Source organism: Mesorhizobium sp. P2_B11 (assembly GCF_056404855.1).
The window spans coordinates 628,153-741,486 of record NZ_JBFUDF010000001.1 but is presented as its reverse complement, the minus strand read 5'-3'; the positions used below and the strand labels follow the sequence as shown (position 1 = coordinate 741,486).

At 58.6% G+C, this 113,334-nt stretch carries 112 protein-coding genes and 1 pseudogene (2 of these 113 cut by a window edge); 28 read left to right on the top strand and 85 right to left on the bottom strand.

What is annotated here, in order from left to right; translation table 11 throughout:
- The 6 genes from AC1DYJ_RS03330 to AC1DYJ_RS03305 form a co-directional block, all read right to left on the bottom strand.
- Positions 1–1,752: the 5' portion of a response regulator gene (locus tag AC1DYJ_RS03330; RefSeq protein ID WP_477279985.1), read on the bottom strand. Its footprint begins 324 nt before the window's first position; only the first 1,752 of its 2,076 coding nucleotides appear in the window; the start codon lies at positions 1,750–1,752; its stop codon lies off the left edge, out of view.
- A 12-nt stretch (positions 1,753–1,764) separates the two neighbouring features.
- Positions 1,765–7,473: a HAMP domain-containing protein gene (locus AC1DYJ_RS03325; protein ID WP_477425963.1), complete on the bottom strand. Its 5,709-nt coding sequence runs from the start codon at positions 7,471–7,473 to the stop codon at positions 1,765–1,767.
- Between the two features lie 359 nt (positions 7,474–7,832).
- Entirely contained in the window at positions 7,833–8,345 is a 513-nt protein-coding gene (locus tag AC1DYJ_RS03320; RefSeq protein WP_477279983.1) for a DUF6894 family protein, read from the bottom strand.
- A gap of 49 nt (positions 8,346–8,394) precedes the next feature.
- Complete coding sequence (locus AC1DYJ_RS03315) at positions 8,395–9,033, bottom strand: hypothetical protein (protein ID WP_477279981.1); 639 nt, start codon at positions 9,031–9,033, stop codon at positions 8,395–8,397.
- Between the two features lie 4 nt (positions 9,034–9,037).
- Positions 9,038–9,448 (bottom strand): phage holin family protein, encoded by a 411-nt coding sequence (locus AC1DYJ_RS03310; RefSeq protein WP_477279979.1) that lies wholly within the window; start codon positions 9,446–9,448, stop codon positions 9,038–9,040.
- A 17-nt stretch (positions 9,449–9,465) separates the two neighbouring features.
- On the bottom strand, positions 9,466–9,981 hold the full coding sequence (locus AC1DYJ_RS03305) for a hypothetical protein (RefSeq protein ID WP_477279977.1): 516 nt from the start codon (positions 9,979–9,981) through the stop codon (positions 9,466–9,468).
- Between the two features lie 236 nt (positions 9,982–10,217).
- Between AC1DYJ_RS03305 and AC1DYJ_RS03300 the strand changes: the two genes are divergently transcribed.
- From AC1DYJ_RS03300 to AC1DYJ_RS03290, 3 genes are all read left to right on the top strand, one after another.
- The gene (locus AC1DYJ_RS03300) at positions 10,218–10,691 is read left to right on the top strand and encodes a VOC family protein (protein WP_477279974.1); all 474 of its coding nucleotides are present in this window, start codon (positions 10,218–10,220) and stop codon (positions 10,689–10,691) included.
- A gap of 90 nt (positions 10,692–10,781) precedes the next feature.
- Positions 10,782–11,777: a YihY/virulence factor BrkB family protein gene (locus tag AC1DYJ_RS03295; protein WP_477279972.1), complete on the top strand. Its 996-nt coding sequence runs from the start codon at positions 10,782–10,784 to the stop codon at positions 11,775–11,777.
- A 75-nt stretch (positions 11,778–11,852) separates the two neighbouring features.
- Complete coding sequence (locus AC1DYJ_RS03290) at positions 11,853–12,146, top strand: hypothetical protein (protein ID WP_477279970.1); 294 nt, start codon at positions 11,853–11,855, stop codon at positions 12,144–12,146.
- 126 nt (positions 12,147–12,272) lie between these two features.
- On the opposite strand, the gene AC1DYJ_RS03285 is transcribed toward AC1DYJ_RS03290, so the two are convergent.
- The gene (locus tag AC1DYJ_RS03285; RefSeq protein WP_477279968.1) at positions 12,273–12,818 is read right to left on the bottom strand and encodes a cysteine hydrolase family protein; all 546 of its coding nucleotides are present in this window, start codon (positions 12,816–12,818) and stop codon (positions 12,273–12,275) included.
- Between the two features lie 405 nt (positions 12,819–13,223).
- Between AC1DYJ_RS03285 and AC1DYJ_RS03280 the strand changes: the two genes are divergently transcribed.
- Positions 13,224–13,826, top strand: coding sequence for a diguanylate cyclase (locus AC1DYJ_RS03280; RefSeq protein WP_477279966.1), 603 nt, complete (start codon positions 13,224–13,226; stop codon positions 13,824–13,826).
- Between the two features lie 192 nt (positions 13,827–14,018).
- Here AC1DYJ_RS03280 and AC1DYJ_RS03275 read toward each other — a convergent pair whose 3' ends face one another.
- Positions 14,019–14,420 carry a response regulator gene (locus AC1DYJ_RS03275; protein ID WP_477279964.1) on the bottom strand — a complete coding sequence of 134 codons (402 nt, stop codon included), beginning with the start codon at positions 14,418–14,420 and terminating at the stop codon, positions 14,019–14,021.
- Between the two features lie 273 nt (positions 14,421–14,693).
- Positions 14,694–16,636 (bottom strand): annotated as a pseudogene (locus AC1DYJ_RS03270) (hybrid sensor histidine kinase/response regulator).
- 675 nt (positions 16,637–17,311) lie between these two features.
- Here AC1DYJ_RS03270 and AC1DYJ_RS03265 point away from each other — a divergent pair.
- The 4 genes from AC1DYJ_RS03265 (at position 17,312) to AC1DYJ_RS03250 (ending at position 19,579) form a co-directional block, all read left to right on the top strand.
- Positions 17,312–17,821, top strand: a complete 510-nt coding sequence (locus AC1DYJ_RS03265) for a pyridoxamine 5'-phosphate oxidase family protein (RefSeq protein WP_477279962.1) — start codon at positions 17,312–17,314, stop codon at positions 17,819–17,821.
- Between the two features lie 26 nt (positions 17,822–17,847).
- Positions 17,848–18,723 (top strand): SDR family oxidoreductase, encoded by an 876-nt coding sequence (locus AC1DYJ_RS03260; RefSeq protein WP_477279960.1) that lies wholly within the window; start codon positions 17,848–17,850, stop codon positions 18,721–18,723.
- A 93-nt stretch (positions 18,724–18,816) separates the two neighbouring features.
- Positions 18,817–19,020, top strand: a complete 204-nt coding sequence (locus tag AC1DYJ_RS03255; RefSeq protein ID WP_477279958.1) for a hypothetical protein — start codon at positions 18,817–18,819, stop codon at positions 19,018–19,020.
- 253 nt (positions 19,021–19,273) lie between these two features.
- Positions 19,274–19,579 (top strand): helix-turn-helix domain-containing protein, encoded by a 306-nt coding sequence (locus AC1DYJ_RS03250; RefSeq protein WP_477279956.1) that lies wholly within the window; start codon positions 19,274–19,276, stop codon positions 19,577–19,579.
- 53 nt (positions 19,580–19,632) lie between these two features.
- Here AC1DYJ_RS03250 and AC1DYJ_RS03245 read toward each other — a convergent pair whose 3' ends face one another.
- Entirely contained in the window at positions 19,633–19,860 is a 228-nt protein-coding gene (locus AC1DYJ_RS03245) for a hypothetical protein (protein ID WP_477279954.1), read from the bottom strand.
- A gap of 110 nt (positions 19,861–19,970) precedes the next feature.
- Between AC1DYJ_RS03245 and AC1DYJ_RS03240 the strand changes: the two genes are divergently transcribed.
- Both AC1DYJ_RS03240 and AC1DYJ_RS03235 read left to right on the top strand, forming a co-directional pair.
- Positions 19,971–20,210: a hypothetical protein gene (locus AC1DYJ_RS03240; RefSeq protein ID WP_477279952.1), complete on the top strand. Its 240-nt coding sequence runs from the start codon at positions 19,971–19,973 to the stop codon at positions 20,208–20,210.
- A 118-nt stretch (positions 20,211–20,328) separates the two neighbouring features.
- Positions 20,329–20,778, top strand: a complete 450-nt coding sequence (locus AC1DYJ_RS03235) for a GFA family protein (RefSeq protein WP_477279950.1) — start codon at positions 20,329–20,331, stop codon at positions 20,776–20,778.
- Positions 20,779–20,848: 70 nt separating this feature from the next.
- On the opposite strand, the gene AC1DYJ_RS03230 is transcribed toward AC1DYJ_RS03235, so the two are convergent.
- The 6 genes from AC1DYJ_RS03230 to AC1DYJ_RS03205 form a co-directional block, all read right to left on the bottom strand.
- Positions 20,849–21,868, bottom strand: a complete 1,020-nt coding sequence (locus AC1DYJ_RS03230) for an ATP-dependent DNA ligase (RefSeq protein WP_477279948.1) — start codon at positions 21,866–21,868, stop codon at positions 20,849–20,851.
- Positions 21,865–24,510 (bottom strand): DNA ligase D, encoded by a 2,646-nt coding sequence (ligD, locus tag AC1DYJ_RS03225; protein ID WP_477279946.1) that lies wholly within the window; start codon positions 24,508–24,510, stop codon positions 21,865–21,867. Before ligD ends, AC1DYJ_RS03230 begins: the two co-directional genes overlap by 4 nt.
- A 157-nt stretch (positions 24,511–24,667) precedes the next feature.
- Positions 24,668–24,877: a hypothetical protein gene (locus AC1DYJ_RS03220; RefSeq protein ID WP_477425945.1), complete on the bottom strand. Its 210-nt coding sequence runs from the start codon at positions 24,875–24,877 to the stop codon at positions 24,668–24,670.
- 803 nt (positions 24,878–25,680) lie between these two features.
- Positions 25,681–26,496 carry a hypothetical protein gene (locus tag AC1DYJ_RS03215; RefSeq protein ID WP_477279942.1) on the bottom strand — a complete coding sequence of 272 codons (816 nt, stop codon included), beginning with the start codon at positions 26,494–26,496 and terminating at the stop codon, positions 25,681–25,683.
- Between the two features lie 59 nt (positions 26,497–26,555).
- The gene (locus tag AC1DYJ_RS03210) at positions 26,556–26,879 is read right to left on the bottom strand and encodes a hypothetical protein (protein WP_477279940.1); all 324 of its coding nucleotides are present in this window, start codon (positions 26,877–26,879) and stop codon (positions 26,556–26,558) included.
- A 354-nt stretch (positions 26,880–27,233) separates the two neighbouring features.
- Positions 27,234–27,563 (bottom strand): hypothetical protein, encoded by a 330-nt coding sequence (locus tag AC1DYJ_RS03205; protein WP_477279938.1) that lies wholly within the window; start codon positions 27,561–27,563, stop codon positions 27,234–27,236.
- Between the two features lie 483 nt (positions 27,564–28,046).
- On the opposite strand from AC1DYJ_RS03205, the gene AC1DYJ_RS03200 reads away from it, so the two are divergent.
- The 3 genes from AC1DYJ_RS03200 to AC1DYJ_RS03190 are packed head-to-tail and all read left to right on the top strand — an operon-like array spanning position 28,047 to position 31,852.
- Positions 28,047–29,369, top strand: a complete 1,323-nt coding sequence (locus tag AC1DYJ_RS03200) for a hypothetical protein (RefSeq protein WP_477279936.1) — start codon at positions 28,047–28,049, stop codon at positions 29,367–29,369.
- The gene (locus AC1DYJ_RS03195; RefSeq protein ID WP_477425943.1) at positions 29,362–30,936 is read left to right on the top strand and encodes a Dyp-type peroxidase; all 1,575 of its coding nucleotides are present in this window, start codon (positions 29,362–29,364) and stop codon (positions 30,934–30,936) included. Before AC1DYJ_RS03200 ends, AC1DYJ_RS03195 begins: the two co-directional genes overlap by 8 nt.
- Before the next feature lie 28 nt (positions 30,937–30,964).
- A complete protein-coding gene (locus AC1DYJ_RS03190; RefSeq protein ID WP_477279932.1) occupies positions 30,965–31,852 on the top strand; it encodes an MBL fold metallo-hydrolase in 888 nt (295 codons plus the stop codon).
- Between the two features lie 365 nt (positions 31,853–32,217).
- Here the strand turns inward: AC1DYJ_RS03190 and AC1DYJ_RS03185 are convergent, their stop codons facing one another.
- The 19 genes from AC1DYJ_RS03185 to AC1DYJ_RS03095 all read right to left on the bottom strand — a co-directional run bounded on the left by AC1DYJ_RS03185 (position 32,218) and on the right by AC1DYJ_RS03095 (position 54,183).
- A complete protein-coding gene (locus tag AC1DYJ_RS03185) occupies positions 32,218–33,522 on the bottom strand; it encodes an aminotransferase class III-fold pyridoxal phosphate-dependent enzyme (RefSeq protein ID WP_477279930.1) in 1,305 nt (434 codons plus the stop codon).
- The gene (locus AC1DYJ_RS03180) at positions 33,523–34,908 is read right to left on the bottom strand and encodes an iron-containing redox enzyme family protein (protein ID WP_477279928.1); all 1,386 of its coding nucleotides are present in this window, start codon (positions 34,906–34,908) and stop codon (positions 33,523–33,525) included. It lies immediately after the preceding gene.
- 112 nt (positions 34,909–35,020) lie between these two features.
- On the bottom strand, positions 35,021–36,010 hold the full coding sequence (locus AC1DYJ_RS03175) for a hypothetical protein (RefSeq protein ID WP_477279927.1): 990 nt from the start codon (positions 36,008–36,010) through the stop codon (positions 35,021–35,023).
- Between the two features lie 12 nt (positions 36,011–36,022).
- On the bottom strand, positions 36,023–37,009 hold the full coding sequence (locus AC1DYJ_RS03170; RefSeq protein WP_477279925.1) for an iron-containing redox enzyme family protein: 987 nt from the start codon (positions 37,007–37,009) through the stop codon (positions 36,023–36,025).
- A 77-nt stretch (positions 37,010–37,086) separates the two neighbouring features.
- Entirely contained in the window at positions 37,087–37,275 is a 189-nt protein-coding gene (locus AC1DYJ_RS03165; RefSeq protein ID WP_477279923.1) for a hypothetical protein, read from the bottom strand.
- A 262-nt stretch (positions 37,276–37,537) separates the two neighbouring features.
- Positions 37,538–39,088: a tyrosinase family protein gene (locus tag AC1DYJ_RS03160; protein ID WP_477425942.1), complete on the bottom strand. Its 1,551-nt coding sequence runs from the start codon at positions 39,086–39,088 to the stop codon at positions 37,538–37,540.
- A gap of 31 nt (positions 39,089–39,119) precedes the next feature.
- Entirely contained in the window at positions 39,120–40,133 is a 1,014-nt protein-coding gene (locus tag AC1DYJ_RS03155) for a hypothetical protein (RefSeq protein ID WP_477279919.1), read from the bottom strand.
- A complete protein-coding gene (locus AC1DYJ_RS03150; protein WP_477279917.1) occupies positions 40,114–41,130 on the bottom strand; it encodes an iron-containing redox enzyme family protein in 1,017 nt (338 codons plus the stop codon). Before AC1DYJ_RS03150 ends, AC1DYJ_RS03155 begins: the two co-directional genes overlap by 20 nt.
- Before the next feature lie 601 nt (positions 41,131–41,731).
- On the bottom strand, positions 41,732–43,588 hold the full coding sequence (locus tag AC1DYJ_RS03145; protein WP_477425940.1) for a pYEATS domain-containing protein: 1,857 nt from the start codon (positions 43,586–43,588) through the stop codon (positions 41,732–41,734).
- Positions 43,589–43,631: 43 nt separating this feature from the next.
- Positions 43,632–44,708, bottom strand: a complete 1,077-nt coding sequence (locus tag AC1DYJ_RS03140) for a caspase family protein (protein WP_477279913.1) — start codon at positions 44,706–44,708, stop codon at positions 43,632–43,634.
- An 8-nt stretch (positions 44,709–44,716) separates the two neighbouring features.
- A complete protein-coding gene (locus AC1DYJ_RS03135; protein ID WP_477279911.1) occupies positions 44,717–46,243 on the bottom strand; it encodes a hypothetical protein in 1,527 nt (508 codons plus the stop codon).
- 138 nt (positions 46,244–46,381) lie between these two features.
- On the bottom strand, positions 46,382–47,875 hold the full coding sequence (locus AC1DYJ_RS03130) for a S8 family serine peptidase (RefSeq protein ID WP_477279909.1): 1,494 nt from the start codon (positions 47,873–47,875) through the stop codon (positions 46,382–46,384).
- Between the two features lie 17 nt (positions 47,876–47,892).
- Positions 47,893–48,222 (bottom strand): hypothetical protein, encoded by a 330-nt coding sequence (locus tag AC1DYJ_RS03125; protein WP_477279907.1) that lies wholly within the window; start codon positions 48,220–48,222, stop codon positions 47,893–47,895.
- A gap of 15 nt (positions 48,223–48,237) precedes the next feature.
- Entirely contained in the window at positions 48,238–49,332 is a 1,095-nt protein-coding gene (locus tag AC1DYJ_RS03120; protein ID WP_477279905.1) for an FAD-dependent monooxygenase, read from the bottom strand.
- The gene (locus AC1DYJ_RS03115; protein ID WP_477279903.1) at positions 49,329–50,807 is read right to left on the bottom strand and encodes a LodA/GoxA family CTQ-dependent oxidase; all 1,479 of its coding nucleotides are present in this window, start codon (positions 50,805–50,807) and stop codon (positions 49,329–49,331) included. Before AC1DYJ_RS03115 ends, AC1DYJ_RS03120 begins: the two co-directional genes overlap by 4 nt.
- 26 nt (positions 50,808–50,833) lie before the next feature.
- Positions 50,834–52,288, bottom strand: coding sequence for a ferritin-like domain-containing protein (locus tag AC1DYJ_RS03110; protein ID WP_477279901.1), 1,455 nt, complete (start codon positions 52,286–52,288; stop codon positions 50,834–50,836).
- Between the two features lie 98 nt (positions 52,289–52,386).
- A complete protein-coding gene (locus AC1DYJ_RS03105) occupies positions 52,387–52,689 on the bottom strand; it encodes a hypothetical protein (RefSeq protein ID WP_477279899.1) in 303 nt (100 codons plus the stop codon).
- A gap of 26 nt (positions 52,690–52,715) precedes the next feature.
- Complete coding sequence (locus tag AC1DYJ_RS03100) at positions 52,716–53,375, bottom strand: acyl-homoserine-lactone synthase (RefSeq protein WP_477279897.1); 660 nt, start codon at positions 53,373–53,375, stop codon at positions 52,716–52,718.
- An 85-nt stretch (positions 53,376–53,460) separates the two neighbouring features.
- Positions 53,461–54,183: a LuxR family transcriptional regulator gene (locus AC1DYJ_RS03095; RefSeq protein WP_477279895.1), complete on the bottom strand. Its 723-nt coding sequence runs from the start codon at positions 54,181–54,183 to the stop codon at positions 53,461–53,463.
- A 481-nt stretch (positions 54,184–54,664) separates the two neighbouring features.
- On the opposite strand from AC1DYJ_RS03095, the gene AC1DYJ_RS03090 reads away from it, so the two are divergent.
- Both AC1DYJ_RS03090 and AC1DYJ_RS03085 read left to right on the top strand, forming a co-directional pair.
- Positions 54,665–54,964: a hypothetical protein gene (locus tag AC1DYJ_RS03090; protein ID WP_477279893.1), complete on the top strand. Its 300-nt coding sequence runs from the start codon at positions 54,665–54,667 to the stop codon at positions 54,962–54,964.
- A 283-nt stretch (positions 54,965–55,247) separates the two neighbouring features.
- The gene (locus tag AC1DYJ_RS03085) at positions 55,248–56,018 is read left to right on the top strand and encodes an HAD-IIA family hydrolase (protein WP_477279891.1); all 771 of its coding nucleotides are present in this window, start codon (positions 55,248–55,250) and stop codon (positions 56,016–56,018) included.
- Between the two features lie 268 nt (positions 56,019–56,286).
- On the opposite strand, the gene AC1DYJ_RS03080 is transcribed toward AC1DYJ_RS03085, so the two are convergent.
- The 5 genes from AC1DYJ_RS03080 to AC1DYJ_RS03060 form a co-directional block, all read right to left on the bottom strand.
- Positions 56,287–57,744, bottom strand: a complete 1,458-nt coding sequence (locus AC1DYJ_RS03080) for an amidase (protein WP_477279889.1) — start codon at positions 57,742–57,744, stop codon at positions 56,287–56,289.
- A 95-nt stretch (positions 57,745–57,839) separates the two neighbouring features.
- Positions 57,840–58,817 carry an ABC transporter permease gene (locus AC1DYJ_RS03075; protein WP_477279887.1) on the bottom strand — a complete coding sequence of 326 codons (978 nt, stop codon included), beginning with the start codon at positions 58,815–58,817 and terminating at the stop codon, positions 57,840–57,842.
- A gap of 66 nt (positions 58,818–58,883) precedes the next feature.
- Positions 58,884–59,630: an ATP-binding cassette domain-containing protein gene (locus AC1DYJ_RS03070; protein ID WP_477279885.1), complete on the bottom strand. Its 747-nt coding sequence runs from the start codon at positions 59,628–59,630 to the stop codon at positions 58,884–58,886.
- Between the two features lie 82 nt (positions 59,631–59,712).
- Positions 59,713–60,705, bottom strand: coding sequence for a substrate-binding domain-containing protein (locus AC1DYJ_RS03065; RefSeq protein WP_477279883.1), 993 nt, complete (start codon positions 60,703–60,705; stop codon positions 59,713–59,715).
- Positions 60,706–60,824: 119 nt separating this feature from the next.
- Positions 60,825–62,078, bottom strand: a complete 1,254-nt coding sequence (locus AC1DYJ_RS03060) for an aldose 1-epimerase family protein (protein WP_477425938.1) — start codon at positions 62,076–62,078, stop codon at positions 60,825–60,827.
- A gap of 228 nt (positions 62,079–62,306) precedes the next feature.
- Between AC1DYJ_RS03060 and AC1DYJ_RS03055 the strand changes: the two genes are divergently transcribed.
- From AC1DYJ_RS03055 to AC1DYJ_RS03025, 7 genes are all read left to right on the top strand, one after another.
- Positions 62,307–63,086 (top strand): DeoR/GlpR family DNA-binding transcription regulator, encoded by a 780-nt coding sequence (locus AC1DYJ_RS03055; protein WP_477279879.1) that lies wholly within the window; start codon positions 62,307–62,309, stop codon positions 63,084–63,086.
- A 104-nt stretch (positions 63,087–63,190) separates the two neighbouring features.
- The gene (locus AC1DYJ_RS03050) at positions 63,191–64,693 is read left to right on the top strand and encodes a xylulokinase (RefSeq protein ID WP_477279877.1); all 1,503 of its coding nucleotides are present in this window, start codon (positions 63,191–63,193) and stop codon (positions 64,691–64,693) included.
- Complete coding sequence (locus AC1DYJ_RS03045; protein WP_477279875.1) at positions 64,690–65,394, top strand: triose-phosphate isomerase; 705 nt, start codon at positions 64,690–64,692, stop codon at positions 65,392–65,394. Before AC1DYJ_RS03050 ends, AC1DYJ_RS03045 begins: the two co-directional genes overlap by 4 nt.
- A gap of 20 nt (positions 65,395–65,414) precedes the next feature.
- Entirely contained in the window at positions 65,415–65,909 is a 495-nt protein-coding gene (locus tag AC1DYJ_RS03040; protein ID WP_477279873.1) for a secondary thiamine-phosphate synthase enzyme YjbQ, read from the top strand.
- 179 nt (positions 65,910–66,088) lie between these two features.
- Positions 66,089–66,877: a helix-turn-helix transcriptional regulator gene (locus tag AC1DYJ_RS03035; protein ID WP_477279871.1), complete on the top strand. Its 789-nt coding sequence runs from the start codon at positions 66,089–66,091 to the stop codon at positions 66,875–66,877.
- Between the two features lie 82 nt (positions 66,878–66,959).
- Positions 66,960–67,541, top strand: a complete 582-nt coding sequence (locus AC1DYJ_RS03030; protein WP_477279869.1) for an acyl-homoserine-lactone synthase — start codon at positions 66,960–66,962, stop codon at positions 67,539–67,541.
- 38 nt (positions 67,542–67,579) lie between these two features.
- On the top strand, positions 67,580–68,470 hold the full coding sequence (locus AC1DYJ_RS03025) for a LysR family transcriptional regulator (RefSeq protein ID WP_477279867.1): 891 nt from the start codon (positions 67,580–67,582) through the stop codon (positions 68,468–68,470).
- A gap of 6 nt (positions 68,471–68,476) precedes the next feature.
- Here the strand turns inward: AC1DYJ_RS03025 and AC1DYJ_RS03020 are convergent, their stop codons facing one another.
- From AC1DYJ_RS03020 to AC1DYJ_RS02985, 8 genes are all read right to left on the bottom strand, one after another.
- Positions 68,477–68,977: a nucleotidyl transferase AbiEii/AbiGii toxin family protein gene (locus tag AC1DYJ_RS03020; RefSeq protein WP_477279865.1), complete on the bottom strand. Its 501-nt coding sequence runs from the start codon at positions 68,975–68,977 to the stop codon at positions 68,477–68,479.
- Between the two features lie 650 nt (positions 68,978–69,627).
- The gene (locus AC1DYJ_RS03015; protein WP_477279864.1) at positions 69,628–70,338 is read right to left on the bottom strand and encodes a thermonuclease family protein; all 711 of its coding nucleotides are present in this window, start codon (positions 70,336–70,338) and stop codon (positions 69,628–69,630) included.
- Between the two features lie 195 nt (positions 70,339–70,533).
- Positions 70,534–71,424: an OmpA family protein gene (locus AC1DYJ_RS03010; protein WP_477279862.1), complete on the bottom strand. Its 891-nt coding sequence runs from the start codon at positions 71,422–71,424 to the stop codon at positions 70,534–70,536.
- 71 nt (positions 71,425–71,495) lie between these two features.
- Positions 71,496–72,767 (bottom strand): hypothetical protein, encoded by a 1,272-nt coding sequence (locus AC1DYJ_RS03005; protein ID WP_477279860.1) that lies wholly within the window; start codon positions 72,765–72,767, stop codon positions 71,496–71,498.
- On the bottom strand, positions 72,767–73,579 hold the full coding sequence (locus tag AC1DYJ_RS03000; protein WP_477279858.1) for a hypothetical protein: 813 nt from the start codon (positions 73,577–73,579) through the stop codon (positions 72,767–72,769). Before AC1DYJ_RS03000 ends, AC1DYJ_RS03005 begins: the two co-directional genes overlap by 1 nt.
- The gene (locus tag AC1DYJ_RS02995; protein ID WP_477279856.1) at positions 73,563–75,011 is read right to left on the bottom strand and encodes a hypothetical protein; all 1,449 of its coding nucleotides are present in this window, start codon (positions 75,009–75,011) and stop codon (positions 73,563–73,565) included. Before AC1DYJ_RS02995 ends, AC1DYJ_RS03000 begins: the two co-directional genes overlap by 17 nt.
- A 275-nt stretch (positions 75,012–75,286) precedes the next feature.
- Complete coding sequence (locus AC1DYJ_RS02990; protein ID WP_477279855.1) at positions 75,287–75,949, bottom strand: hypothetical protein; 663 nt, start codon at positions 75,947–75,949, stop codon at positions 75,287–75,289.
- A 179-nt stretch (positions 75,950–76,128) separates the two neighbouring features.
- Positions 76,129–76,590: a thermonuclease family protein gene (locus AC1DYJ_RS02985; protein ID WP_477279853.1), complete on the bottom strand. Its 462-nt coding sequence runs from the start codon at positions 76,588–76,590 to the stop codon at positions 76,129–76,131.
- A gap of 345 nt (positions 76,591–76,935) precedes the next feature.
- Between AC1DYJ_RS02985 and AC1DYJ_RS02980 the strand changes: the two genes are divergently transcribed.
- Positions 76,936–77,193, top strand: a complete 258-nt coding sequence (locus tag AC1DYJ_RS02980) for a DUF982 domain-containing protein (protein ID WP_477279852.1) — start codon at positions 76,936–76,938, stop codon at positions 77,191–77,193.
- Between the two features lie 21 nt (positions 77,194–77,214).
- Here AC1DYJ_RS02980 and AC1DYJ_RS02975 read toward each other — a convergent pair whose 3' ends face one another.
- Positions 77,215–77,478: a hypothetical protein gene (locus AC1DYJ_RS02975; protein ID WP_477279850.1), complete on the bottom strand. Its 264-nt coding sequence runs from the start codon at positions 77,476–77,478 to the stop codon at positions 77,215–77,217.
- 218 nt (positions 77,479–77,696) lie between these two features.
- Here AC1DYJ_RS02975 and AC1DYJ_RS02970 point away from each other — a divergent pair, with 218 nt between their 5' ends.
- On the top strand, positions 77,697–77,882 hold the full coding sequence (locus AC1DYJ_RS02970) for a hypothetical protein (protein ID WP_477279848.1): 186 nt from the start codon (positions 77,697–77,699) through the stop codon (positions 77,880–77,882).
- A gap of 29 nt (positions 77,883–77,911) precedes the next feature.
- Here the strand turns inward: AC1DYJ_RS02970 and AC1DYJ_RS02965 are convergent, their stop codons facing one another.
- The 8 genes from AC1DYJ_RS02965 to AC1DYJ_RS02930 all read right to left on the bottom strand — a co-directional run bounded on the left by AC1DYJ_RS02965 (position 77,912) and on the right by AC1DYJ_RS02930 (position 84,055).
- Entirely contained in the window at positions 77,912–78,121 is a 210-nt protein-coding gene (locus AC1DYJ_RS02965; protein ID WP_477279846.1) for a hypothetical protein, read from the bottom strand.
- Positions 78,096–78,305 carry a hypothetical protein gene (locus tag AC1DYJ_RS02960; RefSeq protein WP_477279844.1) on the bottom strand — a complete coding sequence of 70 codons (210 nt, stop codon included), beginning with the start codon at positions 78,303–78,305 and terminating at the stop codon, positions 78,096–78,098. Before AC1DYJ_RS02960 ends, AC1DYJ_RS02965 begins: the two co-directional genes overlap by 26 nt.
- A gap of 484 nt (positions 78,306–78,789) precedes the next feature.
- On the bottom strand, positions 78,790–80,667 hold the full coding sequence (locus AC1DYJ_RS02955; protein ID WP_477279842.1) for a UvrD-helicase domain-containing protein: 1,878 nt from the start codon (positions 80,665–80,667) through the stop codon (positions 78,790–78,792).
- A gap of 138 nt (positions 80,668–80,805) precedes the next feature.
- Positions 80,806–81,507, bottom strand: a complete 702-nt coding sequence (locus tag AC1DYJ_RS02950; RefSeq protein ID WP_477279840.1) for an SOS response-associated peptidase — start codon at positions 81,505–81,507, stop codon at positions 80,806–80,808.
- A 9-nt stretch (positions 81,508–81,516) separates the two neighbouring features.
- A complete protein-coding gene (locus AC1DYJ_RS02945; RefSeq protein ID WP_477279838.1) occupies positions 81,517–82,062 on the bottom strand; it encodes a hypothetical protein in 546 nt (181 codons plus the stop codon).
- A gap of 62 nt (positions 82,063–82,124) precedes the next feature.
- Positions 82,125–82,484, bottom strand: coding sequence for a hypothetical protein (locus tag AC1DYJ_RS02940; protein WP_477279836.1), 360 nt, complete (start codon positions 82,482–82,484; stop codon positions 82,125–82,127).
- Positions 82,481–83,353, bottom strand: coding sequence for a hypothetical protein (locus AC1DYJ_RS02935; RefSeq protein WP_477425936.1), 873 nt, complete (start codon positions 83,351–83,353; stop codon positions 82,481–82,483). The genes AC1DYJ_RS02940 and AC1DYJ_RS02935 overlap by 4 nt, the downstream gene beginning before the upstream one ends.
- An 18-nt stretch (positions 83,354–83,371) precedes the next feature.
- A complete protein-coding gene (locus AC1DYJ_RS02930; protein ID WP_477279832.1) occupies positions 83,372–84,055 on the bottom strand; it encodes a hypothetical protein in 684 nt (227 codons plus the stop codon).
- Between the two features lie 489 nt (positions 84,056–84,544).
- Here AC1DYJ_RS02930 and AC1DYJ_RS02925 point away from each other — a divergent pair, with 489 nt between their 5' ends.
- Complete coding sequence (locus AC1DYJ_RS02925) at positions 84,545–84,787, top strand: hypothetical protein (RefSeq protein WP_477279830.1); 243 nt, start codon at positions 84,545–84,547, stop codon at positions 84,785–84,787.
- 222 nt (positions 84,788–85,009) lie between these two features.
- Here the strand turns inward: AC1DYJ_RS02925 and AC1DYJ_RS02920 are convergent, their stop codons facing one another.
- The 26 genes from AC1DYJ_RS02920 to AC1DYJ_RS02795 form a co-directional block, all read right to left on the bottom strand.
- Positions 85,010–85,408: a nucleotidyl transferase AbiEii/AbiGii toxin family protein gene (locus AC1DYJ_RS02920; protein ID WP_477279828.1), complete on the bottom strand. Its 399-nt coding sequence runs from the start codon at positions 85,406–85,408 to the stop codon at positions 85,010–85,012.
- Entirely contained in the window at positions 85,401–85,994 is a 594-nt protein-coding gene (locus tag AC1DYJ_RS02915; protein WP_477279826.1) for a DUF6088 family protein, read from the bottom strand. Before AC1DYJ_RS02915 ends, AC1DYJ_RS02920 begins: the two co-directional genes overlap by 8 nt.
- 205 nt (positions 85,995–86,199) lie before the next feature.
- Positions 86,200–86,427: a DUF2274 domain-containing protein gene (locus AC1DYJ_RS02910; RefSeq protein ID WP_477279824.1), complete on the bottom strand. Its 228-nt coding sequence runs from the start codon at positions 86,425–86,427 to the stop codon at positions 86,200–86,202.
- Positions 86,424–87,638: a TraB/TrbI/VirB10 family type IV secretion system protein gene (locus AC1DYJ_RS02905; protein ID WP_477279822.1), complete on the bottom strand. Its 1,215-nt coding sequence runs from the start codon at positions 87,636–87,638 to the stop codon at positions 86,424–86,426. Before AC1DYJ_RS02905 ends, AC1DYJ_RS02910 begins: the two co-directional genes overlap by 4 nt.
- The gene (gene trbG, locus AC1DYJ_RS02900) at positions 87,635–88,699 is read right to left on the bottom strand and encodes a P-type conjugative transfer protein TrbG (protein WP_477279820.1); all 1,065 of its coding nucleotides are present in this window, start codon (positions 88,697–88,699) and stop codon (positions 87,635–87,637) included. Before trbG ends, AC1DYJ_RS02905 begins: the two co-directional genes overlap by 4 nt.
- Positions 88,696–89,382, bottom strand: a complete 687-nt coding sequence (gene trbF / locus AC1DYJ_RS02895; protein WP_477279818.1) for a conjugal transfer protein TrbF — start codon at positions 89,380–89,382, stop codon at positions 88,696–88,698. The genes trbG and trbF overlap by 4 nt, the downstream gene beginning before the upstream one ends.
- Complete coding sequence (gene trbL / locus AC1DYJ_RS02890) at positions 89,379–90,749, bottom strand: P-type conjugative transfer protein TrbL (RefSeq protein ID WP_477279817.1); 1,371 nt, start codon at positions 90,747–90,749, stop codon at positions 89,379–89,381. Before trbL ends, trbF begins: the two co-directional genes overlap by 4 nt.
- A complete protein-coding gene (gene trbK-alt / locus AC1DYJ_RS02885) occupies positions 90,746–91,099 on the bottom strand; it encodes a putative entry exclusion protein TrbK-alt (RefSeq protein ID WP_477279815.1) in 354 nt (117 codons plus the stop codon). Before trbK-alt ends, trbL begins: the two co-directional genes overlap by 4 nt.
- Positions 91,100–91,111: 12 nt before the next feature.
- Positions 91,112–91,825 carry a P-type conjugative transfer protein TrbJ gene (gene trbJ / locus AC1DYJ_RS02880; RefSeq protein ID WP_477280204.1) on the bottom strand — a complete coding sequence of 238 codons (714 nt, stop codon included), beginning with the start codon at positions 91,823–91,825 and terminating at the stop codon, positions 91,112–91,114.
- Between the two features lie 32 nt (positions 91,826–91,857).
- Entirely contained in the window at positions 91,858–94,410 is a 2,553-nt protein-coding gene (gene trbE / locus AC1DYJ_RS02875; RefSeq protein WP_477279813.1) for a conjugal transfer protein TrbE, read from the bottom strand.
- An 11-nt stretch (positions 94,411–94,421) separates the two neighbouring features.
- Entirely contained in the window at positions 94,422–94,685 is a 264-nt protein-coding gene (locus AC1DYJ_RS02870; protein ID WP_477279811.1) for a VirB3 family type IV secretion system protein, read from the bottom strand.
- The gene (locus AC1DYJ_RS02865) at positions 94,685–94,948 is read right to left on the bottom strand and encodes a TrbC/VirB2 family type IV secretion system protein (RefSeq protein ID WP_245461199.1); all 264 of its coding nucleotides are present in this window, start codon (positions 94,946–94,948) and stop codon (positions 94,685–94,687) included. The genes AC1DYJ_RS02870 and AC1DYJ_RS02865 overlap by 1 nt, the downstream gene beginning before the upstream one ends.
- Positions 94,949–95,059: 111 nt before the next feature.
- Positions 95,060–95,992 (bottom strand): P-type conjugative transfer ATPase TrbB, encoded by a 933-nt coding sequence (trbB, locus tag AC1DYJ_RS02860; protein ID WP_477280203.1) that lies wholly within the window; start codon positions 95,990–95,992, stop codon positions 95,060–95,062.
- Positions 95,993–96,193: 201 nt separating this feature from the next.
- A complete protein-coding gene (locus AC1DYJ_RS02855) occupies positions 96,194–96,652 on the bottom strand; it encodes a CopG family transcriptional regulator (protein WP_477279809.1) in 459 nt (152 codons plus the stop codon).
- Positions 96,653–96,656: 4 nt separating this feature from the next.
- The gene (locus AC1DYJ_RS02850; RefSeq protein ID WP_477279807.1) at positions 96,657–98,654 is read right to left on the bottom strand and encodes a conjugal transfer protein TraG; all 1,998 of its coding nucleotides are present in this window, start codon (positions 98,652–98,654) and stop codon (positions 96,657–96,659) included.
- An 833-nt stretch (positions 98,655–99,487) separates the two neighbouring features.
- Positions 99,488–101,545, bottom strand: a complete 2,058-nt coding sequence (locus AC1DYJ_RS02845) for a hypothetical protein (protein WP_477279805.1) — start codon at positions 101,543–101,545, stop codon at positions 99,488–99,490.
- Positions 101,546–101,951: 406 nt separating this feature from the next.
- On the bottom strand, positions 101,952–103,691 hold the full coding sequence (locus tag AC1DYJ_RS02840; protein WP_477279803.1) for a relaxase/mobilization nuclease domain-containing protein: 1,740 nt from the start codon (positions 103,689–103,691) through the stop codon (positions 101,952–101,954).
- A 247-nt stretch (positions 103,692–103,938) separates the two neighbouring features.
- Complete coding sequence (locus tag AC1DYJ_RS02835) at positions 103,939–104,874, bottom strand: lytic transglycosylase domain-containing protein (protein ID WP_477279801.1); 936 nt, start codon at positions 104,872–104,874, stop codon at positions 103,939–103,941.
- A gap of 157 nt (positions 104,875–105,031) precedes the next feature.
- Positions 105,032–105,358 (bottom strand): DUF736 domain-containing protein, encoded by a 327-nt coding sequence (locus AC1DYJ_RS02830; protein ID WP_477279799.1) that lies wholly within the window; start codon positions 105,356–105,358, stop codon positions 105,032–105,034.
- A 46-nt stretch (positions 105,359–105,404) separates the two neighbouring features.
- Entirely contained in the window at positions 105,405–105,935 is a 531-nt protein-coding gene (locus tag AC1DYJ_RS02825) for a S26 family signal peptidase (protein WP_477279797.1), read from the bottom strand.
- A gap of 26 nt (positions 105,936–105,961) precedes the next feature.
- Positions 105,962–106,426 carry a DUF2840 domain-containing protein gene (locus AC1DYJ_RS02820; protein WP_477279795.1) on the bottom strand — a complete coding sequence of 155 codons (465 nt, stop codon included), beginning with the start codon at positions 106,424–106,426 and terminating at the stop codon, positions 105,962–105,964.
- 319 nt (positions 106,427–106,745) lie between these two features.
- Entirely contained in the window at positions 106,746–107,618 is an 873-nt protein-coding gene (locus AC1DYJ_RS02815) for a replication initiator protein A (protein ID WP_477279793.1), read from the bottom strand.
- 18 nt (positions 107,619–107,636) lie between these two features.
- Positions 107,637–107,927, bottom strand: a complete 291-nt coding sequence (locus tag AC1DYJ_RS02810; protein WP_477425934.1) for a helix-turn-helix transcriptional regulator — start codon at positions 107,925–107,927, stop codon at positions 107,637–107,639.
- A 160-nt stretch (positions 107,928–108,087) separates the two neighbouring features.
- Positions 108,088–108,729, bottom strand: coding sequence for a DUF2285 domain-containing protein (locus tag AC1DYJ_RS02805; RefSeq protein WP_477279789.1), 642 nt, complete (start codon positions 108,727–108,729; stop codon positions 108,088–108,090).
- Positions 108,674–108,841: a transcriptional regulator domain-containing protein gene (locus tag AC1DYJ_RS02800; protein WP_477280202.1), complete on the bottom strand. Its 168-nt coding sequence runs from the start codon at positions 108,839–108,841 to the stop codon at positions 108,674–108,676. The genes AC1DYJ_RS02805 and AC1DYJ_RS02800 overlap by 56 nt, the downstream gene beginning before the upstream one ends.
- A gap of 172 nt (positions 108,842–109,013) precedes the next feature.
- Entirely contained in the window at positions 109,014–109,292 is a 279-nt protein-coding gene (locus AC1DYJ_RS02795; RefSeq protein WP_477279787.1) for a DNA -binding domain-containing protein, read from the bottom strand.
- A gap of 126 nt (positions 109,293–109,418) precedes the next feature.
- Here AC1DYJ_RS02795 and AC1DYJ_RS02790 point away from each other — a divergent pair, with 126 nt between their 5' ends.
- Positions 109,419–109,634 (top strand): helix-turn-helix domain-containing protein, encoded by a 216-nt coding sequence (locus tag AC1DYJ_RS02790; RefSeq protein WP_477279785.1) that lies wholly within the window; start codon positions 109,419–109,421, stop codon positions 109,632–109,634.
- Positions 109,635–109,867: 233 nt separating this feature from the next.
- Here the strand turns inward: AC1DYJ_RS02790 and AC1DYJ_RS02785 are convergent, their stop codons facing one another.
- Positions 109,868–111,073 carry a DUF932 domain-containing protein gene (locus tag AC1DYJ_RS02785; RefSeq protein WP_477280201.1) on the bottom strand — a complete coding sequence of 402 codons (1,206 nt, stop codon included), beginning with the start codon at positions 111,071–111,073 and terminating at the stop codon, positions 109,868–109,870.
- A gap of 411 nt (positions 111,074–111,484) precedes the next feature.
- Between AC1DYJ_RS02785 and AC1DYJ_RS02780 the strand changes: the two genes are divergently transcribed.
- Positions 111,485–112,018 carry a Ros/MucR family transcriptional regulator gene (locus AC1DYJ_RS02780; RefSeq protein ID WP_477279783.1) on the top strand — a complete coding sequence of 178 codons (534 nt, stop codon included), beginning with the start codon at positions 111,485–111,487 and terminating at the stop codon, positions 112,016–112,018.
- Positions 112,019–112,106: 88 nt separating this feature from the next.
- Here the strand turns inward: AC1DYJ_RS02780 and AC1DYJ_RS02775 are convergent, their stop codons facing one another.
- Positions 112,107–112,418 (bottom strand): DUF736 domain-containing protein, encoded by a 312-nt coding sequence (locus AC1DYJ_RS02775; RefSeq protein WP_477279780.1) that lies wholly within the window; start codon positions 112,416–112,418, stop codon positions 112,107–112,109.
- Between the two features lie 715 nt (positions 112,419–113,133).
- Between AC1DYJ_RS02775 and AC1DYJ_RS02770 the strand changes: the two genes are divergently transcribed.
- On the top strand, positions 113,134–113,334 hold the beginning of the coding sequence (locus AC1DYJ_RS02770) for an HNH endonuclease (RefSeq protein ID WP_477425932.1). It continues 846 nt past the right edge of the window; only the first 201 of its 1,047 coding nucleotides appear in the window; the start codon lies at positions 113,134–113,136; its stop codon lies off the right edge, out of view.

The following is a 113,334-nucleotide window of genomic DNA, read 5'->3' as shown; positions in this document are numbered from 1 at the left end:
AAGCGACTCGGCTGTCAGCTGCCGCAACACGTTGCTGTCATCAATCAGAAGGATCGACGGGCGGCCTGCGGAGGCGTCTGGAAGCGTGTGCCCAATGTCGGCTTCGAGCGAAGGACTGGCCGGCTCTTCGACCGAGCGCGGCAACCACAGCTGCATGGCCGTTCCACGATCGACGGCGCTCTCGATGCGCAGCGTCCCGCCCGACTGCTTCATGAAGCCGTAGACGGTGCTGAGACCGAGCCCCGTTCCCTTCCCCACCGGCTTTGTGGTGAAGAACGGTTCGACGACCTTCGCAAGAATGTCGGGCGCGATGCCGGAGCCCGTGTCCTTGACCGTCACAACGACATAGTCTCCCGCGGGCACGTCTTCCGATTGGCTTCCTACTGTATGGTTTTGCGCCTGGACCGTTATTGTGCCGCCGGAGGGCATGGCGTCGCGCGCATTGAAAACCAGATTCATCAAGGCAAGCTCCAGCTGTCCGGCGTCGACATTCACGGGCCACACCGCGTCATCGATCTGCCAGTCGAAGCGTATAAGCCCTCCCAATACCGGTGCGACCAAGCCGTTCATGGTGTCGCCAAGGGCAGCAAGGCGCATCGCTTCCGGCCTCAGGGTCTGACGCCGCGAGAAGGCAAGCATTCGCGTGACCAAGTCGGCACCTTGTTTGGCAGAACGCCGCATCAGGTCGACAACCTGTCGTGCCTGATCGTCCAGCGTCCCGCGGCGTTCAAGCAATCCCAATCCGCTGAGAATGGCGGCGAGCAAATTGTTGAAATCATGGGCTAGGCCACCCGTCAGCTTGCCGATAGCGTCCAGACGTTGCGATTGCAGCAGCTGATCCTCGAGGCCGCGCCGCTCGGTAACGTCAAGCAGTGTCCCCAGTATCTCTGGTTTGTTGCCATCAGACCCGTCCGACATCACACCTTGGTCAAGAAAGATGCGATACTCCCCGTCGGCGCACATCCAGCGGAATTCGCAGGTGTAGAAGCCGGTATTTTTTGCCTGCAGCAGTGCTTGCTCCAACCTTGAGCGGTCTTCAGGGTGGACCCGGCTAAGGCCGAAGGCCGGATCCGAGGTCAAATCGTCAGGCGAAAAGCCGGTCAGGCGCTCGACGCCTTTGGTTACAAAGCGAGCGGCGAAGGGCGGTTCGGCGGCCCGCGCATGGAAACACACCGGCAGAGACCTCAAAATGGCATCCTGCCGCTCCTCTGAGCTACGCAAGGCCCGTTCCGCTTCAAGCTTGTCCTTCTGCGCCTGGAGCGCCTGCGCCAGCAGTCCCTGCTCGGCCGCCGCCTTTCGCTGGATTTCCAGCGTCTTCTCGTGGAGCTCGACGAACACCGCGACTTTCGAGCGCAGCATGATCGGATCGAAGGGCTTGAAGACATAGTCGACCGCGCCGGCATCGTAGCCGCGCACCATATGGGCTTCCTCCTTGTTGATGGCGGTGAGAAAAATGATCGGCGTGCGCTTGGATTGTTCGCGCTGGCGGATGAGCGAGGCCGTTTCATAGCCGTCTATGCCCGGCATAAGCACATCCAGCAGAATGACGGCGAAATCCTCCTTCAACAGATAGCGCAGAGCCTCTTCGCCCGATTGGGCGCAGATGACATCGCCGGTTGTGGCCAGCACCTCGCTGATCGCCAGAAGATTGCGTTCATCATCGTCAACGGCGAGGATGCGTGCCCTTGCCGGTGCTTGGGCCGATTGCACGACCTCAAGTTTTCTTGCTCTGTTTCGCGGCAGCTTTTGCATGAGGCCCCGCCGTCAGTTCGCTGCCACGAGTATCTTTTCCGGACTCTCAGCGCGTGATCGGGAACGACCGATCCACACACGAAGCAATGCCAGCAGCAGATCAAGATCGACAGGCTTGGCGATGTAGTCGGACGCACCGGCATCCAGACATTTTTGCCGGTCGCCCTTCATCGCTTTGGCTGTCACCGAAATCAGCGGGATGTGAGCGATAGCGGCCGTGCCGCGGATACGCCGCATCGTCTCGTAGCCATCCATCTCCGGCATCATGATATCGATCAAAGCTGCGTCGACATCGGGCGTCTGTTCCAGGAGCGCGATGCCATCACGGCCGCGCTCAGCATGCAGAACCTGTATGCCGTAAGTCTCCAGGACGCTGGTGAGCGAGTAGATGTTGCGGATATCATCGTCGACGATGAGAACCTTGGCTCCCGCCAGATCCGACCTGCCGGTCTGTTCGGTTTCGGTCTCGCGCGCTTCGCGTCCTTCTCCCGGCAGCGTCGCCGAGATATGAAGCGCCAATTGAGCAAAATTCTCCGCACGCGGCGCACTCGCAAGCGCTGGATTCAGCGCCAGCACCTGCTCAAGCGCATCCGGATGGGGGGCAAAAAACAGCAGTTGCGGCAACGCTTCACCGAACTGGCCAGTGAGTTCGTCCAGCACTTGCGCGTTCTCCTTCGCTGAGCGGCCGAAGCCGAGCACGATGGCATCATAAGAGGCCATGCCGACGTCGTCGGCGTTTGCCGCAAACCGACCGACCGCTGTCACCGAGGTGACGCCGTCGCGGATCGCTTCGACGAGCGATAGCCGACGCTCCGGATCGGGGTCGGCGACCAGAACGCGGCGTTGGGTACGCAGTTTCTTGGAATGGATGTCCTGAAACACCTGCATCAGTTCGTCAGAGGACACTGGCTTGGTGGAAATGCTGGACGCGCCCTTGCGGCCAAGGCTTTCGATATCTTCCGCACCCGAGATGACATGGATGGGAATTCCCCTGGTCTTCTGGTCGTGGCGCAACAGGTCGAAAAGCACCCAGCCATCGATGTCCGAAAGCCCGAGGTCAAGTGTGATCGCGTCGGGAACCAGTTTGCGAGCCAATGCCAAAGTGCCGGAACCCGCATTCGACAAGACGCCTTTCAGCCCTGCCGAACGTGCGAGGCCGAGCAACAGGCCGCCAAACGTCGGATCGTCCTCGACAATCAGCACGACCCGATCGGTCGGCGATATGGAATCGCGGTCATCGATAAGCTCTGCAGAAGGCGGGCTGCCCAGGGATGGCGCAGTAACAGCGTCCGCCGCCGCAGGCAGGATCGACTGCGCCACCGCCACACGCGGGCCGGCGAACGGGATGACCAGCGTAAATGTCGAGCCCTTTCCCGGGACGCTTTCGACGCGCAGTTCACCACCAAGCAAGCGAGCAATCTCTCGGCTGATGGAGAGCCCCAACCCGGTGCCGCCATACTTGCGGCTGGTGGTGCCGTCGGCCTGCTGAAAGGCTTCGAATATCAGTTTCTGCTTGTCTTCGGGAATGCCTATACCGGTGTCGGTCACAGCGATCGCCAGCCCCTTCGTCGGCTGTGAGGAGCCATTGCGGCGCCCAGTCTTTTCGACCCGGAAATTGAGACTGACCTCGCCTTGCGAGGTAAATTTGAAAGCATTCGAAAGCAGGTTGAGGACGATCTGCTGCAAACGCTTCTCATCCGTGCGGACAGTCTCGGGAAGTGCGGGATCGACATTGATAGTGAAGCCAAGGCCCTTGTCGGCGGCCAGCTGACGGAACGTGCGTTCCATATGCTGCCGCAAATGCGTCACCGGCATATCGTTGATATCGATCGAGACAGTGCCGGACTCGATCTTCGACAGGTCGAGGATATCGTTGATCAGGCTGAGAAGGTCGGTTCCGGCAGAGTTGATGGTGCGCGCGAATTCAACCTGTTTTTCGTTCAGATTGCCCTGCTGGTTGGTCGCCAGCAGGTTTGACAGAATGAGCAGCGAGTTGAGCGGCGTGCGTAGCTCATGGCTCATATTGGCCAGGAATTCGGACTTATATTTCGACGTCAGCGCCAGCTGCTCGGCTTTCTCCTCCAGCGCGCGGCGGGCCATCTCGATTTCGAGGTTCTTGTTTTCCACTTGCTTCTTTTCGTTTTCGAGCAGCTGCGCCTTTTCCTGCAGCTCCTCGTTAGTCGTATGAAGCTCTTCCTGTTTCTTGGTCAGTTCGGTCTGACGCGCCTGCAACTCCGACGTCAGCAACTGCGACTGCTTGAGCAGGCCCTCCGTGCGCATCGTTGCGGCAATGGTGTTGAGAACGATGCCGACGGATTCCATCAGCTGGTTGAGGAACGACTGGTGGGTGTCCCGAAACTCACCGAACGAAGCAAGCTCGATGACGGCCTTAACCTCATCCTCGAACAGGGCCGGAAGGATGATGACATTGGCGGGGGAGGCGCTGCCTAAGCCAGACGTGACGTGCAGGAATTCAGGAGGCACATTGTCCAGCATGATGGCGCGCTTGTCGGCGGCACTCTGCCCGACCAGGCCTTCGCGCAGGTCGAGGCGCTGCTTGATGGAAGCTTTGCTTTCGGCGCCGTAGGACGCCGCCAGTTCGAGATAGGATTCCTCTTCATCGCGATTGGTGACGTAGAACACGCCGTACTGAGCGTTCACCAAAGGCGCGAGTTCGGACATGATGAGACGCGACACCGTAGCGAGATCGCGCTCGCCTTGCAGCATGCGCGAAAACCGGGCGAGATTGGTCTTCAACCAGTCCTGCTCGGCATTCTTCAGCGTTTGATCCTTCAGATTGCGGATCATTTCGTTGATGTTGTCTTTGAGCGCCGCGACCTCGCCTGAGGCCTCGACACTGATCGAGCGCGTCAGATCGCCCTTGGTGACTGCCGTCGAGACCTCGGCGATTGCGCGGACCTGGGTGGTCAGATTGGCGGCGAGCTGGTTGACATTGTCGGTCAGGTCGCGCCACAGGCCGGCCGCACCCGGCACACGCGCCTGTCCGCCAAGCTTGCCCTCGATGCCGACTTCGCGGGCGACATTGGTCACCTGGTCGGCAAAGGTCGCAAGCGTCTCGATCATGCCGTTGATGGTGTCGGCCAGAGAGGCGATTTCGCCCTTCGCGTCGACTGTCAGTTTGCGCTTCAGATTGCCTTGCGCGACCGCTGTCACCACATCCGCGATGCCACGCACCTGATTGGTCAGGTTTGTCGCCATCAGGTTAACGTTGTCAGTCAGATCCTTCCAGGTTCCTGCGACGCCTTCGACCCGCGCCTGACCGCCAAGTTTGCCCTCTGTGCCGACCTCGCGCGCCACGCGGGTCACCTCGCCGGCAAAGGAGTTGAGCTGGTCCACCATGGTGTTGATGGTCGATTTGAGCTCAAGGATTTCGCCCTTCACGTCGACAGTGATCTTCTTCGACAGGTCACCGCGCGCAACGGCGGTCGTCACTTCGGCGATGTTGCGCACCTGGCCGGTCAGGTTCTCGGCCATGGAGTTCACGTTGTCAGTCAGGTCTTTCCAAGTGCCGGCGACACCGCGCACCTGTGCCTGACCGCCCAGCTTGCCTTCCGTGCCGACCTCGCGTGCCACGCGCGTCACTTCCGACGCGAATGAGTTGAGCTGGTCCACCATCGTGTTGATCGTGTCTTTGAGCTCGAGAATCTCGCCTCGGACATCGACAGTGATTTTCTTCGACAGGTCGCCGAGCGCCACGGCCGTGGTCACTTCGGCGATGTTGCGCACCTGGCCAGTCAGGTTGGCGGCCATAGCATTGACGTTGTCGGTGAGGTCTTTCCAGGTGCCGGCAACGCCCCGCACCTGTGCCTGACCGCCCAACTTTCCATCAGACCCAACTTCGCGCGCCACGCGCGTCACCTCCGACGCGAATGAGTTGAGCTGATCAACCATCGTGTTGATGACGTCCTTGATTTGCAAGATCTCACCCAGCGCATCGACGGTGATCTTCTGCGTCAGGTCACCGGTCGCGATGGCCGTTGCAACCTTGGACACGTCGCGCAACTGCACCGTCAGGTTGCCCGCCATGGCGTTGACGTTGTCGGTCAAATCCTTCCACGTACCGCCGACACCTTCGACATGAGCCTGACCGCCCAGCTTGCCTTCCGAGCCCACTTCGCGGGCCACGCGCGTGACTTCCGAGGCGAAAGAATTCAGCTGATCGACCATCGTGTTGACGGTGTCTTTGAGTTCCAGGATTTCGCCTTTGACGTCGACGGTGATCTTCTTCGACAGGTCGCCACGCGCCACGGCCGTCGTCACCTCGGCGATGTTGCGCACCTGCCCGGTCAGATTGGCGGCCATCAGATTGACGTTGTCGGTCAGGTCCTTCCAGGTGCCGCCGACGCCCTTCACATCGGCCTGGCCGCCGAGCTTGCCTTCCGTGCCGACCTCACGCGCCACGCGCGTCACCTCCGAGGCAAAGGAGTTCAGCTGATCGACCATCGTGTTGATGGTGTCCTTCAGCTCAAGGATTTCGCCTTGCACGGCAACCGTAATCTTCTTCGACAGGTCGCCAGAAGCGACCGCCGTTGTCACCTCGGCAATGTTGCGCACCTGCCCCGTCAGATTTTCTGCCATGGAATTGACGTTGTCGGTGAGGTCCTTCCAGGTGCCGGCGACACCGCGGACCTGCGCCTGGCCGCCAAGCTTGCCTTCGGTGCCAACCTCGCGCGCCACGCGGGTCACCTCGCCGGCGAATGAATTGAGCTGGTCGACCATGGTGTTGATGGTCGATTTCAGTTCGAGAATTTCGCCCTTCACGTCGACCGTAATTTTCTTCGACAGGTCGCCCAGAGCCACGGCTGTCGTCACCTCTGCGATGTTTCGCACCTGTCCCGTGAGGTTCTCGGCCATGGAATTCACATTGTCGGTCAGATCCTTCCATGTGCCGCCGACACCCTCGACGCGCGCCTGGCCGCCGAGCTTGCCCTCAGTGCCAACCTCGCGCGCCACGCGGGTCACTTCCGAAGCGAAGGAATTGAGCTGGTCCACCATCGTGTTGATGGTGTTCTTCAGTTCGAGGATTTCGCCTTTGACGTCGACGGTGATCTTCTTCGACAGATCGCCCGACGCGACTGCGGTTGTAACCTCCGCGATGTTGCGCACCTGCCCGGTCAGGTTGGTCGCCATGGCGTTGACGTTGTCGGTCAGGTCTTTCCACGTGCCGGCAACGCCTTTGACCCGCGCCTGGCCGCCGAGCTTGCCTTCGGTGCCGACCTCGCGCGCAACGCGCGTCACTTCAGAGGCGAACGAGGCCAACTGCCCCACCATGGTGTTGACGATCTTGCCGATACGCAGGAACTCGCCGCGCAGTGGTCGGCCGTCGATTTCGACCATCATGGTTTGCGACAGGTCACCCTTGGCGACGGCGCCGATGACGCGAGCCACCTCGGCGGTCGGCTGGACCATGTCTTCAATCAGGTCGTTGACGGATCGAACACTGGATTCCCAACTGCCGGTGGCGTTTCGAACCCGGCCGCGTTCACCGATGCGCCCTTCCTTACCGACCACTCTGCTCAGGCGTTCGAATTCACGCGTGACATGATGGTTGAGATCGACGATCTCATTGAAGGTATCGGCGATCTCGGAATCGACCCCTTCGTAGACATTGTCGATACGGACTGAAAAATCACCGCGCCGAAATGCCTTTAGAGAATTGAGAATGCTTCGACGGTCCAACTGCTTCTTGGATGCTTGCACGGTCAAAGCGCCCCTCCCCATTAATGGAATGCCTGAAACTGCCCCTGCGGGCCGAATGGTACATCCCCCCGCAACCCCGAAACGCCAAATTTGGAATTTCGTTCCATAGGACGCTACGCCAGAGCCGACCCAATCAAGGAGATCAAACCTGGTTTTGAAGCAGAGCGAAGATTTACCCCGGCGCGGGTTGCGTGGCGGATCTAACCGCAGAGGGCTCATGTCGGATTGAGGAATATGCGCCAAAGGTTGTCGGCCAACGGGCCACCGCAGAGCCGGACAATCGCCGCCGTTGCGCGATCACCAGATGACTGATCCCACGCATGGCCAGCGCTCAGTCCGGCCGCAACTGCCAGTTTGCGTCAAAGCGGCGTATGGTCATTGGCCTGCCGGGCGGCTTCAGCCTCGACAACGTCGATCGAGCAAAGCTCGTTCCCGGCCTGGTCGCGCACGCGTACCAGCCATCCGGTCAGATCGTCAGCGCCGGGCTGCAGATCGACCAGCATATCGATTGCGCAACGGATCGCTTCGGCACGAGCGGCCTCAAAACTTGGCATTTCGGCGGGGGGAACCTGGCGAGCCTGGTCCCCATCGCGATATTCGAACGTGTAAATATTGCTGTCCGTGGCGTGGACATCGCTGCGTTCCTCAGAACTACCCGACACGTCGTTACCGTCGACTGGCATCTCGAACGTTGCGGTCTGGACAAGCAGGGCCTTTGCACGTTCGATGGCGCTGAGCGCGCCGTCGGCGTCTTCGCCTCGGGCCATTTCGACGGCGACAGATTCCCCGCCCTCACCTTCAAACACCACTCGAACAAGAGGCAGGCCAGAGGGCGCGGCCGCAGGTCCAATGTTGATTCCAACAATCTGCATGAGAATTCCTTCAATTGTTCAGAAACGGCCAGGCTCTCGCAACTGCGGATCAGCGATTTGGCTGATCGTGGTCGTCATCCGCGCGGGCGAGGTAGTCGCTGGCTGCCGTCAATACGGATAGGAATGCAGCGGCGTATCTGGCAAACCCGAAGGCCTGTGCGGCAGCCAATTTCGCACCGCGCGCATGTTCAGCGATAAACCTGTCCGCGGTATCCTGAACTTCAGCTCCAGCCTTGCCGAACAGCGCGCGCTCTTTTGCTGTGGGCTCAAACGCCTTGCCTACAATGTGGCCAAGCAACAGGGCTCCTGCAGATCCAGCAAGCACCTTCGCACGCGTTGAGTTTGTGATCGCCTTGCGCGTATTAGCTTCGTAGCGAATTGACGCCGCGTCCGAATGAGCTGCGCCGGCAGCTTGGTCGACAGCGTCATGATCGGCACCGGCTGGGCCATAAACACTTCGCCTGCCCGCGTCAAACACCGCGATTGCGCCCAACGCGACCGCCGCGGCGGCGCCGCCATTATCCTTCACCGCGTCGGACACACCGCCAAACACCTTCGCAACCTTCCGCTTCGCGTATCGGGTCGACGCATCGACCAGATTTCGGGGCTGCAGCCGCCGGCTTATTTCGCTGACAGGCTCAAACAAGGCCTGCCGTTCTGCTCGGCTTTGCAGCATGATCTCACGCATCTCTTCACTGGGTTGAGCCAAAACGCATCCCCTGTTTGAGTGCTGCGATATCGGTGCGCACCTGATTGACGGTCTCGACCGGTGTGATGGTCCATCCCACAAGCGCTCGCTTGGCAAGGTAGAGCAACAGCACTCCACCCACCCCCAGCAAGACGGCAACGATAAGACAAGCGATCATCGGACTGACTTCGAAGTGGATCATCGCGAGGATCAGGAACTGGACCATCGCGAACGCTGCCAGAACAAAGAGCGCTAATGCGGCGATGCCGCACGCGCCTGACGACACAATCGTCAACGTCTTGACCTTCATCTCCGCCTGCAGAAGGCGAAGATCGAGGCGCATCAGCGAAGCGAAATGGCTCAGCCCTTCGCTTAACACGCTCCCCAAGGGCCGGCGATCGAAACCATCATCCATTTGGAGTGCTCGTCTTCTCAGGACCGATCTGAGCTTCGCATGATGCGGGTGAGGACCACGCCGGCCAGGATGCCGACGCCGAAAAAGGCGGCCGGTTGGCGCTGCGCGAATTTGGTCACCGAGTCGAGCAATTCGCCCACGTTGCGATCCCTGATATCGGAAGAAATCCGTTCGACGCCTTCGGCTGCGCTGCGAACCATGCCAGCAACCTGTGGGGATTGCTTCTCGATGCCGTCGGCTGCTTCTTTGACGGAATGGGCGATATTGGCGATCGCGTCGGCGCCAGCGGTCTTGTTCGTCTCTACCGCTTCCTTGAATGCTCCAGCAGCATCCGATGCCACTGAGCCGGCATAATTTTTCGCGTCAGTCGACACGGAGGCGGCGGCGGTTTTGAGATGCCCTGCCGTTTCGGCCGCGCTCGACTTCAACTTGCCGAGGGCTTCCTTGCTGCCGGCCACCTCGGCTTCGGGTGTGTGCAACCATCCAAGCTCTGCTGGAGAATCCTGTTGGTCGTTGTTGATTGGCGTGTTCACGGCTTTTCACTCCTGTTGTTGTAAAGTGAACTCTGGGAACAGCGACCAGTTCCTGCCGCAAACGAATATATCCTGCGGCCCGATCGGCACCCACACCGGAGGCGCCAGCCGCCTCAGCTACCTCTGACTTCGTCTCGCCCATGGACAAGCCCGTCGCTCGCCACATGTATCAAATCCTAGATTGCCGTGATGGAGGCGCTCGTCTGCAATTGGGTTCAGATCGGAAGGAGCAAGCGATGCCAAAAAATACGATTTGCCTGTGGTACGACAAGGACGCCGAGGCTGCGGCTCGGTTCTACGCAGAGACCTTTCCCGATAGCGCAGTCGGTGCCGTCCATCGTGCGCCGAGTGACTTTCCGTCCGGAAAGAAGGGCGACGTGTTGACGGTCGAATTTAGCGTCGCTGGCGTTGAATGTATCGGTCTCAACGGAGGCCCAGCTTTCAAACAGAGCGAAGCTTTCTCATTCCAGATCGCCACCGACGATCAGGACGAGACGGACCGCTACTGGAATGCAATTGTCGGGAATGGCGGCCAGGAAAGCGCCTGTGGTTGGTGCAAGGACAAGTGGGGCGTGTCTTGGCAAATCACGCCGCGCACACTGACCGAGGCGATGGCGGCCGGCGGCGACGAAGCCAGGCGCGCGTTTGACGCGATGATGGACATGAAGAAAATCGATGTCGCAGTGATCGAGGCGGCGCGTCGCGGCTGAGGCTCAATCGCGCAGCAACATTGCCAAGGTGCGGGCGCGCTTTTCTCTTCCACAGCACTAGGTTCCTCATTCAGGCAAAAAGGGTTCACAATGCGAGTGGCACGCGAAGCCTGGCTTCTTGGCAAGGAGAGCATCCTCGGCTTCATCAACGACAATGCCCTCAGCCACGGTGCGGCCATGGCATTCTATGCCGTTACGTCCCTAGCCCCCATCTTGTTGATCGTTGTTGCGATTGCCGGACTTGTCTTCGGGCATGAAGCAGCGCAATTGGCCTTGTCAGCCGAAATTGCAGGCGTGATGGGCACGCAAACCGGTGACCTTCTGCGCACCACCGTTGAAAGCGCGTCTCAAAGGACAGCCGGCACACTTGCCACACTGGTGGGCATCGCCACGCTCTTCGTTACAGCTTCAGGAGTGTTTGGCGAAATGCAGCTTTCGCTCAACACGATCTGGAAGATTGAGCCTCCAGCAATGTCCCTCTCTCGGTTGGTGCGGGCGCGAGCAGCGAGCCTGGGCCTTGTGGCCGCGTTGGGATTTCTGCTGCTTGTCTCGTTGGCGGCAAGCACTGCCATTTCCGCGCTTGGCGCTGTTATCAATGACCATCTGCCGTTCGGCACGTTCATCCTCGCATCGATAAACGGCATCGTATCGTTCGTGCTGATTTCCGCTCTCTTTGCCGCAATCTTCAAAATCCTCCCGGACCGGTCCCTCGAGTGGCGCGATGTCGGAATTGGCGCGGTAGTGACCGCCTTGCTCTTCACCATCGGCAAGTCGCTCATTGGCTGGTACATCGGAACCAGCGCGATCGCATCATCCTACGGTGCGGCGGGCGCGCTGCTGATCGTGCTGCTTTGGGTCTACTATTCGTCGGAGATCTTCTTGCTCGGCGCCGAGTTGACGCGGGCCTATTCGGTGCGTCTCGGCAGTCGATCGGACCTTCAGCCAATAGTGAAGGCAGGGAAGGCTCCGCCGCAACAGGTGTCGAATCCCGGGGCAACTACCGAACACGAGGTCCAGGCGTGGATCGTGATCACGGGTTTGCTGACCGCTGTGGCGACAAGGCTTTTGCAATCGCGGCGGTCTTAATTGCTTTCGCACCAATTCTGTTTCCCTTGGAACGCAAGCCCGACGCGGACATTGCATAGGAAAAGGAGGTTTCCCATGCCGAAATTCCGCTTTGAGACTACAACATCTGGCCAGACTACCGCTTTCGAGGAAGAGCTGGACAGCCCGGAGATGGCCAGTCCGAGAGCGATCGAAAAGGCACGCGCAGCAATGGTTGCGGACGGGTCTGGTGCCGAGCAATCAGGATCGGTTACCAGAGTCTATGATGAAGCCGGGTATTTGGTCGCCACCGTCAATTTTTCTGATGTATTGCCCGATGATCCCAACGCCGCTCGAGATGGGATCAGCGAGCCGCCCGTCGAGGAGCCGGGCGTGATGCGATCGGGCTGATCGATGAGTATCTCAGCACTGTGATTGTTTCTCACGCGATCGCCGTCCAGCGCCCAACGTCCCCGCGGGTTCTTGCAGCGATGACCCACTGTTTCATCCTTGTCACGACTCTGTTCAAGCCGGCGCTTAGCACCAGGCATCCACGACCTCATGCATCGTCACGGCCTCGACCTGTTCACTGAACCGAGAACGATAGACTTCCATCAGCGCATCGTGCGTCTGATCGGCCGAACTGCAGATCGCATCGGCAACGAGAACCACGCGAAAGCCACGGTCGACGGCACCTAGTACGGTTGCGAGGACGCAGACGTCGGTCTCACCGCCTGTGATAACCAGCGTGTTTGTGCCTGAACCGTGGAGCAGTGCGTCGAGGCGCCCCTCTGTCCATGGCGAGTAGACATGCTTGTCGACAACGGTCGCTGGCGGCACGAAACGTGCAAGTTCAGGCATGAGATCGATCAGACCTGGATCGATACGGGAAAGGGTAACTTCCGCCCACCGGCGATAGTAGCTCGCCCACATTCCGGGGCCGGCGCCAGGACGATCGGCCGGAATGAAGCGGGTGAACAGCGTTCGCGCCGAATGTCTGGCCGCCAACTCTTCAATGGCCGGCATCACTTTCTCGGCCCATGGCACCGGCCAGGGTCCAGCAGGACTGAACAGACGCTGCATGTCGACGCAGATATGGAGGCAATACTCTCCGAGGTCCGTGAACCAACCCTTGCGCAGCCACAGTCCATTTTCCTCCGACCAGTCGCTTCCGAGTTGACTGCCCGAGAGCGTCAGCCCGGCAACGTCAAAAGAGTAGCGGGGTGGCCCGCATGTTTTGCCACGCCCCGGTCCACCCTCCTTTTCGCCGCCTCCATCATCTTTGTTGGCGGTCGCCCAAGCGCGTCGTTCGGCTTCTTATTCCGATACGCCGCGCTTCTCATATCCGTCTGCGATGTGGTCGGCCTTGCGCTCCTGCTTGTCCGTATGTTTGGATTTTTCGACTCGTGGCATGGTCTTCACTCTTCTTTGAGTTAGTTCACAACGGAGGTCGTTCAAAAGAGGTTCCACCGACTTGGAGATTCAGAGATGTTGTCTGATCCGACCGTGCTGATCCTGATGTATTTCATACTGCCGCTATGGCTTATCGCGGGATTCGCCGATTGGCTCTGCCACCGCGCTTCGCACATCGAATCGACCACCGGCGCGAAGGAATCCGTCATTCATCTGCTGATGTTTGTAGAGGTGGGCATACCTCTGCTGGCGGCGATGTTTCTGGAAATCAACGCGTTGATCATTGCAACGATGCTGGTGGCATTTACGCTGCACGAGGCAACGGCGATGTGGGACGTCAGCTACGCCACCACGGCTCGAACCGTGTCGCCCATCGAGCAGCACGTGCACAGTTTCCTGGAGATGATTCCGCTGATGGGGATTGTCAATGTGGTCTCGCTTCACTGGGGGCAGTTCAAGGCGCTGTTCGGATTTGGAGACGAACCCGCACGGTTCGAGTTGGCTTGGAAGCCCGAGCCCCTGCCGGTGGCCTACATTGCCACAATCATGATCCTGGTGGGTTTGTTTGAGGTGCTTCCTTATCTGGAGGAATTCATCCGCGGCCTCCACGCCAATGGATGGAAGCTGATCCCCGAAAAGGCGCGCCGCGCAAAGTCTGGATTCACAACTGAACGCTAGTCGGAACGGCCGATGGCCGCATGCCATCCATTCAGACGATCCGCGCTGCAATCTGGCGGTGTCGGCTAGAGCTGAGCTTCAATGGGAAGGTGGCGGACCAAGCTCGTCAGGATACGGCGAAAAAATCCGGCTTCTGATTCATGGGTATAGTCTTGGAACTTGCCTTCATCGCAGCCATTTGGCTGGCCAAGCCTAGTCCTCGGGATCGTTGGTGCTAGGGGCAGGCTGCGCATTCATCAGCGTAGATAGGGCGGTGATGATCTGGGGCAGGAAGAATGGCTTGGTGATCATAACGCTTTCAGGGACGCCCTCGGCGCCCCAATGGATAGCACTATCGCCACTCATGTAGATCACAGGGATGGTTGAGTTGGCTTGGCGCAAATGCCTGGCTATTTCCCAGCCGGATTTACCACTACCCAGGCGGATGTCCGTAACAAGACCCTTGAACTTGGTTGGATCCGCGTCGAAGGCCGCCAACGCCTGTTCGGCGTCTTTTACGGCCACGACTTCGAATCCCGCTTCCTGCAACGCAGTCTCAACATCGAGCAAAATTAGCGGCTCGTCTTCAACGACCAAAACCGCAGTGACACTCATTTGTTAAACGCCCCCATTGCGCACCACTACGGTTTAAGCTGGGGTTTGGTTCCACAAGCACACGACATGATCCGCTCGTAATGTTTGCCAGCTGCATATCCGCAACAAGACCCAAGAGCGCCGCGCAAAGTACGGCCACGGTTTCACGTTTCGGTTCAGGGGCTAATAGAGCGCTGCTAGCGTGGCGACGACGCTCACGCGTGTCTCGGGGGCTCGCTGACCGCAGCCTCGGACCGCCCCAGTGGGAGCCTTCACTATTGAAGGGAGGGGCTTTCACCGCCGAAGGGCGATGTCCATCGCCTTTTCCAGGTCGTCATCAAAGAAAGGCTTAGCCAAGCGGGTCGCACTTGTCTGTGTGTCGGATGGAAGTTCGGCATAGCCCGTGGCTAGAATCGCAGGAAGATGGGGGCGCTCAGCCCTTGCCAGTTCTATGAGTTCGGCCCCTGTCATGCCTGGCATCGCGTGATCCGTGATCAGCAAGTCCAGCTTCGCTTCACCCTTCAAGATCTCAAGCGCCCGCGTGCCAGAGCTTGCCTCCAACACCGCATGGCCCAGATCCTCCAGCATTGCGACCGTGTTCATCAGGACAAGCGGGTCATCGTCGACAGCCAAGATTGATATCGCATGCCGGGTTGACGTGTCTGGTGGTGGCGTCTGGGCCTTTTCGACCTGAGGCTGAGATGCCATAGCCGCGGGAAGCCAAATCTCAACCGTCGTCCCGGCGCCGAGTTGACTGTGAACGACAAGGCGGCCTCCTGACTGCTCTGCAAACCCCTGCGCCATCGCGAGACCCAAACCCGTCCCTTTGCCGACGCCTTTAGTCGTAAAGAAGGGCTCAGTCGCCCGTGCCAACGTTTCAGCGTCCATGCCTTGGCCCACGTCTTTCACCGAGAAACGGACATATCGGCCTGCTTTGAGCCTGTGAGGATTGAAAACGTCCAACTCCTCCGCCTCAGCGCTAATGACGAGTGGCCCGCCAGAGGGCATCGCATCTCGCGCATTGACCGCAAGATTCAAAAGCACCGACTCCAGCTGATTGGGATCAGTCACGACGTTGGGCAGCGACAGGGGAAATTGGGTCAAAACAGGGATAGACGGACCGATAGCCCGTTCAAGCATATCCGTCATGCCACGCACGAGTTCAGGAACAGAGACCGTTTGTTGATCAAGCTCTTGGCGACGTGCAAATGCCAACATTCGCTGGGTTAGCGAAGAGCCCCTCTCCGCAGCGTGCAAAGCGTTGTCCAAAAGCGACACCAGTTTCGGATCGTTGGATAGGCGCATAGGCGCCTCCGTATCATCGAGAGGCTGCTCTGGATCACCATCAAAAGATTGTTGAAGTCGTGCGCGACCCCACCGGTGAGCTGACCTATGGCTTCCAGCTTTTGGATTTGGAAGAGTTGTTCGCGGGTTTGCTCCAGCTCTTTCTGAGCCTTGCTGCGTTCGGTCACATCGCGGGTGATTTTGGCAAAGCCAATCAGTTCCCCGCTGTCATTTCGGATTGCATCGATGATCACATGGGCGAGAAACGTCGTTCCGTCCTTGCGCAAACGCCAAGCTTCCCGTTCGAAGCGACCTTCCTTGGCGGCGATCGCAAGGCTCTCTTTCGGAAGTCCAGCTTTTCGGTCAGCCTCAAGATAGAAGCGCGAAAAATGTTCGCCCAGAATCTCGTCGGCCTTGTAGCCTTTGATCCGCTCCGCGCCCAGGTTCCAGCTGGTTACAAATCCCTTCGGATCCAACATGGCGTAATCGGCTACGCTCTGAACCAAAATTCGAAACTGTTCTTCGCTGCTTTTCAGTGCCTGTTGAGCGCTTTGTCTTTCAGTCAAGTCGCGGGTGATTTTGGCAAATCCGATCACTGAGCCGTCGGCGCCACGCACGGGATCGATAACCACGTGCGTCCAGTACTCCGTGCCGTCCTTGCGAACGCGCCACCCTTCGGCCTCGAACCGTCCCTCAACCGCGGCCGTTTTCAGCGCACGCTCGGGCAACCCTGAGGCCCTGTCCCCCTGCCTGTAGAAGACCGAGAAATGTTGGCCGATGATCTCGACGGCGCTGTACCCCATGGATTTTTGTGCCCCGGGGCTCCAGCTGCTTACGATGCCGTTCACATCCAGAAGGTATACCGCATAATCGGTAATAGAATCGATGAGCACGCGATAGCGGTCCTCAACAGGAAGCGATGAGGTTGGCTGCTCGATTGACAATTTTTGCAAAATTCGTGCTCCCGTAACAGGTAGAAACGCCAGCACAAACCCTTGGTTCCGCTCTATCAAGGGTGGCCTATCTTTTGAAGGTTTGGCCGCCGTCGGAAGGTTCGCCATACATCTCGGCGATACCCCAAGCGATGGCCATCCGAGCGCGCCCAACAAGACGCCCAGAACAGGCCGCCCCAATGCGCCCAAGCGGAGCTTTGCTTTCTGGAATGTCGTTCGTCTAAACGCACCTTGGGAGGGATGCCCGCGCGTGCTGTCAAAGAGGTGGGACCTGCCGGTCAAATACAAAAAGGGCCGTTGGTGGTCGCGAAGGAATCAGCTTTGCCGGGGAACGAGATCCTAGGGCAGAAGTTAACCGGCATCGCGGATACGGCAAGGGAGTAAAAATGGGATTCTTTGGCAAATACTTCTCCGGCCTCGGCCGTAAAAGGCCTGACGACAAGCAACAGAGCGGCGACATGCGCAAGGCTACGGGTGCTGGCCCTGCTCTCGCTGCGCATTCAAAGGACGCCACGAGTTCGGCGGCCACGGGACAGAACCCGGCGGCGGCAAAGAAGAAATCGGACACCTGAGCTTGGAGAGCGTCAGGCCCACCTGCGAGAGGATCTTCCGGTGGGAACGTCGCGACGCGACACGAGTTGTGAGCGAACGCATTCAATCGCTGGAGGACACCTGATGGCTAAGCGTCGAGAGCAAGACACCGATCTCACCCCCGCCGAGGCGACGGATCGTATCTGGGAGCTCGCCAAGCAGATCGATGTCTGCATGTTCGTCACATGGGACGGCGAGTACAACCGAGCTCGGCCGCTTTCTGCGCGCGTGCACCGCGACGAAAACGCGATCTATTTCCTCGTCAATGACGACAGCGCGAAGACCAGGCAGCTGTCGAACTATCCGAAGGTGACGTTGGCCTGGAGTGACAGCAGCCACTACAGATACGTCACCATATCTGGTCCGGCTGCGGTGACCAATGACAGGGGAAAAATTGGCGAGCTGTGGGAAAAGACCGACGCGGCATGGTGGGACAATGCCGATGATCCCGAGATCCGTCTGATAACTGTGAAGCCGGACGAAGGCGAATTGTGGGACAGCCCCGGTCTGGTTGTCGCGACCGCAAAGATGGCCTTGGCTGCCGTGACCGGCGCAAAGCCGAATATCGGCGAAAACGCAAAAGTCGACCTCTGAGTCCTTCTGCATTGCGGAGAAAACAAATGACCAATCCCGCGACTAAATACACCAGCGAGCCGTTCAAGGAGCAGCGTCAACAATGGCCGGCTCTTCAGCGCGACATGGATCCCGTTCCTGACTGCGGTGAGACAAGCTATCGAGGCTCAAACCGGCTGGCTGGCCGCAAGGCTCTCGTGACCGGCGGAGACTCAGGAATCGGACGAGCCGCCGTCATTGCCTTCGCGCGCGAAGGCGCCGATGTTGCGATCAATTACTTCCCCAGCGAAGAGCCGGACGCGCAAGATGTGGCGGACCTGATCCGCGCGGAGGGCCGCAAGGCCATCCTCATCCCGGGAGACCTGACAGACCAAAAGTTCTGCATTGAACTCGTCGAGACGGCCCATCGAGAACTCGGCGGCATCGACATTCTGGTCAACAACGCGGCCTATCAGCAGTCAAAGGCTTCCATTACGGACATCAGCTTTGAGCAGTTTGACCGCACCTTGAAAACCAATCTCTACGCAATGTTCTGGATTACGAAGACCGCCTTGCCGCTGATGAAGCCAGGCGCGGCTATCATCAACACCGCCTCTGTCAATTCGTTCAACCCTGGAGAGGAATTGCTCGACTACGCCACGACGAAAGGCGGTATCGCAATCTTCACGAAAGGCCTGGCAAAGCAGGTCGCCAAACAGGGCATACGCGTCAATGCCGTCGCGCCTGGGCCGGTGTGGACGCCATTGCAGGTTGCGGGTGGACAGTTGCCGGGGACATTGCACGAATTCGGGCAAGACACCCCCATCGGTCGCGCTGGCCAGCCGGCGGAACTGGCACCCCTTTTCGTCCTCCTTGCCTCGGGTGAAATCACTTACACCGATGGAAGCGTCTTTGGCGCCAACGGAGGTACAGGCGTCATATGAGGTTGCATTGCCAACCCTTGTCTCTAAACGCGGCCATTCGGAACAAAACGCAGTCTCACCTATTGATGCGTAGCATTCAGTGGGTGACGACAGATGGCGGATAACCCAGCACCGGCAGATAGAGGGCCGAAGACATTCCTGGGGCGCCTGACCCGCGTTTCCGTGCCCCGTCACGAACTGGAATTCATCAGCAAAGTGGGCCGCCTCAATCGCGAGGAGGCTGTTGCTCTTTTGCATAAGCATATGGGCGATCGCGAGGCCGTCTTCCGGGAGCTGGCGTCGCGTCGCAAACCCTGACCCTCGGAGGACAGCATGGACGATGATTTAAGACAGAGACTGATCGACCACAGCGCCCGCATGCGCACCAAGGGCAGCCGAGTTGGCGCTGCCTGACGGCAACAGCGATATCTCCGCACTGATGTCGGGCATTGCATTGACGCTCGAAGCCATGCTGGTCATAGCCGAAGAGACCAAGACGCCACGATCCGGACCAACGGTAGACCCCTCCGAACGCCCCTAAAATTAGCCCTGACAGGATGAGGAGGAGTCTGTGGTCCGACTGACTCGCGAACAATGCCGTGCGGCGAGAGGGTTGCTGGACTGGCCACAGGTCAGGCTGGGCGCGAAGTCGAATGTAAGTGAGGGAACAGTTCGTGATTTCGAGAACGGCAAGCGCGTCCCCACTGTCGACAAGCTGATCGCAATGCAATCGGCGTTGGAAGCGGCAGGCGTCGCCTTCCTGGGCGATGGCGAGACATCGGAGGGCGGACCAGGAGTTGGGCTCAGGGAGCCACCTGCCTCGCGGCCGGTCATTCGAGATGGTGAAGCCGGCATCATCGACAACAGCGAAATGTAAGGATCCGGCGACACGCGACCGCCTTCATCGGGCCTGCTGACGATCGGCGACATTCATGGCCGAGTATCCTTTCCATTGGTCGGCGACGCCTGACTTGGATTTTGACCATCTGACTGGTGCGTCTTGTCATCAACGTCGTTTACAGGACGCGTCAGCCCAATCCCGTCTTTAGGCTTCTTGTTGCCAGCCGCGTCCTGCGAGAACGCGTCCGAAGGGTCCGGGCCGGTCCGGGCCGGATATTTCGTTGCTCCGGTTTCGCGATGGTTTTCGTTGTCGGGCATTGTGATCCTCCTGGCTGATGGATCGATAACCACGCCAGACGCCAAGGAGTTCCGCGCCTCATGGAACATTCCTCCCGGCCGGTCGTTGGCCAGCAAAGGAGATCGTTGGAATGGCCAGCATCAAAAACCTCAACAAGGCGATCATCAAGGAACCTGAAAGCGCCAGCGCCGAGATCGAACGCAAGAATCCGGGCGACAAGGATACCGGCGAAGCTGCGCTTGCCGCCAAGACGGTGAGTGCCCCGAACGGGAAGGCAAGCTCATCTGCCGATCCATTCTCAAACAGGCGCAGCGATGCACGGCCGGTAAGTGGCAAGACACCGCGCCCAACCGAGAAGCAGGGAGAATAGTCATGCCGCCCAAACCAGAGCCGACTGACGACCCGCCGGTAGATCCCGATCTTCTTCCAGATGAGCTGCCCGTCCCAAACCCCGACGAAAACCGTGACCCACCAAAGCGAGCTATGACATGACCGGCGATGGCATACACACTGGTGGTTGCCTTTGCGGGGCGGTTCGCTTCTCGGTCAAAGGCGCTCCGCTTCGCGCCGGTCTCTGTCACTGCCAGGATTGTCGGCGCATGAGCGGCAGCGCTTTCAATTTCTTCGGCGTCTGGTCGAGATCTGATTATGAAGGAGCGGGAGAGCTCAGGACATTTGAAGGCCGGAGCTTCTGCTCTGTTTGCGGATCCCGTGTCGCATCGCTACGCGATGACGAGGCGGAGATCATGCTCGGCGCTCTCGACCTTGCTCCCAGCGATATCATCCCGGGCTACGAACTCTGGACCGGGCTGCGGGAGCCGTGGCTGATGGACCTGCCATGGGCCGAACAGTATCAGCACGACCGCGAGCCACGCACCATCGATGCTGCGCCAGTCGAACCTGACATTCCAGCGCCGGCGCAACAGCCTGAGACTTAGCGTCGTCCTAGGCGGTTGCGGCGGCGCCCTGAGCAGGGACCCGTTTTTCGAGGGGCGACCGGGAGAGCCGTCATGTTTTCAACATCTGCTCGAACGTGCACTGCTGTGGGCTCTTGTCAGGGCGCCACCGCATAAGTTTTGTACCATGCCGAAATCGATCGCCCGTGACGTGGTCGAAGCGGACCTCCACTACGAGTTCTGGACGAACGGGCTCCCACTGTCCGCTCCTCTCCGTGCTCCACCGGCTCGGGCCGCCAGGGGCTTTGCCGGTAAATCCCGGAGGTGATCGCAGCGCTTCGAGTTCCCGTGTCAGCTTTGAACGATCTTCCCGGGCGATCGTCGATGTAAATCCCACGTGGTCGAGTTTGCCTTGGTCGTTGTAGAGGCCAAGCAGCAAGGAGCCGACCTCGCGCGAATTGGCCAGATAGCGGAACCCGCCGACCACACAATCGGCGGTGCGCAGCCGCTTGACCTTGACCATGGCGCGCTCGCCGGGCCGATATTCGTCGTTGAGAAGCTTGGCGACAACGCCATCCGTTGAACCCTGACCGGATTCGCTGAGCCACTTCATTGCAGCCGCCAAACTCTTAGTACAGCGCGACAGCTCAAGTCCGCTTTCCGGTTCTGCCCTGATTAAGGCTTCCAGCGCCGCGCGTCGTGCCGACAGCGGTTGATCCATCAAGCTGGCATCGACACTCGCCAGCATGTCGAAGAGGATTAATTTGGCCGGTGTCTCGGCCGACAGTTTCCGAATCCTGCTTTCCGCTGGGTGCAGCCGCATCTGCAGTGCGTCAAACGAAAGGGAGCCGTCGACTTCGATTGTGATCTCACCATCGACCACAAATGCTTGCGCATTCAGGTCGCGCAACATCGCAACTACCTCAGGAAAGTATCGGCCAAGTGGCTTGCCGGATTTCGCCCTTAATTCCACCTCGTCGCCGGCTTTGAACGCCAGGCAGCGAAACCCGTCCCATTTGGGTTCGTACTGCCATTGGCTGCTGCCATCAGGCAGCGCGTCCGCCGACTTTGCCTCCATGGGTTCAGTGTCCAACGGAAGGCCAAAGGACGGTTTCACAAGCTTCGATGTCATGCGGCCAGCTTTGCTGAACCCAGCCGCTTGATGGCGATGGCGATCGACCGTTCGCCATCGTCATAGTCGGTCCAGGCGACGGTCTTTTTCAGGAGGCCGGGCACGGTTCGGACCGTGTATTTCTTCGGATCGAGGTCCGCCTTCACCTGCCCCCATGTCAGCGGCATGGAGACGGTCGCGCCTTCCCTTGCCCGCGGCGACAGCGGCGCAACGGCCGTCGCCATGCGATCGTTTCGGAGGTAGTCGAGAAAGATGCGTGACGTCCGCAGCTTCTTGGCCATGTTGACGAGGTAGAGATCGGGGCGTTCCGCCGCCATCTGCACGCAGACAGCCTTGGCGAAAGCTTTGGCCTCGGGCCATGTCGTCTTGCTACGCTGGCCGGCCAAAGGTGTGACGACATGCAAGCCTTTGCCGCCCGTCGTCTTGCAAAAACTCACCAGGCCCAGATCTTCGAGGCGATCGCGCATTTCCTTGGCCGCCGCGACCACCGCGGCAAAGGAGACTTCCGGACCAGGATCCAGATCGAAGACGAGCCGGCCGGGCACTTCAGGATGACCAGGCTGGCAGTTCCAGGGGTGCAGCTCAAGGCCGCCTATTTGGGCGATCGCTGCCAGGCCCTCAACGCGGTCGATCTGCAGATATGGCTTGTGGTCGCCAAAGACTTTCACCAGTTCCAGCAGATTGGATGTGCCCGGCATCGCATGCCGCTGGAAGAACTGCTCGCCCGCGTAGCCATCCGGGGCTCGCACAAGCGAACAGGGGCGCCCTTTGAGGTGTTTGATTATCCAAGGGCCAACCGCCTCGAAGTATTCTGCAAGATCGAGCTTGGTGACAGCCTTGCCGTCGCCCGCAGTCGGCCAGAGCGGCTTGTCCGGCTTGGAAATGATGACGCCCATGACGACCGGGCTTTTTCCCGTTTTGCCAGTCACCTTGGCGGGGTCGGCAATCTGAGTCTCCTGGGGATCGGCTGGGCGCTCGGCCTCAACTTCTTTCGCTGGCTTGTCTTCGCGCAGGCCCTTGAAGACTGCCTGCCTGACATTGCCGCCACCGGTCCAGCCGGCGAACTCGATTTCCGCAACCAGCTCCGGCTTGGCCCAGAACACGGCCGCATCTTTTTTCGGTGCGCCATCGCCGGTGAATGGCGACTTCGCAGCCTTCATCTCCTTTAGCCTTGGCAGCAGCTGCTTGACCTTCGCCTCGCTGTAGCCGGTCCCGACACGGCCGATATAGGCGAAATGCTCGCCGCGGTTGACACCGACCAGCAAGGACCGGAACTTGCCATTGGTAGTCGACCAGCCACCTATGACCACCTCGTGTCCGGCGCGGCATTTCGATTTTGCCCAGGTGTCGGTCCTTCCCGAGACATAGGTTGCATCAGCCTTTTTCGAGATAATGCCTTCAAGCGCAAGCCGGCAGGCTGACTGCAGCACTGCGTCGCCGCCGTTGGTGAAATGCTCGACATAGCGGATGAGATTTTCGTCGCCGCGGTCGACCTCGCCGAGCATCTCCCTGAGCCGCTCCTTGCGCTCAGTGAGAGGCAGTTTTCGCAGATCAACGCCGTTTGCGAAGAGCAGATCAAAAGCGAAGAAAATCAGATCCTTTGTCCGGCGCTCCGAGAGCGCAGCTTGCATCGCGGCAAAATCGGGTGCCCCGTTTTCGCCAAGCGCCACGATCTCGCCGTCGACGATGACGTTGGGAAGGCTTGCAGCCTCGTTCGCGATAGCGCCGAATTTCTCCGTCCAGTCCAGGCCCTTCCGCGTCCTCAGCGTGGCAGCGCCATCTTCGACACGCATCTGGACGCGATAGCCATCGAATTTGATTTCGTGGACCCAGTTCGAGCTGGCCGGCGGCCGGGAGAGCGTCGCGCAAAGTTGTGGCGCGATGAATTCGGGCATCGTCACTGCCGATGCCCGAACGGCTCGCTTTGGAGGTTGAGACGGTTTTGAAGCTTTGGCGGAACGCTCGTCGGCAGCATGACCGCGATTGCTGTCCCACACGGCATCTGCATCGGCCACCGAGGTGCCTTGCAGCATGAAGGGCTTGGGTCCGGCGCCCTTGCCCGCGGCGATCTTATCCATGCTTCGCCCTGAGGCGACAGATCGGTCCTGCGCCAGCACCGCGTCGCCATTGCCATCTGTCGCGTATTTGTCGCGGTGTTTGATCAAAAGCCAGTTGATTCGCTTCCCGCCATCGCGGTCATGTTTCATCCGCACCAGGACGAAACTACCGTGCAGGCGCTTGCCGTCGAGCGTGAACTTCAGATCGCCTTTTTCCAGAGCCTGTTCCGGCGACAGTGCGCCTTCCGGCTCCCAATAGCCGCGATCCCAAAGCTGCACGGTGCCGCCGCCATACTGGCCCTTGGGGATCGTGCCTTCGAAGTCGCCATAGTCCAGCGGATGGTCTTCGACCTCGACCGCCAGGCGCTTGTCCTGGGGATTCAGTGATGGACCTTTCGTCACGGCCCACGATTTGAAGACACCTCCGAGCTCCAGGCGCAGGTCGTAGTGCAGACGGGTGGCATCGTGTTTCTGGATCACAAACCGAAGCCGGTCCGAACTCGAGATCGACGTCTCTCCGCTGGGCTCATTTGTCTGCGAAAAATCCCGCTTGGCCCGGTAGGTTGAAAGCTCGCCCTTGCTCATGAAAGTGCCCCGGCTGATCACGCAACGCGCGACTCAACGCCGAGGAGGTCATTCGGTTCATCTCTTGAACAGAAAGCCCTGATCAAGGTGCGAGTGGAGGCGCGGCCTCTCGACGAAGATGTCGCCTGATATGCCTATGCTGGAGGAGCCTTGTTGGTTAAGGCTTGATGACACTTTGATGCAGCCGTCCTTCTTGTCGCGGAACGTCTTGTAGGCCTCCGGCCCTTCTTTGGCCGATGCGATGCATGATAAGAAACGACGGGTCGATCTTGCCGCTCTCCGTGAGTTTCATCAGCAGCTCCAGGTAACGTTGGACATGCGTCTGCCCGGTTTTCATCGTCAGGCCTTTCCCGACGAACATCCCCATCGGCACCCGTGACGCTGCCAACGAACACGCCAGGAAGTGTCACCGGGGTGCAACTAAGGCCATGACTCTCCATGCCTCTCGCACGGCAGCGGGCTTTTCACTGCTGTGCAAAGAAAATCGCGCGCGAGGCGATTTCCGGAGCCACTGACGTCAAGCCCGACCTGATCGCTGGGCAGGTGCCTATCTCGTGATTCACTCAACGTGAATATCGGGGTCAGCTCACTACATCGGACATTGGGAGTTCGACGTCCGCTATTGGCATGCGGCGCCGGTAGCTTGTTGCGAAATGAGCGTCTGCTTCCGCTCACGACCCGCCCAATTACACGTCGTTGCCGCCGATTATCGCACCCATCGTTGCAAGGTCTTTCGAAACCAGAAGGCTTGAGCTACGTGTGATGGGTGCCATCAAGGCAGATAAAATTCACGAAGAGGCCGAACCCATCCGATAAGTATCACAATAGGTAACACACAGACGAGTAGAATGATGCGAGATACACGGCCAGATATGTGAAATTCTATATAAAAATCAATGGCTTAAAGGATACGCCCGATGGTACCGTTGGCTGGGATCGCTTGCAGCTCTATACCATTGTTTTTACTATATTTTTCCTGATGACGATAGCCGATTTGTATCACAATAGGTATCACAACGAGTAGCACATTTCCTGCCGCTTCATGGCACCCAACTATAGGTACGCGATCGAAGCCGCCGCTATATAGTGACATCGTCATGTGATGTCGACTCTATCAGCTATGCTGCTTCTTTCCGCCACGCTGTGTCAAACGTCCGCCTAGTCGACGTGCTACAGCCTTCCGGAATCGTTGGTGGATGCGAGCGGCTCGCCGCTGTCCTCTATCGCGACCCTCGCCGCCGCCTCCATTCGCAAGTGGAGCTCTCGAAAATCGAGCTTGCCAGAGCGGGTCTTAACCTCCTCGTCAAACAGTCGCCTGACCAAATCCGGCCTTTCGGAGATCTCTGCATGATCGGCGGCAGCGCGTGAAATATCTTGGCCACGCTGCCAGAGGTCGAACCATAGATCACGCATCTTCGCATCGACATGGAGGGAATGAGGTGTCGCGGCGACCATTGCCGACTGCGCGGTCTTCAAGCTCTCGTCGTCCCACTCACTAAGCGCGATTGTCCGCAGCGTGTGAAAGTACACCGTGGCGCTTCCGAAAAGCTGGCGATATGCGATCTGGCTTGCATCAAGTGCGACCTTGAGCCGAGCGAGCGACTCTTCTGATGCAGACTTGACCTGAGCCAAAGACTTGTCGATTTCGCCTTTCATCTCTGTCAGCGCGATGTTCGTGGCCGCGTTGAGGTCCGCCAAGTGCCGATTGATGGCGGCGTTGAACTCCGCTATTTGGCTGGCCGCGCTAGATTGTCGCGTTGCTCCGTAGACGGACGCGAGGCCGGTCAGGCCCGTTCCGATGACCCCGATCAGGGCGGCGATGGCCAACTTGGCAAAGTCATCGAGGCCGATGGCTGCAGCAGGCGCCGGCGCTGGTTGAACACTCCCAAACGAACCCGCTGTGTAGGCCCTGTAGAGCAGAAAGGCCGCACACGCACTTCCCGCCAGTATGTAGAGGACGAGTCCTATCCCGAGCAACCAGTCCATGACGCCCGCTCGCGGCCAACGTGGCGGCAGTGCAGGAGGGGCATTTGCGGTCTTCACCATCACTTCCTGCGGCATTGACCCTTGATGCACCGGCACGCGTTGTCGATGCAGTCGACGTTGCCCAGACAACTTCCGCTGCAAGATTGCATTGCTAGCATACCCGCGTCCGCCAAGCGATCGGGGACCCAGCGATAGGCATCGAGCTTTTGCTTGCCGGGATTGGCGAAGTCTTTGGCCAGTTCGTCGAACCGCTCTTGCGTGATAGACGGCACGAAAATCTGCTCATAAACCCCGCTGGGATCGACGAACCAGTAAATGCCGGTGCCCTGTTCATCCGCCGCTACGCCGTCCAAGGTATCCTTTCGCGTGATATTCTCGCCCATCGCGCCCTCCAGTGCCGAAGTATTTCATACCAGAAATTCTTATTCTTGATAGCCACGCCTCTTTTGGCGACAGCACGAATCAGGGCAGAGTCAGTTGCCAGGGCCGAATATTTACCGGCACACGCGATCACATACGATCCCGCGATATGCGAGCCTGACCCAGTATCAATGCACGCCGGTGGCAGCCCCACCGCAAGGATATGTTCACTTGGAAAACAGCACTGATGGGTCCATGCTATTCTTTCTATTATTAGCTGACGGGTTCTTGGCGTTTGCTCGCGCAGCAGCCATGCGACCTATCTCGCTGGCAAGCAAATAGCCTCGACTATAAGCTCTGGAGATGAGCGTTGGAGTCTATATCCTGCGGAAGCGCAGTAATTCTGCATAAATATCGCCAATGGCTTGCCACAGGGCGTCGATGTTCTTGATTGCCTTTATGCACAGGTGCGCCTTGACCTTGGCGAAGGTCATTTCAATCGGGTTGGAGTCTGGGCTGCAATGCGGCAGGAAGAGTAGCCATGCACCTTTGGCTCGTATGGCCTCTCGGCGGCAGGGCTCTTGTGGGCAGCAAGATTGTCGAGGATCACCACATCGCCCTTTGCCAGCGACGGAGTGAGCTTCGTTTTCCCCGTAGGCTAAGATGCGCCGGTACAGCGGTTCGGCGATGAAGTCTGCGTCTTCCAATATTCGAACGGTGCCTTTGAGCGATGCCGTTGGCTCCTCAGGCAGTGGCCGCGCAGCAGAGCACTGTTGTCGATCGATTGGATGGCTTGTTTCGCTTCAATGCAGCGAACTGCGATTAGACCCGGGGGCGAGTCCTGCCGAAAGACGCCGCATTGGCGGTTTTCTGCGGGTACGCTAATCGCAAGGCGACAGAGGCGTAGTGGGCAACTGGAGCTCAGTGGGCGTGGCCCGCCCAATGTCGCTGTGGAATGTCTGGCAGACTTGGATCGGCGCGATTGCGATCGCAAGACCAAATCAAACCCTCCCGCAAATTGTAAGAAATTCGATCAGAAACAACAGATCCACCTGCACCGATGCGATATCGTGATTGCAACTTTACGCAGCGTCAAGCATAGTATGTTGTGGTTTTTCTCTGAGGTAAAACTCGCGAGATGCACAAGATTGCGAACAGAGGCTACTTCTGTGTAGTGAGGAACGTCTGACGTGTTCAAGTACGCCCCCCCCGCCAACCAGGACGATCTCGCAGGCCGCCCGACGCGAGCAGGTTTCCTAGACGCCTGGCATGCCCGCATTAAGAAAAGTTTCGACACTGAAATCGCGCACGCGCCGACCGGCAACGCGCTGTTCTTCTCTGAGGTTTCCAACCCGGCGACAAGCGCCGAATTACCAGTGACGTGGAACGCCTTCCCTCTCTCGATCAAGCGGCAACAACCAACCAACACAACAGCCCGGTGGGAGGCAGCGGACCAGCTCGCTTCCGTCGATCGTTCACCCAACGGCCAGCCAGTTCCAATGCCCTTTCGGCAGCAGGACGAATACTGCGAATGGTTCGCTTATAGGTCGTCTCCGGCCGGGCCGATAGAGCGCATAGTATTTACAGCCGAGGCACCAGAATACTGGATCGAATTGGCGCAGCAAGATTTCGGTCGCGTAGTGGAACTCTACCAGTACCACGTTTCGCCACAGGTGAAACCGGACGACCTGAAGCTCGAACAAGACATCGTCTTTGGCGATGAAATACTTCCGAAAGGAACGTACAATCCCTACAACGAGTGGAACACCTCAAAGGGTGTGATGCACCTAACGCACGTTGCAAACACGCTCGGTGCCGAAATCGATCTCGCGGCGCGGGCAACGATCCCGCGAAGCGACACCAAGGGCAACCGTGTCACAGACGCAAGGCGCCTCGCCTGCGGATCCGATTTCGGGGACCCGAATCGAAGCAGCGACCCCAACATCGGACTTGGGGTGAACCTAACAGCCCTACCTGCGGTGGCAGGCGCCTCGCCACAATCGATTACCCTCGCTAATCCGGTAGCACTTTATCTCGATCGCATCGCACCGGGCGTCATTACTGACGAAGACGACAAACCACTGCCCGACTGGTTTAAGATAGTGCGAGGTGTTGGCGGGCGGGGCTTGATGGCAGTGCTTGAACCGCCACCCGGCGCTACCTTCGGCCTTGAAAAGGTACAAATCCTTGGAAAGGCCCTTACTCATGGCGGCCAAGTGGCTGAACATATCCAGATGGTATTGTATGCAAGGACCGCCAATCTGGGACATCCTGCCCCCCCTTTGGAGCGCTGCACTTTCCACTGCTGCCGCCCTGATACCGCGGTTCCAACAGAACAAATCAATCTGCGGCACCCTGCCCAAGGGACGAGCTGCGCCGGTGCGAATCCAAGGGACGCATTCCCTGAGCTGACCGACGGGGGAGGCGCCGCAGCAATGGCGGGACCGGCAACTGCCCCTGGGCCAAGGCCTCTACGGAGACTGAGCCGTCTCAGCGAGGCAATGGATGGCTAGCAATCCAGAACCCTCTCTAGACGCAGGCGATATCCAAGGAAATATTCTGCCGGGTTTCAACAGAAACGAACAGTGCTTCGTAGCATTCTCGTGCGAGGATAAGGAGGCCCTGCAAGGCGCGCTCGCGGCGCTACGGCCACGGCTGACGACGCTCACGACAGCTCTCGATCATCGGGATGAGCGCAAGCAAGCTTTCATCGCTGGAGCGGGGCGGCCACAACGTGGCGACCTCTGGCTCAATCTTGCACTTGGACCACGGGGCACTGAAGTGATCGGCGCAGGCAACGTGCGCGCGTTAGATCAGGCGTTCGACACGGGGATGAAGGCAAGCATAACCGGCGATCCTACAGCTGCGGCACTTCCCGATGGCACACCAAATCCGGCAAATCGGAACAACTGGGTGGTGGGCTCACAATCCAAGCCGGTCGACCTCTTGCTCATATTCGCTCATGATCAAGATGTAGCGGAAGCGGCCGAGCCGATCATAAAACAGGTCGCCTCACAGCTCGGCGCCGCTCCTAACTATCGTGAGAATGCGGCGCAGCTTCCTGGGAGCATCGAACACTTCGGTTTCCGCGACGGCGTCTCTCAAGCAGGTGTTCGCGGCTATGTTCGTAAGGACGGACTGGAGCGGCCGATCACCACGCGCTACGGGGTGCCCTCCCGCAACGGCATCGATTTCGGCAAGCCCGGCCAGCCGCTTGTGTGGCCAGGTCAGTTCCTCACTGGCCAGCCCAACTACCCTGGTGACGATCCAGGGTTGGCCCCCGAATTCACGAATGGCTCGTTCCTCGTTTTCCGGCGCTTATTGCAGGACGTTGAGGCGTTCGAACGCGACACAGCTGCAATGGCGCGGAAACTCAGTGAGGCTAGAGGACAACCGATCTCCCCAGAGGATCTGCGCGCGCGGCTCGTGGGGCGGTTCCAATCGGGTGCTGCGCTCATGCGGCACGAGCAAGATCCGGGCAAGGCCGAAGGACCCAACGAGATCAACTACTTTGCCTTCGGTACGGAAGTATCTTCGATCGTCCTCTCAGATGGAACCGCGGTCGTAGGATGTCCGGCCGATCCAGACATCCTGCGCGGGCGACGCTGCCCGGTTTGGTCCCATATTCGCAAAGTCAACTCGCGAGATCTTGGAACGGACCTCGGTGACGCGTCTCAGACTCTCGGATTTCAAATGTTGAGGAGAGGCATTCCATTCGGCCCGCTCTACAATCGCGAACGCCCCGAAGCAGTCGAGAACCAGAAGGAGCGCGGTTTACTCTTCCTGTCTTACCAACGCTCCATCGAACATCAATTCAGCACGCTCAATCGACGCTGGATGAACAACCGGGACGCCCCTCAAGCCGGCGGCTTCGACCTCCTCGTAGGGCAAGATGTTCTGGAGGACAGCGGCTTGTATGGCTCGAAATCGGCTGTGTTCTTTGKGCAATCGCCTGTTGGCGACGAGAATGGTACCATATTCGATGCTCCGACCCAGTGGGTGACACCTACCGGGGGCGCATTTCTTTTTGCACCCTCGATCGCTTTCATCGACAAGTTCGCTCCGGCGCGTGTTGCGTGAAGAATTAGAACTGAGACGAAGAGCAAAGATGGACTGCAATTTGAATGTCATTTGGATTCACGGGGCGCCCGACTGCGCGCTCTGCGATGATCCACCCATCCAGGTGCATGGGGTGAATGCGGATACGTTCATCATGCGCCAGAGTAAATGCTCGGAGCCAGGCACATCTGATTTGCCCGGTCCATCGTTTGAGGCGCCATTCATGTATCTATTGATTGGTCGTTCGCGTGCGCTTCTGCTCGACACCGGTGCAAGTGAATCGCCTACTGTCTTCCCGCTCGCATCGATGGTTACCTCGCTCTTGAGCAAGCATGCTGCGGCCCAGGGCCGGCAGCCCGTGCCGCTTCTAGTCGCCCACTCGCATGGCCATCAAGACCATTTGGCCGGAGACGGACAGTTTGCCGGCATGCCACACGTAGTTGTGATCAAGCCCGGCTTTGAACCGCTGATCGAGGCTTTTGGTGTCGATGCCACGCCAACCGGAACAGCAGCTTTCGACCTCGGTGATCGCGTCATCGACGTCATGCAGATACCGGGCCATCATGACACGCACATTGCCCTGTACGACCGCAATACGCACATCCTTTTGACGGGTGATACCCTCTATCCAGGTCTGCTGGTGATCAGTAACTGGGACGCGTACACGAAAAGCATCTCAACACTGACTTCCTTCGCGGAAGTCCATCCTGTTTCGTTCATTCTGGGGGCGCATGTTGAAATGACTGACCGGCCAGGAAAGTGGTTCGGGCTTGGCGCGTTGTTCCAGCCGGGCGAGCACCTCCTGCAGTTGAGTCACGCCCACCTCAAAGAACTCGACGCCGGCCTCCAGGCAATGGGATCGACCCCACGGGCAAGTCGCCATGCCGACTTCATCATTTATCCCGCCGGAAGCCCGCTGCCCTCGCTCTCAGCCTGACCTTTCTCGCCCGAAAAATCCGAACGCCCAATAACGGCCTGCCAATGCGCATGCCTCGGGGCCGAACACTTTGCTGGACAGGATGACAAACTAACCGGCCAGTCCAGAGGACACTCTCCATGCCGTATTAAATGGCATCTTCAACATTCTCGGATCAAAGTTTCGGAGGGGCAGGTGCGTGGGGCGCTACGGTCTGGTTTAGGGCAATACGCTGGTATACACTTTCGCAGAACCTGCTCTTGGTTACTTTCCGACTCGCCATATCATCTTGCGTCTGTTGGCGGGCGGCGCATGGGGCAGCTTCTTCTTTCGTGATTGGTTATTTACACAAAGAACAGACCCTCTTTTCCGCATTTCTATGCAACTCAAGAAGTCGAACTCAATTCACAAAATGTGTCTTCAAGGGCGTCCAGAAACAAGGAAACATCGTCCTCCGTCAAAACGAATGGAGGCGTCAGCCGGACTAAGCCTGGGTCGTGCGCCGCGATGCTCGTAAGGACGCCCCGGTCCAACAGGCCAAGACAGGTCGCGCTAGCAGTCTCGGCGCGGGCTGCCTGATCACCGGTGCTCGCGTTGATTCCTAAGAGGAGACCGCGGCCAACAATTCCGGCCCCAAGACCCCTCGAGTTGAGGATGCGGACCCCTTCGGCGATCTGCTCACTTCTTGCTCGCACGTTGGCTATGAGATCGCTTTGGTCGATGACCTCGAGCACTGCCAACCCACACGCCATGGCAACTCGGCCGCCAGACAAGGTTGATCCATGAATCTTTGCGCGAACACGGTCGGTGAACACTTTCTGAAAGATTTCCTCGCGCATCAAGACCGCAGACATTGGAATGAGGCCCCCTGTCAGGGTTTTTGAAACCACCACCATGTCAGGCAGGAAATCACCTCCTCCTGTCGAGAAGGCAAACCAGTCGCCCGTCCGCCCGAGACCAGTCATAACCTCATCAACGATGATTAGTGTACCTGACGCCCTAGCCGTGTGGGCGAGTTCGGCAAGCGATGTCGCATCCCACGGCGGTGTACCGCCGGTTCCTTGGACGATCTCAAGTATGACAGCCGCCGGCGGACCATTGGCTATCGCCGCCTTCAATAATCCCGCGTTCTGCGCAGGTATGCGAGTAAATGTCGGCCAGATTTGCGGAAATGGCTCAGACCAAATTCCACCAGACAAACCGGTACAAGCGGCAGTCAGCCCGTGAAATCCTCCATCAAAAACAAGAAATCGATTCCTGCCAGTGGCTGCAGCGGCGAACTTCAGTGCAGCGTCGATTGCCTCAGCACCTCCCGACGCGAAGTAGGTCTTTGTCAGTTGCGAGCCCGCAAGCCCGCACAGTTTCGCGGCAAGGTAGCCGGTCTCACTCGATATGCCCCAAGGGACGATACCCGGGGCTGTATTCTGAATCGCTTTGGCCAACGCGGCGATGAGCTGAGGGTGCCCATGCCCTAAAGCGGCGGCTCCGAAACCTGCCACAAGATCCAAGAAACGATTCTCATGCTCGTCGATAACATAGGCTCCATCTCCCGCCACGAACTGACGCAGAATCCCAATCTCGGAAAGCACATCCAGCCAAACGGGATTAACCGATTGTCGATACAGCGATACTGCTCGATCGAACGGACCGTTGGTCGGGTCGGAATGACTCAAATCCTCACGATCAGGCATCTACGAAACAGGAGTCCAAGTGGCACCCAGAAAACCATGCATCAGAAGCGACTTCTGCGGTCCGTAAAACTTTGCCACCCCGTTCCACGCCCTGTGGTTGAGCTCAAGTAGAAACAATAGCCATTCGTAAGCCCGTTTTTGCTTTATATCCGCCACGACCTCTATGTTTTGAAAAACGTTCCGGGCAATGCTTGAATGATGGAGATCTTCGTTGAGGTCGTCATGTCGTTGGGACACCCTACGAAACGTTGAATGATCCCGGCCAACCTCTGCGAGCCTATCTGACACTGTTGACGCGTCCCCGATCATTCCTTCTGTGACCATGACTACCGAAAAAAATGCGATGGGATCTCGATCAGAGGCCTCCGTCAAGGCGTCGACAAATGCAAAGTGCAATGGCAGCGGAATCGCCCTATCAAGGATTGCCCCGGTAACTCCCAAGGATTCGCAAGTCGCTTGTTCGAATTCTTCGTGCCCGAGTTCTTCAGAATAATATCTAAACATCAGTGCCCGAAGCGGACTTGACAATCGCTTTCGGAGCATTGGCGCTATGATTTCGACAAACCGTCGGGTTACGTGATATTCCTCGATGTAACAGCCCGTCACCAGCGGTGACCTGATGTCTTGCAGCGGCGTAATTCCAGATAGATAGTCGTTTGGCCCCCATGAAGCCAGCGCGTCTCTTGTCAAGAGTTCTGCTCGGCGCATAAACTCAAGCCCACTAACCACACCAATTTCAGGAAGAGCCGGAATCGGAAAACGCATTGCATCATCGCCAGCACTCTGCGTCAAACAATGGACAATCAAGGTCAGATGAGCATCCAAGTCGTGCTCGCTATAGAGTCCTCCCATTTCCTCCTCAAGGCGGTCGTTGAAAGTCTCCAGATCGTGGAGTTGTTCGCCAGCGATTTCCGCTAACATCAATGCTGTTGCGCACAACGCCGCTGGTGCAGATCTGCGCATATAGGAAAGCTCAACTTCAAGTAGCCCGCAAAAGAAGTTCTCATGCTTAGCTGCAGCAAAAAAGTCCGGCTCCACAACCCCAACGCCAGCCCTGCTTGATGAGATTGTTCTTAAACACGAAGCCGCATTTGCTTGAACTCGATCGCGCTGTTCCAATGTCACATTCGCGAGAACGCTCGCCGCAGCCTCTTTTACTCGATTAATAACTGATACTGCCTGTTTGGCCTGCAATTCTTCATTGTGGGCGACACTGTCAGTAATTAAAGATCGGGCATCTAAGAACGAGCACAGAACGCGCCAGTGCGAGGTGGTCTTGCCGCTGCATACTGCCTGCCACAGGACTGCGTCTGCGCTACGCAGTTCTGACAATTCATTTTGGAGACGCTTCGCAACATCGACGCTGTCGCAAGCAAGCCTGTACACTTCATTTCCAGCAGTAAGCGCGACTACAAATCCGCCCGGTTCGCGATCAATCCGATCGACGCACAAGCGCGGCCGATGGTAACGACTTAGGGTCCAAGGCTCCATATTTCGATCAAACAAATATACGTGGCATGGGCGAATCCACCTTGCCATAGTAATTCATGATTTGCTCCTCCAACTGAATAATCGTTTCGATCATCAGCGCTACATGAGCCTTCACGACTTCGCACGTCTCGAAGCTTATCGCGCCTTCAAGCGTCAGGAGGTCCCTGGAGATATCACCGTGATCGAAATCAGCATTGAGATCAGCGTGTTCCCTAAAGGGCAGAAAAAACTCCGAAGGTAGGGATAGGGTCTCACACCGCCGATCAAAAGCGTCTACGAATTCCGGGCGTGCCTCTTCGAGCAAGAATAGACAGGCCTTAAAGCTCATGGGGTGCTGTCTCGCATAGACGCCGAGCGAGGCACCAAGCGAGAATGTCGCTGGCAGTGGCTGATGCTGATCCATTCCTTCCACTGTAATCCCTACAGCTTCCAAAGCAGCCCCGATGAACTTGTCATGGCCGATCTCGGAGGAAAGAAAATTCTCCAAAAGGCGACGTTCCGCCATCGAATGAGCTGACGCCACAGCTGGCGCGATGAGTCCGGGCGCAGATCGAACAAGCCAATAGTATTCCAGCCCATATCCAATCAGGTGTCGGGTTGTAGCTGCCCCGTCAACCAGGGCGCGATAAAACGTTGAGCTAGCTGCACTCTGCGCAACTCGATCTGCTATTCGACGGAGCTCGCGATAAAGCTGCGCCCCGCTGACAACCTCGGCGGCACCGCTATCCGCTTCCCGCAGAAAGCGTAAGCTATTGAAGGTCTCAATTAAGTCGCCTGCTTCATCGACAATTTCAGGGAGCCGGTTAGGCAATTCCTGAACTCTTAAGCCGCCATTCTGAAGGTCGCCAAACATGCGTGCTATAGCCACCCGGGCTTCTCCAGGGAATTCGAAGCGGCAATGCCGCGTCCCTAAAGTTACTACTGCATTTTCAGGTTGCAGATCGACGGTCACGCCCTCGCGAAACCTCGGGCAGGTGAATTCGGCACTTTCCTCCATGATTCATCTCCCTTAGAGATCCGAAACGCGTCGAAGGAGTGGAGCGTCGCTTGTGTAGTGGCGCCAGACGCCCGTGTAGAATCCATCATACAGATCAACCAACAGCGGCGTCTGAGCACGAAGACGCGCTACGGTAGCGGAATCCAGTGCAGGTACATGCCGAAACAACTCTCGCGTTAGATTCCCGTGGCCAGCGCCGGTGTTGATATTCGAGTGGACCCTCAAAGGCTCGATGAACTCATGAGAAAACTCCGCGCGTTCGCATGCTTCGATAAAACTATCTTTCTTAAGACCTTGGCCTTCTAACAAACCGAGGGTTGTGAAGAAAAATAGTGGGTCATTGTGCGCCCAGTAGGCCAAGGAATTACAGAGCGCCATCGTCTCTGGCAGAGGAATTGCTCCGCGCATGTCTTCGCGGGTCAGACCTACGGAGTTCAGCGATCGCAGTAAAATCTCATCATGCCCATACTCCTCACCAAAAAACTTATTCATGACAAGGCGAACCTCAGTCTGAGGAACGTAGGAAAGAACGGGTGCGTCAAAGTAACTCTCACGAAACAAGAAATGCCAATTCTCAATAACCATTCCGATAGCAACGCGCTGCGGCAGGTCACCTGGACCCTCGACAGCAAGACAAGTCCGCCAGAAAGGATTTTGGTAGATTGTCTTTCCGCAAAGCTCCTCGACCATATCCTCCAAATCAAGGACTACATCTAGTGCTGAATGGCACTCTGCCCTTGCAGCGTCATCGATTACGCCGGCTTTGTCCAATGATTCGATCAGTGAGAATACGTCATCCACCGCCAGCGACGGCTCAAGTCTGGCCACGTCGACAATACTAATGTCGCCGTTTAGCCGACCAAGAATCCTAGCAATGACCGAGGGCGGCACGCCGTCCCCACGGACCTCGTGCTCTATTCCACGACTTTGAATGACTACATTTTCGTTAGTTGCTCTAAACACACCATTTAGGCGGGGCAGGCCCGGAACTCCGTGCATCTCAACCTCAATGATTTCGGCCCTGATCTCATGCGATCAAGTCGACACAAAGGGAATGATGGATTATGCGCGAGCAGTTAAAGATGAAGTGCTATCAGGGTTGGCCGCGCCGCGCCGGTGTTCACCGTCACCAAGAACCTCTTGCCGCCCGTCTTTCCTGTCTTGACATAAACGTCAGCACTTGTGGCATCGAACGCCGACTTTATTGAATCATCAGAGGTTATTTCTCGGATTGTCGCGGCGCTCTCGTCTTCTTTCTCTGCCATGCTTTCTCTCCATCTATCGGTAAGATGACACAACGTTCGTCAACGAGAATTTGTGAACCACTTAAAGTAGCAGGCACGGTCTTAGGACGCAACGTCAAAATCGAGTTCTTAGGGACGGACCCCGTCGAGATACTCGTCCGTCAAGTTTCAGACCCAGCTTCATCCCAGTTATGCGGCGCTGATCAGACCCCTTACTTCCACCCAACCACAGCAGCGCAAGAACAATTAACCCAAAAGCTGCATCCGCGGCGCCCGTTCGTGCCTAGTCCTCGCGATGTGGGCTTCGCTTCCCGCGGCCCGGCGTCCTCGGTTTCGACGCATCAGGAGCAGCGGCGAGGTCCTCTGGCTCGACAAGATAGCGGACATTAATGGTAGGCTGACCGACTTTGGAGAGAGGAAATCTCGTTCCGATTGCCCGTTGCCCAGGGACATGGATTTCGATGGAAAGTCGCCGGTCAAGAACCTTTGCCGGAGCGACGCGAAAATCGACCGCCACCTTGGCGTTCTGGCTGCAATTCTGGCACATGCCCGGATTGGTCGGCTGGAAGAACGCCTGGCGCGCAACCTCCTTCCCATCGGCGAGAAGATGGACGACGAAAGTACCGGGTATCGCAGCGCGATTGATGTCCTTGACCCTGATGGATAGCGGTGCAGCGCCGTCGATCCGGAACGACTTCACGGCGGCTACGTTGCCACCCGTGTTCTCGAAGGTCATGGTCGGCACCCCCTTGGCTGGCGGAGCGTAGTCGATATCTGCCATCGCGATCGCATCGGAAACGTGAGCTTCAAAGGGAGGCAGCACGCCCAGGGCGGGCACGTCGAGCCATGCCGTCGGTTCGAGGCAGGTCGACTTAAATCCCGCGAGCGTGGTTGCTTGATGCTCTTTTTGCCATTGCAGCCAGATCCGATCGAGATTGCAATGATAGAACCAGAAGCTGGGGTCGAACGAGGAGATGTCCTGGTTTTCCATCGTTGTCCCACACGCCACGTGACCGTTGTCGTGAGCTGGCCAGAAAGTCCTGTTGAAGGCTTCCCAGGATGTTTGCTTCAGCGAGTTGGCGACCTGAAAGGAGATGTTGTAACCCTTCATGTTGGTCACAATATCGGCAGCAGGATAGTGACTTGTCGTGAGCGGATCGTACCCATGCTCGATCTGGCCCTGTAGGCGATATTGCGCGAACGGCTCCTCATAGAGGAATGCGGGAGGTTTGGTCGTGATGTCCCAATAGGGCAACGTCACGTCGCTGCAGCCTGGCACCGATCGAAGCGCATCTTCAAAAAGCCTGAGGTGGATACGATGCCACGCCAGAAAACGGTTCTCATGGTGCAGGCAGTGGAAGAGCGGGTTCTGGTCGATCGCTGGAAACCAATGGACGCCTGCAAGGGCAAAGTAGCTCTGGGCGTCGGACGGGTCACGCGCCATGATACCTCTGAAGGCATCCTTGAGCTTTCCGAGTCCTTTTGTGCTCAAAGCCGAAACCTCGGTGCGTACGCGTGCCGGCGGCCCTGCCATGGCGAACGCATTCACCTGCCCGGCGCTTTGCACAAGGGGTGTGCCAAGAGGATAGTTGTCGGTAATCCAGTTCAGAAAAGTCTGGACGCGGTTCTTGCTCCATTTTGAACCGTCGAGCGGCATGGCGCCCGACTGTGTCTGTGAATAGATAGATACCGCATTGGTCACGACACCATTATAGGTTCCGAGATCGATGCTTTTCTTGAGCATGTGATCGATATCGTCCGGGGTGAAGAAACTGCGGATTTGGCCAAACCAGGTCGGATGATCAACCAGAGTATCATTGTCGGTTTCTACCATCGCGGCCGTCCCCCTCCGGCTAAGAAAAGTCTCAGTGAACGCGCTCGCCCGATGCCAAGATCGCCCCACCAACTTTCGGAACCTGCCGGTAGCTCACACTTAATTCGTTGCCATAATACGATTGGATGCCCCTAAAAAACATGTCGAAACAATCAGAGGTGCGTCTTATCGACTTAAATATACTTTCCATCTCATGAGCCGACAACATACCCCTGTCTCGCATCAATGGCTCTATCGACAGTTGTGAATGTCCAAGATCAACATCAATACCGTCATGAGTCTGACATGCCTCAAATAACGGCGAGGCAAATGGATAAGACTTCTTTAGGAACCTGTATTTATCCACAATGCTCTCGCTCGTGGCCGGCTCGGACAATGGCTGCATAAGCGCAAAAACGCTTGCGTACTGTAGCTCCCCGCCCTCTGCTGCCTCCCAAAGGTGATTGAGCAGGCCCATCGTCGATGGCAGCGGAACACGATTGTTGATATTGCCTTCCGAAAGGCCGCATCGGATTAACCCACGGCGAAATATCTCGTCGTGGAACGCTTCCTCCGCGAAGTGGCTCCACAGGCCGCCCAGGGATGCCGTCGGACCGTCAATTCGACTTGCACCTCTGGCCATATACTCGCGTGCAGCACGCACAAATATATAAAATTCGATTCCCCAACCCAGCACTTGATCTCGGGTAGCATGGCCTCCAAACAGAGAAAGCGGGAACCGCTGGCACATAACGTGCTTGTTCCAGAACCGGCCAGCGCTCCGAACTCTTTCGATTGCGCTGCGCGCGTCGGTCATCTCTCCGAAAGACGCATTCAGGACAAAATCTTCCGACGAAAGCATGTCCAACACACTTTTCACGCTCGCAATCGAATATCCCGATTGAGAAGCAATTTCCTCAACGCTTCCGACCTTTTCAATAGCGTCGAAAACAGCCGCGCACAGCATGGCGCTATCCCCCGAAAAACGGAGACGGACTTCCGCATCCTCAACAAGGCAGCTGTCTTCGATCATTGTGAGCGCGACGTCAGGATGGCGAATAAACATACCGGTCTCTCGGTGAATTTGTTTGAACAAACCGGTATCTTATGCCTGCCCGGTACGGTGACATATAGTAATACCTTTCAATCTCGTCGAACCACATAGAGAGCGTCTCGCGAAACAGGCTAACCGTTTGCAATATCGTGTTTGCTCTTTCTTCCTCAATATATTCTATCGGGTTAAAGACGTCGGCCATTACATCGCCATGCTCGAACTCCTCATCGAGATCAATGTGCCGCACCATCGGCTCCACAAATCCGCTTTGATCAAGGTCGTAATTTTTCTCAACCAACCCGTAGAACTCTCTCGCTCTGCCTGAATCACTCCCCGTGGACTCAAGAAGGCCCGAGCAGGCGGCGTAAGCCAGGGGATCGATCCGCGCGGCACGCCGGGCCATATTCAAGACGGCTAGAGTAGACGGCAATGGCCCCAATTCATCAATGTGCAGAGGATCTATCTTTCTTCTTGAAAGGCTCTCCGCAAAGAATTTGTAATGATCGTACTCTTCCGAATAGTGGTGGGCGAAAATCGATTTTATACGCTGATCTTGGCATAGCGATACAGCATATGACAGGCGGGCGTTTGCGCCGCGAATGAAATGATAGGATTCAATCAGCCAGCCATCCACGACGCCAGATCTAGCGGTGCCATCAGCAAGCGAGGTCCAAAGCCGATGAGAGAAGAGCGTGTCATTCCATTGCTTGTAGCAAGAGGACAGAACAGCGGAAATTTGGCTGCCCTTGAAAAAGGGTAATTTCTCCGCAGTGACGAGCTTCTCTCGGGAAAGGGTCAGCAGAAACTCTCGAACAATATCGATATCAACATTATACCTTGCCGCCAGATCCGGAGGCGAAACCTGATCGTTAATATCCCTTATTATTGAAAATCCTATACCGGGTGGAATCCCTTCGAATTTTATCTGTTCCTCGCCGTTGGACAAAACCAAGGATTTTCGAAAAGAGTCCACTGAAAGAGGGAAACTGAGCGAGACGTTGCTGTCCATTTCAAAGTGCCTTGCCAAAGAAGCAGACGACGTTTGAGCCGTCTGCTCCTTGCCTACTTAACGATGACGCCTATTGCCTTGGAAACCACGACCTTTCGTTCTCGGCTTACCTGGATCGTGATATCTTGGCCGCGGCCGGAAGGGTCCGTTTCGACAATCTTCACATTCTTGGCGGTCCCGGGGGGAACGTGAACGATGACATCCTCACCGGTGGCAGTCTTTTCTCCTGACATTTTCTCCTCCATTAGATGCAAGAAGAGTTTCTGCCTGTCAGCTTTTGGAGTCAACAAATTTACGTCACAACTTCTAAATAACTCAATATATGCGTTCTTATACACGCGATTCTTACCCCGCGATCTTGTATCGATGGCGCGCTCGTCGGCTCGGCCGACAGCATCTCGTCAAAAATGCAACGTCACGACCATTTTCGCAGCAGATCACATGCCCTCGTTCGCGGCCTCCATTTCTGCCGAGGTTAGGATACAGACTGGCCGGCTTTTGTCGGGTGTTCCTACCCCAGATGGTTCAAGCTTCAGGATGGCTCCGACGCCGTCCCCGCATATCGGTTCCCTGGCCGCTTCCGTGTTTGCGATGCAGTCGGTCACCGCCCCCGGAACCAGCCCGGCAGACGTTTGTCTTCTGCAAGATCCAGTTCAACGCGCAGGCCATCGCTAGTCTCAACACCGATCGTAAACGCGCCCCAGGCGTAGCAGGAGAAGGTCGCTTGGCCGTCGATCACGCGTACAATCTCGGAGCTCGGCGTGAAGGTTGGATGGAGATAGAAGGTCACCGGCCCAAGCAGTGGCTGGCCGGCGTTGTGGCTGGCCACCATGAGACGGAGTGCCAGGATCTCCTGGCTGACGGATTCCTCAAAAGACTTCAGCGACAGGGTGATGCCTTTGTAGTCGGCGCTTCCGCCAAACCGGCCCTTATGGGGGTCGTCGTCGAGAGCGCTCGTCATGCTGCCGCTCTCGACGAGATCCATCACCTTAAGCGCTGCGGCCCTGACCGATGGTGCTAACGAAGAGAGTGGAGTGGCTAGCGACGATGCGAGCTGCCGGACCAGCGCGCTATCCGGCTTTAGCCACCGCTCCGCCACGCCGGAACGCAGTATGGCCTCAATGACAAACCCGGCTGCGGGCTCGATATTCGACACATCGAACCTGCGAATCGGCTCCCTTGAACCGAAGCCTTTCGCAACCTCGGGAGACCGGCTGAGTATGTTATTCAGTCCATCAACGAGCCGGGCCAGGTCGATTTGGATCCCGCTTACCGAATCCGTCGCAGACCCCGCGCCGGTCCTGGCAGGCGCGGTGCCGGCAACAAGCCATGGAATTGCTCCCGGATTGGCCCTGGCGGCAGTCGCGGCGATCAACGGATCGACGGCCATTGCCGGATCACCCACGCTATGGCCGGACGCCCAGCGCCAGGCAATCTCCAGCATGGGCGCCACCAGCAGCCCCGGCGCGGACGGCAATGCTCCGGGCTGATCGGCTGCCAGCCTCCAGCCCAGGCAGCGCACGTCCGGCCAGTCCTTGTACTTTGAGAGCTTGTGGTGCAAGGTTGTGGCCTCGTTGATGCCCGCCGTCAGTTTGCCGGGCGCATCCGAAAGCACGGTGGTAAGACGCTCGATCACGCTCCCGGATATGGCGATCACGGCAGCAGCTGCATACAGATGCAGATAGGGATCGTCGTCATCGATAATCATCGCGGCAACTGAAGGATCAAGCGGCGCGGTCCGCGTGCGCAGCTTGTGCAGCAGTGTCTCCGCCGTGGCGGTCGCTTCCGCTAGACGGTTACGTGCGGTGCCTGCCGCCAGCGACACCATGGTCGTGCGTGCAGGATCTATGCCGCGCCGCTTGCGTATTCGCGCATCACCCTTCTCCTGGGCAATGACCGAGGTTTGTGCATAGGACAGCAGCACAACTGTCCTTCGGCGCTCAATTGCATAAACAGTCTGCTCGACAATCTTGCGCTCGAAAGTCTCATAGCGCAGAACAAACGGACCGGGCGCAACGGAATGCCCAACAATCGTCCAGCTGGCCGCCACACCATTGTAGATGCGCTTCTGGTCACGGCTGATCCTTCTGCCGTTTGGATCGCGCAGTTCGATATTCTGGCCAAGATCCGTCTTAGTCTGGTCGTCAGTAGCCAGCACGRCGACAAGGATCTCGGCGCCGCGCGTCAGGGTTGGCTGTGCCGCGATGGCGTTGGCAATCTCCTGGAGCCGGCCGTCTTCAGGCGGACCGTCGCTTGCACCGGAGCCGACGTCTTCGGGGATCCGCAATGTCGCACTCTCCCGAAGCCGAACGATCCACTGCCGGCCGCGCTCGCCCGCGGCCCATCGAACAGTGTAGACACCCTCGGAAAACGCCTGGTCGAGCAATGTCACGCCGCTCGCAACTCTGGAGAAGCCGCCGTCGGTTACCGATATCTCAGCGCCCAGCGGTGCGGTCACCACGAGGCGCCCACTGCCTCGCCTGCTGGCTGTGTTTGCCGCTTCAGATGCTGACATGGGTATCTCCCGGACCAACATGGGGGAAGGCCTTGAGCTCCTGGCCAGCAGCGGTTTCCAGCGCATAGACACCTGGCACAAGCGGTATCGACTGCGGCTGCAGCGTTCCAGTCAGGGGCATACGGATATTGGCTGGCCCGCCAACCAGCATGATTCCAACACCGAACGTCGCCTGCGAGAAAGTAACGACCAGATTGGAACCCGCGCCGATGGCGGGGCCGGAGGCGAGCACAAGTTGCCAGGGCCGTGGCTGTTCGTTGAAGTCTGGATACTGGGAGGCCGGTCTCACGAGATCGACTATGCCTCCCGACACATAATCATCGAGATCACGAAAGGTCAGCCGGCCTCCCTTGCGGTGCTCACGCAGACCGTTGACGAGCAACTTCGAGAATGCGCCGCGGCTAGGCGCGTCGTGCGGAACCTCATAGGCGACGGCCTGAGGCTGGGCACTGCGCGCTATTCCGCAACGCTGGTGATGGCCGGGGTCGGCGATGCGGTCCCAGAGGCCTGCGGGACGCGACACCTTGATCGATCCATCACTACGGCATGCGTCAAGGAACAGAACCAGTTCGGGCGGGCCCTGCGCCTTAAGCATCCGCATCATGTCGTCGCAAGGTACCAAGCCCGCGGTCCGCGTCGTCGGGTGATAGTTGCCACCGACAAAACAGGTCTGGGGGTCCTCCAGATAGGACTCCGGCCGGGTCTGGAGACCGTGCCCAGCGAGGAAGACGTAGAGCCGGGACGCGCCAGCCGCAAGGGCGGCGGTCGCGACGAGCCCGATCGCCATGTTGATTTCCGACGCGGTGGGAGGTCGCCCGAAATCTGGCGCTACCATAGGCCATTTTTTCGGCGTGAGCATGAATTGATGAAGCCGCTGGAGGTGAGCGGTTGTCGGCGATGGACATGTCCAGAAATAGAGATCGTTCGCCTGGACATTGCCCCCATCAGGGTGAAGTGCCCATTCAGCGAACTCCCCGGCGTCCGCAACCGCACCGTGCAGCTTCTCCATTCCCGAATCGGTTGGATAATCATTGATCCCGACGATGAAAGCCCAGGCCGCCATCGGGGACCTCAGGCGAAAAACGTCGCCACGCTCTTTAGCGTAGCGATCTCGTCATCGAATGCCCCGTGCGAGACGGCGTCGCAGTTGAGGCCATCTCCTCCAGTAACCTTGGAGAAGACCATGCGATCCGGTCCGGCGGCCAGGAAGGCTCTCACGCGCTGGAGCGGAGGACCCTCGCTAGCATCATTGAGCCAGCTCGAACCGGGATCCTGGAAGCGCTGCATCCCGAGCAGCGGCGCATCGGACATCTCGCCTGATGCGCCTTGCTCAAACAGGCCTGAGACAAGATACAGCAGAGATGACGGATATATGAACCCGAGCCCCCTCCCCAACAGGGCGTCTCGGCGCTCGACCGCGTCCTGCATTGCGAACATGCGAAATCGACGGATGCGCGCCTCTGACGCCCCCAGAGCGGCAGCAAACTTCAGGGTCCGGACGGCGGGAGCCAGGAACACCAGGTCGGTCTTGAGATCAGGTTTGTGCTTGTCCGCCCATAGCAGCAGATCGCTTGCGAAGATCGATCCTGCACTGTGCGCGACGATAAGCAGCTTGGCCTGCGGATTGTCCGCGATAGCGGCAAAAAGGCGGCTGCCGAGGCCTGTGGGCTCGAAGTGCTCGGAAGCGTTGTCCCTCATCATGCCCCAGATCGCCGATCCGATGACGCCGGCGTACAACTCCCGTGCGATTTCCTCAACGATGGTGGCGTGCAGACCGTGATCGTGGCCCTCGCGATACCGATTGATCGAGCGCATACCGATTTTCACGCCATGTGTGATGATCTTGCGGACGATCTCGCCGGAGATGACACCTCGTGTGGAGGAAAGCGTGGACGCCTGCGCCTTCAGTTCCTTCTGGATCTTCGTGTCGAGCCGGTCGAACGATTCCTTGCCCAGCGCAGCGTCTCCCGACGAACCTTTTCGAGAGACCTTGGGATGACCGGCAGCAAGGCTTTCTTCAATGCCGCTCGCCACCTCCTCGATGTCCGTGTCGAGTTGCAACTCCAACTTCAGCTCGCTCTCCATGTCAGCCTCATCAGCCACTGCGATTGCGGACCTGCTACCCGTTGGCGCGATATAGAGGGCGTCGACATCACCGAACGGATCGTCGCTGCCGGATGCCAGTCGAGCCTGAATGTTCGCCGGGGTCAGCACGCGCTCCTGCGCCAATGACCGTCCAGCAATGGTGTTGACACGAACCTTGCCGCTCACGAAGCTGAGCAGCCGCTTAAGGATCGCTTTGTAGAGGCGATCGTTTGTCGCAAGGTCCTTCCACTTCCGGGCAAGCGTCTCGAAGGTGCCGGTCCGCCAGACGACATAGACCTGCTCCCAGTCAGCCGGCGCATTGTAGGCGGCATCGCCCGTGCCCGAGAGCCGGCCAGCCATATTCTCTGCCGAGGCCTGATCAACAAGGCCACCATGCAGATGCACCAGCACCTTGGGCGAGCCCTTGCCGATCCGCTCGATGAGCGCATTCAGCGCCTTCTCATTTGTCCTGTCGAGCTTGCCACCCGACGTCCGAAGTATCGTCACCCCCATGACTTCTCCCTCTCGTGACTTGCCGCTGGCAGAATGGTTCGTTCAAAAATGAATCAAGACGGGCGAAGGCATGGCAAATGGCGGAACTGCCTCGCGCTCAACGATATCGAGCGATGCGTTTTGCGCGATCCAGCTTCGCTAGAATTTTGAGAGCGCGTACTGCAAGGCAGCATCCAAATTCACCAGCCCTGCTCCCGTTGCCAAATCGATGCCCGGCCCTGCCGGGCTGTTGAAGCGCTGTGGAAAACTACGCCCGACGACCACATCGACCGCGGTCTCTGTTAGCGCTTCAATTACTTGAGCGGGCACCAGCGCAGGCTTTGCGCCCAACAGTACGGCTGCGGCCCCAGCCAGTTGAGGAGCCGCCGCCGATGTGCCAGAAAACAGTGCCCACCCGTCATCGGCCAGGGTTCCGTCGGTAGAAGGATCGTCATCGTTAGGCGCGGCTTCGTCAAGATCGATCGCGCAGCCAGGCGGTACGGGCAACATCAGATACTGGGCCCGCGGCTGCATGCCCACCAAACCACACACTGTGGGAACGATATGTTGGTCAAACCAGGTGCTCTGGTAGCCACTTGCATAGTCAGAGGCTCGCAAGTTGCCGTTCTTGTCCATGTTGACGCCACCAGCGGCCAGGACCCCTTTCACCTGAGGCTCCACCGAAAATTGGCCGTTGCCGGCCGAGAAAACGACCAGGGTATTATGCTCTATGGCGTCTTGAATTTCGGCTGCCAGCGCCATGTCGGCCTCGTCGGGGAGGCCAGCCGGCGGATACGTCCCGTCCCCTCCCCACGAGCAGGTTATGATCTTCGCGCCTATTTCCTTAGCCTTCAGGAATCCTGCTACGGCACCTACCAGGTCCCCGTTGTTGTTGCTTGCCCGTATCGGCTGAAGCTCGCATTCCGGTGCCAGGGCAAAGACGTTAGCGGACTCGCCAGTGCCGTGACCCTGAGGGTCCTTGCTGCGATTTGTTCCTTCCACGACCGCCACGGGCGTTCTGATCTGGTAGCCGTTGGCCGTAAAGAAGGGGTGGCGATACCATCCTGAGTCCGGCATCGCGACCAGAACATCCTTGCCTTTGAAGCCCTTGTTGTGTGAGGCGATCGCGTTCAACGTGAGAGCGACGTCGCCTGGAACACGCAGGTGGTACTTGGGCGAGGTTGGAGGAACTGGAGAAGGGAAAACGGCATGATAGATGCGCGGTTTTTCAAGGACGATGCCATCGATCTTGAGGCTCTTCGACTTGACCATCCCAACGCCGAGGGCCATTGGCTGCTTGTCACCGACAATATCAAGATGCGTGACGTACTGGCTGTAGCCGCCGGCGGAATAGACGAACCGCTCCTTTGCATGAAGCTTAGCGCCGGTAATCGTTTCGTAAGCGCCGCCAGGAGCGGCAACCGAAAACCCGAGCAGGCTTTCAGCAACGATTGAAAAGCCGCTCTTCTCAAGTTCGCGGCGCACGGTATCGCGATCGCCCTTGGTAGCGCGATAGGCCTGGGACGTGGTTTTGAGTTTTTTGTTATCCTCCTCAAATACCGATGCTTTTCCTCGCACAGACACATAACCCATCACCATTCCCGGGATTGGGTTGTCAGATACGGTTTCGATCGGGAGGCCAAAACGGGTCATCGTGCTCTCCATATCTCTCAGCTATGATAGGAACGCGGCTCAAAGAGTGTGACGCTTTCGACGTGGCTGCGCAGTTCCGCCGGCAGCGGCAGGGTAGCTGCAGGCGCGATTTCATTTAGGGAGACGGAGAACGCTTTTTCGATTTTCGATCTCGATCCTGTCAGCAACGCGCCAACCTTCATTGGAGCGACCGCAAGCCCATGCTGTTCAAACCAGCTGTGGACGACCTCGGTGTCCGCGAGCGGATTAAACTTCACGAAAAGCTCGACATGTTGGTCTGTCATTGTTTTGAATGATCTACTTTGTATCCAGAAGAGAGCACTATCGTAGCAGATCGTCGCGGACATTTGGTATGATCCTGTTCAGATCCTGTTGGATGAAACGCCTGATAAGCGTGTCGTCCAGAATGGATGACCCTTCCAGCGCCGTTCCATCTGATAAATCGCTCGCCTTTTCAGAAGCGCTTTCTGGAATGTCGCTGCGCGCTGCCTGGCATACGCCCGCAACGGCGTGTCTGTGCCATGGTCCGCAGATGCGGAAATGGCTGTCGCGGCAGCCACCCCATCGGCAACCGCGCGCTCGATTCCGGTCCCGGATACCGGGTCCAGCGATAGTGCGGCGTCCCCCACGGGAATCCACCGACCTCGCCACAGCAAGGTGCGCGCGGACGTTCTTGCGCTGGAAACCCTCAAGACAGCAGCACAATCCCATTGCGCTCGGGCCTTGATAAATCTGGTCAACGAAAGTTGCTCACGCACGAACTGGTCACGGCGGAGGCCAGACACAAGGCTGGCATCCGTGAACAGGCAGACAATCTGGCGATCGGAACTGATCCGGCAGGCATACCACCATCCTGCGGCACAGGATTCCACGATTGCTCCCTCGTCCTCGAGACCGGCACAATCCGCCTCGAAGGAAAGACAGACCTGGTCATCGAAAAAGAGCCGTGCAACGTCTGTGTAGACAATCGACTTGGTTCTTGGTCCGACCGCCTCGACAACGAAATCGGCATCAAGCTCGAATTCCTCGTCCCCGCATACTCCGCTTAGATGCCACCGATGCCCGTCCCATCCACAAGCAGATGCTCTGTAGCCCTCCAGCACGTCCACGCCGATCGATTTCGCGGCATCAAGCAGGGCGCGCTCAAACGCGGACCGGATCAGAACAATAGCTGGTCCAGCCGACCAGAACTTGTACGAATGTCCTGCCAGCTCCGGCGTCCCCCAGCACGAATGGAAATGGGACAGCGGGTATGAAGCCTCTGAAGGCAGGGCGATGCCGAACGTGCTGGAGATATATTGAACAAGCTTCGGCCCGCACACCTCCCCTGCCCGCCACACTGCTGGACGCTCGCTGTTCAGCAGTGTCACGGCATATCCGAGGCGACCCAGGGCAAGCGCACAAGCGCATCCTGCCGGTCCGGCCCCGACGATCACGATACGGCCGCCTCTGTTCATGGCGTATTTGGCATCGCGGGATCTCTTTCGGCTTCCAGAAACACCTCGTTTGCACCGTCCTGCACTATGAAGCCTAGCCGGGGAAATCGCTCTACCAACAAACTGTGCTTACTGGCCCCGCGGACCCAGTTTTTGTAATTATCGTGATCCTGGAACGCGGTATCTGGCCTCTGGCTTGGCCACCAGTTGGTATTGCATTTGAGAAAATCCGCTTGCCAGGGCTGGGCCATCAGGGCCGTAAGATCGCCGGCTGCCACCGTCGATTGGTCGATGCGGAAGTCAAAGGGGGAAGTGTACAGCGTGGTATCGAGGACTATGATTCCGGCTTCGATGCCTGGGCAGAAACCTTGTCCGACCGCCCCCTCGAGAGCGGCTCTTGTCAATCCGTTCGCGGTTGGCGTTGGACCATGTGAGGTTGGCGTATCGTCAAAATTCCCTGCTACCCACGCCGCGAGATTCGATTTCTGCGCTTGCCTGATTTCAAACTTTGGCCCTGCCGGATCGGTATGACCTTCAAGCAGTTTCTCTGCTTTCAGGATCAGCGCTTGCACCGTGGCACGTAGTGGCTGATCCGAGATGGACCTGCTTCGCAGCTTCGGATCTTCAAACGACGGGTCTTGCCACGTCGCTTCATCCTGCACCCATCGATAACGGCGTGCTCGCTGGATCAACGGCAGGATGTCGAGATCAAATGATGGGACCGCAGCCGGAGGCGCCAGTCCCAGCTGGTCGATCCCGACTTGCCGGATGACATCATAGAGCGTGACGATCCCGCCAATGCCCGGAGCGTAGTCCGGAGGCGCCACGACGACCCAAGCGCCGCCCTCGGCATATACGGGAGCGTCGCCGGCACCCATGCTGATTTTCGCCGTAACCGGTCCGTCAGAAACATCGTCATACCATTTGGGATTTCGATAGTAGCTGCCTCCGATCGGGGTGCCAGGCGGTGCGCCCGATATTCCATTCCCCCCAAGCACAATGAGCATGCCGTTGGCGTCAGTGCGAAGACTGCCAAGCTCGACCGGGACTTCAAATGCGGAACCGTTGGCGGTTGTCTTGAACATCCCATCCAGTGTCGGACCGATCGCACTGGCGCCCGCGACGGACTTCGTGCCTCCCTTGATGCGCATTCCCGCTGCTGCTGCGTCGAGAGCGGGCCGCGTGGACTTGATCGGCGGGTTGGGCGGTCGAACAATTGCTGACTTTTTATTCTCAAGGGTCACGGACCACTCCACCGTCGCTGACGGAGGCAGATTTGCCGGCGTCCAGGTAACCCCGTCCTCCGATTCGAACAGGTGAAACCGCGCACCCTGTTTGCGCAGTCTCGTCTTTCCGGCATTCTTGAATCTTGTCACAGGGGCGCCGGTTGCAGCCTCTGCCGGCCCGCCGCCGGGGATCTCTGGCCCCAGGAAAAAATCCTGGTCCTCGCCCAGCCGGGCAATACCGATCGCAGGAAAGATCTTGTACCGGGGCATCCGTTGGTCCTCTCCCAATTTAGGATTCAAGCAGTCGGAATGGGTTGATTTTCGAACAGCTGCCGACGCAGCTTGTCCATGTTTCGGAGATTGGCGACCTCGATGCGGTAGTCGGGATCTTTTCCGAACTCCGCACTGTTCTGAATCTCGATATAGAGCGGTTCGAGTTTGTCGAGCAGATCGATTTGGCGTGCGGGCAGACCGGCCGGATCCGCCACAATCAGGTCTGCGGGGTCCAGGTCAAACGGCGGGCCGGCAACCTGTGCGCCCCCGTCCTCAAGTGGAAGGTTGGCCAGTATAGCCGATACAGCCTCGACAATCTTGCGCATGCCGCGCATTGCGAGGTCAGCGATTTCCTTTCGCAAGCCAGGGTCCTGCGACGTTCCGCGCGGAGTTCTGATGGCGTGCTGAATGGTCAGCACGATCAGTGTGTACTGCAGGCTAAAAACCTGACCCCAAAGCTTGGTGAATGATGACGTGATCAAGGTAGGTCGCTCTGCGCCATGACCCGTGCCCAGGTCGGGCGAGGTTGCTATGCTCTTCGTTCTCACCTTTCCGGCCTCAAACGCATCGAACATTTCGATGAACTCGTGAAAATGCGAGTCCTCGTTTCCTTCAAACCCTTCCCCCTGTTCCGCAATAAGCCTGATGGCTGCGACCGCCTCCTGCCTGCTGCGCGCCGGCTCGATAAGCAGGGACGGCCAATCCGCGGCACCATCCCATTCCTCCTTGTCGGCCTGGTAAGCAGCAATATCGGCGGGCGTTGAAAGGTCGGCATCCGTCAGGTGTGGGTATTTGCCCAGTTCGGGCGCAAGGGCTACAAGATTGAGAAAGCGGACGGCGTCTTTTTCATCCATGAACAACCATTCGAGCACCGTATAGATCGCGCCAACGCGATGTGGCTCGATACCGGAGTCCTGCTTGGCGAGCGCTACAAGCTTTTTCACTTGATCTGCAAGCTGAGCAGGCGGCTCCGCTGGCATTTCTGCAGCAACATATTTGGCTAGGACCGTGCGGGTGAGTGGTTCCAGTATGAACGGGATCGGATTTTTGTCGCTGTTCGCGCGATAGACATCGCGCTGAACGTACACGGCGTCGGGCCCGCCTAGCAGTACCAGAAGGTTCTGCACCGTTGCGAAATGGCCCATTTCCTGGATGGCGATGTTCAAGATTTTCCGCTGGTAGTTCTCCTCTCCGCTGCTGCCGGCGACGATCGAATTGGCTGTATAAAGATACTGCACCATAAGGGCGTGCTCCACCTCAGCGGCCACCCTTAATAGGTCAATTGCGTACTCCTTGGCTGTTTCGGCCCCCTCGGCGATTGGAACGCCTATCTCCGCCAGAATACTTAGCTGCCTTTGGTGGGAAGCAAAGGCCTTGGATCCATCGGCGTGGGGAAGATCCAGGTTGAGTGTCTTGATGTCGGCATCTATTGGCTTGCGCCACCTGATGACACGAGGCTGGATGCCGGCGATATTCAACGGTTCCTCCGATTGTCAGAAATTGCCGGCAATTCATGTCTTCGCGTTTCGAATAGCCTCATCTCTGCGCCATCCGGCCTTGCGTAGACCCAACTCGACTATTGTGTGTTGGCGCAGGCCTTATCGGGATCACTTTTCCATTCGGCAGCCTTGAGGAGAACGCCCTGCTGGCAGGTATCTGCGTCGCCCGATGCGGTCCCGGTTACGGTGCCGTAGGTTCCTGCTACCGGCTTGGGGCTGGCGTGCGTGATGTTGTAGAGCTTGTCGTCGGCTTTTATCATGACGCACCCCGCTTCAACGCCGGCTTCCGCGCATCCGGAGGCCGTGACCTGCTGTGCCTGCGTCCCAGACGAAAGCCCAATGATTATATTTGCGGCGATGAAGATGACACGTGGCCTCATGCTCTCCTCCTGGTTCCGATTGCTTGCTATGCAGGCACGTTCTGCAGTTTGCTGCTGCTTTCGATGAAAGGCCGCTGAATCCCGCGACGGACCAGCAGTGAATGACCGATGCCCAGTATCCTGCGAACGCTTGCCAGAGCCGCCGCATTCACTTCGATGTAGGCAACGATGTACCATTCACCGTTTTCTTCCCTCGCCATACCCAACGGCTCGGCCCGCCACTTGAGCGCACCGTGGTGGGGCATGAAGTAGGTTTCCTGAACGCCGCCGACGGCGCTCAGACCCTCGTCCAGGGCGTATTCCATCACCGCGCAGCACAATTGGGTCAACGTACCCCGCAGTCCGGTTGCGCGTTTGTCGGGGACGACGAAAGTGCGCGTCCATTCGGCCCAGTCGGGACGCCTTGGAACGCCGGACTTCTCGCACATATGAGAGAATACCTCCGAAACCATGTGCGGCTCGCTTGTCGGTATCAATCGGGCCGAGGTGACCACGCGGCCATCTTCGATACCAAGTAGGTAAGTGGCCGCGTCAGTATCGAACTGGTCCATTTCGCGACCGTCTGGGCTCGCGGGGCGCCACCGTTTCTGGTGCACGAAAAAGTCGTGCCGCCGACGCAAGAACTCGTCGAATTCGGTTTCGTAAAGATGCTTGTTGTGCGCGTTGACGATATGAGCAGTGATCACTGCGCGATCCCCCCGATCGTTCTTGGGGGGAATAGTTGCAGTCGAGCTAAAATACGTCACCTGTCCGATCGGACAGTTGACACAACTATGGGTGAATCAAACGCCGGCGGACAGCCTCGACGACGGCCTGGGTGGTCGTGGCGACGCCGAACGCCTCCCGAGCCCGGGTGGAGTGCCATTTGACCGTGCGCTCGCTCAGACCGAGGATTTGGGAGGTTTCTGACGATGTTTTGCCGGCCGCCGCCCACAAAAGCACTTCCTTTTCCCGATCGGTCAACGGACCTTCATCGCCGTCTTCGCTGTTCGACAAAGCCTGGATAGACATGCCGGCATAGACCGCCATCGTCACCAACTGGACCTGCTGTCGCTGCGAGAGCATGCAGGTCTTATGCGAAGAAGCAAACGACAATACTGACTGCCAATGGTGGACGCTTAGCATCGGCACGGCAAAACCGCTGCAAATGCCGAACTCGGCTGCTTCACCCGCAACGCGTCGTGAGCCTTCCGTCTCAGACCACTTTGCCGGAACGTCGGCCCACAGGAATGGCTTCAAGGTTTTTGCCGAATAGATGCAAACGCCGTCAACAGCAGCATGCTCGGCTTCGACATAACGTTCAAACCAACCCTCGGGCCAACCGTTCAATTCAACCATTGGCCTCAGCTTCTGCCCCCCGAGAGGAACCCCGCTGAGGATAAGGTGCTCAAAGCCGAGATTCCTCACTGTTTCAAGAAGGTCGCCGAGAAGCGTCTTGGCCAAGGAGTGCTTTCGGCACCGCTCGACGAAGTCAAATACATCAGCATCGATCATTTAAATGCCCCTCCCACACAATTCGTTACAAGTATAGCCGGAATCAGGACGTCGGAATATCAAAATCGAGTCGTTCCAGGACCGGCCCTTGACGCTACCAAGCCGTTGAAACCTAATATATTTCCAACCAGTTCGTATGGCGATAATTGCTCCGACTGGCGCATGATGTGATCATACCGTTCCACCGCCGACTGCGTGCGGCTGGTCGAAGCATCGCTCACTGCGCCGCGTGTCGATCATACGATCTCCTTCGGCACCCGACACAAGCTGAAGATGGTCGACAATAGCGGTGCGGACCACCTGGGATACATTCCGCAGGACAGCGCCGAGCCGTTCCGTGCCGCCTGCAAGGGCGGCGGCGTGTCGGTCCCCAAAAGACCTTCTGCCGGATAGCGGTCGCGCGCTCCTTGAGCGTTTCATCTGGCAGGTTTTAGCGAAGCGAACACGACATCCCGCCGCGAAGCTTCATTGCGGAGCCAGCGTGAGCGCCATGACAGGGGGCGTGAAACGATCAACCATCCGCTGCAACGAAGATGGCAGCCGCATCACCGATGAACAGCTTCTGGATCACCTACGAAGGTCGATGGATCAGGACGGCCACCTGTCGGTGGATGTCATCGATTCCGATCCTATACCGACGAGCAAATTCTTTCGCCGGCGGCTTGGTGGGCTGAAGGCGGCCTACGCCCGAGTTGGCTATCTCTCCAATCAGAGCGCGATAGTAAAGGCGGCGCTGAAGCGTCTGACTACTCAGGCCACCGGCCCACAAGCCCTGGCTTGACCCACCGCGTCGCCGGCCCTTTGGCGCCGGCCCGGCGTAGTCCTGGACGCGCCTCCAGAGGCGTTCGCGCAGTTCCCGGTTCAAGGTAGTGAAAGCCGAGGCGACATTGCGATCGGCGCCCCGCTCAGCAGCGAGGGCTGGCTCGCCTTTTTGTACGCCAGAGCATCCTATTTGTAAGACGGCAGAACTGAATGGCTTTTCAAGGCGCACTGCCTTTGCATCTTATGCCTCCGCAACCGCGGCGCCGCTTTTGTTCCCACTCAATCAAACCTTGGAGACAGCGATGGAAATCGCGCACCTAATCGACATGGATGGCGTTCTCGTGCGTGGGGGATCACCTATCGAAGGGTCTGTCGACTTCATCCGGGCCTTGGTCGAAGACTCACGAGCATTTCAGGTTTTTACCAACAATTCCAAGTACACACCGGAGGATCACGCGCATCGCCTACGCGGAATGGGTTTTCCCCTGGAACCCCGACACATTTACACCTCCGCGCTGGCAACTGCGCGGTTTGTCAGCACACAGATTCCCAACGCCTCGGCTTATGTCATCGGTGATCATGGATTGACCTCCGCGCTCCAAGCGGCCGGGTGTCGAATCACGGCATTCTCGCCTGACTATGTCGTTCTTGGGGACGCTACCTCCTATCACTATGAGGAGATTGCCACAGGCTCACACCTCATTTCTGCAGGCGCCCGGTTCATCGCGACCAATTCTGACGCAACTGCACCTACCGAGAGAGGACTTCACCCTGCATGCGGGTCCGTTGCCGCCTTGATTGCAGAGGCGACCAGCATGAAGCCATACTTCATTGGCAAGCCAAATTCCTTCATGACCCGATGTGCCCTCGACAAACTGGGCGTCAGCGCAGAGCAAACTGTGTTGGTCGGCGATCGAATGGATACAGACGTTCTCGCCGGGCTCGAGGCAGGTTTGCGATCCGTGCTTGTACTTACGGGCGTGACTTCGTCTGCCGACCTTCCTCGCTTCTCCTTCAAACCCGATCTGATCGTCGCTCGCTTGGCCGATCTGGCCGAGCATACATGGGTCTGACCCTTTGCTGATGCTGCGTCTCGCTGGCAGACGTTGACAGAGCATCCGCAAAGAATTTGTAGCAAGCAGCGTGATCGGCGCCTCTCGGAGGCGTTCGATAAACGACACGCACCAACAACCGTCTGGCGGACATACGTCGCGCAAAGGCCAGCTAGTTCGCCATGCGGCCGGACGTTCGATCGGAGGCGGTTGGCGAGTACTGCGCAAACTGCGCCCACCCTGCCACTCGCGCAGTGCTATGGCTAATTGGCCTCCGCTTCGATGAACACTATGAGATGACGTTCTCCCGACCGGCGCAGACCGCTGGGATCCGATCGATCCATGGTGCGGCCTCTTCCATCTGGCGGGCAAGCTGCAGGATAGTCGCCTCGTCCCCATGTTGACCCACGAGGTGCGTACCAATGGGCAGCCCGCTGCCACTCGGCGTGCCCGGCACCGAGATTGCAGGATGGCCAGAGACGTTGAATGCAAACATATAGGCTGCGTCGGACCAACGGTTCAGATAGGTCTCTCGGTCGGCTTCCTCCATCGACCAGTAGTTGACCGGCCGAGGGAGATGGGTAAGGGTTGGCGTCACGTAGACGTCGAATTGCGACAATTCGATCGCCAGTTTCTGGCTGGTCTTGCGGTTCGCCGCGATGCTTGCCGAATAATCGGTCGCCGAAAGCGTGCTGGCATGTTCGATCATAGACCAATTGATCGGACAGAGATCCGCTTCGGTCAGAGGGCGCCCGACTAGCCGGCCATACTGCGCAAACTCCCCAGCATATTCCACCGCAACGATGTCGTTGTAGCGCCACCAGGCGGCTTCGAGATCCTCCGCAATATCGTATCTTTCAATATCGTGTCCGAGCGTTTCGAACAGCGCCAGGCTCTGCTCGACGGACTGCCTTACCTCAGCAGAGACGGCTTCTCCCCAAGGATTGTGAAGCGTGTAGCCGATGCGTAGCCGGCGCGGCTTTTCGTCGAGCAGCGATAGCCAGCTCTGGCTCTGCTTGGCCGGGTTGTACAAGTCGCCTGTCATGGTGCCTGCGGTCGCATCTAGGAAAGCGGCGGTGTCACGAACCGTGCGCGTATTGCACAGCGTCGAGATGCTGCCGAACCAGGTATCGACCGCTTGCGGCCCATAAGTGATACGCCCGCGAGACGTCTTGAGACCGACGACACCGCAGCATGAGGCTGGCACGCGGATGGAGCCTGCGCCATCCGATGCTTCTGCAATTGGCACCAGCCGGGCAGCAACGGCCGCCGCCGCGCCGCCGCTCGAGCCCCCAGGCGTTTTTGAAATATCCCAGGGGTTGCGCGTCGCGCCGTAAAGTCGGTTCTCCGTGCCGACTGACCAGCCACACTCGGGCAGGTTCGTGCGGCCGACAATGGCGAGGCCAGACTGGCGGATTCGCCGAACCATCTCGGTGTCGGCATCCCAAACCTGATCCCTAAGACAGGCGAGTCCAAGATCGAGCGGTATGCCTGCGCAGGTCGACCCGACATTTTTTAGAAGGAACGGGACGCCGGCAAATGGCCCTTCCTTCGTGCTCGATTGGCGCGCGTAATCGAATGTCGGGATAACGACGGAATTGATCTGCGGGTCGATTTTCTCAATCAGTCCAATCGCAGTTTCGATTAGTTCGCCGCCTGTCACATCGCCCCTGCGCACGTGATCAGCGAGAGTGAGCGCGTCGCTTTCGACGTATAGGCGAATGATGTCGTCAGTGACCTGGCTCATGAATTTTCCTTCTTGTCTGCTATTGGGCCGAACGACTAGCGGGGCGGCCACAAATATTACGGTAGGAATAGTTGTGTGTAGGGGTCGGTCGCTTCCTAGCGCTCGCCATTTTGCTTGAGACGATCAATCGCGACGGCGATGATCAGAATGATGCCAATTGCTATCGTCTGGTAGAAAGGCTGGAAGTTGAGGATCACAAGGCCGGATTGGAGAATGAGCGCGAGCATGGCGCCGAGAATTGATCCAAGCAGGAAGGCCTGACCGCCAAACAGGCTGGTGCCACCGATCACAGCGCCTGAGATCGAGGCCAGCGCGTCATTCGAATGGCCGCCGATATCGGTGGTTGTAAATCGGGCCAAATCGAAAGCACCTGCTAGGCCGCACAGCGCTCCCGCGACGATGTAGAGGGCGATCAGATGCCGAACGATTGGAACGCCGTTGCGTTTCGCCGCGCGTTCGGAGGACCCTATGGCGATGCTGTAGGTGCCGAAGCGGCCGCGCGCAAACTGTAGCCAGATCAGACCGACGACCAGGGCGGCCACTAGCGTGGGTACCGGAAAACCGAATACATTTTTGCTACCAAAGCTGGGCTGGATCGAACGCGGAACGCCGGAAAGATTAGTACCGTTCGTGATGACCAGCGCGATGCCGAGCACCACGCCGAGCACCCCGAGCGTCGCCACCAACGAGTTGATCCGCACCCATCCGACCAGGATCCCATTCATCAGGCCGACGAGGCCGCCAGTCACCACCGCGACTACGAATATGATTGGCAACGTCACCGACGCGCCGGGATCGACCGCACCGGCGACGGCGGTCAGAACGACGCCGGCCAGCACCGAGGACAGCACAACGTTGGCGCCCTGCGAGAGGTCGATCTGGGCTGCGGCGAGCAAAATGGTCTGGGCAAAGACGAGGAGTAGCACCTGAGAAAATGTAATCAGGACGCTGACGACGTTCGCGGGGTGCAAGAACGCGCCGTTCCTGGACAAGAAATAGAATACCGCGATCAATACGATATTTAGAAGAAGAACCCAGATGGCATTGCCGCCCAATATTGGCTTTTTATACATTTGTTCCACTGTCCAGCTTATGAAATGTCTCGGAGAGGATGATTGGCATAGCACGACCAAGGTCATTCACTCCGTATCGTCGCCCACCATCAGGGCGACAACGTCCTTCACCGATTGTCCCGCTGCGGGGAGCGTCCTTGCCACGCGACCACGACGCAGAATGATCAGCCTTTCGGCAACTTTGAGGATATGCGGGATGTCATGCGCGATGATGCAGACGGCAAGTCCCTGAGCCGCGATAGCCCGTATGGAATCGAGAACCAGATCCACCTGCTTTGGGCCAAGGGCCGCAGTTGGCTCATCAAGGAGGATAGCAACCTTCGTCCACATCAGCGCGCGCGCGATCGCAGCCACCTGACGCTGGCCGCCTGATAACCCGCTCACCGGCATGCGCACGTCTTGGAGTGTCGAGATCCCAAGACGGGCGATTTCGGCCTTGGATGCGCGGTTCATTTCCCGCCGGTCAAGCCACCCGAGTAAGCCAAGAAGGCCAGGAAGCAACTTCTCACGACCGAGAAACATGTTTTCCGCAACCGCCAGATGCGGCGCGAGCGCCAAGTCCTGATAGACCATCCCAACACCCAGTTCCTGGGCATGACGGAGCGAGTGGATCGGCCGGTCGTTTACCTGGATTTCTCCACTCGACGCCGAAGATGCGCCGCACATGATGTTCATCAGCGTGGACTTGCCCGCACCATTGTCCCCGAGCAAGGCGACGATTTCACCGGCATGAAGCTCCAGGCTGACGCCCTCGAGTGCGACGATCTGGCCATAATGCTTGCTGACGTCGCAAACCTTCAATACGGCACCCATAAGGTCCGCCTCCAATTCCCGTTGCGCGATCAACTTATGCCTGCCTCCAAAGAGTAGCCTTGGAGGCAGGCACGTCGTTGCACTACTCGCAAGTGCCCGAGTAGATGTACCCCTTGCTGTCGGGATCATCGACGTTGTCGCGCGTGAGAAATTTGACGGGTGCAAAGACCTGATAGGGCAGGCTTGCCGCTTCACGTCCCTCCGTCAACACTTTGACCATTGACTCGATCATCTGGTTCGACAGCCTTGAGGCGCTCTGCGCTACGAGTGCATCGAATTCACCAGCCTTGAGCAGTTCGACCTGATGGGGCGTTGCGTCATACGCGACGACACGAATCTTTCCGCGCATTTGCGCAGCGTTCAGGGCGTAAACGGCGCCTTGCGCGCCGGTGCTATCGGTGGTGTAGACTGCGGCGAGATCGGGATGAGCAACGATCGCCGAACTCGTGGTCGACGCGGCTTTAGCGGCATCGCCGCTGATGTACTGGACGTCGAGCACGGTGATGTCCTTGAAGTCCTTGTCGATGACCTCTTTGAAGCCTTTCCAGCGCTCGTTTTGCACTGCATTTCCTGGAGTATCGGTTAGGATAAGGACAGAGCCCTTGCCAACCATTGCTGCCAGGTCCTTTGCAACCTGAATGCCAGCGTCGCGGTTGTTCGTGCGGATATTCTGAATATCCACTGGCTCTACGAGGCTGCCGTCGACGGTAATAACGGGAGTACCTGCGTCCATGATCTCCTTGGTGGGCGCAATGAAGATCGTCGAATCCCACGGAACCAGCACGATCCCATCCGGCTTTTGGGCGACGACGGCCTCAAGGACCTGCATCTCGTCACGAGGTGAGGACGATTGCGAGCCTTGCCAGATGAGGTTGATGCCTTGCTCCTTTGCTGCTTTCTCCGCCCAGCATTTCATCGAAGCGTAGAAGGGCAGGCCAATGCTGGCGGTGACGAATCCCACTGTATAGCCACCCTCAGGCTTCGCTTTGGCCCCTTGCGCCGCCAAAGGGGACGCCAGTGTCAGCATCAATGCGGCGCCTGCTACCGCTGTCGTCAAACGTTTGAACGTGGTCATCAATAATTCCTCCCTGTTTTTGGACGTTCTAGAATGCTTGCTTCCTTCCCGTTGACCGCGGCAAAACAGCGATCAATTTTCGCAACCTTGGAAGAAGCTATGTTTGCATCGCCGAGCGATCAGGGGTGCGGCTTGATCGTCTCGGGATTGAGTGCGGTCGGCTGGCCGTCAAGGATTGCTGCGATCTCCGCTTCTGCCGCGTGCACACCAGCGGCGTCTCCCAGAATGGCGAAGTCGATCGTAAACCTGCGCGACGCCCCGGAGTTCAGCACCGGAACGCGACCGGCTTTACGCTCGATGTTGCGGTTGGCCGGGAAACCGGTGGCCGGTTCAAGACCCGTCACATAGGCCTCCCCAGCGGCCCCGGTATTTTTCCACAACGATATGTAGGGCAGCTCACTGATCGCAAAGGTCATCATTGCCGCTTTGTCAGCGGCCGCGTTGACCAGCATGATGGAGGTCTTGCCGTTTTCGTCTCCATAAGGGGCAATGCCGTAAACCTGCTCGGCGAAACCCGGCTCGGGCGGCCCATAGGTTGTGTAGTGTTCCAGTCCTTCGGCCGCGCGCGGATCGATGGGGCGGACCTCTTTGGCTGCGGCGACGAACCGCGATCCATTGCCCAGCAGCGGTTCGCCATAGTTGGCATGATAGATGATCTGGAATTCCTGGGGCGCGGAACCAAGGTTGGTGACGACGTCCGACACGGTGATGACGTTGGAGCCCAGTTTGGTCGAGATGTCTGTTCTCAGTTCAAAATTTGCCCCGAACGCCGAGACCTCGCGGACAGTGCCCCTGACATGAATGGCGGGGCTTTCGCCTTCAACGACTTCCACCGAAACCTCGGATGCGGGAATGTTTTCGATCTTGCCGTGGAGGGTCAGCGCCTTGCCGTTATCGTCGCCCGGATGCCCCGCCCATTCGATGCCGGCTCGCGGCAACCACTCATTGAAGCCATCAAGCCAGCCGACTCCGCCACGGGACTGCAAATTGATGTATTGGGGATTTACCACTTCGGTGACCGGAGAATCCCAGCCTAGGCGCACATCGCCCATCTGGGCCCGAAGCAAGCTCATGCCGCGCGTCGGAACAACGGTGAAACTCAGTTTGCCATTGTCGACGACTACGACATCGACGCCCTCCTGCTTGCCGCCATGAAGCGCCTTCTTCTCGACAGACCATTTCGTGGTCGCGCCGGGATCGCTGTGCGCCTTCCATCCGTCCACGTGGATATTCTGATTGACGCTAGTCAGCACCATCTCTTGGGCGAGGCCTCCCCCCGCGCTCAGCCCCATAGCAAAGCTGGCTGCGGCTCCAGCCAACAGTTGGCGTTGCATCAAGTTCAGTCGGTTTGGCACGCTGTGAAACATGTCCATAGTTCCTCTCCCTCTTTTTCCCGCTCTATCGGATGCAAGTCCGGGGCGGGTTGATGTAGCAATGCGAGCAGCCCGACGATCACTGATGCTCAGGGTAAATGGGCATGGAGCCCGCCGCTGAGCGACAGATCGATTGTCGGAAGCTAGGCGGCAAACTGTACTCGATCGATGTTCGAGTCAAACGAAATCGTGTTGCAAATTCACAAAAAGTGCGATAGGATCACAGATATGAAGCTAAACGCCCGCCGAATCATGATAAAGGATCTCATAATGGCAGATGGAGAGTTGAATCTTGTGAATTTATCTCAGAGATTCGACGTGTCCGAAATGACGATACGGCGAGACCTGGAGGCCCTTGAAGAGCAAGGCGTGCTGAGACGCGTTGCCGGAGGCGGGGCGATCTCGCTTGTCGATAAGGCGAAGGAGCCCTCGTTCGCCTCGCGCATCCATGCGGCGTCGACTGGCAAAGCTCATATCGGACAGGTAGTCGCTACCCGTCTATCACGACATGAGACGGTTTATTTCGACGGCGGCAGTACTGCGTTGGCGTCCGCTCGAGCAGTTCGTGGACGAGGGCTCAAACTCACTGTTCTAACACCCAGCCTTCTGGTTGCCCTGGAACTTGCGGAAGAACCTGAGACAACAGTCTTTGTTCTTGGGGGGAAATTGCGTTCGGGAGAAATGTTGACGTTGTCACCCGAGACAAGTCAGGATCTCAATAATTTTAACGTGGATACCTATGTTATGGGGGCGGCCGGCGTTCACCCCGTGAAGGGGATCACTGACTATGATCCCCTCGAAGTGGCGCTGAAGAAAGCGGCGATCAAGCAGGCTGACCGAGTTCTGCTTGCTATCGACATGTCGAAACTCGATCGCGTTCTGCTCGCTCGCATAGCGGGTCTTGAAGATATCGACCTTGTCGTTACGGACGCGCCGCCGAACCATTCGTCGATCGCCGCATTTCCACCCGATCTCGAGATAGTCCACGTCGATATGTCCTTGTCTTAGCGCGCTGGGAAAAGCGGCAGCTTGGCTGAGGGTCTTTCTGGCCGGCCACACAAGTCGCCACGTATTGACCGAGTGAACGCCGTCCACCACCTGGGAATAGGGTCATGTCGAAATCATACTTTCTTGGCCTGGATGTGGGCACCAGTGGAGCGAAGGCGCTTGTCGTCAGCAAAGACGGACACATTGTCGGGCGCGGCCACAGTGCCTACGGCCTCTCGACGTCCGCGAATGGGCGCGTTGAGCAAGATGCTAAGGAGTGGCTGGATGCAATCGCCCTGGTGGTCCGCCAAGCCTCTGCTGACATTGACGCACGCGATATCGTGAGCGTTTCAGTTTCTTCTCAGGGCGGAACGATGGTTCCTGTGTCACAGGAAGGCCGCCCCTTGGCACCTGCCATCTCCTGGCTCGACCGGGGTGCTGTCGCCGAGGCCGAGGTTCTTCGCAATCTTATTGGCGAAGACGAGGTCTTCCACCTCACCGGTTGGCCAATCGCTCCCAACAACACGGCGGTACAAATTGCCGCATATCGTGCTCGCTGCCCTCAGGACTTTTCTCGGGCTCGCTATTTTCTCGAAACCGCATCGTTCGTGAACATGTGGCTGTCAGGTGCTCCGGTAATCGACACGAATGTCGCAGGCATCTCGCAGCTAACAAACGTGGTGACCAAAACGTGGGAGCCGCGGATTCTGGAGGCTCTCGGTATCGACGCTGCCCGGCTGCCCGCCATCGTTGAGCCGGGCACACCAATAGGCCCACTAACTCCGAGTTCTGCCATGTCTCTCGGTCTCGACCCTATGACGAGAGTCATAGCCGGGGGCCACGATCAGTATTGTGCCGCTTTGGGCGCCGGAATCTTGGATGCCGCGAGCATGCTGGTGTCAACAGGTACGGCCTGGGTGGTTCTGGCGACCAGCGACAAACCCTATGCCTCGGCCGCCGATGGCTTTGGCAACGGCCGCCACCTTGTGCACGATCTTTGGGGCCATTTCGGGGAAGTGTTCAACGGCGGCGTGTCGCTGGAATGGATCCGACATGTCCTGAGTGGGACGGGCTCGCTTTCGTTCGATGATTTGAACAGGTTGGCGGCTTCCGTATCACCCGGCGCGCGGAGCGCCCGCTTCTTTCCCTACTTCAACGGAACGAACCCTCACGATCCACTTGGAGCGTCACAGGCAGCGTTTAGGGGGCTGCAACTCTCGCACGGGCCGGGTGATCTCGTCCGATCCGTGATGGAGGGCGTTGTTTTCGAGGCAGTTCTCCTTATCCGGCGCTATGAAAGGACGGTTGGCCAACAGTTCAGGCCCACCGTAGTGGGAGGGGCGACAAAGAGCCCGACATGGATCCGCATTTTCGCCGACACGCTAGGTCGAGATATCCAATCGAGTCCAGTTGCAGATGCGGCTTGCCTAGGGGCAGCGGTTCTTGCTCGTCGGGGTGTAGAACCAAGCCGTACTTGGGGTGCCATCACCAGTCTTATGGTCCCTCCGTCGACAACGATTGAATTTGATCCTGAAAATAACAAAACCTACTCAAAGATACTTGAGGAATTCGAAAGAGAGGCAACCTCAGCCGTCGATACGCTCAGATCAGCGCCTCGACTCTCATGAAAATTATCACACCCCCGTTTTTCGAAATCGGCCCAAAGAACATTTTGCGGCGCCGTGACCTGCACAATCTGTGTGCGATCGCTGAAGAGCTTGCGGCTCTTCATTGTGTTCAAACCATCGTCACGGTGCCAGCGACCGAGATCGAAGCGATCAAGGTTCGATTCGCTGGCCTGCTGGTGTTTGCACAGCACATGGACCCGGATGCTCCCGGACCTGGCATGGGGCGTGTCATTGCTGAGGCCCTCATCGACGCGGGAGCGGACGGGACGATGATCAACCACGCCCAACATCCGCTCCAGCCATCGAAAGTCGCGACTGCCATCGCCCGCGCGCGGGCCGGTGGCCTGCTTTCGATTGTGTGCGCGGCAAGCGACGCTGACCTTCCGAGGATCGTCCCTCATGGGCCCTCCGTAGTACTGTATGAGCCCCCCTCGCTCATCGGGCATCCCGGCGGAGTAGCTAGACCTTGGATCCGAACGATCAATGAAAAGGTCCGCCTGATAAACCCTGCGGTATCCGTCATGCACGCCGGGGGCATCGGCAATCCCAACGACGTATTCATGGTGATTGCCGACGGGGCGGCCGGAACCGGTGCTACCAGCGCCATCATCCGCGCGACCGACTGGCGGCACGCGATCTCATCGATGCTCAGCGCGGTACAGACAGGCTGGTCGGAGCGTCAACGGCGATGGTCAGAATAAACAATAGCGAAAGAGAACCAATGACTGCATCAACCCATACGATCGAGATTGAGAGCGAAGCTCGTCCGACTTTCGCCGACATTACCGAGTCAATTCAGACCGCGGTGAATGCATCCAGCGTGCTCAACGGCATCGCCTTGATAATGTCCCCCCATACGACGTGCAGCGTGCTCGTCCAGGAATCGTCCCACGACACCGACTACTTCGGGACGGAGTTTCTCATGCGGGACCTGGTTACTGCTCTCGAGAAGATCGTGCCAACTGCGACGAGTGAAACGCAATATCGGCACCCCGGCCCGAAACACATCGAGTGGGCTCAAGAGCGTGGCGAGAAGGCGTGGTGGAGCCTAAATGTCGATGCGCACCTAAGGTCTGTGCTCTTAGGCAGATCCGCGACAATCGCGATCGACAAAGGCGCGCTCGTGCTTGGTGACTTTAGCAGAGTGTTCTTTGCCGACTTCGATCAGATACGCGCTCGCAAGCGTCGCTGCGTAGTGTCGATCCTAGGTGAATAAAGGCGAATGATTTCGGTATTCCTTTCGTACACCTTGGTGGGACGAAAGTTGGCGCGAACTAGGCGCTCGACAGCGCTCAGGCCGTATGCCGGGTTCGCACTCCACGACCCGCCGCCAACTCCAGCAGATCGCGTTCGGCAGCAATGATCCGGGATTAACCTGCCGGAGTGTAGGATGCGATGGCCCATGAATTGAGGCGGACCGCGAATATCCAGGCCGGTGGAAACACCCGCAACTGGCGGCGTCGACTTGACGACACTTACGACGTCCTGAAGCGCATCGGGCAGAGCAGATCCACGGATGACATCAGCACCTGTTTCCTCGCCTATGCATGCCGGTTTGGAGCGACGAGCTTGCTTGCCGGCCAGATACCCCCGCCAGGCTCGTCGCGGCGCGAACAACTGTCACATGTGCTCCTCGCGACCTGGCCGAAGGAGTGGTCGTCACGCTATTTTTCGAGCGGCTATCTCTACCATGATCCGACCATCCGACTTGTCTGTCGCGACAGCCCACCTTTCCTGTGGCGGGACGCCCGCGAGCTTTCCAAAGGGGGCGGGATTGGCAGCAGGGTCATGGCCGAAGCAACAGAGTTTCGCTTGCGAGAAGGCCTGACCATTTCTTTGCGAACGCTTGAAGGAAAGGTGATGGGCTTTTCCGTCGCTGGCGAGCACCTCGAAGTTGAGCCTGTAGATGGCCACGTTTTCCAGCTGATAGCAGCTTGCGCTGTGGGCCAGGCCATCGTGCTCACAGATGGTGAACAGCCTCGTCAACACGTTCATCTATCGGGCAGGCAGCGGGATGTTTTGCGCTGGGCTGCACAAGGCCTGACGGTGGACGGGATTGCCGAGCGCCTGACCATCAGCAGCAACACCGCTGACACTCATTTGCGCGCTGCGCGCGAAAGACTGGGCGTAACAAGCACCGTCCACGCCGTGGCCGAGGCCTTCAGGCTCGGCCTGATAGACTGAGCGATCTCACGGGATCGCGTGATGCCGGTATGCGGATGAACTGCGCAAAAGTCAGTCCACTTCAATCCTTTGAGGACGACCGATGCTTCATATCGTTACATCCGAAAACGTCGAGACGTACAGCGTGGAAATGGATGAAGCCTTCCGGCTTCGCCATAAGGTCTTCGTCGACGAGAAGGGATGGTCAGCCTTATGGCGGAAAGACGGCCGGGAAATTGACCGTTTCGACGACGCCCACGCAGTCCACATGCTCATTACCGAGGGCGGCCATGTTGTGGGCTATCAGCGCATGTTGCCGTCGACCCGACCCCACCTTCTGTCCGATGTTCACCCGCAACTCTGCGAGGGTGAGCAACCCGTTGGCCCGAACATCTGGGAGTGGACGCGCTACTGTGTGGAGGCCGGTCGTCGTGAGCACGGTCGGATATTGAGCCCGGTCGCTAATGCCCTTCTATTGGGGATCGTGGAGTGGGGTCTCGAGCGCAACATCGACACCATCATCATCGAGATGAACCCGATCTGGCTTCTTCGGCTGGTGCTGCTGCATTTTCGTGTCGTGCCCCTCGGGCGCCCAGTGTTCATCGAGGGCGAGGAGACGCTGGCCGTCACAGCGAGCTTCGACGGACGAACGCTGGCCAGACTTCGCGAGTCGCCGGTGCCATAGGTTCGTGCCGCGGTCGCCAACGCCGGAGCGCTGAGGTCATGGGACGTTACTTTCACCTCACCACGCTGCATTGCGCCCTCGTCGTCGCCGAAGAGGGCAGCTTCCTTGGCGCATCCCGCCGGGTTGGAATTCACTACTCGGCATTGAGCCGGCGCATCCGCGACCTTGAACTTGCGCTCGGCGCCAATTTGTTCGAGCGCCATCCGTCTGGTGCCAGACCGACGCCGACGGGAGCGCGCTTCCTGCGCAATCTTGGCCGATCGCTTGACGACCTCGATCGCACGCTTGCAATGGTTTCGGCAGCAGGGAAGGGCGAATCAGGAAGCCTATCGATTGGCTTCGATACCTCGCTCCACAACGGCGAACTTCTCGACGCCGTCAGGGACTTTCTTCACAGCAGGACGGGTGTCGCCGTTCGTTTCGTGGAGACGCGGCGTGCGGAGCTTGCGTCGGCGCTGAATGAGAGAGCGATCGACCTCGCAATCGCGCCAGGTCAAATCCGGCACAACTCCGGCCCCGGCCTGCAGCTTTGGGGAAGTAGCCTCTATGTGGCAGTAGCGGCCGATCATCCGCTCGCGGGTCGCGCCGCAGTTGAGTGGATGGAACTTCGGGGACACGCTGTCGTGACGAACACACAGCCGGCGGATGTGATCGGTTTTGCAACCCCGGGGATTGCCGGCGGACAACTGTCGATTGTCCATAACGACGTGAGCCGGGAAACCTTGCTCGGTCTGGTCCGTGAAGGCATGGGGATTGCGGTTGTTCCTGACAACAAGCCATCGGCCAATGGGATCGCGTTCGCCAAAGTTTGCAACCAAGGCCACCCCGTTTGGATACGTTACTTCGCAAGATGGCGCCCTGAATATCCCAATCCGGCGCTGTTCGACTTTGTCGCGTTTTTGCGAAATCGATATCGCGCAGCTTCTTGATCTGACTTAGACGCGCAGGAGGCCGCTGTTCGCCGACCGTGCGTGTTTCATGATTATTGGTGCCATTTCACGATAATCTGCACGCAAATCTCTCTGCCTGGCTTCCGAAGGCATCAGCTTCAATGTTCCGGGCCGGGCCGTGTCGTAGCTTGCCCAACTTGAGGAGAAGAACACCGCCTTGTGCCTCGACACCTGTTCGAGGAGATCAAAGTCGGTTGCGGCAGCTTTCCCATCGTCTGTTTCGAGAAGCATCGCGATATCATAGTAGTGCCGTGAAAAATATTGCGGCGTCGGCGTTTCAGCTGCTCGGTGTGCCTCTGCGTGCAGCGCCGTGGCTTTCTCCCAGAATGTGCGTCGCGCAGAGAGCACGGTCACGGTGCAGTCCGGATCCTCGAAGAAGCCTGGGTATTCGTCGGCCGCATATGGATGAATGGTCCGCTGCTCCGTAGGCCATGGGTCTCCCCGGGCGCCGAATTCGAGTTTCACCCTGGGTGTGATGTAAGCCATCTCGGCGTACTCAAGGTCGGGCATTACGGTCGGATAATAGAAGTTGACGGTCTGCGGCTCGTCGGCGTCGATTTCCAGGGACCATTTTCGGTCATGGGCTCGCCAAGGTGCGCAGCAATGTCCTTGTGAAGAGCCGGCAGGAGCGTTTCGGCGATATGCCGTTCGACGTCAACACCGAGCGCCTCGATGAGTTTCTTGGCCGCTTTTCGGCTGAGGCCTTTTTGCTCGGGGTCGCGCTCGCCCGTATACCCGAGGTCCGCACGATCGAAAGACAGGTCGATGTCCTCCGAAGGCAGAGGTCACAGGTTCGAATCCTGTCGGGTGCGCCAATAAAGTCAAATAGTTACAGTTTTCGAAGGCAGGGGCCATCGGTTCAAATGAACCGCTCGTGCGCCGCCACGCGTCCTTTCTTCTCTTCGAGGTAGGCCTCTACAACATGTTCTACAGAGACCCAACGGGGGTGGACATATCGCGCCTGAAGTCGAGAACGCACAAGCTACCAAGCGCAACCACTTCGGGCTGACAAACTCATCGAACCTTCTGGCTCTGATCTATGACCGTCCAACGGTACTATGGGGCCACTCTGCCGGCCATCAGTCCCAAGGAGGACAGCAGTCATGCTTGTCCGGGCAACTCAGTTGGTCCAAACGTCAACATAGGCCCTCACAGGGTATTCCATCGCTGTCACGATCTAGCTTCCCACCCCAAGAGCAGTTGTTCAGATACCAATTTGCTTCATCACATGACGCTATCTGCGAACAGGTTCGGCGAGGCTGACAGGACCAACTCTGCGCAAGAGCATGTGGACTTAGCAGGTTGAGGTGCTGGGCAGGTACACGTTCGGCCTGCCGATGGTCCGCACGCCAGTCCCAAGGGGGCTCAAACGTCCCTGACCAAATTCCGCGCTTGGCAGCCTTGGCGGCCGCCTCCTGGGCCGCATAGGCGCCTCTGCTGTATCTTGGCCAATCGAGCGCGTGGCCATTCTCCACCAGCCAGCCGGCCACGCCGACTCCGTCTGCACGAACACAGTCGCCAACATAGCGGCCATACCTATCCCAACTGACGAACTCACATCGGATCGGTCGCGAGGCAGAAAGGAACTCGTCTAGCGCAGCCGCAGCTCGGGCACCGCACTGGTAGCGAACGCCCTTTGCGTCGTCGCATTGCTGTGTGGTTTCGGGTGCATCAATGCCATTGAAGCGGATGCGCTGACCATGAACGTCTATCGTGTCGCCGTCGATGACCGAGGCTACGCCGGCTATGGGATCCCCTGCTGATGCAGAGCGCACGACTGGCAGATCGGATAAGGGAGATCCCCAATTTGCTCCGAGAAACCCTGAGACTGCCAACGGCAGTGCCATGAGCGCCAGGAGTGCCGCCGGGACTTTCCAAAAGACCGATCGCGTAGTGTCGCGCTTTGGTCTTCTCGATCTTCCAAATTTGGGATGTTGCTCGCTCATGTACGTCCGCCCCCCTTCTTTCTTACGAACCTACCGTTTCTCCCTACCCTAGAACGCAATGCTAAGCTGGCCATGCCTGCCAGCGTGCGCTTCTCACTACGTCCGGTTGCTCTTTCTCACTCTGATCTCAATGCGGCGTCTTGCTTTGACATCTCCCGATTGGTTGCCGTCCGTAAGTTTATCACCGGGGAGTATAAGCTGCCCCCCCGACATCGGAAGAATGGTGAAGCCTTTTAGCTCGGGTCTAGCCTCTAGGAACTTGGCAACAGAGATAGCGCGGGCCAAACCCAAGCCCGCATTGTCCGCAGGATGAAGAAATCCAACAGGCTCCTTACGTTCGAGCACTGATCGAAGGCCTCTGTCCATGTTTGAGGAGTCCCCGCTCATCGTCTGTTCGTCGGTGTGTCCGACAACCTCGATGATATCTACCTCGTACTTCTTTGCGGTGGCTGCTATCTCGGTTGATTTTTCGCGCAGTTTGGTCCGAAAATTTTCAGAGAGATCCGCACTACCCGGATCAAAATTGTAGCCCCCAAGCTCACTGAGGCTGATGATCGGAGGCCACTCATGGGGCTTGGCCGTTCTGGCCTTCTCTAACAATTCTATTACCTCTTTTCCCGACAGTCCCTTGGCGGCCAGTTCTCTGATCGCGGGAACCAACTCGCGGATTGTCTCGTCGGTAACACCGCTGTCTTGAAGAATGGCGATGGTAGGGGCGAGTTTGACAGCTTCATCCAACGTAAGGCCTGACGCTACGATAGCGTCGGCTGCCTTTTGCGCTGGGATCAGTTCCTTCCACTCGTCATCGGAAACCCAATGGCCGGTGCCCGTTCTGAAGGACGAGACCGTCTGTTTGAGCTTTTCGTTTTCCTCCTCGGCAGATTTCTGTGCCTGTTGAGCGATCTCGCTACTCTTCCGCTCCTTCTCGATAATTGCTCCTGCCGCAAGGAGAAGACAGAAAACGAGCAAAAGCATCGTCTCGGCCATCGTTAGACCAAGGATAAGACCTCGACCATAGCCCTTCCGTTCCGCCGTAATCGAGGTTTCACTCGCGGCACTCACCGGAATAACCAGCCCTTCCTCGCCGGCGCCTCGCCGTTGTCAGGATCGGAAGGAATTGCCAGCGGTTCAAACCCATCATTGGTCGCGACAACCGACGCTATTTCTGGGAGCGCAGTCTCGGGCGTTGATCTCAGCGGTGGCTCGACAGGCGTCGCCTCTACCTGCTTTGAGACCAGCTTTCCCATCAGTTCATTCATGTCTTGGCCCTGTTTCTGCACAAGACTGACGAGCATTTCTGCAAGACGCTTCTGGCCGCCCATCGACTCTGCAATACTTTCAGCCGCCGCAGCCGAGCTTGCAGATTTCTCCGCGACCAGCTGCAAGGCATCCGTGATCGCCGACATGCGGGCTTGCTGTTCTTGAGATGCCGTCTCTGTCTTGATTGCGTATTTGGCGACAGCGTTTCCCAAGAGTTTGACCATGGGCGCAAGTTCGTTCTTTAACACTTCGTCTGGCACGATGACCTTTTCGAGCTTCAATGCGACAGTGTCCGCTTGACCACCCAGTCTGGAAACTGACCCTGCCATCGTCGAATTCGCGCTCTCCAATAAGCCCGAGGCCGCCTCGACTTTCTTGGCAATCTCCGAGAACTGCTCTTCAATTTTGCTGAAGTTCTCTGCCATGGCGCTGCTTAACTTTCCCGATACATCTTGCACGGGCTTAATGGCTGCCATGGCCATCTTTTCGAACGTATCCCTAACGTGCTCTCCGTTCCGATGTGCCTGCGCTGCAATTTCTCCGAACCCTTCCTCCAGCATTTGATTGCTTACCCTACGGAAGTCTGCAAATTCGCGGGCCACGCTTTCCAGTTCCACGCGCACACGTCTGGTCATATCGGCCAGTTCATGGCGAGCGGAGCGCTCAATATCGATGGGATCGCGCCGCGTCTGGTTGTAGAATATTCGCAGAGCTATACCCATGATGGTGGAGGTGATCGCGACACCGAAGTTCTTCACAACCTCGTCGGTCGATCCGTTCGAGCCGAATTGGTAAAGCGCCACTCCAAGGCTCGAGAGCGTGAAGAGAAAGCCCATGTAATAAAGATTGTCACCCGTTTGCTCGTCATGGAGCCGCAGCCTTCCGACAGCTATGGAAACGGCGAGATATGCGAGCATTAGAGCTATAGGCACAGATATTGAGACCCGCAGGTCCAGTCCTGAGAGCTTCGCCGCTGCGATAAAGACGCAACCTCCGACAGTGAACAATCCGAAGACGACCAGTGCCAAGTTCGCGGCTCGGGATACCGAGAGTCGGGTTTTAATGGCCATCAATTGAGCCCCTCTAGCGGCACAAGCTTGTCCATATCTCCGTGATGGAGCCTGACCCACTTCCCCCAGAATTGTTCATGTTCGTCGGTGGAAAAATGTTTATTAGCCCGACGTACGTAGAGAATAATAACAGATATACCTTCCAACGAGGTTCCGTACTGAAGGTTGGCAGCACTATCTTCAAAGCTCCTGTAGTCAGCGCCAGACTTGTATTGAGAGTAAGAATTGGTATTCTCTATCATGTCTGACGCAATGATCAGGGTCTTGGTCGCATGCATAGATAAACCACTATCAAATATGGTGAGTTTTACGGCCTGGATAGCCGCCATGACAGGGGATTGATCTGCCCCGGTGTCCTTTCCAATAGTGCTCAAAAGCTCCTCAAGAGGCCTGTGGAATGTCTTCTCCCATTTGTCCTGCTGTTGCCGGCGATTGTGTGTCCACTGGTCGACAGATGATGCGTCACCAGGGTTGCAGGCGTCGAACTTTGTCTCGACATCTCCCGGAGTGGCAGTCAGGGTTGCGATGCGGAGGTAGCCGCCAGGTTCAATCTCCCTGACGGCCTTTCCAAGTTCGTTCCTGAGGTCAGTCATCGTTGTCGCTGTGATCGGATCCGTCGTGTCTATCAAAACGACGGTAGCGTTTTTGGGTCCTTCAACTGGGCAGCTTTTCGAGTCAAGTTCAGGTGTTCCGGATCTCAGCCACAACCATACGAAGCCCGATATCATTAATAGCGAAAGGAGCAGCAGGGCCGATCCAATTGCGATAGCTCCACCGTTGCTCTTGCGGCTCCTCTTATATCGCTTGGCCATTTACGCGATCCGGAAAGAGAGTATCGAGTTCCTGGTATCTTTCGATGCCCCTCTCACATTCGAGCCCAATAGCCTTGATCTGTCCTGAGAGTTCCTCCTGAGCCTGTCGCACTGAGGCTGATAGTTCCTTGTCAGACCATTCTTCGTTGAGGGCAACACGGGGCTTTATTCGTTCAAGCCTATACAGAGACGAGAAATGTTTCGGCGCCGGCTCCTTCCGCTCCTGAATGTTGGCCTCGCGATATTTTGATAGGAGTTGGTTGCATGCCCGTTCGAGATGATCCTGGTGCTGCTCGAACAGCGCTAAGAGCCTGGCCCTGCTCTCCATGATAGTTAGATACTCCCTTCTCCGGCCCGCAAGATCTTTGATGACATCCTCAATCCCTTCGTTGTGCTCGTCGCGAACCTTCTTAAGCTCCCCGATGAGTTCTTCCTTTTGGAGAATGTAATCATCACGGCGATCACGAAGGCGCTTTTCGACGCCCGCGTAGCCGGGGTACGGGTCGCGCACGAAACACCCATCGATGAATGCGATCAGGGAGAAAATGAAGCCAACACAAAACAGGAGCCATGAGCTGACGTCATTCAACCCTAGAGGGTCCTGGCGCATGTGCTGATAAGCAACAACGCCGGCACCCTCTATCCAGGTTCCACTTACCTCTCGGTAGTGCGCGAGAAGGAGGTTAATTGCGAATGCCATGGCGATGTAGGCAACTATCGAGACGGCACCCCAGAATTTTACAACCCACAACCTGTGAGTAACCAGGCGAGCGCAATAAATTGCCACGAGCAATGCAACCCCGATATTCACAAAAGAGAAAAGTCCGGCCTCTATCAACCCCCCGAAATACCCTTGGGCATTACCCTTGGCGAGGAAGCTCGCGTTACCGCCGGTTTCGATGACGAAAAGGAACAGGAGTAGTGAAATTCTCAGGAAGTGGGCGGTTCCCTCGGGAACTCGCGCAGCTCGGACGAGACTGTGTTTTTCCTTGAACCAGTTATGCTCTTTCTTGGCCTCGTGCAGTGCCTCTCTCAGCCCGTGCAGCTTATCAACGCCAACTGCTATTGCACCTTTGAAATTAGAAACACTCGCGGCATTCGTCTGCCTTATGAGCCCGAATTGTTCCTCGAAATTTAGGTTGGCGAGGCGCCCAACATAGAGCTGAAGGGTATCTTCAAGGGTGTGGTGGGCGGTTTTCTTCTCCGACTCTATCTTCTCGATGATCGTGTGTTCGATGTCATCCAGAGCTTTGGACGATTTGGAAGGCTGGTTCTCCTTGCCTCTTCGCCTGCCTATTTCCTCTAGAGAGAGATCGCGGGCAACTCGTTCCACGTCAAGATTGGGAAAGATTTCCGTTCCCACTCTGAAATCATGGTGCGACTCTCTCACTTTCTCGCGCAGCCTATTCAAGGCTTCAAATGTAACTGCCAAGTTTCGCCCCCTTGCGAGATTTTGTGTCGAGTTTCATGTTCTTATTAGCGGTCGCCGCCCCCACGAGCCCAGGCTCTAACTCGACGCTGAGATACCAGTCATCCTCGCCAGTCGACCAGCATGAACTCGATTTCTGACTATTGGTAAAGAACCAATTGGATGCCAGGAGATACCAGCAGCATTTGTCACATCGGGGTCTCCCACCATTCGTAAGAGGAAATTCAAACAGTCCAGAGCTACGAAGGGGTCTAATCGCTTAGCTATCCCACACGAAACTAGGCTTGGTCCGGTAGTCTCAGTGGCCTAGTCGGCTTTTCCCATTGGCGTGGGTCGACAGGCACGCTAACGCCCATGCTTGCTTGGTTTACTTCCCTTAGGGAATGGCGCATTTCGGATTGAAGGAGACTTACGAACCGTCGACGAGCCTGCCAAATGTGATGGCGCATAAGCAAAGGACTGTCGGTTCCATCACGTGCTGCCATAAAGCGGGCGACATAGCAGGCCCGTAGCACTTGGTCGAGGATTTCCACTCTAAATCCCTCGTCATCAACCTGTTGCCAACTGCCCTTCACGTTTGGGAAGAAAAGGCGTCCCCGGTCCACCAAAGCGCTTGCTCTAGTTCCGAGTTGATCAAATTCGATGCGCTTGTGGACAACTTCGCTAGCCAAAGGATTACAGGCGGTTTCAAGTTCGGCCATCAAATCAATGACCGTTCCGCCCCATTTCGCCATGTTGGCGTCCCTTTGCCGGGCCTCTTGTATTCTTCCAGCTTCGTCTTGCCGCTTTTGATAAAGCTCTTCAGCCTCAACCTGCAGCCGTCGTGCTTCTGCCTCCGTTTTGCGGTGCTGCCTCTCTTCTCGGAGAGAAACGCGCCACTGCACATAGGCCAACACAGCAACAGTAATCCCAATAAACAACTGAGCAGCGATGTCGAACATTTGTATCCCCCGTCGACGATCTTTCATGGCAACAATGCCGAAAGCAAGTCTGCTGCGCTAGCAAACGCTTTCCGACGCTGCCAATCCAGGGACCTGAGCGGTTTGAAGGTCAGGCAGACTTCCTGTCAACGGTTAACGGTGGGAACAGTCGGAGTTGGCGCGAAGCCCCATCTTCAGCATCATCTCTGGCACCATGGATCGCCAGCGCGTTTTTGACGTGGCGTCCAGACCACAGCATATCCTTCGTCCAGAAGCACCTGACCCGCCTCTCTCCCGTCTTTAAGGCGTAGCCTAACAAGGGGGCGCTGGAAGTGGTCTCGCGCGCCCGAGTCCTCAATCTTAAGCCCACGTGTCTGCAGCAATTCCGCAAGGCGCTCTTTGGCCTCGTTTGCAATTGTGCGCTCGGCGTCACACTTCGCTTTGCCAATCTCTGGTGCGTCAATGCCGGTCCTGAAAGGTATGCCATTGCCGAGAAGCCGCATGTCGATGCCGTCGCAGCGTATCGAGTCTCCATCGATAGCTGAAAGCGATGAGCATGAAATTATGGTCGCGGCGTTCGCGATACAGGCCGCAAGGCAAAAGATTGATAAGAGAATTAAGCGCATGTCATCCCCCAACGAAAAATAGACAGTAGCGCTCAATCAATCTCCACGTAAACTCGGGCCTACCGCAACCTCTTTGGGTAAATGTAGTGATCGCCATTGCTATGGTGCTCGACACACACCGCTTTCCCCATTTAAGAGGCTCCTACTTAGCGGCGACTGCCGGACATTCGGAGAAGTTGTTTGGCGATCGCGCTGACTTGAGATCGGCGTGACTGGGAAAATGGATGCCGCGGCAAGCCTGAACGACTGTTTACTGTACGTCTGAGCGACACGGTTTGGAGGGCATCCGGGATCGGCACCTGAAAGTTGCGCGTGCCAGTGATCCGATCACCCGCTCAGAAATTTGTTCCAAATATTCCGACCCCACATTAGAACTCCCTAATGGCTCTCCATTGGTTCAACCCTCCGGTCCCTGTAAGCGGCGAACGCGCCGGCATGACCCACAACGTCAGCAACGTCGAGGCGGCCTCCGAACTTCTCCTTCAGTGGACCAAGCGTGGCCCCAAGTGGAACCTCGCGGTGCGCGTCTGCATGGCCTGCCTGGCTGACCAAGCGACACCTCAGGAGGTTCGCAAAGCGTTCCGAGCTGCTGCAATTGAGGAGGGGAAGCTCCGCACAGCTCATGAGGGGGCTGATTGAGTATCTGCCAGCGATGCCACGTCACTCCATGTCAGGGACGTCCCCGCCCACAAAGAGCGTTGTCGGTTCCCCGTATTCGCCGAGTGCCGGGTTGGCCTCACGTGACCACGCAATGACCCCGGCATGTTTCCCCGCCAAGCCCTTCGCGGTCCTTATCGCCCGGTCCTCAGTCTGCTCCTCGGCTGGCCCATAGACAGGTTGGAGGTCGCCGGTGTCATCGCGGTCGAAGGCGGTGACCACGATCAGCTTCGGTGCCTTCTGCTGCGGAAGAATGTTGTCTGACATGGAATGCCTTTCGTTAGCCGTTAGTCGGTCCCGCTGCGCTTCCGTCTATGCCACCCTCGGCTGAACCCATAGCTCACCGCAGGGGCCCATAAGGCTACCTCACGCTCCAGTGAGGCGTTGGCGGCGAGGAGCGCCTTTACGGCCTCTCGGGGGTCTCCACCGTTGGCGGCTATGGCCTGATCAGCGGCAAGTTCCCAGTCCATGGCGGGAGGATCTACTTGCTCTTGCTCGGCTGGCATTGCTCTACCTTACAGGCATTTCTCACCATCGCCACGATGCTCGAAACAGAACCAATGCGGCGCCTGCTTTGGCTTCGCGAAACCCCATCCGGCATCTTTGCCGCAGCCAGGACGCTCGCACCAATGATGCTGGATACCGGGCGCTGTGACGTGTTCTGGGCTTGAAAGCCTGATTTCGTGGCTCACGTCCGCCATCACCCCAACATAACCGGGGTATCGTCATAGCTGACGGTCGCCACCCCCGGATGCCGGTGAGCTATGGCGAGTATCTTGGTCTCAAGTTCACAATTGTAGACCATGAGCGCTTTCACGGTCTCAAGCGGGCTCTCGTATCGAGCGATCAGCTTCACCGCTTCCAAATGCAGTTCGGCTTTGGCCTCAGCGTCCAAATGCAAAATGCTCACCCTCGTTCCTCCTTGCGGGGCGCGGTCCCGAGCGCGTGTCAAGTTGTTGCTGAAGGCGACCGTTGAGGACGATCATTTCCTTGAGTGCCTTCATCACGTCGCCCTTGTGGACGGTAACGAACTTGTCGGCGACGACTTGAAGAGCAGCCCCTTGGCGGCTGTCGAGCGTCACGATGCGGTCCATGGCGATTACTCCAAATGCTTGGATATCCGCAGTGAACAAAAAGAGAACATAAATGTCAAGTGCGAATTGACCGGAGGAGGAATACGTTCCTATCCTGGGTCATGCCTGACACTGGCGGAAGACGAAAGCGCGGCGGCGAATGGAAACTCGGCAATGCTCATGAGATTGGGCAGCTCGTGCTGGTTCGCTGCGGGCTCTGTAACGTCAAGCGGTGGGTACCTGCCGAGTGACCTGAAGCAAATCTTCGGGAACATCGAGGCCGAGCTGGTCGGGAGCAAAATGAGCTGCAAACGGTGCGGCAAGAACGAGTATATGCATGCGGAGACACAGAACCCACCGGCGCGGGAACGGCAGGGCATTCGGGTCACGCGGCTAGCCGAGATCAGGACTGTGCGGCGGGTTGTCTGGCGTGATGAGGACTGAGGAGACTTCTTTCGACCCTTCTGGGCCGTCGCGTCTGCGGAGGCGAAAGAGGCAAAGTCAGCTACACAATGGCGGCGACCTTTTGCGTACCCAAGTCGACGAAATCGGGAAGGGTGCTTCCGAACTCCCGCAATTCGGGAGCCGAGCACACGACCGTCAACCAGCTGCCTTCGGTGTGTCGCTTTAGTCGCGTAATTCCGGCGTAGATTAACGCCAGACTTTGCAGATGCGCCGCGTTCGAGATGTAGACTAAGAGGAGGCGGGTCTCCCACCCTTTGTAGCTATGGAGGGTCGTAGCCTTCACGCGGGCATCCCCCATATAGAAGCCCATCTTCTTGCGCCGGTGATCATCTCCGAATGTGTCCAAAGTCTTAATGTTGCGAATTTCCAGTTCCTTAATGATCGCCGATCCGGTGCTCATATCGGCTGCCAGAACGGTAATGTCCGCGTTCGCCAATCCAGAGGCGATCCCGGCATGGCGCATCAGCGCGACAACCTCGTTGGCAGCCACCCTCCCTGCATCAGGAAGTCCGCACTGGACCCATCGCAGCCGGCACGGATAGAAGTCCAGGGCACCCTGTTCGGGACTCGGAAGGTCAACCAAACCTCTCGGTAGGAAACTCTCTGCGAACGTCCTAGCGAATTGAATGGCGTCAGGAGGCATCCGGTAGCTCACGCCGAGCTGGGCCCATCGCCCCCCTTGGAACCCAGCGCCCTTCATGACGTCATCGGTCCAAGCTCCCGCTGTCCCGTATATATCCTGCGTTGCGTCAGCAGCGAGGACGACCTCACCGTGAGGCTTGCAAGCCTTTCGGAGGACGTTCCACCACAACGGCCTGTAATCCTGTCCCTCGTCGACGAGTATAGCATCATACCTCGTCACGTCCGGACTGGAGAGTGCTTCGTCCGCGAGCTTCGCGATCTCAAACTCCAGGGCTGACTTCTTAGCCTCCTTGGTTGTCGCCGACGCGACAAGTTGGTCGTAACGGCCGTCGAGGCCAGCCTGGTAACAGGCATGTTTGCACCATAAGTGAAAGTGCGTGAAGGTGATGTTCTCGAACTTCTTCGGCGACGTCAGTCCCCTCACGATCATATCGCGCAGGTAGTGCCAAAGCGTGATGTTGTACGTGGCCACCAGGACGGTCTTATCTTCGTTCGCGAGCCTCGCTGCTCGCGCGGCCAGTACCAGGGATTTTCCCGAGCCGGCCGCACCCTTGATGCGTCGATAGCCGGTTTCCGTTCTCGTTTCGGCGAGAGCGCGCTGGTTGGGATCCAAGACGAGAGGCATGCGCTGCTCGACTGCGAAGTCCGGTTCGACGAGCCAGCCTCGTAGGTCGTCTGCTCGGTCAGCAGACATTACGATGGAACCCTTGCGTCCGCATTCCGGAAAGATGACTGCCAGGTTCCCGGAGGCAACGTCTTCCGCTCCCGATATCGGTTGGTAGGCTTCGTACTTCTTGTCCGGATCGTTCGGCAGAAACGGCCCGAGTAGGGCCTTAACGGCATTCGCCGGCGCGAACGGGAAGATCACTCCGGCGGTCACTGCTGCCCAGCCGTTACCGGACTGGAGGCGCGGGCAATAGAGGTCAAATATCTCCTTTTTATAGAGGTGTACCTTCGTCACGGGGTTTTGGGACTGGATACAGAAATCGATCCTATCTCGCGACGCCCAAAGCTCCGGGCGGCCTTTCTCGGAACCTTTGACGTGGTACCGCATCGCCGTGAGGTCCCAGTCCTTCACCTCGAAGACGGCAATCCCTGCATTTGGATTGAGAAGGACGAAGTCAGGGCGAAGGCCATTCAGGTGCGGCTGGACATAGATCTCCCATTCGGCAGGCAACTTGCTATGAAACACGTCCAGGACTATCCGCTCTCCTGCGGTTAGCTCCTGCCGGAGTGTCGACAAAGCCGTCAGAGGTGGCCGAACTACCCGTTCCATCGCCAACTCCATGCTTCGCTGCAGACGTGTTCACCCGATACATCCGACCATCTCAGCACAGTCAAGCGCCATTGGTAGGTCCGCTCTCCCCCATCATGCTCCGAAGCGCTACGGCAGGACATCGAAAGCCGCCCTGTCCTAAAGCAGTGAGCCTTGTGCCGGTGTCTGTGGCGGAACTTTGATCTGCGTAGCCGGCTTCTCGACAATCACCAAGGCGTCATCCGGGGCCGTTCGCTGTAGCCGTTTAGCCTCAGACCACGGCGCTGTAAGCCACATCTCCGTCTCCTCTTGCGTCCTCAAGATGACCGGCATGGCCTTCTGGTGGATAGGCTTGATGAGGGCGTTGGGCTCGGTTGTCAGGAACCCATAGACCTCGTGGTCGCCGGGGCCGTCCTTGAGCTTGCGCACTCCCTGCCAGGGCGTCCAGAGACCGGCGAAGAAGAAGAGGGGGCAGTCCTCGTTGATGGCAAACCAATAGTTCTTCTTAACGCCTGTCTCAGGGTCCTTCACGTCAACCGGGCTGGGCTCCGCGAAGCTCGTCACTGGCACCACACAGCGATGCTCTACGCCTAAATATTGCTGCCAGTAGGAGTAATTTGTCTTCCGTATGTTCTGCCTACCGGAGTCGGCTTTGCCTTTGACCTGATCGGGCTCAGTTGGCATGCCCCACAGTAGGCTGGCAAGCTCCCGCTGCCCGTCCAGCGCATTACGGACCACCGGTCCAGGGCGGTTGGGATAGATGTCAATGGACGGCTCAAGGTTGCCCAAGATGTCCCGCAAAGTCCGGGTCCATTGGCGAACGGCTTCTTGCGACGTGGTGATGTTGTAGAGGTTGCACATACGTGGCCATCAGTCCCAGTCATTAAGGTCGGTTAGGGTTTGCCGAGCAACCAAAGCGGCTTCGTAGCGCTGGCTTTTTGAGAACTTCCCAAAAACGCCATCGACGATACAATTCTTCAGATTTTTGGTGTCTCGTCGGTTGTACAGGTCTGGGTTCTTGGCCAGCGCCATACCAATCAAAATGCGTTCCATCCATTCAATCAGTGGGCGGTTAGTCACGTACGCTCGGCTTAACGTCCAAGTTGGCGTTCTGAGCGGAAATAAAAGCATCAAGGGCGTGTGACGGGGGTGCTCGCTGATAATATTCTGATAGTGATCCAGCTTATGCGGCGCGAAAATCTCGCTGTAGAACCCCGATTTCGCATTGGTTTTGCCCACGTAAAATGGACGGTACTTGTCGCCGTACCGCAGCAGAAACACATAGCAACCGATGGCATGGCAAAGACGATTGTGGCCGAGACTCTCCCATTCCTCTTCCTCGCGCACCTGAGCCCAAAAGTGCGACCTGTCCTGACTTAGATCAACCTCGAACGGTCCAAACGACCAGAAATGCATGCCCGCTCCTTTTTCTCAGAACTGAACTTATAGGGCAAATCCGCAAGCGTTTCTCCACCTTGCTAGGCAGTCACTACGGTGCCGTTCAATTTCCGCAACGCGAGACGGTAGTGGTACGGGCTGATTTGCTCGAAGAGCACCGTTTCCAAAGGTTGCGCGTGGGTCCGGGAAAAGAACTCGCCGACGAACCACCTGTCTTGGAAGAACGTACGCGGCTTGCCATTCTGATAGCTGGGGACAAACGTGTCAGTTCGGAGTGCCCCGAACTCCAAGTGCATAAGGCGACGCGGCTTGTCGTGCTGACTTGGGCCACCAAACACGTCCTTCGGCAACTGATCACGGAAGGAGGTGATGTAAATATGGTGACGACCAGGCTCCTGTTTGACGTTCGCCCCGGTTAGTGTCGTCTCGAATATTCTCATGCTACTCTGTTGCCCTTTTTTGCCATCCCGGATCGTACCACCTCATGCATAAGTAGGATGTCCCGTACGACCCTGCACACGTCGGCGGCCTTTTCATTCGTGTCAGCGTAGTGATTTGCGTGAGCCAGATCGTTGCGCAACTTTTCAATTGCCTTGAGCTTCTCTTTAAACTCATTTCGTCGAGGATCACCTGCGAAGACCAGCTTTCTAAGAATGTCGCTCTTGTCGCAGAATTCAGTGAACAGAAGTTCATTGACGATCCCGCTAATTTTTTGCGCAGCATCGATCCGACTATTCAGCGAAATCTGCCTAGGGCCCGAAATGCACGTGCGCCATTTGCTCCCGTCTGGGTCGTAGAGCCGGATCGTATCTGTCATTGCCATTTCCAGGCCTGTCACCAGACCGAAGAAGGCTGCCCGCACTGGAAGGTTTTGCAGATCAGAGAGGCTGACCAATCCGACAATGCCTCTTTCGGAGACTAGCAATCGAAATGGCCGCGCATCAGCTTCCCGCACGAATGACAAGATGCTGGCGTCAGCTCCGATTAGGTGACTCTCCGCCAACGGTTCGTATGCCTCGCTGACCAATATCTCAGGTGCAGGTGTCTCGTAATATCCAGCGAGGTGGACTACACCGACGATGTGCTCATCGTCGTCGCCACTATCTTGGACCGGCATGTAGTCAAATTTTTCTGAGTTGCCCGCAACCACTGCGCCAAGGCGATCTTCTTTGCCGCAGCAAACGAAATCCTCTCGCTTCGTCGAAATCATGCTGACTGTAAGACCAGCATGCAGATGGTGGAATTCAGCGGCCTCGCGCACCCGCTCCGTCTGTTCGCCCCCATCCTCGGGATCGCCCGTTCTCCACAATCGCTATGCATGGCTGTTTTACCTACGTCTTGCCTTCACCGTGCCGCCTCGGGCTCTGACCTGCTCCAGCAATTTCGCTTCTGCCTTCTCGGGCAGTCGCAATGCCCTGGTCGGCTTGGTCCAACTCTCTGGGTCCAAAGGTATTTTGACCCCTTCACTCTCTTTACCCACCTTCCGCAACGATTGGCGCATTTCCGTCTGCAATAGCATCACGAACCGCCTGCGAGATTGCCAAATATGCTGACGCATAAGTTTGGGGGCGACGTTTCCATGGACCGCAAGATGTTGCCCGATGTAGCAAGCACGTAGGACGTGATCGAGTATTTCTACACGCGTACCTTCGTCGTCGCCTGAGCCATTCCCGCTTTGCACGTTGGGAAAGAATAAACGTCCTCGATCAACCAGCGCGCTTGCGCGACTGCCTAGATGTTCAAATGTGCTGGGCCTAATCGCTGTTTCTTCAGCAAGGGGATAACAGGCCACTTCAAGTTCAGCCATCAAATCGATGACACTCCCACCCCATAGTGCCATGTCAGCATCCCGCTGGCGAGCCTCCGCGGCCTTATCTTCTTCCGCTTGGAGGCGAGTTGCCTGAAGTTCTGCTTCTCTGTGTCGCTTTTCTGCTCTATTCGATAGTGCCAATTGAACAATAGTTAGAATACCTACTGCGACGGTGGCTGCGCCGATAATTGCTTCCAGCATTGTTCTCCAATCCCCAGAAATCCCATACGTTTATTACCGACAGTTCCAAGGCAAGCTAGCCACAATCGACGGGCTGGCCAAGTTGTCCCCGGACTGCCGCTGCGCCAACCACTAGCGCTTCGGGCTCCGATGGATAGAGCGGGACGGGGGCATGGGTAGGCCGCGGACATTCTGGCGTGAGTGCTCCGATTGCGGCGCAGCAGCAACGCGTTCATCGAACGGTGTCCGGCCTATTTCGAGCAGAACGCCACCTCCTCGGATGATGACGATGGCGAATAGCTGCCAGCTTTGAAAGCGGGACCTACAGGAAGCGTGTTGGCAAGCTCCACACGCTGCTTGCGGTCTGTGACTAGCAGAGCGATACTGTGGATGTTGGTTATGTCGAACCAATGCGCCACGACCGTCGTCGGTTCGAAGTCGCGACGTTCCTACCCGACGGCGGCGGGTTTGGCCTCCAGTTCGCGGATGCGTTCAGCAGGAAACAGCCCCATGACACCATCTATGTCTAAGATGAGTGATGCCCTTACCGATCTCCGCGTTGCTTTGGCTGCTGGCCAGGAGCGGGGGACCGCCATAGCTGAGATCGCCGAGGAATACGGCTTGAAGCCCGCCCTGCTCGCTCGCTATGCCGAGACAATGGCCGCCATGCCGCTCCCGACAGCGAAGGAAGCAGATTTAGAACGACACAAGCGCGATATGGAGGAATTGATACGCATATTTATGGAGGATTAAGTGCCAATCCTCACTCCATATCGGACACGTCGCCCCTAACAAAGAGCGTAGTCGGCTCGCCGTATTCGACGAGTGCAGGTTGGCTTCACGCGACCATGCAATGATACCGACATGTTTCCCCGCTGAGGACCTCAGGCGCATTCCGACTGCGCTTCCGGGAGGTGGCCTTGGACCGCGAGGCGGAATGCTTGTGGCGCTGCTGCCGGCCTTCTGAGTTGAAGATCACGGCGATGGCAGCCATTCTCCACGACCGAGTGTCACAGCCGTTTTATGTGAACAGGAGCTATCGGTTCTATTGAACCGATAGCAGTGAACGGAACGGGCATAAACACCCCTCGACCGCGGTATCGCCAATGACAACATCCCAGAAGCCCGCCACTTTGGCGCAGGATATGCGCCCTCTGAGAAGCGGCGGATGGCGCCAAACGCCTTCGACAGCGACGTGCCGCCTTTGAACACGAAGGACGGTGCTCCGTCCTTCTGCAGCTCGAACAGACGTTTCAACGTCCAGCAAACCCAGAAATTTTTCTCGACTATGGTGTTGGCAACGCCAAGCGCCGCTCCGATCTGGCCAAACAACGCTGAACGATCGGAGCGGCTTGAGACTGCGACCTTATCCATCGACCGTTCCGGCAGCATCGCTGGCGATCTGCACCAGAGCTGGCCTCATCCATGCGGGAGCCCGGAAGGCGCTGTGGGCCAGCATCCTCTTGTCGCTCGCGGACAGCCTGCGGGCAGCCACTTGGACAACATCGGTGGCGCGCACCACGCCAACGTGTCGCAAGGCCTGGACGACGGTACCCGCCGGGCTGCCAGGCGCGATCAGATGCTTCGGCGAGGCGTGACGCAAGTCGACAATTCTCTTTCCAAATACGACGCGCCTCGACGGTCCGTCGGTCAGATAGGTGCTTCTTGCCGGAACCTGGGTGGACAGGCCGAGGGAATTGGCGGCCCGGGCTCCTGAGATCTGTACCAACGATCCGGTCTCACGTGCCAATGCACCTGCCACGTCGTCCGGAGCTGGCGACAACAGGCCAAGTTTTGCGTGCATCTTGGGGAAGTCGTAAAGACCGTGAGCCAGCCGGCGCAGTTTGCCGGCCCCGACCAGGCGCGACAGCGCCTGATCGACCGCAGCACGGCTGGCAAGGCTGAGAAAATCGCTTGGCGTAAAGACGCTGCCACGCCCGCCCGCACGGGCTCGCCTCATAATGCGATCTGGTACTGACAAAACTCTCATTTTCATATGTCAGAAAATAAGTTATCTTTTTCTGACATTCAAGACCCAATTCTTCCCCCGGTTAACATTCAGCGGAAGGCCTTGGTGCCCGGACAATTCAAAGCCGGTGCGAACTTGTTGATTGATGCGTTCCTGCGGGCACAGAACGCTCTTCGAAGCGCCCGACAGAGACGGTTCAGCCTCCCTTCCCGCCGGCGCGAGATCGGTTAAAGGCGCGGTCCGTCGCCATGAATCGTGCCAGCATCGGTGCGATCAGCTTTGCCGGATCGACGACCGTCTGGCCGGTCTCCCGGCCGAGGGCTTCGGCATAGGCGACAAGATCGCTATGCACGGCGGCCGGCAACCCGATCGTTACCTTGACCGGTCGATCATCCGGAATGGTGGAGAGTTTCAGCTTGATCATGACGGGTCCCTCGCTGTTTGGTACGGCGTCAGCACAAGGTCGCGATTGACGATCACGCGAACCGGGAAACCAGGCCGGACCGTGAGCGTCGGCTGCACATCGAGTTGGCGACCCACGATCTGCTGGCCGACATTGCTCATTGAGTTCTGCGTGCTTTCGCGGATCGCCTTGGCGATATCGCTCTCCTCGCCGCTGGAACCGAGGCTGCTGCCGACACCCAACAATGTCGAAAGCGCCGCGGCCCGGAACAGCTGACCCCAGTGATGATCGACCTGATCTTCCAGACCGGAAAACCCTTCAGCATCCGCGCCCTGCTGGCGCTGCAGCACAATCGAGGTGCCGTCCGGCATGATGAGCCGGTTCCAGACCAGCAGCACGCGCGACTGGCCGAAGGCAACCTGGTTATCATATTGGCCGATCAGTTTTGCGCCCTGCGGAATCAGCAGGAACGAACCTGTCGGGCTGTCGTAGACATTTTCCGCAACCTGGGCAGTAACCTGGCCCGGAAGATCGGAACGGATGCCAGTGATAAGGGCCGCAGGAATGACCGTGCCGGCCTGCACGACATAGGGCGAGGCCTTTTTGGCGAGACGGTCGGGACTGACGGTACGGCGATCCGGCTCCGCATTGACGAAAGCCAGCTTGCGGTCCTGCATGTTTTGGGCGGAGCCTGGGTCGAGCGGCGGCTGCTCGGTTGGAGGTGTCAGGCTGGACAAAGCGTCCGCAACTGTCTGTCCTGCGCCGGCATCCTGCCGCGCGGGATTCGCTCCCGCGTTGCTGTCCGTGAACAGTTTCGCCACCCGCGCCGCCTCGATTTCGGCCATGCGGCGTTGTTCGTCCGGATCGACGTGCGATGCCGCCATGTTCGGCACTTGGGCGGGCGCACCGCGCCCCTGAGCACGCAGGATCGGACGGCCGAGATCGCCAGGCAGTGCGGGACCAAGCTGGGGGATGCCGGCATAGTCCTTCGGCAGCGTCTGCAGCCCATCCGCCGTCGAGCCGTTTTCGGTGGTGAAGAGTTCGGAGGTTTGATCACTACCGCGCCTTCTGGTGTCGAGCGCCCAGATCAACGTCCCAAGGATAGCAATACTGGCAACGCCTCCCAGTCCGACAAGGACCTTGCGAGAAAGCCGCGTTACCCTGGTCGGTTCTGGCCGCAGGCGCAGTTCGGCCCTGATGTCCTGGTTCGGGGCATTGGCAGCTTCGTTCATCGGAACAATCCCAAACCGCGCTGGGGACGTTTCCCGTCAGTGCGCACGATCCGGACACGCTTCTCGCTCGTCTTGTCGCCGAGCCTCAGTTCGGCAGCGGCAAAGAGGCGGTCGACGACATAGTAGTTTTGTCGGGCGCGGTAGTTGACCAGTTCCGAGCCACCCGAAGGGCCGATGACGAACAGCGGTGGCATCTCTCCCTGACCGATACCGGACGGGAACTCGACATAGACCTTTGCACCGTCGTCGAACGCACGCAGCGGCTTCCAGGGGGCCGCATCGCCCTCGATGCGATAACGGAAGTTCAGCTTCTGGATGTCGACGCCGGAAGCGACCGGCTGGGCTGCGGACGCCCGTGCGTTCTGGCGCCGCAGCGCGATCAGCTGATCCTGCGGATACTGCCAGGACACCGAGGCCATATAGGTCTTTTCGGTCGAACGCAGCTCGACGTGATAGGTGCGGCGATCGCTGTTGATGACGAGGTTGGTCTGGAGATCGGGCCTCGTCGGCTTGACGAGGATGTGGACCTGAAGCCGCTCCCCTGCCCCGCTCTCAGTATCACCAATAATCCAGCGCACCGTGTCGCCGGCGGCTACCGGGCCGGTGCCGACGAGCTGCTCGCCAGGCTGCAACGCGATGTCGGTGACCTGACCGGGAGCGGCATAGATCTGGTAGAGCGCGCCTTCGCTCCAGGGATAAAGCTGGATCGCGTTGATAAAGCCGTCGCGGACAGGCTGCATCCGCGCGGCCTCATTGGCCTGGCTGATACGCTGTTTCGGATCGGTTGGCTCCGATTTCGCCTTCGTCATATCGACCGGCTTCAGCTGGCCAGGCAGCGGAAGCGGTTTCGGCAGTTCCACGACCTTCACCGAACCAGGTGGGTCGAACTTCTGCATGGCAGGCACCGCATCGTCGTAGTCGATCTGCGGCGGAATGTATTTTTTCGAGGCACAGCCGGCGAGCGCTGTCGCCGACAGCAGTGCCAGGGCAAGTACCCGCGCCTTTTTGATGGTGTGCACAGTCTGTCTGTTCGACTTGCCGGTTCGTGGCGCGCAAATCATGAAAGCTCCTTCGACCAATCGATGGCGTTGACGTAGACGCCGAGCGGATTGGTTTTCAGCCGGTCGGCGTCGCGGGGTTGCTGAATTACGATGGTGAGGATGGCGGTCCAGCGCTCGGTGCCGGCCAGGCTGCCGTTCTCGTAGCGGCGCTCGGTCCATGCGACACGGAACGATTCCGGCGAAGCACGGATGACGCTGGAGACCTCGATCGCGATCTGTATCTTGCCGACCTTGGCGAACGGGTCGTTCAGGCGGGCATAGTCGTTCAGAGAGTTGGCGCCTCGGTCAGTGGTGTAGTCGTAAGCGCCCAACCAGTTCTGGCGAACGATGACGGGATCGGCAGGAATGCTTCTCACCTGTTCGATGAAACGGGCAAGATGCCATGCAATCTGCGGATCGGTCGGCCGGTAGTCGGCCACAGCTGAAGCGACCACTTGCGCCTCACCAAACTTGTCGACTTGCACCACCCAGGGAACCACAGAGCCGCGCGTCGACTGCCAGACCAAAGCGAAAGCGAAACTGCCGGCCAGTGCGAGCGAGCCGAAGGCCATCAGCCGCCAGTTCTTTGCCTGGACCCGGGCCGAGCCTATGCGGTCATCCCAGATTTGCGCGGCACGTTGGTACGGCGTCTCCAATTGAGGCGATTGTCCGTAACGGACGGAAACTCGTCTGAAGAGGTTCATCGGCGGTCATCCTGATTGAGGGAAACATTCATCGAGCCGCCGCCATGGTCGCCAGAGCGAACGGAATGCGCCGCCATGCTCGCGCCATGACTCATGGCCTGGCCGCGCTTCATGCGACTGGCCCAAGCCGGCGGCGATCCAGCATTGGATCCCGCGCTCGACGCACGTCCTGGCGCAGTTGCTCCTGATGGCTGCTCTCCACCCGTCGCGCTCCACGCGGCCGACCGGCCGGCTTGATGGCTATCGGACAGGGCTGAGGCTGCACGCGACATTGCCTGCTTCACCGGCTGAACGGCAGCGCCAGCACCCGCCTTGGCGACACCCGCCATGCCGGCGGCGATTGAACTTGCGCCACCCTGCCCGGACGTGGCTGCGGCAAGTCCCCATGCCGTCGCGGTGCTTCCAGCAAGATGCGCACCGCCGCGCGCCGCGGCTGCCGACATACGTCCGCCTGTCCCGGCAGCACTCGCCGCGCCGCTCAATCCAGCGCGAGCGCCCATGGCGCCGGCAGCGCCAAGGCCGATCGCGCCAAGGCTGGTGCCAACGGCTGCACCCGCGCCGAGTTGTGGTGCACCAGAGACGAGGCCCGTCGCGATGCCGGGGCCGAAGATCGACAGCCCCATCAATGACAGGGCGCCGAGGACAAGTGAAAGCGCATCGGTGATTGTCGGTTGTTCGGCGCCGAACCCTTGCGTGAACTCGTCGAAGAGACCCGAGCCGATACCGACGATCACGGCAAGAACAAGAATCTTGACGCCCGAAGCAACGATATTGCCGAGCACTTTCTCGGCGAGAAAGGCGGTCCGGTTGAACAGCGCGAAGGGGATCAGCACGAAGCCGGCAAGCGTTGTCAGCTTGAACTCGATCAACGTGACAAAGATCTGAACGGCGAGAATGAAGAAGGCGATCAGCACGATCGCCCAGGCGATCATCAAAACCGCGATCTGGACAAAATTCTCGAAGAACGAGACGTAGCCCATCAGCTGGCTGGCGGCTTCAAGGATCGGATTGCCGGCGTCGATGCCCACCTGCGCGACACGGCCCGGCTGCAGCAATGCTGAGCCTGAAAGTGCCGATCCTCCGGCCTTCAGGCCGAGACCGGAAAAACTCTCGAACACGATGCCGGCGAGACGATTGAAGTTGCCGATGATGAAGGCGAAGAAGCCGATGTAGAGCGTCTTCTTCACCAGCCGGTGCAGCACATCCTCATCCGCGCCCCAAGCCCAGAACAGGCCAGCGATCGTGATGTCGATGACGATCAGCGTTGAGGTGAGAAAGGCGACCTCGCCGCCGAGCAATCCGAAGCCGGAATCGATGTAGCGGGTAAAAGTCTCGAGGAAACGGTCAATGACACCGGTATCGTTCATGGGGCGACCGTTTCCGGCTGGAGTTGCTGCCTTGGCGGCATGGATGGCTGGAGCCGGCTCTGGTCCTTCTCGATCGATGGAGCCGCGTATGGTGTTGCCGGACGGGATGGGCGCAGGAAGCGCCGACGGCTGTCCGCCCACACCTTTCTGCAAGCCTCGTCGGCGATCGCGGCCATGCCGATGTCTCGGCATCGAGCGAGTTCGAGGTTTGCCGGCTCGCCGCCCGGATGTGCGGAGCGCGGGGGGGACGCGTCCTGCGAGCCGTCGCCGCGCAACACCATGAACGCGGCGGTCATGGCAGCGACAAGGGCGAGAACGGCTGTCATCCGGGCGGCGATCTTGAGATCCATGGGAACAAGGCCTCAGTCGTGGAACATGCGCACCGACGACGGGCTGTAGCTGCTGCCCGTCATGAAGCGGCTGAACTGTTCTTGTGCCTGCTCCTGTGCTGCCGCCTTCCTGGCTTCTTCAAGCGCAGCGGCCCTGCCTTGAGCGGCGAGTATCGCTGTGAGGTCCGCGACCTGCTTTGCCTGCACGGCGAGAAGCTGGTTGCCGGCTTGCGTTGCCTGCAGCACACCGACAGCCGATTGACTGGCATCGACCAGCGCGCTCGTCTGTTCCTTCGTCCCCTCGATATTGTCGACGGCGCCGGCGCCGGCTTTCAGCGAATGCTCGAAGGCCGACACCGATGTCTGCCAGCGCTCACGTGCACCATCGACAAGCTGCTGACTGGAAAGGTCCGACCCAAAATTCTCGTAAGTCGAAGTGAACTGGCTCTCGATGTCCTGGACGCTGTAGGCGAGCCTGTCGGCCTCGCCGAGCAGGGTCTTCATCTGCGAGAAATTGCCTTCGATTTGGCCAAGCAGCGAGGTCGGCAGCGAGGTCAGATTCTTCGCCTGGTTGATCAGCATCTGCGCTTCATTCTGAAGCGAGGTGATCTGGTTCTGGATCTGCTCCAGGGCGCGAGCCGCCTGGAGCAGGTTCTGGCTGTAGTTGGTCGGATCAAAAACGATGAACGCCGAAGCAGGCGACGACGACATCGCGACCGTCACGGCGACAAAGCTGGCTGCCGCCATGTGACGAAGACGAAGACTCCCGTAAGCGGAATTCATGACAAAACCTCCTCTTCGGATTGGTCGATAACGTTGGTGAGATGAGCAATGAGGTCGGCCGCCCATCGAAGGCCGCGATCAGAAAGCCAGGCCTCGAGGAAATTTTCCCGACCGGCCTCTGTGGTGATCCGGTCGATGGCCGCCTGATCGGACTTGGACGATACGGCGCAGAGTGCCAGTGCGATCGGACCTAGACCGAGTTCGAACAGCCGGTTGCCGCGGCGCGACTGGCAGTAATAATCGCGCTTCGGCGTCGCCCGGGCGACGATCTCGATCTGGCGATCGTTGAGGCCGAACCGCCGGTAGATCTGGGTGATCTGCGGCTCGATGGCGCGCTCGTTCGGCAGGAACAGCCGCGTCGGGCAACTCTCGACGATGGCCGGCGCGATCCTGCTGCCGTCGATGTCGGATAGCGACTGCGTGGCAAAGACAACGGAGGCGTTCTTCTTGCGAAGGGTCTTTAGCCATTCGCGCAGTTGGTCAGCGAAGCCGCCGTCGTCCAGTGCCAGCCAACCCTCGTCGACGATGAGCAGCGTCGGTCGGCCATCCATTCGCTGCTCAATGCGGTGAAAAAGATAAGCGAGCACGGCGGGCGCCGCACCCGTGCCGATCAGCCCTTCGGTCTCGAAGGCCTGGACGGAAGTATCACCCAGGCGTTCGTGCTCGGCGTCGAGCAGCCGGCCATACGGACCGCCGATACAATAGGGCCGCAACGCCTGTTTCAAAGGCGAGGACTGCAGCAACACCGTCAGGCCGGTCAGCGTCCGCTCCTGGACCGGCGCGGTGGCCAGCGACGTCAGCGCCGACCAGAGCAGCTCCTTCACCTCCGGCGTAACAGGAACGCCCTCGCGCAGAAGGATGTCGACCAGCCAGTCGGCCGCCCAGGCGCGTTCCGGCACAAGATGGATGCGGCCAAGCGGCTGCAGCGAAACGGCGTTGGGCTCGATGTCGTCCGACAGATCCGCCAGGGTCAACAGAGCGAGGGGATCATCCGCTCCCTTCCCCGTCGACGCGTTGCCGCCGAGATTGTGCCAGTCGCCCTGCATGGCGAGCATTGCCGCGCGGATTGAGCCGCCGAAGTCGAAGGCAAAAACCTGGTTGTTCTCGTAGCGCCGGAACTGGAGTGCCATGAGCGCCAGCAGGACCGATTTGCCGGCGCCGGTCGGCCCGATGACGAGCGTGTGCCCGACATCGCCGACATGCAGACTGAACCGGAACGGCGTCGAGCCCTCGGTTCTGGCAAAGAAAAGCGGTGGTGCACGGAGATGCTCGTCCTCTGCCGGACCGGCCCAGACCGCCGAAAGCGGTATCATGTGGGCGAGATTCAAAGTCGATAGCGGCGGCTGCCGGACGTTCGCATAGACGTGGCCTGGGACACTGCCGAGCCATGCTTCGACGGCGTTGACGCCTTCGGCGATGCAGGTGAAGTCTTTGCCCTGGATGACCTTCTCAACCAATCGAAGCTTCTCGTCGGCGATCGAGGGATCGGCGTCCCAGACAGTTACAGTGGCGGTGACGTAGGCTTCACCGATCTGATCGGAGCCGAGGTCCTGGAGGGCCGCGTCCGCATCGGCCGCCTTGTTGGCGGCGTCCGTGTCGACGAGGATTGATGCCTCATTGGTCATCACCTCCTTCAGGATCGCGGCTACGGATTTGCGTTTGGCAAACCACTGGCGGCGGATCTTCGTCATCAGCCTGGTCGCATCAGTCTTGTCGAGCATGATCGCCCGCGTCGACCAGCGGTAGGGGAAGGCAAGCCGGTTGAGATCGTCGAGGATCCCAGGAAAAGTCGCACTCGGAAAACCGATGACGGTGAGCGTGCGCAGATGAGCATCGCCGAGCCTCGGCTGCAGCCCACCGGCGAGCGGCTGGTCCACGAGAAGCGCATCGAGATGCATGGGTATTTCTGGCACTCGAACGCGATGGCGCGCGGTGGAAATGCAGGAATGCAGGTAGGTCAGCGTCTCGTCATTTTCGAGCCATATGGCCTCGGGGACAAAACCTTGGACCAGGTTCAACACGCGGTCCGTACGATCCACGAAGCCCTTCAACAGCTCCCGTGGATCAACGCCGTTGGTGGCCCGGCCCTCGTAGAGCCAGTTCTCCATCCGCGAGGCTTCCTCGGCGGGCGGCAACCAGACGAAGGTCATGAAATAGCTGCTCTCAAACAGCTCTCCGTCGGACCTGTGGTCGCTCCAGGGGCGCGGCCCTTGGCCGGCCCCTTCGAATTGTTCACGCCGCTCGATCTCGAGCAGGGCTGAGGCGCTGTCGGGGAATGCGCCGTCGGGATAGGTGGTCGCTGAATTGCGCTGCGCTTCGACGAAGATCGCCCAGCTGGAGCCGAGACGGCGGAGCGCGCTGTTCAACCGCTGGGTAGTGCCGACCAATTCCGCCGGGGTGGCGGAATCCAGATCGGGCCCGCGGAAACGAGCTGTTCTCTGGAAAGAGCCGTCCTTGTTGAGCACCACGCCTGGCGCGACCAAGGCTGCCCAGGGCAGATAGTCGGCGAGGCTGGCACCCTTCTTGCGATATTCGGCAAGGTTCATCATCTAGAAACCTCTCAGCAGCCCAGGTGGGCGGGGTAGCGCAGGTGACGGCGAACCACGTCGACGAACTGTGCGTCGCGCTTGGCGGCCCAGACGGCCGCGAAATGTCCGATCGCCCAGAGGACCAGACCAGCAATCCACAAGCGCAGACCGAGCCCGACCGCGCCGGCAAGCGTGCCATTGGCAATGGCGACCGCGCGCGGCGCGCCACCAAGCAGGATCGGTTCGGTGAGCGCGCGATGCACCGGCGCGAAGAAGCCGCTGATATCCTCATCCATCAGATCAGCGCCCCGCCGCCGAACGAGAAGAAGGACAGGAAGAACGAGCTGGCCGCAAAGGCGATCGACAGTCCGAACACGATCTGGATCAGCCGGCGGAATCCGCCCGACGTGTCACCGAAGGCAAGCGATAATCCCGTGACTATGATGATGATCACCGCCACGATCTTGGCGACCGGTCCCTCGACCGATTCGAGGATCTGCTGGAGCGGTTCCTCCCATGGCATGGAGGAACCTGCAGCGTGAGCAGGCGCGATCATCATCAACGCAGCCGCAGCAGTCGACGCCGCCAGTTGGCGAACGGTGTAAAACTTGAAGGTAGACGATGAAGTGATGCGAAGCGGAATCATTCTGGGCTCCTCGGGGATTGGGATTCACGGTTGGTCGGTCTCGATCCTGGCCTCGAGCATGCGGTAGTCGCCGGTGGCAGGGTCGAGCCCGTCGACGAGCGCAATCTCGGCAAGACGGCGAGCCGAACCGCGGCCCGCGAGTACGGCGACAAGGTCGATCGTCTCGGCGATGAGCATGCGCGGGACCGTGACCACGGCCTCCTGAACGAGTTGTTCGAGGCGACGCAGGGCGCCAACGGCGGAACTGGCGTGAATGGTACCGATGCCGCCTGGGTGTCCGGTGCCCCAGGCTTTCAACAGGTCCAGCGCTTCGGCGCCACGGACTTCGCCGATCGGGACACGGTCCGGGCGCAGCCGCAGCGATGACTTCACCAGATCCGACAGCGAGGCGACACCATCCTTGGTACGCAGAGCCACAAGGTTCGGTGCGGCACACTGGAGTTCTCGCGTGTCCTCGATCAACACGATGCGGTCGGCGGTCTTGGCCACCTCCACCAGCAGCGCATTGACCAGCGTGGTCTTGCCGGTCGATGTGCCGCCGGCGACGAGGACGTTTTTCCGCCTTTGGACGGCGAGCCGCAGCACGTCGGCCTGGGCATCCGTCATGACACCGGCGGCGACGTAATCTTCAAGCGTGAACACTGCGACCGCTGGCTTCCTGATGGCGAAGGTCGGTGCTGCCACAACAGGCGGCAACAGGCCCTCGAAGCGCTCGCCCGTTTCTGGCAGTTCGGCCGATACACGCGGGCTGCCGGAATGCACTTCGGCGCCGACATGATGCGCAACCAGCCGGACAATGCGTTCGCCGTCGGCCGGGCCCATAACCTGGTCGGTCGCAGAGAGACCTTCCTTCAGCCGGTCGACCCAGAGCCGGCCATCCGGATTGAGCATAACCTCGACGATTGCCGGATCTTCGAGGAAGCCTGCGATGGCAGGGCCAAGCGCGGTGCGCAGCATGCGCGCGCCGCGCGACACCGTTGCGCTGCCTGGGTGATAATTGATAGCCACGATCTGCCCCCACTTCTTCGCGGCTGATCGGTTCGTGCCGCGTCGGGGATGAGTAGAAGAGGCAGGAGTGCAAGCCTTGCAACAAGCAAAAAGAGCGATCGCAATGCGACGTGCAGAGACTTGCGAAATGCGGTGCGGCGATCCCGCGGGTCAGGTCCTATTCGTTGGCAAGTCATCCGAGTCGGCCGGGGACGCTGGCGGAACGTCCTCGGCGATTTCCTGCCTGAGCTTGGGGCCTTTGCTCAACCTGCGGCCCAGCGCGTCGACAAAACCGTCGTAGCGCTGCAATCCCTTCGCACGGGCTTCGGCCTGTGCGGATTCGGGAAGGGCCGGCGTCGAGTTGAGCCAAAAGCGAACGAACAACGCTAGTGTCTCGATGGCGATGCCGACATCCCGTTCAACGCGTTGCACACGCCGATCGATCTGGTCGAGGCGCCTGGTGACTGCCGCCTCCTTCCGCTCTTCGGCATCCGGTGACAGGAAGGAGGCAATGGCGGCCTCGGCTATCAAGGACAGCGAGACATCGCGCCGCGCGGAGTAGTCGGCGAGCGCGTTCATCACGTCCGGATCGAGATAGGCAGAGAGCCTTCTTTTCTTCGCGGTCTTCATGGGTTCAAAGCTCGATGCCATCATTGGGATCGAGGGCTGCCTGCCGTGCGGCGCGGCGCATGACCTGATCGACTGCGCGTCGACGCACAGCGTCATCGTCGGGTTCATCCTGGTCGAGGTCGAACTCGCTTTCGCGCTGTGCCGTTCGTTCTGGCGCGATGTCCTCGTGGTCTGGGAGTTCGGGCTGGCGGCGGATGCCGCCATTGGTAGGATCGTCGTCCTGCGAAGCTGCGAATAGCTTCGGTTGCAGAGGATTGCCTTCGGGCTTGGGGAGGACCGTTGCGCCGGTCCAGTCGTCGGGCCGCGATGTTCCTGCAGTCGTTGCAGGCTCCGGTGGCGGCAGAACACGCTCGGCAAGGCGCGGATCGGCGAAATACCGAGCCTTCTTGGCCCGGATCGGAAACAGGCCGGACACCATGACGATGGCATCGGTCGGCGGAAGCTGCATGATTTCTCCCGGCGTCATCAGGGCACGAGCCGTCTCCTGCCGCGACACCATGAGATGTCCAAGCCAGGGTGACAACCTGTGCCCGGCATAGTTCTTCATTGCCCGCATCTCGGTTCCTGTTCCCAGCGAGTCCGAGACGCGCTTGGCAGTCCGCTCGTCATTGGTGGCGAAGCTGACCCGCACATGGCAATTGTCGAGGATGGAATTGTTGGGCCCATAGGCCTTTTCGATCTGGTTGAGCGACTGGGCAATCAGGAAGGACTTGATGCCGTAGCCCGCCATGAAGGCCAGTGCTGACTCGAAGAAATCAAGTCGGCCGAGAGCTGGAAATTCGTCGAGCATCATCAGCAGGCGCTGCCGCCGATCCTTCGCATGAAGGTCTTCCGTCAGCCTGCGGCCGATCTGATTTAGCACAAGGCGGATCAGCGGCTTGGTGCGGCTGATGTCCGATGGGGGTACGACCAGATAGAGTGTCGTCGGCTGCTCGCCCTCGACAAGGTCGGCGATCCGCCAATCGCAACGAGACGTTACCTTCGCCACGACGGGATCGCGGTAGAGCCCCAGAAAACTCATGGCGGTCGACAGCACGCCTGATCGTTCGTTCTCCGACTTGTTGAGCAGTTCGCGCGCCGCCGACGCCACGACCGGATGTGGACCGGGCTCACCCAGGTGCCGCGTCAGCATCATGGTGCGCAGTGTCGTCTCGATCGGCCGTTGCGGATCGGAGAGGAAGTTGGCGACGCCGGCAAGCGTCTTGTCCTGTTCTGCATAGAGGACATGCAGGATAGCGCCGACCAAAAGCGCGTGGCTGGTCTTTTCCCAATGATTTCTGCGCTCCAGCGACCCTTCGGGATCGACGAGCACATCGGCAACGTTCTGGACGTCGCGGACCTCCCAATCGCCCCGTCGCACCTCTAGCAGAGGATTGTAGGCCGCCGAGCCCGCATTGGTCGGGTCGAAGAGCAGCACACGACCGAAGCGCCCTCGCCATCCTGCCGTAAGTTCCCAGTTTTCACCCTTGATGTCGTGGACAATCGCCGAACCCGGCCAGGTAAGCAGCGACGGCACGACGAGACCAACACCCTTGCCGCTCCGCGTAGGCGCAAAGCACAAGACATGTTCAGGACCGTCATGGCGTAGATAGTCGCGGTCGAGTTTGCCAAGCACCACGCCATCGGGACCAATCATACCCTCGCCCTCGATCTCTCTTGGCGTCGCCCAGCGCGCCGAGCCATATGTGGCGGCGTTCTTCGCCTCGCGCGCACGCCACACCGACATGCCGATGGCCACGGCGATCGCGATGAAGCTGCCGCTGGCGGCGATCAACGCACCCTCGATGAACACTTCCGGTGCATAGGCATCGAAGAAAAACCACCACCAGAAAAATGCAGGTGGTGGGTAGACGGGCTGGTCGGCGAGTTCGAACCAGGGCGAACCGAGCTGCGCCTGGAAACCCAGCTGCCACGCCGTCCATTGCGTCGCGCACCAGGTGGTCGCGAGCACAATCAAGAGGACCGTCAGGATTTGGCCCCACAGTATTCTGGTTGCCGGCACTGCACATCTCATCTGGCTGATCGATCGGGAGCGAGCAGGAAATGTCGGATTTCCAGGTATGCAAGGACAAAAGGCCCGCCAGGTCAGCGGGTCGTAGCCCGACGTGCAAAGACTTGTCTGGTGCGATCGGTCGTTAACGAGATGGGTAGAAGTGCTCCGCAAGGAATATCCCGCTCTTGCAAAGCGGTTGGACCTTTGGAGAAGCACCGGTGATTTTCCAGCGAGGTGACATGACCGAAATCACGATCAAGAATTTCGACAGGTCATTGCCTGACCGCTTCGTTTGCAACTGGAGGAAGCAGCAGAGAAGGGTTGGTGGCGTGATGTCCTCGAAGACCGCGAACTTGTGATTGGGCTTCGCGGCAAATCCCTGAATGTCTACTGGAAGGGTCAGTCAATCTTCAAGGTCGAGGCAGGACCGCTCTCACTCAGGGCAAGCACTCACGAGAAATTCCTGCTCGACCCGAAGCTCGGCGGTCAGATCGACTTCGATGGTGAAAAGTTTGATGTCGCCGCGCTCGGGACCAAGGCCTTCCTCAAGCACAAAGCGAATGACGCCGGATCAGGCCGCCGATTATTTCTGGAACCGGTTCGTAGCCCCACTAGCCCACCGGTGATATCGCGTCTACCCGTCTCCACACGGGCAAGTGGCGGCCAATACAGGCCGTGCAATCACGTTCGGTCTCGGGAAATCGCGAGGCGGATATCACCGTTCGAAATGCGGCGCAAAGCTGCCGTGCAGACATTTGCGGATACGGAAATTCAGCCGCTGGCGTTGGTATTTCCAGAAGCTGACTTTCAATTACGCACCAAAACTCCCCTGGCCAATCTAACTAGAGGTACGGTACCCCCTGAATGCCGTAGTAGGACCGGAAGGCCGGATCAGTCAGGTTGAATAGGCCCGCCACCGTCGCCAATCCGCAAGCGTTGGCATCGAGGATGGCGGCTGGGTCCTCTTGTTTGAAACTGGGGAAGTTTGGCACCTCGTAAGTTGGGTCCAGCTGGTGCCGGAGCTCCGCGCACCGGTCCACGGCAATGGTCGTTTCGAGGATTTTATTTAGACTGGCGCGGGATAGCGTCCATCCAAGCGGCAAGTCCAGCGCGCTGGTCGCGATTAGGTTGGTGTGCATGCCCGAGTCAAGTTCGTTTCCCTCGACGCAATCGCTGAGGCAGAAAGAGCCGATTGCGTTGCCCAGAGCCAACTGACCTCGGGCCGTCCGAGTGTTGAGCATGGTGGTCAGCGGATCCAACCAGAAGGACTGTGGGGGGTCAGGTGTGGTAAATGGCGTACCCCATCGTTCGGTGAAATCGGCGATGGCGACGTAGCTGATATGGATGTGAACGTCGCAGCCCCACTCGACGTCCTGATCGAAATAAGTGTCAACACGAAGTTGGCAACGTTGGCCTGATTTATCGGGGAAGTAGAGAACGTTGCAATCGGCCGGCAGGTCTCCTCCGCAAGGCATTGGCGTTTCCAAGCCCCGAACAACGCCTGCAAGTTCGGTAGCAGTATCAGCGCCCGAATTCTCGAAGTAGCCACCATCGGCCAGAAGCACGTCGCTAGCGAAAGGTATCCTTGCTGTCGGCGTCAGCCAGGGAAATCTTGCACTAATGCCGATCGCAGTACTCATGCTCACGGTAGCGTCCGTGCCGGGGTGGTATTCGCCGTATTCGGCCGAGAGCGGCGTGAGTATGTATCGTTCGCCAGTCTGGACCTGTGTCGCGACAAAGATCTGAGCGGGGGTGGCACCTGTTGGCTGCCAAGAATCTTCAATGGGCCTCGCGAAATACGAATCGGTGCCCGTGCCAGACTGCTCTATGGATTTCTCAAGCGCGATCGCACGGTCGGTTGGGACCGGAGATGCCGGCAGCAGAGCGTTGGGAACATCTGCAAAAAGGAAGGCTGCCAACACCGGAGCGAGGTGGTCGGCAAGAACGGGGTCCAGATTGATCTGGCCGTCGATCCGTTGACAGGCAACTACATCCGTTCTCTGAGCAGCGTCCGATACGGTGCTCGCGAATAAAGCATCTCCCAGGCTGCCACCGGACACGCCGACGCTAGCGAGCACGTGTTGCGAGAAATTCGGACACAGCTTTTGTAAGGTTTCCAGCACTGCGTAGGCGTGCGCCGCGGCAGTGATGCCTCCCCCGGCGGCAGAAGTGATGATCACTGGATAGGGGCGCTTCGCATCCTTGTAGGCGTTAAGATCTGCTCTGCTCAGGATCCACGCGGAGAACCTCTCCCTGAAGAACTCGGAAGTGCCTTCGCCGGGAGGGATTCTGCGCGCAGCGTGTTGTATCGGATCGAATACCAGRCACAGCATGAATATGCCCAGAACTATGTTGCGGGCACGTAGTGGGATCAGCAACAGGCCGGCGATCCCGACCGTCAACGCGCCCAGTCCAAAGAAGACGATACACACCGAGCCGATGACCCGAGGAAAAGACACTGGAAAGGTAATCGTCAGGATGAGCGCGCCCAAGTAAAGGGCACCGACGGTCCCCATCAGCCAGACTAAGGCTAGTCCTGCGTGCGGCACCAGCCTACGGCTGGCGATCTCTATGATGAGCGTTCCTGTGATGGCGGCAACGAGGCTAGGTATCCAGGCATCAGGCGAAACGCGGACGAGGGACAGACAAGCCGCGATCAACGGCAGGGAGACGGCGACACTGTCGGTTATTGGCTGAAACTGACCTCGAGCCGCTAGGAAGGAGAGGTGAGCCAGAGCGAGTAAGCAATTGAAGGTCACTAACATAACCAGCAGAATAACTGGTGACGGACCCTGGCTCGCCAACTGGTCTCGCAACTGACTGGGAGCGATGATGAATAACTCCGTAAGAGCAAGGGAAAATAGCAGCACGGGAAATCGATTGATAAGCCAAGCCGGCATAAGCGCCCCTCCGAAGCCGACAACATTGCCGGTATCCGCGAGGCAATCATCGCACATAAGTAAAATATTATTAAGCCTTCTATTGCGACGGCTGCGTGCCGGGATGGTTGAAAGAAACGACCAGGCCGACTTATAGGGAGCGGCTGGGAATTTCACTGATCTTAGCAAGGGAAGTCCCGCGTTTCAGTCACATCGCGGGCATGAGGTATATGTTCGATTTGGTTTCTTTGCGCGCGCTGTTGGGATTGAACAGACATCGGTCAACTATCGGATCTGTCATTTGCGGCTGTGATGACTGCCACGGTGCCCAAAACAATGAACGGCCGCTTTGGGGATTAAGGAACCGTTGGCCCGAAAGGCCAAGTTGCGGCGCAATCCAGTCCGAACGACCTCGCCAAGTGCACGATCAAATCCCGAGTGATCTTTTTCGTCCGGCATTCCACTCAATACCGCGGGCGCCTTGCGCCACACCAGAAACATGCCTGCCGAGATGGCGTTCAATTGACTGTGACCACGGCACGAGACTGAAGCCAAGGCCGTCGTCGATCATCGCAAAGCGCCCGGAGGCGAGCGAGAGTCGCCGTCGATAGATGCCAGCTATTGGATCACGGTCGCCGGTCCTTATGAACTGAAGACCTGTCTCGGCCGTGAGTTTCGTGCCGAGAGCGTCGATCTCCCCGCTGCGCAACGTATCGATTAGGTTGCGGGCAAGAATGACACGCTGACCCTCGCGCCGGGCGAGACCCTGCTCTCTCAGATAATCGGTGCGACCCTTAAGTGCCTGCTTGACCTCCGCGCCGAATCCCCCCTCGCCGAGTTCGGCAGGCTCGCTGGCGACGAGTTGCCGGTCGAGCCAGGTCGCGCCAAAGGCGCGGACCTGTTCTTGGATCGAGAGGTCGGAGCGGACGGCAAGCGCGGTGCGTCCGCGCCCGTTCGCATCTTCGTAGCGGCGTAGCTCGACGATGGACCCTGATGTGGAATCGCCGGTGGCAGCGAGATCATGAAAGCGGATGTGATGCGCGCGTCCGTCGATGCCGTCGACGATCGCGTAGGCCGAGCCACGCAACTCGTCGTCCAGGCCGCGCTCCAACAGTCGCCCTATGACAAGCGTATCGATTTCTTCGGCCGCTAGGACATAACCAGCCGCTGGTCTTTCGATGCCATGGCCAGCGAGACTGCGGTGCAAGCGCTTGATGATGTCGTCGCGTTCACCGAGCGCGCGCAACGTGGGTTCGGCCTCATCCGCCATGATCCATTGGCCGGGGCGCATCTCGCTGGCGAGGCCTAGGCCTCCAAGCTTACGGAGCCGGCCGACCTTGAGTGTCAGAAACTCGTCCGGTTGGCGGTCGGAATGCGGCGCAAGATCAATGATGCCATGACGATCGGCATCGCGAGCAAGCTGTCGGTCAAGCTGTGTCCAGCGCTCGGTGTCGATCTGTTGTTCGACTGTTCGGCGGATGTCGTGATCGGTCCGAGGCCCTAGCATCTGGGTAAGGATATCGCTTGCCCGATCGCGCATCCCCTGGCGGATGTAGTCGCGTGAAATGACGAGGTTCTCGCCATCGTCGACGACGCCGCGAACAAGGATGTGGATATGCGGATGTTCAGTGTTCCAGTGGTCGACGCCAATCCAGTCGAGTTTCGTGCCGAGATCGCGCTCCATATCGACCATTAGGTTACGAGCGAAGCCTTTGAGGTCACCCAACTCGTGGGCGTCATCGGGTGAGACGATGAAACGGAAATGATGCCGGTCGTCCTCGCATCGATCGGAGAAGGCATGATGATCGGCCTCGTCCGCGTCCGGCCCAATCATCTTTGCTTTCTCACCGTCACGCGTCACACCCTCGCGGCGGAGATATTTGAGATGGGCGACGAGCGGCGTCGATCCATTAAACTGGCGAACGACGCGTGCCTTTACGACGGCACCGCGTGAGCGGCCGGTAATGAGGCGATTTGTGCGGATGCTTGCCGATCTGCCGCGACCGAACGTCGAGGCGCGTCGCGAGACCAACTGGCCTTTGCGCGAGATATGACCGCCCGCCCGCTGTGCCGATGCCAGCGCCTGGAATATGAACGGGCGAGCGCGTTGGCCGGCGCGGGAGCGGATACGGCCAGGGCGCACACGAAAATCATCGTCCCTATTCATGGCGAATGAACCCACGAGGTGCGGTTTTTACTGGAATGATTGAAAAAATGCCGGTCGCGCGCATCGCAGATTGCGTGAGAACATCGCAAAGCGAGACAAAAACCATAAGAAAAACAATCGACCGACCGAGCCGCACATCGCGGCCCTTTATCCTGCCATCCCTCTCCGTCCTCTCTCACAGCCAATCCTCCCGCCGCAATTTCAGCGACGGACCAGCACGGAGTGCGATTGACCAGGGAGTCTGTGATCATTGGGGTGTCGCGGAGGAACCCTGCACAAACGGGCTATGAATAGCGGGGTTCGGATCTGATGCACCTTCACTGCGAGAACCGCTTGGTTGCGGTACGAGCGCCGTAAGATCGATGGCCGCTTTGTCCACCGGTGCTCGCACGCTGGGTGAACGGATCGCCGTGAAGACGGTCTCTACAGGAACATTAGTCTCGCGCTCACCCTGCGGCGCCGAGCTATTCCGTGTGTTCACGACGTGCGCGAAAATCGCCGCTTCGAGTGCGTTCGCCCTGCCCGCTCCTTGACGCGCGCTCATCGGAATGGGAACCGAACCATTGACCAGAGGCGCCAGTTTCCTGACGTAGTCGATCGTCTCACGCGGCAGCGGCCGGCCGGTTGAAAGGTGCTCTTCGTAGCGCCCAGGACCAGCATTGTAAGCCGCGAGGAAGCCGTTGCGTCCGAAGCGGTCGAGCATTTCGCGGAGATACGCTGCACCTGCAAGAATGTTGTCGCGCGGCTGATAAGGATCATCGCCAAAGCGATACTTGATGCGCAGTTCCTCCCATGTCGCCGGCATGATCTGCATCAGGCCCATTGCGCCCTTGCTCGACATCGCATGAACATCACCAACGCTCTCGACATGCATGACAGCGCGCAGCAGCCGCTCGGAAATGGCAAAGCGTTTGACAGCCTCCCGGATATATGCCGACCAGGGATCAGAAGACGAGATGACGCTGCCGCCGTGCGCCGGGCGCTCACCATGCGCGGATGGCTCTGCACAGACAATGGCTGTTGGAAGGGCGAGTATGACGCTTGCAGACAGTGCTGCAATGCCTCGGTTGATAAAAGCACATGAACCACGATCCCGACGCGCCTGCAGCCTGCCACCGTGCTCGCTCCCGTCAAGGGCAAGGCTTCGCCGGCCGGACTTGCTTGCCGAAAAGCCCGGGCTCATGAACCTCCTGCACGACGGGCAAGCGTCCGGCCGCCCTTGACCTTCGCTGCGCGCGGTGGCCGCCTGACAGGCGATCGGGTCGAAGGGTTTGACCGGCGCCCGATCGATCAAAGGGTTTGACGTGAACGGTTCTCTGCCGCGCAGTCGGGGCATCCGATCAGCCTCGCTCGTCACGCTTCGGCAGCCGGCTCCAGTGCAGGGCCCAGACGTTCTTCTCGACATCGGACTGGAACAGATTGGCACGGATCGCCTGCGTGAAGGACGGATCGTCGATGGAGACGGAGAGATAGGCGCCGGCCTTCTCTCCAGTGCGATCCCACGCCGCGCCGATCTCCATGCTTTCGCAGAAGACGCGATGGTCTGGCGCGTTTTCAGCATCCGATTTCTCGGCGGGCAGGATGGCAAGCTTCGCGTCGAGTGTCAGCGTTGAGACGTTGCCGTGGAAGCCATCGTCGTTGCGGGTGAAGGTACCGATCTGGGCCATTGGGTTGCTCCTTTCATGAGCGTTTGATGAAGAGTGGCGCGAACCTTCAAGGCTCGCCGAGAACGGAATCTTTGGGAATATTCGGCGTTGGAAAGCTGCGGTCGATTACCCAGACAGGAACCGCGCGGCCAATGACCGAAGTGAGCGGCAGCGGCCCGAAATAGCGGCCGTCAAAACTGTCGGGCACGTCTCGATTCATGAGAAAGACTTCGCTGCCGGCGATCACGCGGCAGCCCTGCCAGACGGGCAACCGTCGGCCGCGACTATCGCGCTCGCGCGCAAGTCCAACGGTCGCGCCATGGGTGATGATAGCGGTGCCCTGTCGGCAGACTGTCGTGCCTTTGAGTGCCAACACGCGCTTCAGAAGCGGCACGCCTTTCGGCAGATATTGACGCTCAGCCAGGAAGCTGGCGAGCGGTTGGGGCGGCATGACGACGGCGATGTCGGTGACGTCGATCCTGCTGGCCGGCACGACATGATACAGCCCGATGGGGACGCTTGCAGATGCGTTCCAGATGAAGCTCGGGCGATGGTTGATCCGTGCTGGAGCAACGGCGAGAACTGCGCCGCCAAGCATGCCGGCGATGATCGCAAGGCGCCTGCTCATGGCTCAATCCTGTGGCGCAGGAGCCAAGCGTCATGGCGCTGGCGAGTGTAAGGCCTCGGTGTCTCGCGCCCGGCAAACCTACTGTGGGCATGCCGCCAATAATCCGGCGACACATCGACAGGATCGATGCCGATCGCCTCGATGGCGTCGATTATCTTCAGCACTTTTTCGACATTGGGCCATCCGGTAGCCGTGAGCAGGATCTCAGCGCCGGGACGCACATAGGCGACGGTGGAGCAGTGCCGACCGGCCGCGACGGCGCGCAGAATATCGATGCGGGACGTGATCGTGCCGAAGTCGTTGGCCGTCCACCGGACGAAAGCGAAGATGCTCCCAGGCGTGAAGGTGACGGCACGACGACAGCGATCGATGTTCCTGTTCGAAGAAACCTTGCCGAAGCGGATGTAGTTCTCGTTCCGCTTCTTCAGCCACAACAGTTCGACCGCGGTGAGCTCGCTCATGTCGACCTCCGCAACACGAGGCGATCAGCCGGACTGGCGAAGCAAAGGGCAGAGAAAACAGCTCTGCTTGGATAGGAACGGTGGACGTCGATGGTGCTCGGCATACCTGAAACATCAGGGCCTGATTGTTGTCCAAAGCCTCGCCGATCGGCGCTTTCCGTTAGAAAGAATCCGAAGGATTCGCAGTTAGAAACGTTAGAGGAGCGGGTTCGGCAATCGCTGCAATGGCTTAAGCCCGATTCCGGTTCCTGATAGCACGGGAACCCGGTTCCCGATGGCACGGGAGCTGCGGTTCCTGATAGCACGGGCCTGTCCACAGTCATTTCACAGCCTTGATTGTGCGGCCAGGCGTTGCGCTGGCGCTCGCGAATGGATCGACGGGGTCGAGTTGGAAGTTCAGGCGTGACCGACCGTCGGGATCGACGGAGAGTGCTAGCTGGTAGCCCGGTAGTGGCTGGCGACGCACGATCTCGCGTAGGTCGAAGGTGAAGCGCTTGAAGGGCGACAGGCTGCCGGATTTCACGTGGAGATGGCCGAGATCAAAGCTCCAACCATAGGTCTGGCGGCCGCCGTGCTTGCGGACGAGACGGTAAAGCCAGCGCTCCAGGCCGCCCGTTAGCCCGAAATATTGGCGGTCGATCGTGAGAACAAGGGCATCGTCGATGACGCCGGCATAGAACCAGTCCGGCAGGATGAGCTCGATGCCGAGTGGTCGCCCGCTGACGTCCATTCGCTCCTTCCATTCGTTGATCCAGGAGAATCGATGCCGCCGCCGCTCGGACGACTGGCGGATAGAAGTGGCAACGGTTGTCGATTGCAGGCGGTCAAGCGCGGCTTTCAGCCTGTCGTAAGAGCGAGCGGAGTCGCCGCGCTCGATGAACGCAAGGATCTCGTAGGGCGTCGCCGCCATCAGACGCGACGTGCCAAGGCCTTTGTCACGTGCATCGACAATCTGGCTGGCTGCCCAGATCAGGATGTCGGCGTCCCAGATCGTCGCCATGCCATGTTCGATCGTCGCCTCGACGCGGATCGAAACCTCGCCCATGCGAAAGTCGATCGGTGTCACGCGACGGGATTTGGCGAGCGAGAAAAACGGCCACGACATCAGGTCTTGCGCATCGCGTGGCGTGATCACACCGGGGCGCGCGCGGAACAGATCAAGCTGCCCCTGATCGGTCGAGCGAAGCTGCATTTTCTTTGCCCCGCAGTATCAGGAGACGCGATCGCGCCGGCCGACATAGGCCGGCGCCCGGGCGGAATGAGGCTTGGCAGGCGGAACAAAGGTCGCGTTGGCATCGCTGGTGGACGTGCGCGCACCAAGTTCGATCCAGGCGTGCAGATCGTCGATGTCATAGAGGACGCGACCACCGACCTTTCGGTATTTTGGTCCGGTGCCGTACGTCCGGTGCTTTTCCAACGTGCGAGCGCAAAGGCCGACGATTGGTGCGGCCTCCTTCGTTCGCAGGTATTTTTGGGGCGCGTCCGCGGGACCCKTCGACATCGTTCGATCTCCGTTCGTTTTGCTGTCGTCCTGGCCTGCCGGGACGCGCGAAACGGACGATGGTCGAATTGAGAAAGGACGAGGGAGGGCAAACATCAGGGGATGTGTTTTTGTTACCCCTGCGAATGATGTGTTTTTGCTACCCCTGCGAATAAGGAGTTCAGCGACCGGACTTTCGGCTGCGGCTGTGTGGATAGAAGGGCAGGTCGCGGTAGCCGCCGGCCACAAGACGGTCTGACCTTCGCAGGATCGCCCGAACCTTGTGCCTCAGATGATGATCGCGCCAGTCACGCGGCGCGATCGACTCTCGTAACAACAGCACCTGAGCAATCTCGCGGTAGGTGGCACCTGCGCGGCGAGCGTCGTGAGCGCGCAGATTGAGAATGTGTTTCGCCTTCGTCTGCTGCGGCACCGCGCCGTAGCCAGGACCGGGCGGCCGGCCGTTCAGCGTCCTCCAGAACTGGCGCGCGGCGTCGAGCCGTGTCTCGAATGCCGCGTCGAGTGGCAGGAGAATGGCGTTGAACTCTGTCGCGCCGCTGCCGATGTCAGTGACGAGGCTATTTGTTCCGGTCGATGCCGGCCAAAGAATATGAAGCCCGTCGGCTTTCCAAACGGTGGCGCTGCTGAGACTGGAAAGTTGAACAGTCTGATGCGAAGGGCTGACTGACGATCGGATTTGCGTGGCTCGCAGCACACGCGGCGAGGCCTGTTCGGTCCAGACGATGTTTTCAGCTAACGGAAGGTCGTCACCGGTGACTGTGAAATCGCGCGCCCCAACGAGCGATGAAGTCGGGCAGACCAACAGGCTCTAGGGAACCCGGGAGATGTGACGAAAGCAGGCCGCACTCGGCGATAAAGTCGTCGTTCCTGATCAGATACTCGGCAGCGAACTCTGCAGCTTCGTAGCCTTGCATGTGCGCATAGGCTGCCGGATCGGTCCAATCGCCTTGCAATGCCCAAGTCCTCTCCCGATGTGCCCGCATCGGGTGCGGGCTTCGGAATGAGCATCCTTGCCGATACGCAAATCGGGTAGTTGGAGAGTCGGCAAACCGCTGTGCTGATTCAGCAAACCATGGCCTGGGACTCTCAGTGTGGCGCACCGCCGGCCAGAAGATGTCGGTAGCCTTTCGTCGTCATCCAGCGGGCGCGGGCAAGATGCGTCTCCCACGACCGGAATGCCCGCTCCGGTTCCTGGTCAGGATCTATGTGGAGGATGATTCTGGCCACCTCGCGCCAGTCCGCATCTTCAGCCGCCGCGTCAAGCAGGCGAATGTAGGTGAGCAGCCGCTCCTCATCATAGCCGGTCAGGGTCGGGGCATTCGGCGCGACATCGGCGACATCGGGATCGAGCAGCGGCTTAAGCATCGTATCGAATCGCTAATGTTTTGGCGGCGATCCCGAGGGAACTATTATCCAGGTCGAGTTCTGATCATAACGAATAGGAACGATCATTCCTAGAACGATAGTTCCCTTTCTGATCCCTAATCCACCATGGATCTCAAGGAGATCATGGCGGTCAACATGCGTCGTCTGCGCCATGACCAGAACGTGACGCAGGAGGAACTGGCCGCCCGCTCTGGACTGAGCATGCGCTACGTCGGGTCGATCGAGCGCGCCCGGGTTTCGGCAAGCGTTAGCGTTCTTGGTAGGATCGCAAAGGCGCTAAATGTGGACCCATGCGAGTTGATCAGAAAAAAAACACGGTGAACTGATTGGCGAGCATGGCGCACCAGACCCGAAGTGCACAAGTCGCGAACATGACAGCAGTTGCATCGCGAGCCGGGCGGAGCCTGGCGAGCGGCCGCCATGTTCAAAGACGGCGGCATGCGCCGACCCCGATCACCTGGTCGCAAGATATTCTTATGCTATGACGGTCTCGTTAATACTGCGGACCTGATAGGCCGCGCGGCGAGACGTTCGCTGCGCGGCCATTCGTTTGATCATGCCGCTCGTTCCAACAAGGCCTTCGCCCTGCCTTCGAGCTCCAGGCGGCTATCCTGATGCGCCTTGCTGCGCGCGTGTGCGGTCATGCCCTGCACGAAATCGAAGATGCTTTCGGGCGGGCGGCCTTCCTCCTGCAAAACTGCCTCGATGATCTTGCCTGTTTCGCCCTTGGAAAAACCGCGCTTGCGTAGGAAGCTTTCGCGGTCCTCGTCGCTGCGGGCGACGACCTTCTCGCGCGCGGCCTTGATGCCAGCGATGAACGGCGCGGGGCTTGAGTTCGCAAAGCTCGTCAAGGCAGGCGCTGCCTCATGAGCAAAACGAAGTGCCGCAAACTTCGAATGCCGGATGCTGATTTCCTCGAAGCCTTCGACGCCCCAAAGATTCCGGTTCATGCAAACGGCGCGGAGATAGAAACTCGCAATGCCCAAGGTCTCGCTGCCGACTTCCGAATTCCAGCTATAGAAGCCGCGAAAATACAAATCTGGTTCGCCATTCGGAAGCCGTCCGGCTTCGATCGGATGTGTGTCATCCACCAGAAACAGGAACACGTCGCGGTCGCTCGCGTAAAGCGTGGTGGTGTCCTTTGTGATGTCCACGAAGGGATTGTGGGTCATCGTCGCCCAATCAAGAACGCCAGGCACCTTCCACATGGTGTCGCCGGTTCCGTTGCCAGCTATATTCATGACGGCGGCGACAAGCTCGTGATCCCAGATGCGGCCATAGTCCGGACCAGTGACGGCGCGAAGCTCAATGCGTCCGTCCTCTGTTTCCAGGGTCTTCATCAACTCTGCCCGATGGCTCAAAAGGCCATGCTGCAAATTGATGCCCGCTAGAGGCGCAGGAAGCTGGCGCATGTAGGTCGCCGGTGCACTGACAAGGCTGCAAAGCTGGCCGAAGCTCCAATGCGTGGGCGCAATCGGTTGCTCCTGTCCGGGGATGATGAGCGAAAGCCGCTCTGCATTGTCGCGGGTAGTTTCGACGCGAACCGCACGGCTCTCGACGATTCGGGCGGTGGCGCGGTCCGCGCGCTGCTGCACCGCATCATAAAGTTCGGTGAGGCTGAGATAGCGCTCGTCATCGGGTCGCGAAAACCATTCCGAGGAAACGCGCCCGATCCGCTCGCCGCGCGTGACGTCGACGCGGAAGCCGCTGGAAGCCGGCTGCTGCTGGCTGTTGCTCTTGCTGTTGATGATGGTTGTCATGTTCATTGCGTTCACTCCTTTTCCGTCAATGCCGAAGGCATGTCCCCCGGCATGCCTTCCGGGGGCGCGTGAGCGCGCGGGAGTGATGGGGGCCAATGCCGGCGAGCGGAGCCGGGTTGCACGGTCGAGCGGAGCGAATGGAAATTGATGGCCGTTGCTGCAGTCGGCCGCTTTGCGAGCCTGCGGCCCTGCCCTGCGCAGGCGGCACTGGCGGGGAAGCGAGGGGAAGCTCCTCGCTTCCTAACGAACCGACAAGGGTATCCGCAGTCGAATAGTACGATGAAACTGAAGCTTACTCTTATAATGTTGGCCAAGAAATTTGGATTTTACAAAGAAACGCACTATTTGCTCGTTGGCGGGCAGGGAAATCAAATTCGTCAGATCCATCTGATACAATAAGAGGAAAACTGTATGACCACTGCTCCCGGGCAAGACGACCAACTGGATACCGTGTCGATAGCGGCCGACATTGTCGCCGCCTATGTGTCGAACAATCCAGTGCCGGTTAGCGAGTTGCCGAAGCTGATCGGCGATATCCATTCCGCGCTGAAAGGGATCGGCACACCGGCGACGCAACCTGTGGTCAAGCAGGAACCGGCAGTATCGATCAAGAAGTCGGTGACGCCGGACTTCATCATCTGCCTGGAAGACGGGAAGAAGTTCAAGTCGCTGAAGCGCCATATCGGCGTCCACTACAATCTCAGCCCCGACGAATACCGGCAGAAGTGGAACCTGCCATCCGACTATCCGATGGTAGCGTCGAACTATGCTGCCACGCGTTCGGCCCTTGCGAAGTCATCTGGCCTCGGACGCAAAGCGGCTGCGCCTACTCCTGCCGCCTCAGAAAAACCAAAACGGGTTGCTCGTGCGGCAGCAGCGACGACGGCTGCTGCAGCCATCAAGTCGCCGCTGAAGAAGACGCGCAAGGCACCCGCCAAAGCCTAGCGCGCTGCACCTGGCGGACGTGCCAGGCTGTGTCGGACCTGAACATGACGAAGCCCCGCCTTGCAGCAGGGCCTCGTTTTAGACCGGATCACTCGGCGGCGCGGCGGGACCAGATGAGCGAGAAGTCGCCCTCGGTGTCGGTCTCGACCAGGCTCGCGTAGATCGGAGCGGGGAAGCTGGGATCGTCGAGCTTGACGGAGTGGTAGTCGCGGCCGTCGCGCGAAGTCTTCTTCCATGCCGCCCCGAACTCGGTGGCGCCGGCGAAGATCCGGAAGTCGGGACCCTTTTCATTTTCGCCATCGGCCGGAGAGAACGTCACCGTCTTGACGTTGAGGTTGAGGGTCTTGACCGAGCCGGAGAAGCCGTTCGCGGTGCGCGAGAATGTGCCGATCGTAGCCATTGTGGTGTGGTTCCTTCTGTTTTTCTCGGGCCGCGCCCATCGCGGCCTCGATGGTGGTCGTGAGACCGGAGACGATCGGTCCGCATCCCGAAGGGGCTGAAACGCAGTGGAAGACGACGACGCGAGGCTTTCTTGGATCGCGAGGAATGGACGCGCAGCGGACAGGGGAAGAAAACGCAGCGCCGTCGTTGCGGGATGACGATCGAGACTGAGCGTAGCGAAGGCGGTCTTCGGTCAGACCCAATCCATTCGAGGGCGCGATGGGCATGGCATGAACAGACAGAAGGAAACACCATAAAGGCGACTGTTCGGTCACCTACATTGTCGTCCGCGCCGTGAATGCTCGTGCTTTTTGGCCAAGGATTTGAACCTAGGTCCCAACCGGCCAGGACGAGGTTGGTCACTACCCGAAACAGCTGACCAGGAATGGCCCGATCCCCCGATCTCAAGCGGGACCGCTATCGAATTCTTGGCGGCAGGCAATGCGACTTGGCGCATCCCAAGGGCAGCTGCCACCAAGCCAAGCACCGCGACGATTACTACTTCCAGTCGGTTCGATGCAAACCTCGTTGAGATCCAAGGTCCCGTTACGTCTGCTCCCTCCCTGCTCCGACGCATCGCCCCAAGAGATGTGTCGGGGGTTGGGCCTTCACAGACAACCGTCAGAAGTAGTCAACGTATTGCATTTCCCAGTTCTCTGAACCAAACGTGTGCCATGCTCACAACTATTTCCACCGCCGATGGCAACTCACTCAACGCAAAGGTAGAAATCGAAGCCGGCGGCATCATTGTTCATAGCCGCGGCGGCGCGTTCGGGAAGCCGAACCTAAGAAACCCGGACTATCGACAAGCCCTTCGAACAATCCTCGAACGGCTTAGGGATGGCGGTGCCAGAATCTCTGGGGTGTGGCTTGAT

Bases quoted from the DNA above. Each gene is read 5' to 3' on its own strand.
- AC1DYJ_RS03320 (WP_477279983.1), bottom strand. From the start codon at position 8,345: ATGCAGATTGTTGGAATCAACATTGGACCTGCGGCCGCGCCCTCTGGC.
- AC1DYJ_RS03315 (WP_477279981.1), bottom strand. From the start codon at position 9,033: ATGCGTGAGATCATGCTGCAAAGCCGAGCAGAACGGCAGGCCTTGTTT.
- AC1DYJ_RS03310 (WP_477279979.1), bottom strand. From the start codon at position 9,448: ATGGATGATGGTTTCGATCGCCGGCCCTTGGGGAGCGTGTTAAGCGAA.
- AC1DYJ_RS03300 (WP_477279974.1), top strand. From the start codon at position 10,218: ATGCCAAAAAATACGATTTGCCTGTGGTACGACAAGGACGCCGAGGCT.
- AC1DYJ_RS03295 (WP_477279972.1), top strand. From the start codon at position 10,782: ATGCGAGTGGCACGCGAAGCCTGGCTTCTTGGCAAGGAGAGCATCCTC.
- AC1DYJ_RS03290 (WP_477279970.1), top strand. From the start codon at position 11,853: ATGCCGAAATTCCGCTTTGAGACTACAACATCTGGCCAGACTACCGCT.
- AC1DYJ_RS03285 (WP_477279968.1), bottom strand. From the start codon at position 12,818: ATGCAGCGTCTGTTCAGTCCTGCTGGACCCTGGCCGGTGCCATGGGCC.
- AC1DYJ_RS03280 (WP_477279966.1), top strand. From the start codon at position 13,224: ATGTTGTCTGATCCGACCGTGCTGATCCTGATGTATTTCATACTGCCG.
- AC1DYJ_RS03275 (WP_477279964.1), bottom strand. From the start codon at position 14,420: ATGAGTGTCACTGCGGTTTTGGTCGTTGAAGACGAGCCGCTAATTTTG.
- AC1DYJ_RS03265 (WP_477279962.1), top strand. From the start codon at position 17,312: ATGGCTAAGCGTCGAGAGCAAGACACCGATCTCACCCCCGCCGAGGCG.
- AC1DYJ_RS03260 (WP_477279960.1), top strand. From the start codon at position 17,848: ATGACCAATCCCGCGACTAAATACACCAGCGAGCCGTTCAAGGAGCAG.
- AC1DYJ_RS03255 (WP_477279958.1), top strand. From the start codon at position 18,817: ATGGCGGATAACCCAGCACCGGCAGATAGAGGGCCGAAGACATTCCTG.
- AC1DYJ_RS03245 (WP_477279954.1), bottom strand. From the start codon at position 19,860: ATGCCCGACAACGAAAACCATCGCGAAACCGGAGCAACGAAATATCCG.
- AC1DYJ_RS03240 (WP_477279952.1), top strand. From the start codon at position 19,971: ATGGCCAGCATCAAAAACCTCAACAAGGCGATCATCAAGGAACCTGAA.
- AC1DYJ_RS03235 (WP_477279950.1), top strand. From the start codon at position 20,329: ATGACCGGCGATGGCATACACACTGGTGGTTGCCTTTGCGGGGCGGTT.
- AC1DYJ_RS03230 (WP_477279948.1), bottom strand. From the start codon at position 21,868: ATGACATCGAAGCTTGTGAAACCGTCCTTTGGCCTTCCGTTGGACACT.
- ligD (WP_477279946.1), bottom strand. From the start codon at position 24,510: ATGAGCAAGGGCGAGCTTTCAACCTACCGGGCCAAGCGGGATTTTTCG.
- AC1DYJ_RS03220 (WP_477425945.1), bottom strand. From the start codon at position 24,877: ATGGGGATGTTCGTCGGGAAAGGCCTGACGATGAAAACCGGGCAGACG.
- AC1DYJ_RS03215 (WP_477279942.1), bottom strand. From the start codon at position 26,496: ATGGACTGGTTGCTCGGGATAGGACTCGTCCTCTACATACTGGCGGGA.
- AC1DYJ_RS03210 (WP_477279940.1), bottom strand. From the start codon at position 26,879: ATGGGCGAGAATATCACGCGAAAGGATACCTTGGACGGCGTAGCGGCG.
- AC1DYJ_RS03190 (WP_477279932.1), top strand. From the start codon at position 30,965: ATGGACTGCAATTTGAATGTCATTTGGATTCACGGGGCGCCCGACTGC.
- AC1DYJ_RS03185 (WP_477279930.1), bottom strand. From the start codon at position 33,522: ATGCCTGATCGTGAGGATTTGAGTCATTCCGACCCGACCAACGGTCCG.
- AC1DYJ_RS03175 (WP_477279927.1), bottom strand. From the start codon at position 36,010: ATGGAGGAAAGTGCCGAATTCACCTGCCCGAGGTTTCGCGAGGGCGTG.
- AC1DYJ_RS03170 (WP_477279925.1), bottom strand. From the start codon at position 37,009: ATGCACGGAGTTCCGGGCCTGCCCCGCCTAAATGGTGTGTTTAGAGCA.
- AC1DYJ_RS03165 (WP_477279923.1), bottom strand. From the start codon at position 37,275: ATGGCAGAGAAAGAAGACGAGAGCGCCGCGACAATCCGAGAAATAACC.
- AC1DYJ_RS03160 (WP_477425942.1), bottom strand. From the start codon at position 39,088: ATGGTAGAAACCGACAATGATACTCTGGTTGATCATCCGACCTGGTTT.
- AC1DYJ_RS03155 (WP_477279919.1), bottom strand. From the start codon at position 40,133: ATGTTTATTCGCCATCCTGACGTCGCGCTCACAATGATCGAAGACAGC.
- AC1DYJ_RS03150 (WP_477279917.1), bottom strand. From the start codon at position 41,130: ATGGACAGCAACGTCTCGCTCAGTTTCCCTCTTTCAGTGGACTCTTTT.
- AC1DYJ_RS03140 (WP_477279913.1), bottom strand. From the start codon at position 44,708: ATGGCGGCCTGGGCTTTCATCGTCGGGATCAATGATTATCCAACCGAT.
- AC1DYJ_RS03135 (WP_477279911.1), bottom strand. From the start codon at position 46,243: ATGGGGGTGACGATACTTCGGACGTCGGGTGGCAAGCTCGACAGGACA.
- AC1DYJ_RS03130 (WP_477279909.1), bottom strand. From the start codon at position 47,875: ATGACCCGTTTTGGCCTCCCGATCGAAACCGTATCTGACAACCCAATC.
- AC1DYJ_RS03125 (WP_477279907.1), bottom strand. From the start codon at position 48,222: ATGTCCGCGACGATCTGCTACGATAGTGCTCTCTTCTGGATACAAAGT.
- AC1DYJ_RS03120 (WP_477279905.1), bottom strand. From the start codon at position 49,332: ATGAACAGAGGCGGCCGTATCGTGATCGTCGGGGCCGGACCGGCAGGA.
- AC1DYJ_RS03115 (WP_477279903.1), bottom strand. From the start codon at position 50,807: ATGCCCCGGTACAAGATCTTTCCTGCGATCGGTATTGCCCGGCTGGGC.
- AC1DYJ_RS03105 (WP_477279899.1), bottom strand. From the start codon at position 52,689: ATGAGGCCACGTGTCATCTTCATCGCCGCAAATATAATCATTGGGCTT.
- AC1DYJ_RS03095 (WP_477279895.1), bottom strand. From the start codon at position 54,183: ATGATCGATGCTGATGTATTTGACTTCGTCGAGCGGTGCCGAAAGCAC.
- AC1DYJ_RS03085 (WP_477279891.1), top strand. From the start codon at position 55,248: ATGGAAATCGCGCACCTAATCGACATGGATGGCGTTCTCGTGCGTGGG.
- AC1DYJ_RS03080 (WP_477279889.1), bottom strand. From the start codon at position 57,744: ATGAGCCAGGTCACTGACGACATCATTCGCCTATACGTCGAAAGCGAC.
- AC1DYJ_RS03075 (WP_477279887.1), bottom strand. From the start codon at position 58,817: ATGTATAAAAAGCCAATATTGGGCGGCAATGCCATCTGGGTTCTTCTT.
- AC1DYJ_RS03070 (WP_477279885.1), bottom strand. From the start codon at position 59,630: ATGGGTGCCGTATTGAAGGTTTGCGACGTCAGCAAGCATTATGGCCAG.
- AC1DYJ_RS03065 (WP_477279883.1), bottom strand. From the start codon at position 60,705: ATGACCACGTTCAAACGTTTGACGACAGCGGTAGCAGGCGCCGCATTG.
- AC1DYJ_RS03060 (WP_477425938.1), bottom strand. From the start codon at position 62,078: ATGGACATGTTTCACAGCGTGCCAAACCGACTGAACTTGATGCAACGC.
- AC1DYJ_RS03055 (WP_477279879.1), top strand. From the start codon at position 62,307: ATGAAGCTAAACGCCCGCCGAATCATGATAAAGGATCTCATAATGGCA.
- AC1DYJ_RS03050 (WP_477279877.1), top strand. From the start codon at position 63,191: ATGTCGAAATCATACTTTCTTGGCCTGGATGTGGGCACCAGTGGAGCG.
- AC1DYJ_RS03045 (WP_477279875.1), top strand. From the start codon at position 64,690: ATGAAAATTATCACACCCCCGTTTTTCGAAATCGGCCCAAAGAACATT.
- AC1DYJ_RS03040 (WP_477279873.1), top strand. From the start codon at position 65,415: ATGACTGCATCAACCCATACGATCGAGATTGAGAGCGAAGCTCGTCCG.
- AC1DYJ_RS03035 (WP_477279871.1), top strand. From the start codon at position 66,089: ATGGCCCATGAATTGAGGCGGACCGCGAATATCCAGGCCGGTGGAAAC.
- AC1DYJ_RS03030 (WP_477279869.1), top strand. From the start codon at position 66,960: ATGCTTCATATCGTTACATCCGAAAACGTCGAGACGTACAGCGTGGAA.
- AC1DYJ_RS03025 (WP_477279867.1), top strand. From the start codon at position 67,580: ATGGGACGTTACTTTCACCTCACCACGCTGCATTGCGCCCTCGTCGTC.
- AC1DYJ_RS03020 (WP_477279865.1), bottom strand. From the start codon at position 68,977: ATGGCTTACATCACACCCAGGGTGAAACTCGAATTCGGCGCCCGGGGA.
- AC1DYJ_RS03015 (WP_477279864.1), bottom strand. From the start codon at position 70,338: ATGGCACTGCCGTTGGCAGTCTCAGGGTTTCTCGGAGCAAATTGGGGA.
- AC1DYJ_RS03010 (WP_477279862.1), bottom strand. From the start codon at position 71,424: ATGGCCGAGACGATGCTTTTGCTCGTTTTCTGTCTTCTCCTTGCGGCA.
- AC1DYJ_RS03005 (WP_477279860.1), bottom strand. From the start codon at position 72,767: ATGGCCATTAAAACCCGACTCTCGGTATCCCGAGCCGCGAACTTGGCA.
- AC1DYJ_RS03000 (WP_477279858.1), bottom strand. From the start codon at position 73,579: ATGGCCAAGCGATATAAGAGGAGCCGCAAGAGCAACGGTGGAGCTATC.
- AC1DYJ_RS02990 (WP_477279855.1), bottom strand. From the start codon at position 75,949: ATGTTCGACATCGCTGCTCAGTTGTTTATTGGGATTACTGTTGCTGTG.
- AC1DYJ_RS02980 (WP_477279852.1), top strand. From the start codon at position 76,936: ATGGCTCTCCATTGGTTCAACCCTCCGGTCCCTGTAAGCGGCGAACGC.
- AC1DYJ_RS02975 (WP_477279850.1), bottom strand. From the start codon at position 77,478: ATGTCAGACAACATTCTTCCGCAGCAGAAGGCACCGAAGCTGATCGTG.
- AC1DYJ_RS02960 (WP_477279844.1), bottom strand. From the start codon at position 78,305: ATGGACCGCATCGTGACGCTCGACAGCCGCCAAGGGGCTGCTCTTCAA.
- AC1DYJ_RS02955 (WP_477279842.1), bottom strand. From the start codon at position 80,667: ATGGAACGGGTAGTTCGGCCACCTCTGACGGCTTTGTCGACACTCCGG.
- AC1DYJ_RS02950 (WP_477279840.1), bottom strand. From the start codon at position 81,507: ATGTGCAACCTCTACAACATCACCACGTCGCAAGAAGCCGTTCGCCAA.
- AC1DYJ_RS02945 (WP_477279838.1), bottom strand. From the start codon at position 82,062: ATGCATTTCTGGTCGTTTGGACCGTTCGAGGTTGATCTAAGTCAGGAC.
- AC1DYJ_RS02940 (WP_477279836.1), bottom strand. From the start codon at position 82,484: ATGAGAATATTCGAGACGACACTAACCGGGGCGAACGTCAAACAGGAG.
- AC1DYJ_RS02930 (WP_477279832.1), bottom strand. From the start codon at position 84,055: ATGCTGGAAGCAATTATCGGCGCAGCCACCGTCGCAGTAGGTATTCTA.
- AC1DYJ_RS02925 (WP_477279830.1), top strand. From the start codon at position 84,545: ATGACACCATCTATGTCTAAGATGAGTGATGCCCTTACCGATCTCCGC.
- AC1DYJ_RS02920 (WP_477279828.1), bottom strand. From the start codon at position 85,408: ATGGATAAGGTCGCAGTCTCAAGCCGCTCCGATCGTTCAGCGTTGTTT.
- AC1DYJ_RS02915 (WP_477279826.1), bottom strand. From the start codon at position 85,994: ATGAGGCGAGCCCGTGCGGGCGGGCGTGGCAGCGTCTTTACGCCAAGC.
- AC1DYJ_RS02910 (WP_477279824.1), bottom strand. From the start codon at position 86,427: ATGATCAAGCTGAAACTCTCCACCATTCCGGATGATCGACCGGTCAAG.
- AC1DYJ_RS02905 (WP_477279822.1), bottom strand. From the start codon at position 87,638: ATGAACGAAGCTGCCAATGCCCCGAACCAGGACATCAGGGCCGAACTG.
- trbG (WP_477279820.1), bottom strand. From the start codon at position 88,699: ATGATTTGCGCGCCACGAACCGGCAAGTCGAACAGACAGACTGTGCAC.
- trbF (WP_477279818.1), bottom strand. From the start codon at position 89,382: ATGAACCTCTTCAGACGAGTTTCCGTCCGTTACGGACAATCGCCTCAA.
- trbL (WP_477279817.1), bottom strand. From the start codon at position 90,749: ATGAACGATACCGGTGTCATTGACCGTTTCCTCGAGACTTTTACCCGC.
- trbK-alt (WP_477279815.1), bottom strand. From the start codon at position 91,099: ATGGATCTCAAGATCGCCGCCCGGATGACAGCCGTTCTCGCCCTTGTC.
- trbJ (WP_477280204.1), bottom strand. From the start codon at position 91,825: ATGGCGGCAGCCAGCTTTGTCGCCGTGACGGTCGCGATGTCGTCGTCG.
- trbE (WP_477279813.1), bottom strand. From the start codon at position 94,410: ATGATGAACCTTGCCGAATATCGCAAGAAGGGTGCCAGCCTCGCCGAC.
- AC1DYJ_RS02870 (WP_477279811.1), bottom strand. From the start codon at position 94,685: ATGGATGAGGATATCAGCGGCTTCTTCGCGCCGGTGCATCGCGCGCTC.
- AC1DYJ_RS02865 (WP_245461199.1), bottom strand. From the start codon at position 94,948: ATGATGATCGCGCCTGCTCACGCTGCAGGTTCCTCCATGCCATGGGAG.
- trbB (WP_477280203.1), bottom strand. From the start codon at position 95,992: ATGCTGCGCACCGCGCTTGGCCCTGCCATCGCAGGCTTCCTCGAAGAT.
- AC1DYJ_RS02855 (WP_477279809.1), bottom strand. From the start codon at position 96,652: ATGAAGACCGCGAAGAAAAGAAGGCTCTCTGCCTATCTCGATCCGGAC.
- AC1DYJ_RS02840 (WP_477279803.1), bottom strand. From the start codon at position 103,691: ATGAATAGGGACGATGATTTTCGTGTGCGCCCTGGCCGTATCCGCTCC.
- AC1DYJ_RS02835 (WP_477279801.1), bottom strand. From the start codon at position 104,874: ATGAGCCCGGGCTTTTCGGCAAGCAAGTCCGGCCGGCGAAGCCTTGCC.
- AC1DYJ_RS02830 (WP_477279799.1), bottom strand. From the start codon at position 105,358: ATGGCCCAGATCGGTACCTTCACCCGCAACGACGATGGCTTCCACGGC.
- AC1DYJ_RS02825 (WP_477279797.1), bottom strand. From the start codon at position 105,935: ATGCTTGGCGGCGCAGTTCTCGCCGTTGCTCCAGCACGGATCAACCAT.
- AC1DYJ_RS02820 (WP_477279795.1), bottom strand. From the start codon at position 106,426: ATGAGCGAGCTCACCGCGGTCGAACTGTTGTGGCTGAAGAAGCGGAAC.
- AC1DYJ_RS02815 (WP_477279793.1), bottom strand. From the start codon at position 107,618: ATGCAGCTTCGCTCGACCGATCAGGGGCAGCTTGATCTGTTCCGCGCG.
- AC1DYJ_RS02800 (WP_477280202.1), bottom strand. From the start codon at position 108,841: ATGCAAGGCTACGAAGCTGCAGAGTTCGCTGCCGAGTATCTGATCAGG.
- AC1DYJ_RS02795 (WP_477279787.1), bottom strand. From the start codon at position 109,292: ATGCTTAAGCCGCTGCTCGATCCCGATGTCGCCGATGTCGCGCCGAAT.
- AC1DYJ_RS02790 (WP_477279785.1), top strand. From the start codon at position 109,419: ATGGATCTCAAGGAGATCATGGCGGTCAACATGCGTCGTCTGCGCCAT.
- AC1DYJ_RS02785 (WP_477280201.1), bottom strand. From the start codon at position 111,073: ATGACAACCATCATCAACAGCAAGAGCAACAGCCAGCAGCAGCCGGCT.
- AC1DYJ_RS02780 (WP_477279783.1), top strand. From the start codon at position 111,485: ATGACCACTGCTCCCGGGCAAGACGACCAACTGGATACCGTGTCGATA.
- AC1DYJ_RS02775 (WP_477279780.1), bottom strand. From the start codon at position 112,418: ATGGCTACGATCGGCACATTCTCGCGCACCGCGAACGGCTTCTCCGGC.